The sequence below is a fragment of the Neolewinella marina genome (assembly GCF_002631205.1).
Taxonomy (GTDB): domain Bacteria; phylum Bacteroidota; class Bacteroidia; order Chitinophagales; family Saprospiraceae; genus Neolewinella; species Neolewinella marina.
The window spans coordinates 1-115,343 of sequence record NZ_PDLO01000006.1 but is presented as its reverse complement, the minus strand read 5'-3'; the positions used below and the strand labels follow the sequence as shown (position 1 = coordinate 115,343).

The 115,343-nt window shown below is 63.1% G+C and carries 90 protein-coding genes and 1 tRNA gene (1 of these 91 running past the window's edge); 25 read left to right on the top strand and 66 right to left on the bottom strand.

The annotated features are described in order from the left end of the window. The 3 genes from CGL56_RS13670 to CGL56_RS13660 all read right to left on the bottom strand — a co-directional run. Nucleotides 1-1,966, bottom strand: the 5' portion of a protein-coding gene (locus tag CGL56_RS13670) for a RelA/SpoT family protein (protein ID WP_099107130.1). It extends 269 nt beyond the left edge of the window; only the first 1,966 of its 2,235 coding nucleotides appear in the window; it begins with the start codon at nucleotides 1,964-1,966; its stop codon lies beyond the left edge, outside the window. A gap of 73 nt (nucleotides 1,967-2,039) precedes the next feature. Continuing rightward, complete coding sequence (locus CGL56_RS13665) at nucleotides 2,040-2,948, bottom strand: UDP-3-O-(3-hydroxymyristoyl)glucosamine N-acyltransferase (protein WP_099107129.1); 909 nt, start codon at nucleotides 2,946-2,948, stop codon at nucleotides 2,040-2,042. A 22-nt stretch (nucleotides 2,949-2,970) separates the two neighbouring features. After that, on the bottom strand, nucleotides 2,971-3,606 hold the full coding sequence (locus CGL56_RS13660) for an SH3 domain-containing protein (protein ID WP_143470737.1): 636 nt from the start codon (nucleotides 3,604-3,606) through the stop codon (nucleotides 2,971-2,973). Nucleotides 3,607-3,779: 173 nt separating this feature from the next. On the opposite strand from CGL56_RS13660, the gene CGL56_RS13655 reads away from it, so the two are divergent. Both CGL56_RS13655 and CGL56_RS13650 read left to right on the top strand, forming a co-directional pair. Next, nucleotides 3,780-4,445, top strand: coding sequence for a hypothetical protein (locus CGL56_RS13655; RefSeq protein WP_099107127.1), 666 nt, complete (start codon nucleotides 3,780-3,782; stop codon nucleotides 4,443-4,445). 23 nt (nucleotides 4,446-4,468) lie between these two features. Continuing rightward, nucleotides 4,469-5,383: a nucleotidyltransferase family protein gene (locus tag CGL56_RS13650; RefSeq protein WP_099107126.1), complete on the top strand. Its 915-nt coding sequence runs from the start codon at nucleotides 4,469-4,471 to the stop codon at nucleotides 5,381-5,383. On the opposite strand, the gene CGL56_RS13645 is transcribed toward CGL56_RS13650, so the two are convergent. The 10 genes from CGL56_RS13645 to CGL56_RS13600 all read right to left on the bottom strand — a co-directional run bounded on the left by CGL56_RS13645 (nucleotide 5,372) and on the right by CGL56_RS13600 (nucleotide 17,121). Next, a complete protein-coding gene (locus tag CGL56_RS13645) occupies nucleotides 5,372-6,202 on the bottom strand; it encodes a sulfurtransferase (protein WP_099107125.1) in 831 nt (276 codons plus the stop codon). The genes CGL56_RS13650 and CGL56_RS13645 overlap by 12 nt on opposite strands. 163 nt (nucleotides 6,203-6,365) lie before the next feature. Then, the gene (locus CGL56_RS13640) at nucleotides 6,366-6,782 is read right to left on the bottom strand and encodes a DUF2141 domain-containing protein (protein WP_167641650.1); all 417 of its coding nucleotides are present in this window, start codon (nucleotides 6,780-6,782) and stop codon (nucleotides 6,366-6,368) included. 101 nt (nucleotides 6,783-6,883) lie between these two features. After that, nucleotides 6,884-7,300 carry a BrxA/BrxB family bacilliredoxin gene (locus tag CGL56_RS13635; protein WP_099107123.1) on the bottom strand — a complete coding sequence of 139 codons (417 nt, stop codon included), beginning with the start codon at nucleotides 7,298-7,300 and terminating at the stop codon, nucleotides 6,884-6,886. 88 nt (nucleotides 7,301-7,388) lie between these two features. Beyond that, nucleotides 7,389-8,807 carry a nicotinate-nucleotide adenylyltransferase gene (locus tag CGL56_RS13630; RefSeq protein ID WP_099107122.1) on the bottom strand — a complete coding sequence of 473 codons (1,419 nt, stop codon included), beginning with the start codon at nucleotides 8,805-8,807 and terminating at the stop codon, nucleotides 7,389-7,391. Between the two features lie 76 nt (nucleotides 8,808-8,883). After that, complete coding sequence (locus CGL56_RS13625) at nucleotides 8,884-9,822, bottom strand: Rossmann-fold NAD(P)-binding domain-containing protein (protein ID WP_099107121.1); 939 nt, start codon at nucleotides 9,820-9,822, stop codon at nucleotides 8,884-8,886. A 12-nt stretch (nucleotides 9,823-9,834) separates the two neighbouring features. Beyond that, nucleotides 9,835-10,989, bottom strand: a complete 1,155-nt coding sequence (locus tag CGL56_RS13620) for an aspartate aminotransferase family protein (protein ID WP_099107120.1) — start codon at nucleotides 10,987-10,989, stop codon at nucleotides 9,835-9,837. A gap of 44 nt (nucleotides 10,990-11,033) precedes the next feature. Then, nucleotides 11,034-12,023 carry an N-acetyl-gamma-glutamyl-phosphate reductase gene (gene argC, locus CGL56_RS13615; protein ID WP_099107119.1) on the bottom strand — a complete coding sequence of 330 codons (990 nt, stop codon included), beginning with the start codon at nucleotides 12,021-12,023 and terminating at the stop codon, nucleotides 11,034-11,036. Then, nucleotides 12,020-13,207 (bottom strand): argininosuccinate synthase, encoded by a 1,188-nt coding sequence (locus tag CGL56_RS13610; protein ID WP_099107118.1) that lies wholly within the window; start codon nucleotides 13,205-13,207, stop codon nucleotides 12,020-12,022. Before CGL56_RS13610 ends, argC begins: the two co-directional genes overlap by 4 nt. A gap of 79 nt (nucleotides 13,208-13,286) precedes the next feature. Then, a complete protein-coding gene (locus CGL56_RS13605; protein ID WP_099107117.1) occupies nucleotides 13,287-13,865 on the bottom strand; it encodes a GNAT family N-acetyltransferase in 579 nt (192 codons plus the stop codon). 322 nt (nucleotides 13,866-14,187) lie between these two features. Then, the gene (locus tag CGL56_RS13600) at nucleotides 14,188-17,121 is read right to left on the bottom strand and encodes a T9SS type A sorting domain-containing protein (protein ID WP_143470736.1); all 2,934 of its coding nucleotides are present in this window, start codon (nucleotides 17,119-17,121) and stop codon (nucleotides 14,188-14,190) included. A gap of 236 nt (nucleotides 17,122-17,357) precedes the next feature. Here CGL56_RS13600 and CGL56_RS13595 point away from each other — a divergent pair, with 236 nt between their 5' ends. Further along, complete coding sequence (locus tag CGL56_RS13595) at nucleotides 17,358-19,010, top strand: N-acyl-D-amino-acid deacylase family protein (RefSeq protein ID WP_099107115.1); 1,653 nt, start codon at nucleotides 17,358-17,360, stop codon at nucleotides 19,008-19,010. 53 nt (nucleotides 19,011-19,063) lie between these two features. Here the strand turns inward: CGL56_RS13595 and CGL56_RS13590 are convergent. The 3 genes from CGL56_RS13590 to CGL56_RS13580 all read right to left on the bottom strand — a co-directional run bounded on the left by CGL56_RS13590 (nucleotide 19,064) and on the right by CGL56_RS13580 (nucleotide 20,322). Continuing rightward, a tRNA-Gln gene (locus CGL56_RS13590) sits at nucleotides 19,064-19,138 on the bottom strand. A 63-nt stretch (nucleotides 19,139-19,201) separates the two neighbouring features. Continuing rightward, nucleotides 19,202-20,008 (bottom strand): metallophosphoesterase, encoded by an 807-nt coding sequence (locus tag CGL56_RS13585; protein WP_099107114.1) that lies wholly within the window; start codon nucleotides 20,006-20,008, stop codon nucleotides 19,202-19,204. 65 nt (nucleotides 20,009-20,073) lie between these two features. Beyond that, nucleotides 20,074-20,322, bottom strand: a complete 249-nt coding sequence (locus CGL56_RS13580) for a GlsB/YeaQ/YmgE family stress response membrane protein (RefSeq protein ID WP_099107113.1) — start codon at nucleotides 20,320-20,322, stop codon at nucleotides 20,074-20,076. Nucleotides 20,323-20,482: 160 nt separating this feature from the next. Between CGL56_RS13580 and CGL56_RS13575 the strand changes: the two genes are divergently transcribed. Beyond that, on the top strand, nucleotides 20,483-21,721 hold the full coding sequence (locus CGL56_RS13575) for a LamG-like jellyroll fold domain-containing protein (RefSeq protein ID WP_099107112.1): 1,239 nt from the start codon (nucleotides 20,483-20,485) through the stop codon (nucleotides 21,719-21,721). Between the two features lie 25 nt (nucleotides 21,722-21,746). Here the strand turns inward: CGL56_RS13575 and CGL56_RS13570 are convergent, their stop codons facing one another. From CGL56_RS13570 to CGL56_RS13515, 12 genes are all read right to left on the bottom strand, one after another. After that, nucleotides 21,747-22,526, bottom strand: coding sequence for a hypothetical protein (locus CGL56_RS13570; protein WP_099107111.1), 780 nt, complete (start codon nucleotides 22,524-22,526; stop codon nucleotides 21,747-21,749). A 17-nt stretch (nucleotides 22,527-22,543) separates the two neighbouring features. Next, entirely contained in the window at nucleotides 22,544-23,515 is a 972-nt protein-coding gene (locus CGL56_RS13565) for a hypothetical protein (protein WP_099107110.1), read from the bottom strand. 236 nt (nucleotides 23,516-23,751) lie between these two features. Then, nucleotides 23,752-24,678: a bestrophin family protein gene (locus CGL56_RS13560; RefSeq protein WP_099107109.1), complete on the bottom strand. Its 927-nt coding sequence runs from the start codon at nucleotides 24,676-24,678 to the stop codon at nucleotides 23,752-23,754. Between the two features lie 153 nt (nucleotides 24,679-24,831). Beyond that, a complete protein-coding gene (gene gcvT, locus CGL56_RS13555; RefSeq protein WP_099107108.1) occupies nucleotides 24,832-25,932 on the bottom strand; it encodes a glycine cleavage system aminomethyltransferase GcvT in 1,101 nt (366 codons plus the stop codon). A gap of 10 nt (nucleotides 25,933-25,942) precedes the next feature. Beyond that, nucleotides 25,943-26,932 carry a sensor histidine kinase gene (locus tag CGL56_RS13550; protein WP_209280360.1) on the bottom strand — a complete coding sequence of 330 codons (990 nt, stop codon included), beginning with the start codon at nucleotides 26,930-26,932 and terminating at the stop codon, nucleotides 25,943-25,945. A 1,105-nt stretch (nucleotides 26,933-28,037) separates the two neighbouring features. Continuing rightward, nucleotides 28,038-29,048 (bottom strand): hypothetical protein, encoded by a 1,011-nt coding sequence (locus CGL56_RS13545; RefSeq protein ID WP_245184178.1) that lies wholly within the window; start codon nucleotides 29,046-29,048, stop codon nucleotides 28,038-28,040. A 234-nt stretch (nucleotides 29,049-29,282) separates the two neighbouring features. Continuing rightward, nucleotides 29,283-30,680 carry a tetratricopeptide repeat protein gene (locus CGL56_RS13540; RefSeq protein ID WP_099107106.1) on the bottom strand — a complete coding sequence of 466 codons (1,398 nt, stop codon included), beginning with the start codon at nucleotides 30,678-30,680 and terminating at the stop codon, nucleotides 29,283-29,285. 7 nt (nucleotides 30,681-30,687) lie between these two features. Next, the gene (locus CGL56_RS13535) at nucleotides 30,688-32,076 is read right to left on the bottom strand and encodes a hypothetical protein (RefSeq protein ID WP_099107105.1); all 1,389 of its coding nucleotides are present in this window, start codon (nucleotides 32,074-32,076) and stop codon (nucleotides 30,688-30,690) included. Then, the gene (locus CGL56_RS13530) at nucleotides 32,060-32,809 is read right to left on the bottom strand and encodes a type III pantothenate kinase (protein ID WP_099107104.1); all 750 of its coding nucleotides are present in this window, start codon (nucleotides 32,807-32,809) and stop codon (nucleotides 32,060-32,062) included. The genes CGL56_RS13535 and CGL56_RS13530 overlap by 17 nt, the downstream gene beginning before the upstream one ends. 80 nt (nucleotides 32,810-32,889) lie before the next feature. Next, a complete protein-coding gene (gene purH / locus CGL56_RS13525) occupies nucleotides 32,890-34,416 on the bottom strand; it encodes a bifunctional phosphoribosylaminoimidazolecarboxamide formyltransferase/IMP cyclohydrolase (protein ID WP_099107103.1) in 1,527 nt (508 codons plus the stop codon). A gap of 190 nt (nucleotides 34,417-34,606) precedes the next feature. Next, on the bottom strand, nucleotides 34,607-35,536 hold the full coding sequence (locus CGL56_RS13520) for a hypothetical protein (protein WP_099107102.1): 930 nt from the start codon (nucleotides 35,534-35,536) through the stop codon (nucleotides 34,607-34,609). A 199-nt stretch (nucleotides 35,537-35,735) separates the two neighbouring features. Beyond that, the gene (locus tag CGL56_RS13515; RefSeq protein WP_099107101.1) at nucleotides 35,736-37,370 is read right to left on the bottom strand and encodes an ABC-F family ATP-binding cassette domain-containing protein; all 1,635 of its coding nucleotides are present in this window, start codon (nucleotides 37,368-37,370) and stop codon (nucleotides 35,736-35,738) included. A gap of 240 nt (nucleotides 37,371-37,610) precedes the next feature. Between CGL56_RS13515 and CGL56_RS13510 the strand changes: the two genes are divergently transcribed. Next, nucleotides 37,611-38,066: a nuclear transport factor 2 family protein gene (locus CGL56_RS13510; RefSeq protein ID WP_099107100.1), complete on the top strand. Its 456-nt coding sequence runs from the start codon at nucleotides 37,611-37,613 to the stop codon at nucleotides 38,064-38,066. A 245-nt stretch (nucleotides 38,067-38,311) separates the two neighbouring features. Next, nucleotides 38,312-38,968 carry a 3-keto-disaccharide hydrolase gene (locus CGL56_RS13505; protein ID WP_099107099.1) on the top strand — a complete coding sequence of 219 codons (657 nt, stop codon included), beginning with the start codon at nucleotides 38,312-38,314 and terminating at the stop codon, nucleotides 38,966-38,968. A gap of 35 nt (nucleotides 38,969-39,003) precedes the next feature. Here the strand turns inward: CGL56_RS13505 and CGL56_RS13500 are convergent, their stop codons facing one another. Further along, a complete protein-coding gene (locus CGL56_RS13500) occupies nucleotides 39,004-39,705 on the bottom strand; it encodes a protein-tyrosine phosphatase family protein (RefSeq protein ID WP_099107098.1) in 702 nt (233 codons plus the stop codon). Nucleotides 39,706-39,907: 202 nt separating this feature from the next. Between CGL56_RS13500 and CGL56_RS13495 the strand changes: the two genes are divergently transcribed. Then, the gene (locus CGL56_RS13495; RefSeq protein ID WP_099107097.1) at nucleotides 39,908-43,216 is read left to right on the top strand and encodes a VPS10 domain-containing protein; all 3,309 of its coding nucleotides are present in this window, start codon (nucleotides 39,908-39,910) and stop codon (nucleotides 43,214-43,216) included. A gap of 957 nt (nucleotides 43,217-44,173) precedes the next feature. Continuing rightward, on the top strand, nucleotides 44,174-45,343 hold the full coding sequence (locus CGL56_RS13490; protein WP_099107096.1) for a hypothetical protein: 1,170 nt from the start codon (nucleotides 44,174-44,176) through the stop codon (nucleotides 45,341-45,343). A 59-nt stretch (nucleotides 45,344-45,402) separates the two neighbouring features. On the opposite strand, the gene CGL56_RS13485 is transcribed toward CGL56_RS13490, so the two are convergent. The 6 genes from CGL56_RS13485 to CGL56_RS13460 form a co-directional block, all read right to left on the bottom strand. Beyond that, the gene (locus CGL56_RS13485; RefSeq protein WP_099107095.1) at nucleotides 45,403-46,536 is read right to left on the bottom strand and encodes an Sb-PDE family phosphodiesterase; all 1,134 of its coding nucleotides are present in this window, start codon (nucleotides 46,534-46,536) and stop codon (nucleotides 45,403-45,405) included. Between the two features lie 113 nt (nucleotides 46,537-46,649). Continuing rightward, nucleotides 46,650-47,246, bottom strand: coding sequence for an LURP-one-related/scramblase family protein (locus CGL56_RS13480; protein ID WP_099107094.1), 597 nt, complete (start codon nucleotides 47,244-47,246; stop codon nucleotides 46,650-46,652). Between the two features lie 90 nt (nucleotides 47,247-47,336). Then, entirely contained in the window at nucleotides 47,337-51,353 is a 4,017-nt protein-coding gene (locus CGL56_RS13475; protein ID WP_167641651.1) for a T9SS type A sorting domain-containing protein, read from the bottom strand. Between the two features lie 526 nt (nucleotides 51,354-51,879). After that, a complete protein-coding gene (locus CGL56_RS13470) occupies nucleotides 51,880-52,998 on the bottom strand; it encodes a cytochrome-c peroxidase (protein WP_099107092.1) in 1,119 nt (372 codons plus the stop codon). 14 nt (nucleotides 52,999-53,012) lie between these two features. Continuing rightward, nucleotides 53,013-54,068, bottom strand: a complete 1,056-nt coding sequence (locus CGL56_RS13465) for a cytochrome-c peroxidase (protein ID WP_099107091.1) — start codon at nucleotides 54,066-54,068, stop codon at nucleotides 53,013-53,015. After that, the gene (locus tag CGL56_RS13460; RefSeq protein WP_099107090.1) at nucleotides 54,069-54,833 is read right to left on the bottom strand and encodes an MbnP family protein; all 765 of its coding nucleotides are present in this window, start codon (nucleotides 54,831-54,833) and stop codon (nucleotides 54,069-54,071) included. A gap of 175 nt (nucleotides 54,834-55,008) precedes the next feature. On the opposite strand from CGL56_RS13460, the gene CGL56_RS13455 reads away from it, so the two are divergent. From CGL56_RS13455 to cysS, 3 genes are all read left to right on the top strand, one after another. Continuing rightward, the gene (locus tag CGL56_RS13455) at nucleotides 55,009-55,545 is read left to right on the top strand and encodes a flavin reductase family protein (RefSeq protein WP_099107089.1); all 537 of its coding nucleotides are present in this window, start codon (nucleotides 55,009-55,011) and stop codon (nucleotides 55,543-55,545) included. 76 nt (nucleotides 55,546-55,621) lie between these two features. Further along, nucleotides 55,622-56,239, top strand: a complete 618-nt coding sequence (locus CGL56_RS13450) for a DNA-3-methyladenine glycosylase family protein (protein WP_099107088.1) — start codon at nucleotides 55,622-55,624, stop codon at nucleotides 56,237-56,239. A gap of 170 nt (nucleotides 56,240-56,409) precedes the next feature. Further along, nucleotides 56,410-57,900, top strand: a complete 1,491-nt coding sequence (gene cysS, locus CGL56_RS13445) for a cysteine--tRNA ligase (RefSeq protein WP_099107087.1) — start codon at nucleotides 56,410-56,412, stop codon at nucleotides 57,898-57,900. Here the strand turns inward: cysS and ppgK are convergent. Genes ppgK through CGL56_RS13430 form a run of 3 tightly spaced genes read right to left on the bottom strand, consistent with a single transcriptional unit; the run spans nucleotide 57,897 to nucleotide 59,951 of the window. Then, complete coding sequence (gene ppgK / locus CGL56_RS13440) at nucleotides 57,897-58,694, bottom strand: polyphosphate--glucose phosphotransferase (RefSeq protein WP_245184180.1); 798 nt, start codon at nucleotides 58,692-58,694, stop codon at nucleotides 57,897-57,899. The genes cysS and ppgK overlap by 4 nt on opposite strands. Nucleotides 58,695-58,754: 60 nt before the next feature. Then, a complete protein-coding gene (locus CGL56_RS13435) occupies nucleotides 58,755-59,630 on the bottom strand; it encodes a peptidylprolyl isomerase (protein ID WP_099107086.1) in 876 nt (291 codons plus the stop codon). Nucleotides 59,631-59,660: 30 nt separating this feature from the next. Then, nucleotides 59,661-59,951 (bottom strand): hypothetical protein, encoded by a 291-nt coding sequence (locus tag CGL56_RS13430; protein ID WP_099107085.1) that lies wholly within the window; start codon nucleotides 59,949-59,951, stop codon nucleotides 59,661-59,663. 83 nt (nucleotides 59,952-60,034) lie between these two features. Here CGL56_RS13430 and CGL56_RS13425 point away from each other — a divergent pair, with 83 nt between their 5' ends. Then, nucleotides 60,035-61,900, top strand: coding sequence for a cation:proton antiporter (locus CGL56_RS13425; protein WP_099107084.1), 1,866 nt, complete (start codon nucleotides 60,035-60,037; stop codon nucleotides 61,898-61,900). On the opposite strand, the gene CGL56_RS13420 is transcribed toward CGL56_RS13425, so the two are convergent. The 3 genes from CGL56_RS13420 to CGL56_RS13410 all read right to left on the bottom strand — a co-directional run bounded on the left by CGL56_RS13420 (nucleotide 61,897) and on the right by CGL56_RS13410 (nucleotide 65,577). Beyond that, nucleotides 61,897-63,219 (bottom strand): UDP-N-acetylmuramoyl-tripeptide--D-alanyl-D-alanine ligase, encoded by a 1,323-nt coding sequence (locus CGL56_RS13420; protein ID WP_099107083.1) that lies wholly within the window; start codon nucleotides 63,217-63,219, stop codon nucleotides 61,897-61,899. The genes CGL56_RS13425 and CGL56_RS13420 overlap by 4 nt on opposite strands. Before the next feature lie 85 nt (nucleotides 63,220-63,304). Beyond that, complete coding sequence (locus CGL56_RS13415; RefSeq protein WP_099107241.1) at nucleotides 63,305-64,816, bottom strand: SUMF1/EgtB/PvdO family nonheme iron enzyme; 1,512 nt, start codon at nucleotides 64,814-64,816, stop codon at nucleotides 63,305-63,307. A 191-nt stretch (nucleotides 64,817-65,007) separates the two neighbouring features. Continuing rightward, complete coding sequence (locus CGL56_RS13410; protein ID WP_099107082.1) at nucleotides 65,008-65,577, bottom strand: hypothetical protein; 570 nt, start codon at nucleotides 65,575-65,577, stop codon at nucleotides 65,008-65,010. A gap of 99 nt (nucleotides 65,578-65,676) precedes the next feature. On the opposite strand from CGL56_RS13410, the gene CGL56_RS13405 reads away from it, so the two are divergent. Continuing rightward, a complete protein-coding gene (locus CGL56_RS13405) occupies nucleotides 65,677-66,264 on the top strand; it encodes a VOC family protein (RefSeq protein ID WP_099107081.1) in 588 nt (195 codons plus the stop codon). A gap of 6 nt (nucleotides 66,265-66,270) precedes the next feature. On the opposite strand, the gene htpG is transcribed toward CGL56_RS13405, so the two are convergent. The 8 genes from htpG to CGL56_RS13365 all read right to left on the bottom strand — a co-directional run bounded on the left by htpG (nucleotide 66,271) and on the right by CGL56_RS13365 (nucleotide 76,139). Then, nucleotides 66,271-68,157, bottom strand: coding sequence for a molecular chaperone HtpG (gene htpG / locus CGL56_RS13400; RefSeq protein WP_099107080.1), 1,887 nt, complete (start codon nucleotides 68,155-68,157; stop codon nucleotides 66,271-66,273). An 88-nt stretch (nucleotides 68,158-68,245) separates the two neighbouring features. Further along, entirely contained in the window at nucleotides 68,246-68,827 is a 582-nt protein-coding gene (gene nadD, locus CGL56_RS13395) for a nicotinate (nicotinamide) nucleotide adenylyltransferase (protein ID WP_099107079.1), read from the bottom strand. Between the two features lie 12 nt (nucleotides 68,828-68,839). Continuing rightward, a complete protein-coding gene (locus CGL56_RS13390) occupies nucleotides 68,840-69,823 on the bottom strand; it encodes a succinylglutamate desuccinylase/aspartoacylase family protein (protein ID WP_099107078.1) in 984 nt (327 codons plus the stop codon). After that, complete coding sequence (locus CGL56_RS13385; protein ID WP_099107077.1) at nucleotides 69,823-70,512, bottom strand: hypothetical protein; 690 nt, start codon at nucleotides 70,510-70,512, stop codon at nucleotides 69,823-69,825. The genes CGL56_RS13390 and CGL56_RS13385 overlap by 1 nt, the downstream gene beginning before the upstream one ends. Nucleotides 70,513-70,531: 19 nt before the next feature. Then, nucleotides 70,532-72,472: an OmpA family protein gene (locus CGL56_RS13380; protein ID WP_099107076.1), complete on the bottom strand. Its 1,941-nt coding sequence runs from the start codon at nucleotides 72,470-72,472 to the stop codon at nucleotides 70,532-70,534. Nucleotides 72,473-72,537: 65 nt separating this feature from the next. Further along, nucleotides 72,538-73,482: a tetratricopeptide repeat protein gene (locus CGL56_RS13375; protein ID WP_099107075.1), complete on the bottom strand. Its 945-nt coding sequence runs from the start codon at nucleotides 73,480-73,482 to the stop codon at nucleotides 72,538-72,540. A gap of 307 nt (nucleotides 73,483-73,789) precedes the next feature. Further along, the gene (locus CGL56_RS13370) at nucleotides 73,790-75,460 is read right to left on the bottom strand and encodes a DUF6089 family protein (protein ID WP_099107074.1); all 1,671 of its coding nucleotides are present in this window, start codon (nucleotides 75,458-75,460) and stop codon (nucleotides 73,790-73,792) included. Nucleotides 75,461-75,665: 205 nt separating this feature from the next. Then, nucleotides 75,666-76,139 carry a hypothetical protein gene (locus tag CGL56_RS13365; protein ID WP_245184182.1) on the bottom strand — a complete coding sequence of 158 codons (474 nt, stop codon included), beginning with the start codon at nucleotides 76,137-76,139 and terminating at the stop codon, nucleotides 75,666-75,668. A 45-nt stretch (nucleotides 76,140-76,184) separates the two neighbouring features. Between CGL56_RS13365 and CGL56_RS13360 the strand changes: the two genes are divergently transcribed. Then, nucleotides 76,185-76,949 carry an acyl-[acyl-carrier-protein] thioesterase gene (locus tag CGL56_RS13360; protein WP_167641654.1) on the top strand — a complete coding sequence of 255 codons (765 nt, stop codon included), beginning with the start codon at nucleotides 76,185-76,187 and terminating at the stop codon, nucleotides 76,947-76,949. Nucleotides 76,950-76,994: 45 nt separating this feature from the next. Further along, nucleotides 76,995-78,317 carry a serine hydrolase domain-containing protein gene (locus CGL56_RS13355; protein WP_099107072.1) on the top strand — a complete coding sequence of 441 codons (1,323 nt, stop codon included), beginning with the start codon at nucleotides 76,995-76,997 and terminating at the stop codon, nucleotides 78,315-78,317. Here CGL56_RS13355 and CGL56_RS13350 read toward each other — a convergent pair. Beyond that, nucleotides 78,260-80,104, bottom strand: a complete 1,845-nt coding sequence (locus CGL56_RS13350; RefSeq protein ID WP_167641655.1) for a lamin tail domain-containing protein — start codon at nucleotides 80,102-80,104, stop codon at nucleotides 78,260-78,262. The genes CGL56_RS13355 and CGL56_RS13350 overlap by 58 nt on opposite strands. A 76-nt stretch (nucleotides 80,105-80,180) precedes the next feature. On the opposite strand from CGL56_RS13350, the gene CGL56_RS13345 reads away from it, so the two are divergent. Then, nucleotides 80,181-81,599, top strand: coding sequence for a CCA tRNA nucleotidyltransferase (locus CGL56_RS13345; protein WP_099107070.1), 1,419 nt, complete (start codon nucleotides 80,181-80,183; stop codon nucleotides 81,597-81,599). 255 nt (nucleotides 81,600-81,854) lie between these two features. Here the strand turns inward: CGL56_RS13345 and CGL56_RS13340 are convergent, their stop codons facing one another. The 5 genes from CGL56_RS13340 to CGL56_RS13320 form a co-directional block, all read right to left on the bottom strand. After that, on the bottom strand, nucleotides 81,855-83,189 hold the full coding sequence (locus tag CGL56_RS13340) for a glycosyltransferase 87 family protein (protein ID WP_099107069.1): 1,335 nt from the start codon (nucleotides 83,187-83,189) through the stop codon (nucleotides 81,855-81,857). Further along, the gene (locus CGL56_RS13335; protein ID WP_099107068.1) at nucleotides 83,189-84,760 is read right to left on the bottom strand and encodes an NAD(P)/FAD-dependent oxidoreductase; all 1,572 of its coding nucleotides are present in this window, start codon (nucleotides 84,758-84,760) and stop codon (nucleotides 83,189-83,191) included. Before CGL56_RS13335 ends, CGL56_RS13340 begins: the two co-directional genes overlap by 1 nt. A 34-nt stretch (nucleotides 84,761-84,794) precedes the next feature. After that, nucleotides 84,795-85,199, bottom strand: coding sequence for a hypothetical protein (locus CGL56_RS13330; RefSeq protein ID WP_143470734.1), 405 nt, complete (start codon nucleotides 85,197-85,199; stop codon nucleotides 84,795-84,797). A 124-nt stretch (nucleotides 85,200-85,323) separates the two neighbouring features. Further along, nucleotides 85,324-87,219, bottom strand: a complete 1,896-nt coding sequence (locus CGL56_RS13325; RefSeq protein ID WP_099107066.1) for a cation:proton antiporter — start codon at nucleotides 87,217-87,219, stop codon at nucleotides 85,324-85,326. A 37-nt stretch (nucleotides 87,220-87,256) separates the two neighbouring features. Beyond that, on the bottom strand, nucleotides 87,257-87,556 hold the full coding sequence (locus CGL56_RS13320) for a YbaB/EbfC family nucleoid-associated protein (protein ID WP_245184184.1): 300 nt from the start codon (nucleotides 87,554-87,556) through the stop codon (nucleotides 87,257-87,259). A 101-nt stretch (nucleotides 87,557-87,657) separates the two neighbouring features. Between CGL56_RS13320 and fabG the strand changes: the two genes are divergently transcribed. Genes fabG through CGL56_RS13305 form a run of 3 tightly spaced genes read left to right on the top strand, consistent with a single transcriptional unit; the run spans nucleotide 87,658 to nucleotide 90,751 of the window. Further along, nucleotides 87,658-88,389: a 3-oxoacyl-[acyl-carrier-protein] reductase gene (fabG, locus tag CGL56_RS13315; RefSeq protein ID WP_099107064.1), complete on the top strand. Its 732-nt coding sequence runs from the start codon at nucleotides 87,658-87,660 to the stop codon at nucleotides 88,387-88,389. A 47-nt stretch (nucleotides 88,390-88,436) separates the two neighbouring features. Beyond that, complete coding sequence (locus tag CGL56_RS13310; protein ID WP_099107063.1) at nucleotides 88,437-89,141, top strand: glycosyltransferase family 2 protein; 705 nt, start codon at nucleotides 88,437-88,439, stop codon at nucleotides 89,139-89,141. Nucleotides 89,142-89,143: 2 nt separating this feature from the next. After that, nucleotides 89,144-90,751, top strand: coding sequence for a cellulose synthase family protein (locus tag CGL56_RS13305; protein ID WP_099107062.1), 1,608 nt, complete (start codon nucleotides 89,144-89,146; stop codon nucleotides 90,749-90,751). Nucleotides 90,752-91,026: 275 nt separating this feature from the next. On the opposite strand, the gene nqrF is transcribed toward CGL56_RS13305, so the two are convergent. From nqrF to CGL56_RS13275, 6 genes are all read right to left on the bottom strand, one after another. After that, nucleotides 91,027-92,301 (bottom strand): NADH:ubiquinone reductase (Na(+)-transporting) subunit F, encoded by a 1,275-nt coding sequence (gene nqrF, locus CGL56_RS13300; RefSeq protein WP_099107061.1) that lies wholly within the window; start codon nucleotides 92,299-92,301, stop codon nucleotides 91,027-91,029. 66 nt (nucleotides 92,302-92,367) lie between these two features. Next, nucleotides 92,368-92,982 carry an NADH:ubiquinone reductase (Na(+)-transporting) subunit E gene (gene nqrE / locus CGL56_RS13295; protein ID WP_099107060.1) on the bottom strand — a complete coding sequence of 205 codons (615 nt, stop codon included), beginning with the start codon at nucleotides 92,980-92,982 and terminating at the stop codon, nucleotides 92,368-92,370. Nucleotides 92,983-93,037: 55 nt separating this feature from the next. Continuing rightward, nucleotides 93,038-93,802, bottom strand: coding sequence for an NADH:ubiquinone reductase (Na(+)-transporting) subunit D (locus CGL56_RS13290; protein WP_099107059.1), 765 nt, complete (start codon nucleotides 93,800-93,802; stop codon nucleotides 93,038-93,040). 8 nt (nucleotides 93,803-93,810) lie between these two features. Further along, nucleotides 93,811-94,557 carry an FMN-binding protein gene (locus CGL56_RS13285; protein ID WP_099107058.1) on the bottom strand — a complete coding sequence of 249 codons (747 nt, stop codon included), beginning with the start codon at nucleotides 94,555-94,557 and terminating at the stop codon, nucleotides 93,811-93,813. 18 nt (nucleotides 94,558-94,575) lie between these two features. Continuing rightward, the gene (locus tag CGL56_RS13280; RefSeq protein ID WP_099107057.1) at nucleotides 94,576-95,979 is read right to left on the bottom strand and encodes an NADH:ubiquinone reductase (Na(+)-transporting) subunit B; all 1,404 of its coding nucleotides are present in this window, start codon (nucleotides 95,977-95,979) and stop codon (nucleotides 94,576-94,578) included. 56 nt (nucleotides 95,980-96,035) lie between these two features. Beyond that, entirely contained in the window at nucleotides 96,036-97,649 is a 1,614-nt protein-coding gene (locus tag CGL56_RS13275; protein WP_099107056.1) for a Na(+)-translocating NADH-quinone reductase subunit A, read from the bottom strand. 300 nt (nucleotides 97,650-97,949) lie between these two features. Here CGL56_RS13275 and mnmG point away from each other — a divergent pair, with 300 nt between their 5' ends. Continuing rightward, entirely contained in the window at nucleotides 97,950-99,815 is a 1,866-nt protein-coding gene (gene mnmG, locus CGL56_RS13270; protein WP_099107055.1) for a tRNA uridine-5-carboxymethylaminomethyl(34) synthesis enzyme MnmG, read from the top strand. Between the two features lie 19 nt (nucleotides 99,816-99,834). On the opposite strand, the gene CGL56_RS13265 is transcribed toward mnmG, so the two are convergent. Further along, nucleotides 99,835-100,620 carry a hypothetical protein gene (locus CGL56_RS13265; protein WP_099107054.1) on the bottom strand — a complete coding sequence of 262 codons (786 nt, stop codon included), beginning with the start codon at nucleotides 100,618-100,620 and terminating at the stop codon, nucleotides 99,835-99,837. A 146-nt stretch (nucleotides 100,621-100,766) separates the two neighbouring features. Beyond that, entirely contained in the window at nucleotides 100,767-101,264 is a 498-nt protein-coding gene (locus tag CGL56_RS13260) for an Lrp/AsnC family transcriptional regulator (protein ID WP_099107053.1), read from the bottom strand. Nucleotides 101,265-101,428: 164 nt separating this feature from the next. Here CGL56_RS13260 and CGL56_RS13255 point away from each other — a divergent pair, with 164 nt between their 5' ends. From CGL56_RS13255 to hisH, 3 genes are all read left to right on the top strand, one after another. Next, complete coding sequence (locus CGL56_RS13255) at nucleotides 101,429-102,394, top strand: NAD-dependent epimerase/dehydratase family protein (RefSeq protein WP_099107052.1); 966 nt, start codon at nucleotides 101,429-101,431, stop codon at nucleotides 102,392-102,394. Between the two features lie 56 nt (nucleotides 102,395-102,450). Next, a complete protein-coding gene (gene kbl / locus CGL56_RS13250; RefSeq protein WP_099107051.1) occupies nucleotides 102,451-103,641 on the top strand; it encodes a glycine C-acetyltransferase in 1,191 nt (396 codons plus the stop codon). 80 nt (nucleotides 103,642-103,721) lie between these two features. Then, on the top strand, nucleotides 103,722-104,312 hold the full coding sequence (gene hisH, locus CGL56_RS13245) for an imidazole glycerol phosphate synthase subunit HisH (protein WP_099107050.1): 591 nt from the start codon (nucleotides 103,722-103,724) through the stop codon (nucleotides 104,310-104,312). A 12-nt stretch (nucleotides 104,313-104,324) separates the two neighbouring features. Here the strand turns inward: hisH and CGL56_RS13240 are convergent, their stop codons facing one another. From CGL56_RS13240 to CGL56_RS13230, 3 genes are all read right to left on the bottom strand, one after another. After that, the gene (locus CGL56_RS13240) at nucleotides 104,325-106,946 is read right to left on the bottom strand and encodes a DUF5686 and carboxypeptidase regulatory-like domain-containing protein (protein WP_099107049.1); all 2,622 of its coding nucleotides are present in this window, start codon (nucleotides 106,944-106,946) and stop codon (nucleotides 104,325-104,327) included. 160 nt (nucleotides 106,947-107,106) lie between these two features. Further along, the gene (locus tag CGL56_RS13235) at nucleotides 107,107-108,402 is read right to left on the bottom strand and encodes an amidohydrolase family protein (RefSeq protein WP_099107048.1); all 1,296 of its coding nucleotides are present in this window, start codon (nucleotides 108,400-108,402) and stop codon (nucleotides 107,107-107,109) included. 10 nt (nucleotides 108,403-108,412) lie between these two features. Next, entirely contained in the window at nucleotides 108,413-111,403 is a 2,991-nt protein-coding gene (locus CGL56_RS13230) for an amidohydrolase family protein (protein ID WP_099107047.1), read from the bottom strand. A gap of 98 nt (nucleotides 111,404-111,501) precedes the next feature. Between CGL56_RS13230 and CGL56_RS13225 the strand changes: the two genes are divergently transcribed. After that, nucleotides 111,502-111,924 (top strand): DUF1801 domain-containing protein, encoded by a 423-nt coding sequence (locus tag CGL56_RS13225; protein WP_099107046.1) that lies wholly within the window; start codon nucleotides 111,502-111,504, stop codon nucleotides 111,922-111,924. A gap of 293 nt (nucleotides 111,925-112,217) precedes the next feature. Beyond that, complete coding sequence (gene infB, locus CGL56_RS18545) at nucleotides 112,218-115,031, top strand: translation initiation factor IF-2 (RefSeq protein ID WP_099107045.1); 2,814 nt, start codon at nucleotides 112,218-112,220, stop codon at nucleotides 115,029-115,031. The last annotated feature ends 312 nt before the right edge of the window (nucleotides 115,032-115,343 follow it).

The following is a 115,343-nucleotide window of genomic DNA, read 5'->3' as shown; positions in this document are numbered from 1 at the left end:
TGATGCGGTAGTCGTAGTTGGCCATGAGGTTCTCGGCGTTCGGGCAGATCACGCGGTGGATCTTCAGTCCGGCGTTCGAGGTCAGGTAAGCGAACACCTGGTCGCCCTGGACGGGGTTGCAGCAGCTGGCCATGGTGTACTCCAGCTGGTCGCCCGGCTCCCCGTTGATGAGCAGGCGGGTAGCCCCCTTGGGCCGGTTGGCCCCGCTGCGGCGGCTGCGACTGTCGGGGTCCTTCTCCTGGTGGGGCTGGTTGTTGGTGCTGGGCGGCGGTACGGGAATCAGCTTGCCGTGTTCCACGGTGAAGGGCTTCAGCACCTGGTTGATCTGCAGGGTTTCCTGGCCGATCTCGTAGAAGAGGTCCACGTGGCTGCCGTCCGTAAAGTGGCGGGCGATGGTTTCCACGGCGGCCTTTTCGTCCTCGACGTGGAGTTTCTTGAGCTTGCGGTGGAGGGCCTCCTTGGCGAGTTCGCCCTGCTGCCGCTTCTCCTCCTTCAGGGCCTGACGGATCTTGGCCTTGGCCTTTCCCGTCTTGACCATGTCGAGCCAGTTCGGGTTCGGCTTCTGGTGGGGGCTGGTATTCACCTTCAGGCGGTCGCCGTTGCGCAGTTCGTACGACATGGGCACGATGCGCTCGTCGCAGAGGATGCTCTGGCAGTGGTAACCCACCATGCTGTGGACGCTGAAGGCGAAGTCAAGGGCCGTGGAGCCCTTCGGCAGGGCTTTCATGTCGCCGTCGGGGGTGTACACGTAGACCTCCTCGTTGAAGAAGCTGTTGGCGCGGAAGTCGCCCAGGAATTGTACCGTGTCGCTGTTCGGGTTCTCGAGGATGTCGCGGACGCTCTCGAACCACTGTTCGTAGACGTCGCGCTGGTTGGAGACGCCCTTGTACTTCCAGTGGGCGGCGAATCCCCGCTCGGCGATCTCGTTCATCCGCTCACTCCGGATCTGCACCTCCACGAAGCGGGCGCCGGGGCCCACCACCGTGGTGTGGAGGCTTTCGTAGCCGTTGGATTTCGGGATGGTGATCCAGTCCTTGAGGCGGGAGGGCACGGCCTGGTAGGCGTCGGTGATGGCGCTGTAGGTAGCCCAGGCGGCGAGCTTTTCCTTTTCGCGGGGCACGTCGAGAATGACGCGGACGGCGAAGAGGTCGTAGATCTGCTCGAAGGGTACCTGTTTCTTCTTGATCTTGTTGGCGATGCTGTAGATCGACTTCGGCCGGCCGAAGATGCGGTAGGGGTAGCCCAGTTCGTCGAGCTTGGAGCGCAGCGGGGCGATGAAGCTTTCGATGTACTTCTCCCGGGCGGCCTTGGTTTCCTGCAGCTTGCGGGCCACGGCGTTGTATTCGTCGCGCTCGAGCACCTTCATGCAGAGGTCCAGGAACTCCGAGCGGAAGTTGTACAGTCCCAGGCGGTGGGCCAGGGGGGCGTAGATGTAGCTGGTTTCGGCGGCGATCTTGAGCTGCTTGTGCTCGGGCATGCTCTTGATGGTCCGCATGTTGTGGAGGCGGTCGGCCATCTTGATGAGCACGATGCGGACGTCGACGATCAGCGTACTGAGTACCTTCTTGAAGTTCTCGGCCTGCTTGCTTTCCGACTGGTAGGCGCTGTCGAGTTTCGTGAGGCCGTTGACCATCTGGGAGATGCGCTCCCCGAACTCGTCCTGCAGCTCCTCGATGGTGACGGGGGTATCCTCCACCACGTCGTGGAGCAGGGCGGCGCAGATGGCCGTGGGGCCCAGGCCGATCTCCTCGGCGCAGATGCGGGCCACCGCGATGGGGTGGAAGATGTAGGGCTCCTCCGACTTCCGGCGCTGGTGGCGGTGGGCGTAGTTCGCCAGTTTGAAGGCGCGGTCCATCTGCTCGCGGTCCTCCTGGGAAAAGGGCGTACGCAGACTCGCGATCATATCCTCGTAGGCGCTGCGGATGGCAGCCTGTTCTTCCGTCGTTATGTCTAAAACCTCAGCCATACCCTGTAGTAACAATTATACGGCATTCTTGACCGAATGCCGGGTGACGAACTCCCCAAAAGTCGGCCGCTGACTATTCTCCCAGTCGCCGCAGTTTGACCAGGTCGCGGAAGGCCTTGCGGGCCTCCTGCACCGGTGAGCCAAACCACGACTTGCCCCCTTCGAGGTCGCGGCCGACCCCGCTTTGGGCCATTATGACGGTGCGTTCCCCGAGGGTCACGTTCTGGGCCACGCCCGCCTGCCCCTGCAGCACGGACCAGTCGCCGACGTTGCTGTTGCCCGCCACCCCAACCTGGGCGGCCATCTGCACGTGGTTGCCCACCTTGCAATCGTGGCCGATCTGCACCTGGGCGTCGAGTTTGCTGCCCCGACCGATTACGGTTACGGAACTGACACCGCGGGCAATTGTGCAGCAGGGCCCGAGAAAAACGTCGTCCTGCAACCAAACGCTGCCCCCACTGCGCCAGGGGATTAGCCCCTCCGCCGTCCGCTTGAAGTAGAAGGCCTCACCGCCCACTACGCAGCCCGCGCTCACCGTCACCCGGTCGCCGAGGACGCAGCCGTCGCCGATGACGCAGTTGGGCTCCAGGCGGCAGTCCCGCCCGATGCTCACGTTGCGCCCCAGCACCACGCCGGGGGCGATCACCGTCCCCTCGCCTACGGTGGCGGTGGGCTCTTGCGCCTGGTACGGCACCGGCGGCCGCGCCTCCCACACCAGGCGGTTGTAGAGGGCGAAGGGTTCGGGGTGGACGAGCAGTGCCTTGCCGGGGGGGCAGTCCTGCTCGCGGTCGATCAGGATCACCGAGGCCGCGGAGGCCAGGGTGGGGGCGTAGTAGCGGGGGTGATCCACGAAGCAGAGGTCGCCGGCCTCGGCGTGGTGGATTTCGTTGAGGCCCGTGACGGCCAGTTCCCCGTCGCCCACGAGCCGGGCGCCGAGCCGTTCGGAAAGGGCGGCGGCGGTGGTGGGTTGGGCTAGTTTCATGTCGCGCGATTGCGGGCCGGGCCTAGTTCAGGACGCCTTCCAGTTTGTATTTGTAGTAGTCCACCCCGGCGCCGTACACCCAGCCCTGCTGCCCGTTGGACATCTTCACCTTCACCCAGGGGGCGGTGGGCGTGATGTCGCCCAGGTCGATCTGGTAGAGGGAATCGGTGGTTTCGTTCATGTAGGTCACCGCCTCGTACAGGCTGAGCCGACCGATGACGGGGGCCCCGAGCTGAGGCTGCACGCGCACGTTCAGTCCGTCGATGGTGCTGTACAGCGTGGTTTCTTTCTGGATCACGATCTGCCGGGGGGTACGCCCCGGGGTGGTACCCACGCCCGCGCTGTCGCCGAGCAGGGGTTGGGTACGGGCGCGCAGCAGGGCGGCTTCCCGGGCCAGGGCTTCCTGCTCCGCGTCGGAGAGAAGGGATTCGGCTGGGGTAGCCTGGGCCTGGGCGGCCTGCAGCTTGCGGATGCTGTCGCGCAGGATGCTGTCGCGGCGCTCCAGGTAGTCTTCCCGCGTGTTCTGCTCCTCGATCATGGCGTAGTCGCTGTCGTTCTCGCTGCACTGCCGCATGGCCCAGATCATGAAGACCAGGGTGACCAGGGACACCAGGATGAACGGAACGAACTGGGAGGTGCTGCGTTGCGGGGAAGCCATGGCGCGAAGGTAGGCAGGGGAAGGTTCCATTTACAATTTCCTTCCCGACCAAATGTGCGGCGGGCGCCCAATCCGGAACCGTAAAAGCAAACCCGCGTTGTGCCAATAGTAGCTCCGGAAGCCGATCCCTAACCCTTATATTGTAAGGACAAACCACCAACCCTCTCACCTCCGTGCCGCGCCACTATTCCCAACTCTACCGTGAACTGCGGGCCGTTGACCCGACCGATTACCACCGCATCATCCGGATGTACGAGGCCCGCGAGCAGGAGATCGGGCGGCTCGACGTGGAGGAGAACTTCGAGCTGACCGTCCACTACGTGGATGCCCTCTTCGAAACGGGGGCCTACCGCCAGCACCAGCTGATGGTCGACCTGGTCATCCACGCCAGCATCCGCCACGACATCCGCTACGTGCCGGGGCGGGAGGAGGAGGTGTACGAGTACCAGCTGTTCCGCAAGGCCGCCAGCGCCTTCCGCATCCAGGAGTACGCCACGGCCGAGCACGTACTGCGGGAACTGATCCGCATGCAGCCCCAGCGGGAAGTGTACGTGCGCTTTCTGCGGGCCACCCTGTTCCGCCAGCAGGTGCCCATCCTGCAGTTCGGCCGCGCCTCCTGCATCCTGTGCATGCTATTGACGGCCCTCATCGTGACCATCAACCTGCTGATCGTCAATAATTTTTATCCGGAGTACGCCGAAGTGGCCACCCGCCTGAGCTTTTACGTCTTCGCGGGCGGCATGCTGAGCCTGTTTGGTGCCTACGCCTACGCATACTACCTTACCTACCGGGAGGCCACCAAATTTCGGTCGGCCCAGATAAACAAAAGGCTGCACTAGCCGCTCTATCGAAAAATTCACACATGGCAGTTACCAAACCCACTTTAGTTATCCTGGCCGCCGGCATGGGCAGCCGTTACGGCGGTCTCAAGCAAATCGACGGCGTCGGCCCCAGTGAGGAAGGCATCATCGAATACTCCATTTACGACGCCATCCGCGCCGGATTCGGCAAGGTGGTCTTCGTCATCCGCAAGGACATCGAGGCCCCCTTCCGCGAGAAGTTCGACGGCAAGTTCAAGGACCAGATCGAGGTGGCCTACGCCTTCCAGGGCATGGACAGTTTCGTTCCCGACGACGTCGACCACGAGAAGCGGGAAAAGCCCTGGGGTACCTCCCACGCCATGCTCGTAGCCAAAGATGTGGTAAATGAGCCCTTCGCCGTCATCAACGCCGACGACTACTACGGCGTGGAGGCCTTCCAGAAAATGGCCTCCTTCCTGGTGGCCGAAGCCGACCCCGAAACCTTCGCCATGGTAGGTTACGTTCTCCACCGTACCCTGTCGGATCACGGTACCGTCAACCGCGGCGTTACCGTCGTGGCCGAGGACTACCTCCTGCGCGACGTCAACGAGCGCCTCAAGATCCAGCGCGGCACCGACGACAAGGTCACCTACCTCGGCGAGGACGGCCACCGCTACGAGCTGGCCGACGACTCCGTCGTATCCATGAATTTCTGGGGGTTCCACCCCTCCATCTTCGACCGCCTGGAGTCGGGCTTCACCGAGTTTGCCCGCGAGAACAAAGACAACCCCCGCGCCGAATACCTCATCCCCGAACTCATCGACGGCATGATCAAGGACGGCAGCGCCAAGGTCAAGGTGCTGGTGAGCGAGGATAAGTGGTACGGCGTCACCTACCAGGAAGACAAGCCCAAGGTACAGGAGGCCTTCAGCATGCTGGTGGCCGAGAACACCTACCCCACCCCACTATTCAGCTAGCAGGAGGAGGTATTCACTCCAGCTGCCCGGATACAGGGCCGGGAGTTCCCCGAAGGCGTAGTAGTACGCCAGGATATTGTGACAGGCCGTCACGCCGGAGCCGCAGTAGAAGACATTCTGCTGCGGCTCTTTTTGCAGGTGGGCGAAGCGTTCGCGCAGGGCTTCCCGTGATTTGAATTTCCCGTCCCCGTCCAGGTTCTCCGGCCAGGGCAGGTTGATGGCCCCCGGGATGTGGCCGGCCACTGGGTCGATGGGTTCCACCTCCCCGCGGTAGCGCTCGGGCGTACGGGAATCGATGAGGGTGTAGCTTTCGTCCTGCCGCAGGGCTTCCGTTTGGGCGCGGCCGCAGGTGCCCAGCCGGGGGACGGGCGCCAGGGGGTAGGGTTCGGCGGACTCGTCTTCCGGTTCGGGCCCGTGGGCGGTCCGCCCCCCCATTTCCAGCCAGGCGGCGTAGCCGCCGTCGAGGACGGCCACCGCATCGTGGCCCAGGTCCTTGAGGAGCCACCACGCCCGCGCGGCGATGCCGCCCCCCTTGTCGTCATAGACCACCACCGGCCGGGAGGGCGTCAACCCCAGCCTACCCATCAGGCGGGCAAAGAGGTGGCGATCCGGCAGGGGATGGCGCCCCGTCCGCCCCGCCACCACCGGCCCGGAAAGGTCGTCGTTGAGGTGGAGGTAACGGGCACCCAGGATGTGATTTTCCAGGTAATCCTGGCGGCCCCGCTCCGGATCCGCCAGGTCAAAGCGGCAATCCAGGATCAGGGGATTTTCAGGCAACAAAGCGGCGAGTTCGGCGGCGGAGATGAGGGGCGTAGTCATAACCCCAAGATAAGGTAGCAGCAACCAGCAATGGCGCCAGCCGTAACCAGCTACCCGCAACGGCCCCAGCGGTAACCAGAAACCAGCAACGCGCAGACGGCAACAGCCGTCAAGCCCAACCAGAAACCAGCAACGGCGTAGGCCATCACCAGCCAACCAGCAACTAATACTCCTTCCAATGCCGCAACTCAATCCTGATCCGCTCCGCCCCGCTGACCCGCGTCATCACTTCCCCGAAGGCGGGGGCCCGCCACTTGCTGGGGGGTAGCTTGCCAAAACCGTAGGGTTCGGTGGGAATACCCAGGAGGTTGCGGTCCAGTTCGCCGTTGCCGTTGAGGTCCTGGTAGGCGGCCAGCACGTAGTCGCCGGCGTCCGGCAGGCGGAGGTCCAGTTCGTGGTGGGCGGCGCCCATCGCGGCGTGGGCGTCGGCTACGTAGGCGTCGCGTGCGAACCCCTCGGCGCTATCGTAGACGGCCAGGTACACCTTGCCGCCGGCCACGGTACTGACGATCTCCACGCTGACCTGCTGGGGCGTAGGATTCACGAACAAGAATATCAGGCTGGAGAGGAGGTAATGCAAGAAACAGCTGATTTAGGGCACAAAGATCGTCCCCTGTCAACGAAAACGCCCCGTGAAAGTCCATTCACGGGGCGTTAAACCTTTCTTATCGGTGGCGGCTACTAGGAGCAGTAGCGGTCGAAGGCCATCTTCAGGTTCTGGGCGATGACTTCGGCGGGGCGGCCTTCGATGTGGTGGCGCTCCAGGAAGTGCACCAGCTTGCCGTCCTTGAACAGGGCGATGCTGGGGCTGCTGGGGGGATAAGGCAGCAGGTGCTCGCGGGCCTGGGCGGTTGCTTCGCGGTCGACACCGGCGAATACCGTGTACAGCCGGTCGGGCTTGTGCTCGTTCTTTACGGCCAGTTTGGCACCGGGGCGGGCGTTGGCCGCGGCGCATCCACAGACGGAGTTGACCACCAGCAGGGCGGTTCCTTCTTCCTGGCCCAGGGCGGCATCGACCTGCTCGGGGGTGGTCAGGGACTCAAACCCGAAGTTGGTCAGGTCTTTGGACATCGGGATGGTAAGCTCGACGGGGTACATACAGGGTTATTTTCTTGATGATGATGGTTCTTGTAAGTACAACTACCCCTCCCCTTTGGTTGTCGGGGGTGGGGGGATTGCACCGGGTCTAATACTCGAACTCCAGTTTCTCCGAGGGGTAGCCGAAGAGGCAGTCTCCCTTCACCAGCTTGGCCACGCGATCGGGCACCATCTTTTCCCAGCCGTCCTCGCCGGCCCGGATCATCTCCAGCACGTTGCGGCTGTAGATGTGGAGGTTGTTGGCGTTGAAGCCCTCGATGTCCACGATTTGTCCGCTGTCGAGGAGGTGGCGGTAGAGGAACTTGACGCCTTCGGGGATGGGAACGTTCTCGGCCGTCATCAGGTCGGCACTCCCTTCCTGCTGGGCGGGATAGACGTACAGCTTTACGTTGCGGGTAAAAATCTCCCCGAAGGCCGCCAGCAGGCGTCCGTCCTGGTTGGCGTAGTACTTCTCGCTGATGAGCTGCAGCAGGTCGTTCACCCCCACGACGATGCCCAGGGGGGAGACCTTGTAGAGCGACAGGTACTCGATCAGGTCGCCGTAGCGATGGTAGTTGCTGATGATGACCGTTTGCCCCAGGGCGTTAAGCAGGGTAGCCCGGTGGAGGTAATCCCGCTCGTTGAGCTCCGAGCTGTGCTGGAGGTTGTCCAGGGTGAGCTCCGTCAGCAGGAAGCTTTTGCTGGGGTCGATATTCTGCTCGGAGCGGAACTGCCGGTAGCCGGACTCCAGCATGTCGGCGTTCACGAGGGTAGTGGGCCGGAAGCTGCCCCTCACCACCATTACGGCCTTCTTGTAGAGGAATTCGCTGGGGTGGATGCTGCGGCCCCGGGGGTCGAACATGGTGATGTCCGTCAGGGCGTGCTTCACCAGCCAGAGGCTGAGCAGGCGGTTGTCGACCGAGAAGTCGGGCCCGCTCAGCACCATCATATCAATAGCGATGCGGCCCTTGAGGCCGTCGAGCAGACTTTCCACCAGGGCCTCCGGGTCGTCGTGGAGGAGGAAGGCCCCGTAAATCATGTTCACCCCGAGGATGCCGATGGCCTGCTGCTGCAGCTGGTTGTCGTTGTCCAGCATGCGGGCGTGGAGCAACAGGTCGTTGGCTCCGCCGTTCGGTGAAAGCTCGAAACGGAGGCCCAGCCAGCCGTTGCCCCGGATGGTCCGGGTGTAGTTTATTGCCGCCACCGTATCGGCGAAGACGAAGAAGTTGGTCTCCGGGCGGTCGTGCCGCAGCCGGTCCACCATCAGGTCGTACTCGTGGTCGAGCATCTTGTGAATGCGGCTCTCGCAGACGTAGCGCCCGCTGGGCTCCACCCCGTAGATCTGGTCGGAGTACACCTTGTCGTAGGCACTCATCGTCTTGGCGATGGTGCCGGCGGCGGCCCCCACCTGGAAGAAATGACGGGCCACCTCCTGCCCCGCCCCGATCTCGGCGAAGGTGCCGTAGATCTTCGGGTTCAGGTTGATTTCGAGGGCTTTCTGTTCGGTTTCTAGGAGCTGGCGGGCCATAGGAGATTACACTTTGCGGCGTACAATGTACCACTTCCCCCGGAGCCACCGGGGACGGACTCCTGCGGCGCGGCGCTCAGTCCGTCAGGGCGGCCAGTACGGCCGCCGCCGCCCAGGTCCGGTTGTTTGCTTGCTGCAACACCAGCGAACGGTCGCTGTTCAGCACCCCGTCGGAAACGATGACGTTGCGCCGCACGGGCAGGCAGTGCATAAAGAAGGCGTCGTCGGTGAGGGCCATCTTCTCCTCGTTCACGATCCAGTCGGGCAGGTCGGCCGTGGCCCCGTAGTCGGAGTAGCTCGACCAGTTCTTGGCGTAGACGAACTCCGCCCCGCGCAGGGCGGCGGCCTGGTCGTGCACCACTTCCGCGCCGCGGGTGAATTCCGGGGCCAGATCAAAGCCTTCCGGGTTGGCAATGACGAGGTCGACGTCACCCCAGTGGATCATCCACTCGGCGAAGCTGTTCGGTACGGCCTGCGGCAGCTGCCGGGGGTGGGGTGCCCAGGTGAGGGCCACCCGGGGGCGGGCCGAGCGACGGTGCTCGCGGATCGTCAGGCAGTCGGCCAGGCTCTGCAGGGGGTGGCGGATGGCCGATTCCAGGCTGACCACCGGAACGGTGGCATACTTCACGAAGGCGTTGATGACGCGGTCGGCGTAGTCGGCGTCACGGTCCTTCAGCTCGGGGAAGGAGCGTACCGCCAGCACGTCGCAGTACTGGCTGAGGACGCCGGCGGCTTCCCGGACGTGCTCGGCGCGGTCCAGGTTCATCACTACCCCGTCCTCGAATTCGAGTTTCCACCCCCCGGCCATGTCCATGGTGATCACCTGGAAGCCCAGGGTGACCCCGGCCTTCTCGGTGCTCAGCCGGGTGCGCAGGCTGGGGTTGAAGAAGAGGTTGATAAGGGTCTTGTGCTGACCGGTCTTGTCGTAGTCCAGGGGGGCGGCCTTGATCTTGGCGGCCAGCCCGATCAGGTCGTGAACGGATGCGGCGTCGTGGACCGAAAGGAAGTTTTCCATGGAGAGTGGGTGTTAATGGTTTTTGCCGGACTGCCCCCCGGCCACCAGGGCCTCCTGAAAAGCATCGATTACTACCTCACAGGCTTCGCGGGTCACGTTCAGCGGCGGAAGCAGGCGGATGGTATTGGGGTCCTTGGCCGATCCGGTAAACACCCTGTGCTCGAACAGCAGGCGCTTGCGCAGCTCCCCGATCGGCTCGTCCATATCCAGGCCGATCATCAGACCCTGCCCCCGCACGTTGGTGAACAGCCCCGTTTCCTCCAGGGCGTGGCGCAGGTATTCCCCCTGCCGGTCGGCGTTGCCGATGAGGTCTTCGTTTTCCATGATGTCGAGGACGGCGATGCCCGCGGCGCAGGCCAGGTGGCTGCCCCCGAAGGTGGTCCCGAGCTGCCCCTTCTGCGCCGGGATTTCCGGTGCAATAAGGACGCCGCCGATCGGGAATCCGTTGCCCATGCCCTTGGCTACCGTCACGATGTCCGGCCGCACGTCGCAGTGCTGGAAGGCGAAGAACTTGCCGCTGCGGCCGTAGCCCGACTGCACCTCGTCCAGGATGAGCAGGGTGCCGTTGGCGTGGCAGAGGCCGGGCAGGGCTTCCAGGTAATCCTTCTCCGGGATATGGATGCCCCCGATTCCCTGGATGCCCTCGATGATGACGGCGGCTACGTCGCCCTTCTTCAGCTCCCGCGCCAGGGCGTCCAGGTCGTTGAGCTCCAGGAAGGTAACCGGGTAATTGCGGTTGATGGGGGCCTTGATGCCCTCGTTGTCGGTGGCGTTGACGGCCGCGGAGGTGCGCCCGTGGAACCCACCGCGGAAGGCGATCACCCGCCGGCGGCCGGTCCGGAAGCTCGCCAGTTTGAGGGCATTCTCGTTGGCCTCGGCGCCGCTGCTGACCAGGAAGAGGCTGTAATCGTCCAGGCCCGACAGCCGCCCGAGCTTGTCGGCCAGCTCCTGTTGCAGGGGGTTCTCCACGCTGTTGCTGTAGAAGCCCAGCCGGGCTACCTGCTCCGAGATCAGCTTCACGTAGTGGGGGTGGGCGTGGCCCACGCTGATGACGGCGTGGCCGCCGTAGAAATCCAGGTAGCGCTCCCCGTCGGCCGTAAATACGTAGCTGCCTTCACCGCGGACCGGCTCGATGGGATAGAGGGAATAGACGTCGTAAAGCTGCATGGCAGGAGATTGATAGGAATAAAGGAAACGGCGGCTGCCGCTTGCTAGAACATGGAGGCTTTCAGGCGGAGTCCGGCCTGCTCCTCCAGCCCCAGGGCGAGGTTCATATTCTGGACGGCCTGCCCGCTGGCCCCCTTCAGAAGGTTGTCGATGGCGGTGGTGACGAGCACCTTGTTGCCGTGTTTTTCCACGTGGACGAGCCCCTTGTTGGTGTTCACCACCTGCTTCAGGTTGATGCCCTCGTCGGTGACGTGGGTGAAGGCGGCGCCGGCGTAGAAGTCGCGGAACAACTGCCGCAGTTCCTCCTCCGAGCGGTCGGTGTCCAGGTAGCAAGTCACCAGGATGCCGCGGGCGAAGGGGCCCCGCACGGGCAGGAAGTGAATGTCACCCTCCGCCTGCCGCCCCACTTGCTGGGCGCTGCGGGAGATCTCGGCGAGGTGCTGGTGGTTAAAGGCCTTGTACAGGCTCACGTTGGCGTTGCGCCAGCTGAAGTGGGTGGTCGGTGAGGGGCTCTGACCGGCACCGGTGCTCCCCGTGATGCCGTTGACGTGCACCTCCCCTTCGGCCAGGCCGGCGGCGGCCAGGGGCAGCAGGGCCAGCTGGATGGCGGTGGCGAAACAGCCGGGATTGGCGATGCGGGTAGCGCCACGGGTGGCTTCCCGGTTGATCTCGGGCAGCCCGTACACCCAGTCGGAGTCGAGGCGGTAGTCGGTACTCAGGTCAACGACCAGAAGTCCCTGCCGGAGCCGGTGGGATTCCACCCACCCCCGCGACATGCCGTGGCCCATGCAGAGGAAGACGGCATCTACCGGGCCCTGATCGCCGGCTCCGCTTCCACTGAGCATGGCACCCGCGTTCCCGACAAAATGAAGGTCCGTATCGCCCACCAGGTCGGAATGCACCTCATGGACGGCCTTGCCGGCCTGGCTGCTGCTCTCCACGAAGGCGATCTCCACCTCCGGGTGGTGTACCAGGATGCGCAGCAGCTCGCCCGCCGTGTAGCCCCCGCCGCCGATGATTCCTACTCGCTTCATGACTGCTGGTGTACGCTGTTACGGATGCGGCCGGGTACGCTCAGGATCTTGGTGAACCCGCGGACGTCGTCGCCGCTCCAGCCCTTGTTCATCTCCCCGTAGGAGCCGAAACCGGCCCCAAGGAGGTCGTCGTCGGAGGTGATGCCGTCGAGGGTGAAGCGGTGGGGGTGGAGGGTGAGGTGGACGGTGCCATTGACGGTGTCCTGTGAACTTTCCAGGAAGGCCTCCACGTCCCGCATCACGGGGTCCAGGAACTGCCCTTCGTGCAGCATCATGCCGTACCAGTTGCTGAGTTGCTCCTTCCAGAAGAGCTGCCACTTGCCGAGGGTGTGTTTCTCCAGCAGGTGGTGGGCCTTGATGATGAGGACGGCGGCGGCGGCGGCGAAGCCCACCCGGCCCTTGATGCCGATGATGGTATCTCCCACGTGGACGTCGCGGCCCACGCCGTAGGGGGCGGCCAGTTCTTCCAGTGCCCGGATGGCGGCGACCTGCCCGACGAACTCCTGGTCGTCGAAGCCGGTGATCTGTCCCTTCCGGAAGTGAATGTCGAGCTTGCGCGGCTCGGTAGCGGTAACCGGCACGGGCCAGGCGTCTTCCGGCAGGGGCTGGTGGCTGGTGAGGGTTTCCGCCCCACCCACTGAGGTACCCCACAGTCCGGCGTTGATGCTGTAGGTGCCTTTCTTCTCCGGCCATTGCAGCCCGCGTTCGGCCAGATAGTCTACCTCCTCCTGCCGCGACAGCTTCAGGTCGCGGATGGGGGTGATGATCTCCAGGTCTTTTCCGCTGAGCTCGAAGGCCAGGTCGAAGCGTACCTGGTCGTTGCCGGCTCCGGTGCTGCCGTGGGCCACCCCGTCGGCGTCGATCTCCACGGCGTAGCGGGCCGTAGTCATGGCCTGGAACATGCGCTCGGCGCTCACCGACATCGGGTAGGTCTGGTAGCGCAGGCAGTTACCGTATACCAGAAAGCGCAGGCACTCGCGGTAGTAGTCGTCGGTTACGTCGATGCTTTTGTAGGAGGCCGCGCCCAGGGCGAGGGCCCGCTCCCGCATTTCGGCGAGCTCTTCGGCGGAGAATCCGCCGGTGTCGACCGTCAGGGCGTGGACCTCGTAGCCCTGTTCGGTAAGGTATTTAACGCAAAAGCTGGTGTCTAATCCGCCCGAATAGGCAAGAACTATTTTCTTCAAGGTGTGCTGGTTTATAGTCGGAAGCCGCGGGCGGAACCGCTCCTTCCCATCGTAAATCAAGATATGTCTTTGGCCGGCCTCAGGCCTCCACGATCATCTCGGAGAGGTCGACCGCCATCTTGCGGGCCTCCACGGCGCTGGGCGCCATCATGGCAGTACACAGGCACATCCGGCGCTGGTTGCGCTCCAGGATGTCGTGGTTCGGGCAGGTCTTGCAGCCGGCCCAGAAGGCGTCGTCCTGGGTGAGTTCCGAGAAGGTCACCGGGCGGTAGCCCAGGTCGCTGTTGATCTTCATCACCGGCAGACTGGTCGTGATGCCAAAGATGCGGGCCTCGGGGTACTTGGTCCGCGACAGCTGGAAGATAGCCGCTTTGATCCGGCGGGCCAACCCATGGCGGCGGAAGGCGGGGTTGACGATGAGGCCGGAGTTGGCCACGTATTTGCCGTGCTCCCAGGTTTCGATGTAGCTGAAGCCACCGATTTCCCCGTCGACCAGGGCCAGGATGGCCTTGCCGGTGAGCATCTTTTCCTCAATGTATTCCGGTTTGCGCTTGGCGATACCGGTTCCGCGGGCCTTGGCGGATTCTTCAATGAGGGCACAAATGGCCGGTGCGAATACGGTATGTTCCGGTTGGGCAACCAGGATCTTGATCTGCATAGCTGAAAAGGAAGGACGAGCCCTGGGGCAGGTCAGAATGATTGGAGAGGGGGGGGTGGTACTGTGGGATCGGCACTACGGGGGTGCCGGCTTCCGGGCCGGGGCGGGAAGCGTATTAAATCCTTCGCCTTAAGAGGCGGATGCGGTTTTGTACCAGTTGCATGCGGCAAAGTTACTGCTATTTATACAATCCACAGGCCCCGAGGTTCATTTTAGCCGCGGCCGCGGGTGCCGGGGAATTCCTAAGCCGCCGTAAAAAAAAGGGGAGCGGGCCGCCCTGCTGGCGACCCGCCCCCCGAAAGAAGGCTGGTGTCGTTGCGACTTACTGCCGCATGATCTGCTGGCTGTATACCTTGCCGTTGATCAGCAGGGTCAGGTTGTAGACCCCCTTGGGCAGGCTGCTTACGTCCAGCTTGTTGTTGACGGCGCCGAACTGGCGGCCGGCGACGAAGCGCCCCTGCATGTCGGACACCAGCACGGTAAAGTGGCTGATGGACGGGTCGTGGTTCACGATGTTGACCACGTCGACGGTGGGGTTGGGGAAGAACTGCAGGGCCAGTCCGCTCTGGCTGATCGGCTCGGCCACGCTGGTGGAGGCGGTATCCAGTTCGATGGCGCCGATGTCGGGCAGGCCGATGCGGGCGCGGTTGTAGAAGTCAACCTCGGGTACCAGTTCGCCGGTGGTTCCACCGTTCACCAGTACGTTCGTTTCGCTGTCGACCAGGTTGACGTCCGGGAAATCGGAGCTGGGGTCTGCTTCGAAGGGATCCACGAATACTTCTTCGAGGTCAATATCCGTATTCACCACGTCCTCACCGCTAACTTCGTCGATGGGCAGGTTTGCCGCCAGGCTGCTGCTGAAGTAGTTGCCGCCCAGGGAGGTCACGTTGATGGCGCCGAAGCCGGTGGGGTCGTTCACGTCACCTACGTTGAGCTCCAGACCAATGCTCTCTTCGTTGGGGGCATCCATGAAGAAAGCGTTGTTCTGGATGGTCAGGTTGACGTAGTTGGTCAGCGGATCGGTGTTGCCGGGCTGGAACACGGCTACGGCGTTACCTACCGAACCGGGCAGGGTGTCGATGCCGGCGCGGCCACCGTCGCGGTTGTTGTAGAAGGTGTTGTTGACGAGGAAGTTGTCCAGCTCAGCACCCAGGGAGGAACTGCCGTTGATGAGGATCGCCCCGCCGCTGCCGGCCCCGTTGTCCACGGTGTTGCCGAGCATGATGGAGTTGCGCATCTCGATGGTTCCCGAGTACAGGTTGATCGCACCGCCCTGTACCCCGGCATTGTTGTTGACGAACAGGCTGCGCTCGACCATCAGACTGGGGACGTTATTGGGCACGTAGAAGGTGTAGGGGACACCGTCCAGGGTATCCGGCTCGGGGAGCTGCCACATGTTGATGGCGCCACCGGATCCGGAGGAGGAGTTGGCGAAGAAGTCGGAGTTGATGACTTCCAGGTTGGTGCCGTTGATCACCTCGATGGCCGCGTCGGCGTCGTTGATGGCGGCGTTATTGACGAAGCTGGAGTTCATCACCCGGAAACTGGGTACCGAGGGCCCCACGTCCCCACTGACGTAAATGGCCGAGCCGCCACTGATGAAATCGTCTCCAGCCACGACGTTGCCACTGAAGGTGCAGCTGTCCACTACGATGCTGTCAGGAACGCCGCCGCCGGAAAGTCCGGCCCAGATGCCCGCGCCGCGCGCGAAGTCGGTATTGGAAGATGATCCGTTGTCCATGAACTCGGAATTTACCACCGAGTAGGTCTTGCCTCCCGCGCCTACGTAGACGGTACCATTGGTGGCGGAGTGGTCGCTGAAGCTGCTGTTTGAAACGGTGGTGTGCTCGAAGAGGAACAGGGCGGCGGCGGCGAAGCTGCCGGCCGTATTGCCCACGAACTCACAGTTGTCCACCAGGGTCTCCGAAGTGCGGTCGGCCCCGGCGCCCTGCAGGAACATGGCCCCGCCGTTGCCGGCGGCGATGTTGCCCTCGAAGCGGCTGTCGGTAATGGATACGTGGACGTTCTCCGCGAAGTAGAAGATGGCCCCCCCGCTGCTGGCGGGCGTGGTGTTGCGGATAAAGTCGGTATTGTCGATGTGGTAGGCGTAGCCCAGGGTGTCGCCATTCTGGGCGTAGACGGCCCCGCCGAGTCCGCCCGTCTGGGCGCCCACCCCGTCCGTAAAGGTGGAATTGGTGATGGTGTGGCTCATGTTGCCGATGAAGACGGCCCCACCCCACCGCTGGGCGTTGACGTCGGTGAAGGTGCAGTTGTCGATGAGACACTCCATGGCGTCCACCTCCCGGTCGCCCATGAACAGGTTGGGGTTGCGCAGGTAAAGCGCGCCGCCCAGGTCGGCGCTCAGGTCGCTGAACTCACTGTTCAGGATCCGGATGTTCAGGGTGCTGGCCGTGCTGATGGCGCCGCCGCGGACGGAGGTGCCCCCGTTCAGGCCACTGAAGCTGCAGTTGTCCACGGTCAGGCCGTCCATGGCGGCCGCGGAAATGAAGCCGCCTCCCACGACCACGTTGGGCGAGCTGCTGAACATGCTGTTGGTGAAGCTGATCGTATCGACGCTGTTGAAGTAGTGGCTCGCCGTGATGCTGGAGTAGTTGTCCACACTGGAAATGTCATCGAAGGAAGACTGCGACGACGTGGTAAAAACGTGGGCCGTGGCCGCGCCGAACGGGGCACGGTTTTTGGTGAAGGTGACCCGGGAAATGTTGGTGCGCGCCTCGGCGTAGATGCCGCCGCCCGCGAAGGGGAGCAGGGACCCGCTGGAATAGTTGGCGGCGATGGCACCGTCACGGATCGTCAGACCGTCCAGGGTAACGGTGAAATTGCTCACGTCGTTGGTGTCGATGATGACGAGCACCCGGTTGTTGTCGACGGCCAGGGTGCTGTCGAAGGTGGTGCCGTTGTCATTGCCCAGCACGTCGCCGCTCAGGATGGTGACGTTGGTTTCGGGGTCGGCTTCCTCCATCGAGGTTTCCGTACCGGCGAAGCCACCGTAGAGCGACAGCTCGCGGTCAATAAAGAAGGCGGCCGTGTCGGGAGTGATGTAGCGCCCGGCGGCGATCCAGAGGGCGCTGCCGGCCGCGGCGTTTTCAATGGCTATGCCGAGATCGGAATAGGCGTCGGCCCAGGAGGTGCCGTCGTTGCCCCCGGCGGCGTCGGCGTCCACGTAGATGACCTGGGCGTTGGTGGTGGTGAAGGCCACCAATAGGAGGCCAAAAAGGAGTATAGTTTTCTGCATAGCAATTTGATTAATAGGTGGTCGCCCGGCGAGGTGAGGGCTACGCGCTGGGGGCCAATATTACGCCCCCGTGACAGGAAAAAGAAACTATTCCGGGCTTGGCCGGGAATCGGACAAAATAAAAATTTTACCCAGAGGGCCGGCGACGCTCGTTTTTTCGCGGCTCCGGCACCCCGAACCGCCGTCTGGAGCCGGTCAGTTGGGCTACCTTGGGTGAACCAACCTCCCCCTGGCCCATGCGCTTTTCTCTCCTGCTTGCCTGCCTGTCCGTTCTCGCGGTGGGCTGTTCGTCCCCCACCCCCGCCTACGACCTGGTGATCCAGGGCGGTCTTGTCTACGACGGATCGGGTGGGGAGCCCTACGTGGCGGACATCGGTCTGCGGGGCGACTCCATTGCCGCCATCGGGCAGAAGCTGGGGGCGGCGGAGCGCAGGATCGATGCAAGGGGAATGGCCGTGGCCCCCGGCTTCATCAACATGCTCAGCTGGGCCAACGAATCCCTTCTGATCGACGGCCGGGCCCAGAGCGACCTCCGCCAGGGCGTCACCCTGGAAGTGATGGGCGAAGGCCGCTCGATGGGGCCCCTGACCCCCCGCATGAAGCAGGAAATGCGCCAGGGGCAGCAGGAGCTGAAGTACGACATTCCCTGGACCACCCTGGGCGAATACCTCACCCACCTTGAGGACCGGGGCGTGGCGGTGAACGTGGCCTCCTTCGTCGGGAACGGGACGCTCAGAACCCACGTGATCGGATACGCCGACCGCCCGGCCACCCCCCGGGAAATGGAGGAGATGAAAAGCCTGCTGGCCCACGCCATGGCGGAAGGTGCCATGGGGCTGTCCTCCTCCCTGCTCTATTCCCCCAGTATGCACGCCGACACCGAGGAACTGACCGAACTGGCCCGGGTGGCGGCCGACTACGATGGCATGTACGTCTCCCACATCCGCGATGAAGGGGACGAACTGTTTGAGGCCATAGGGGAATTTATGTCCATCTGCCGGGACGCCAAAGTGCGCTCGGAGATCTACCACCTCAAGGCCTCGGGCGCCGACAACTGGTGGAAGATGGACAGCGTCATCCGCTGGATCGACCGCGTTCGCGACGAGGGCCTCCCGGTTACCGCCGATATGTACACCTACAACGCCAGCTCCACCGGCCTTCACGTCCAGCTGCCGCAGTGGGTGCGCAAGGAGGGGATCGACGAGATGCTGACCCGACTGGACGACCCCGCCACCCGCGCCCGGGTGGAAGAGGAGATCCGCTTCCGCAATCCCCCCGAGAGCATCCTCTTCGTGGGCTTCAAGAACAAGGACCTGCGCCGCTACGCCGGTCGCCGGCTGGACGAGGTGGCCACCGAGCGGGGCGTGACGCCGGCCCGGGCCGTGATCGACCTGATCCGGGAAGACCGCAGCCGCATCCAGGTGGTGTACTTCTCGATGTCGGAGGAGAACATCGACCGGAAAATCCAGCAGCCCTGGATGAGCTTCTGCTCCGACGCCGGAGCCTACAGTGCCGAAGGCGCCTTCCTGGCGCAGAGCACCCACCCCCGCGCCTATGGTTCCTTCATCAGAGTGCTGGGGCACTTCAGCCGCGACAAGGGCCTCTTCCCCCTCGAGGAAGGCATCCGCCGGCTTTCCGCCCTCCCGGCCGAAAACCTGCGCTTGGCGCGCCGCGGCCACTTGAAAGTGGGCCACTTCGCCGATATCGTGGTCTTCGACCCCGCCGAAGTGCGCGACAACGCCACCTTCGCCGATCCCCACCAATATGCCACAGGCGTGCGCGACGTGGTGGTCAACGGCTGCCTCTCCCTCCACAACGGCGAACCAACCGGCAACGGCTGCGGCCGCTTCGTAAAGGGGCCCGGTGCCGCCGGGTCGCTAGCCCCCTGAGGGGTCCGGGCACAAAAAAAGCCCGGAGCAGTTGCTCCGGGCTTAATCGCTGTTGGTAGACCCACAAGGACTCGAACCTTGAACGACAGAACCAAAATCTGTTGTGTTGCCAATTACACCATGGGTCTCGGTGACTTTAGCGGCCGCAAATATAGGAACGCTTCCATAATCTCACAAGCCGCGTAACAATTTTAGTTAACGCGTGGGGCGGCGGGAAGTTGATCACGGGCGGCCTCGCGGCCGTCGTCGCGGACCTGGTATTCCACGCAGCGGAAGTCGCCCCCGTCCGCCCATTCCAGCAGGAGGTAGCCTGGATCGTGGTCGGCCAGGGCAAAATCCGGGGTGGTGGACTGGATAAAGAAACTGGTGGGGGGACAGAGGAAAACGTCCAGCGCTTCGTGGCTCACCATTCGGGGGGTGTGGTAGTGGCCGCAGAAGACGCGGCGGCGGACGCCATCGGCGGTCAGGATGTCCACCAGGCGGTCGGTGTCGCGCAGGGGGTATTTCTGATCCATGAAGCGGACGCCCATCTTGATCGGGGGGTGGTGCATGAAGACGGGGGCGTCGGGGTGCTTCCGCAGGGCTTCGGCGAACCAGTCGAGCTGCCCGCCATCGGTGGTTCCGGGGCTGGTATCCAGGAACAGGCAGCATTGCCCTTGTATGTCCACGGGACCGTAGACCGGCTCATTGTCCTGCCCGGGGGTATCGAAGACCTCGCGGATCATGCGGCGGTCGTCGTGGTTGCCGGCGGTCAGGTAGTAGGGGGCGGGCAGGGCGTCAAAGCGGGGGCGCAGCCGCTCGTATACCGCGCGGACCGGCTCGTTGGCACAGAAATCTCCGGTGAAGCAGAAAGCATCCGGGGCGTGGCGGGAAGCGGCCGCAAGTACCGCTTCGAAGCGGGCCTCCACGTCCAGCCCCATGAGTAATTCACCGGGGGAAAGCAGGTGGAGGTCAGTGATTTGAACGATGCGCAGCGCCACAGAGGTGAATATTTTCATCTAAATAACAAAAACGACCTTTCCGCAAGTGCGAAAAGGCCGTTTTCTGCAAAAATTTCGTTGTACTAAGCCAGTTTTCGGTAAAGGAACAGCAAAATCAGGGCACCAAGGACGGACAACGCGATGGAACCGAGGCTCAGGTCACCGGTACCACCCAGGCCGAGGGCTCCACCGAGGAAGCCGCCGATGACGGCACCGACGATACCGATGAGGATGGTGACGACCCAGCCGCCGGGATCGGGTCCGGGCATGATCCACTTGGCAAGGGCGCCAGCGATAAGACCCAGCAGGATCCAGATTAAAATGCCAGTCATAAGGCGATGTGTTTAGATGATGAATTGAGAACGCCTATACAGCTCATTTTTTCGTCATTTGTTCGCCTACCGTCAAAAAAACCCAAATGAAAGCGCAACCCTCGGGCGATCCCCTACCTCCCTATTTGGCGTAACTTCGCACTCCCTTTACCCTTCCCTCATGCGTTTGCTCCTCCTAATGCTCTGCAGCTTTCCCCTTTCGCTCCTTGCCCAACCTGGCCTGGGGCTGACGGCGAGCTACCCCTTCGAGGGCAACCTGGGCGACGCCACCGGCGACGCCACCAACCTGGGCGTGCCCGTGGGTGCGGTAGACTACAACTGCGGGGCCCAGGGCGAGGCGATATGGCTTACGGCGGAAGGTGATTACGTGCGCATCCCGGGTGGGGGCTCCAACAACGTCAACCGCCTCTTCGACGACAGCGACTTCACTGTCAGCCTCTATTTCAAACCCACGGGCGGAGGCAGCGGCGAGCAGTACCTCATTGCCAAACGCGACAGCAACTGCACCAACGGCAATGGCTTCTCCATCCGCTACGCCCCCGGGAGCCGCCGCCTCACCGCCGAGTTGCAGGAGGGCAATGTGACCCTCAACCTCACCCACCAGATCGACAACGCTGCCTGCTGGCAGCACGTCACCCTGAGCCGGGATGCTACCGAGGCCACCCTCTACCTCAACCGGGTGAAAGTCGCTTCCCAGAGCAGTTCAGCGCGGCTGAACCTTGACCACGGCGGCGACCTGCTCATCGGCAGCGCGGCCTGTCCCGCCCCCGGCGCGGGAAGCTTCCGGGGCCTCATCGACGAAGTGAGAATCTACAACCGGGCCCTGCCGGCTACGGAGGTAAGCCAGCTGTACCGGGCGCCGGACAAGATCGTCTCCCCTCCCGCCCAGATCTTCCTGGGGCAGAGCGTCCAGGTAGACCTGAGGAGCAACTGCGGCACCGCTTTCAGCTGGTCGCCCACTACCGGCGTGAGTGACCCTGCGGCGGCCGAGCCGGTGATCACCCCCTCCAGTGCCGGGCGGATTACCTATCAGGTGGCCATCACCGACGACATTAGCGGCTGCGTAGCCCGCGACAGTTTCTCGCTCATCGTGATCAACCCCGATTCCCTGCGCTGTAACGAAATTTACTTGCCCCGGGCCTTCACCCCGAACGGCATCGGGCCGGAAAGCAACGAAACCTTCGGCATTTCCAACCCCTTCGCGGTTCAGGAGCTGATCAGCTTCGAGATCTTCGACCGGAACGGCGGCCGGATGTTCACCACCGCCGATCCCTTCGACCGCTGGGACGGCAGCTTCTCCGGCCGGCCGGTCAGCCCCGGGGTGTTACTCTGGCGACTGGTGTACCGCTGCGAGGGGCAAGAACTGGTCCGCAGCGGGGGCGTAAGGATATTGCGGTAGTCCCCGGGAACCCGCGTGCAGCGCCCTAAGGTTGCCCTGCCGACCCCGACCGCAAGAGCCGTCGGCCCCACAGCAGCACCTGAAAGCCGTAGGTGGTCAGCCACAGCAGCAGCACGGTGTAGGTCAGCGACTGGGCGGCGGCGTACCAGTCCTGGCTCCGCATATCCACGAAAAAGTAATTGTAGCTTACGAAGTCGCTCACTGCCAGGATCGCGTAGGCGATGACAAAAAGCATGCTCCCCTTCAGCAGCTTGCGGAGGTACCACAGCAGGCGGGGCAGCGAACGGCGACCCAGCTGGGCCCGCTTGCGCCGCAAATACTGGTAGGCGAAGATGATGTAGGACGGCCAGATGACCAGGTAGAGGGCCTGCTCGAAACCACCGTAGAAGGGGCTGTAGAAGTACCGCCCCTCCGGTCGCCGGAATTCGGGAACAAGCCAGATGCCCACGAAAAAAAGCAGCTGGGCCAGGGGGAAGATGAAGTGCTTCAGGTCGCCCACCCGCAGGCGGTAGCGGGGGTAGAGGCTGATCTTGACGTGGAAAAACAGCAGGACGGGCAGCCAGAGGGTGAAGTAGATGGGCAGGAATTCCAGTTCCGGGCGGTGGACGGTCAGTCCGGAGAAGAGCAGCAGAAAGTGGAGCTGGGTGAAGCCGCCCGCCAGCAGCAAGGCGCCGTAGAGGCAGTTTGCGCGCCGGTCGCCGCTGCGCTTCAGAAAGAAGAGTCCGCCAATACCGATGGCCGCCATCAAGCTGACGGCCATCACGCCCACGGGCATGTAAAAGACAATGAGGCGGGTGGCGTCCATGGGACGAAGGTAGCCGTTTAACGGCCAATCCGGTTGCGTTTCAGGTCGCGGAAGAAGTCCTTCAGGTACACCTTGATCTCCCGGCGGCTGTCGTAGCTCAGGGGGGTGTATGCTTCCACCTGCGCCAGCAGCTCGTCTTCCAGCAGGGCGAACTCGCTGGCGGCCTGGTCCAGCTGGGGCAGTGCCTGGAACTCCCACACCCACACGCGGTCGGTCATATTATCCTGCTCGGGGTGGATGAGTCGGCCGTAGGTGGGGTTCACCACCCCGCAGAAGTCGAAGTCGTAGGGCACGGCGGTCAGGCGGCCGTCTTCGGCCTGCATCAGCTTCAGGTTGCGGGCCAGGGAGGTGCTGTAGTCGGCGTTGCCCACCATGTACTGGAACAGGGCTACGGTTTCGGCATTGGTGTAGTTGGCCACCGGCTGGTTGTAGCAGTCTTCGCAGTTGCTGGCTTCGAGGCGGTCTTCGAGTTCGTCGGTGTCCTCGATCACCAGGCCGTAGCTGGTGAAGCTGCTGCCGTCGGCCGTATTGTGGTAGGTGATGGTGAGCAGGTGGGTACGGTAGCTGGCCTCCGGGTCGATGGTACGGTAAAGTTCGTAGACCAGGTTTTCGCGCAGGATGGCGTCCTGTCCGGCAGCATCATCGGTGCAGGGGGTTACCAGCTTGTAGTCGTTATGGGTATTGAGTCCGGCCAGCACCAGGGGGTCCTTGTCGAACTGCAGCAGGATGGGCGGCAGGGCGCAGGTGCGGCGGCGGAACCGACCGCGCACGTGGATATCAACGCCTAAGTGGAGGCCGCTGTCGACCACGGTACCGCGCATGACGTTCGTGGTGTTGCGGTTCGCCAGCAGGGTATCGAGGTTCAGGTAGATGTCGATGGATTTCCCTTCCGTGCGGCTCCACCGGTCGAAGAGGCTTTCTCCCTTCTTGGCGGACAACGGCAGGGCACACATGACCAGCAGGATGAGGAAAAAGGTGGAGCGTAACATGGCGGTGAAAATTGACGGGTGGGTAACTCAAAGGACGGCGGGGATTCGCCGGGGTTGCACGTTGATTGTCAACTAATTAAGTGACTTTCAACGCTAGAGTACCAATATCACTTCCCCACCCCGGATTGGCAATATCCTTCGAGCACGCCTTGGAAATATCCGACGAACGCAAGGGGGGGCTCGGTGGTGGTCCGCCGCTTAGTGGTCGGACGACTTTAGTGGTCCGACGAGGCCACCTAGAAAACCTTGTCGTACTCCTCCTGCCGCTGCTCCGCGGCGGGGGTCCGGTCCTCGAGAATCTCAAAGACGTTCCGCTTGATGGTGTGGGCGATGTCGCCCGTTGGCAGGTCGTTACAGTCCCGCCCGAAGGGGTCCTCGATCTCCTCCCCCATCAGTTCCACCCCGAGCAGGGCGAAGGCGATCAGCATGGTCAGGGGAACGGTACCCCAGCCAAACTGCTCCGACAATCCGAACGGCAGCAGGACGGCGTAGGCCGTAACGAAAACCTTCAGGTAGACGGCATAACTGAAGGGGATGGGCGTCTTCTTGATCCGCTCACAGGCCCCGAGGATGTCGAGCAGGCTCTGGTGCTGGGCCTTGATGTTCAGGTAGTCCCCTTCGCTGATGGTTCCCTCCCGGTGGGCGGCGGCAATGCGCTGGTAGATGCGCAGAGCGATGAAGTTGGGAACATGGTCCTTGGTGGTATAGTAGCCGACTTCCTCTTCGGACAAGTCCACCAACTGCTCCAGCCGGGTACCCTGCCGCAGGTGCTCGGCCAGTGCCAGGCAGAAGTTGGCAATGCTTTTGGCCATGAAGCGACGGATGGCAAGATCGGCCGGGGGCCACATGCTATCGACGTAGATCGCCAGGTTCCGGCAGTTGTTGACCAGGGCACCCCATTGCTTGCGGGCCTCCCACCAGCGGTCGTAGGCGGTGGTAGTCCGGAAGCCGAGAAAGATGGACAGGATCACCGCCAGCAGCGAGAAGACCGTACTGTCGACCTGCAGGTACCGGTGGAGGTTCAGGATCCGAATGCCGCCAATCACCAGGGCGGAGTAAACACCGAGCAGGAGAACGGCCCTTACGACGCGCCGCATGGTATAACTGGAGGTGAGGTGGAAGACGTGGCCGAACCAGCTGCCGTTGGACTTGTAGATGATCATTTCCAGGGGGGTATTCCTGGAAGATCGGCAAAAACGCTGAGCTCGTCCCTTGGGAACTCGTCCGACCGCTAACCGGTCGGACGACTTAAGTGGTCCGACCACTTCCCATTGGACCACTTAGTCGTCCAACAAAAAAATCATGGACCAGGTCCCCTACAGCTTCACCACCTCGGCATCCATCGTCTTGCGGCCCAGGTCGATCTTCAGCTTGGTCCCGACCCGGTGGAAACCGTTTTTCACGTAGCCCATCCCCATCGGGTAGTCCAGGCTGGGGGCGTGGGTGCCACTGGTGACTTCTCCGATGCGCTCTCCGGCTTCGTTCAGGATGGGGTAGCCGTGGCGGGGTGCGCGGCGATCGTGTACCCGGAAGGCCACCAGCCGGCGGCTGACGCCCTCCTCCTTCTGGCGGAGCAGGAAGTCGCGGCCCACGAAGTCGTCTGCCTGCAGTTTGGTGATCCAGCCCAGGCCGGCCTCCAGGGGCGAGGTCGTATCGTCGATGTCGTTGCCGTAGAGGCAGTAGCCCTTTTCCAGTCGCAGGGTATCGCGGGCCCCAAGGCCGGCGGGGATCAGCCCGTGGGGTTTGCCCGCCTGCAGGATGGCGTCCCAGGCCTTGGTGGCGTGGTCGGCGTCGAGGTATAGCTCGAACCCGCCCGAGCCGGTATAGCCGGTGGCCGAGATGATTACATTGTCGATGCCCGCCAGGCTGCCGCGCACGAAGTGGTAGTACGGGATGGCGGCCAGGTCGGTGTCCGTCAGGGGCTGCAGAATCTCCGCGGCCTTGGGGCCCTGAACGGCCAGCAGGGCGGTATGGTCGCTGATGTCGAGTACCTCGGCACCGAAGCGGTTGTGGGAATTGATCCAGTCCCAGTCTTTCTGGATGTTGCCGGCGTTCACGACCAGCAGGTAGCTGGGGTGTTCGGCGCTCATGCCCAGCCGGGGGTTAGGGGGGAGGTGGTACACCAGCAGGTCGTCCACGATGCCTCCTTCGGGGCGGGGCAGACAGCTGTACTGGGCCTGTCCGGGCGACAGCTTGCGTACGTCGTTGCTCGTTACGTACTGCACCAGCTCCTGCGCTCCGGCGCCCCGCACGATGAACTCTCCCATATGGGAGACGTCGAAGATGCCCGCCGCCTCGCGTACGGCCTGGTGCTCTTCCTTGAGGGAGGTGTAGGACAATGGCATTTCAAAGCCGGCAAAATCGACGAGTTTGGCGTTGAGCTTGCGGTGGGTTTCGGTCAGGGGGGTGGTCTGCATGAAAGGTAAGTTAGACGGGGAGATACACCCGGAACACCGTGCCGCGCGGCTGGTTGTCCGTCAGTTCGATCTGTCCGTCGTGTTTATCGATGATTTGCTTTACGATGAAAAGGCCCAGGCCGGTGCCCTTGGTGGTGCGGGTATCCTCGTTACCGACCCGGTAGAACTTGTTCCAGACGCGGTTCTTTTCCCGGTCGGGGATGCCGCTGCCGTTGTCCATCACCGTCCAGACGATCTCGCTCTCCCCCCCGCGCTGCAGGGTGGTGTGGATCACGGGGTTGGGCTGGCTGTATTTGGCCGCGTTTTCCAGCAGGTTCACTACCACGCTGGTCAGGCCGGGCTTGTCGCCGCTGATCAGGGGGATGTCGGGCTCGATGTCGACGTGTACGTTGGCTCCCTTATACTTCAGCACCACCCGATCGGCGGCGTCCTGAACCAGGGCCCCGAAATCAATGGGTTCCCGATTCAGCTGGTACATGCTCTCCAGCTTGGCGCTGAGCAGCAGGTCATTCACCAGGGCCGTCAGGCGGTCGGTTTCCGCCAGGGCATTGGTGCTCAACTTCTGCTGGATCTCCGGTTTGAGCTCGCGGCGGCGCTGGAAGGTTTCCAGAATGAGGCGGATGCCTGCGAGGGGCGACTTCAGCTCGTGGGTGATGCTGAGCAGGAAGTTGCGCTGCTGCTCGGCGGCGCTGATCTCCTTGCCCAGGTTGCGGAACAGGAGGTAGATCCCGCCGGCCAGGCTCAGCACCAGCAGCAGGGCCTCGCCCAGGATCATGCGCTGTTGCCGTTCGAACCGCTCGGTCAGCAGCCGGTAGTTCTCCGTCAGGCGGAAGTCGCTCGGCTGATCAATACGCTTCTGTACGGCCAGCTCAATGGCCAGCTTATCCACCCGCGCCACGTGGGCCTCCTCGTTCTTGCGCAGCAACAGGATGGACCACCAGCCAAAGGCCAGTAGCATATAGGCAATGATCGCGTAGCTGATGGGGGGGAGCCTCCGCACGGGGTAGTTGGTTGCTGGTTAGTTGGTTGCTGGTTGCTGGTTGCTGGTTCGTCTTACAGCTAATGCTTTGTCTTGCTTGAGGTTTGTACAGTGGTTGGTCTGAGGTTTCTGGTTGTTGGTACGCCGTACAGCTAATGCTTTGTCTTGCTTGAGGTTTGTCCAGGGGTTGGTCTGGTTGCTGGTTGCTGGTTCGTTTTACGACTGATGCTTTGTCTTACTCGAGGTTTGTCCGGGGGCTGGATTGGTTTCTGGTTTCTGGTTGCTAGGACTTGCCCTTTAGGTTCTACTGAATGATGGTTGGGGCACTCGCATGAACTGGATTACTGAAATTCATTGAGCCCCCCGATCAGCCCCCAAAAAACGGACAAATAGTGACAAGCGCCCAATCGCTATGCCTCTAGACCAATCTGCAACCGATTACCAGAACACAATAAGCGGACACCCGCCAACCAGTTACCAGCAACCAGTTACCGAACAACCAGCGAACCAGCAACCAAATGACCAGAAAATCACTCCACCAGCAAGGAGGAGAACCCGTCCACCGGACGCCAACCAGCAACCAGCAACCCGAAAACCTCAGACCAGTCGTCGGACGAACTCGGCGCAAGCTGCGGGAATTCGTCAGACGACGGCCGCCAACCAGCAACCAGCTGACCAGCAATTAAAACCAGCTATGAGGACCAGCCAGCAACCAGCAACCAGCAACCAAATAACCAGAAAATCATTCCACCAGCAAGGAGGAGAACCCGTCCACCGGACGCCAACCAGAAACCAGCAACCAGCAACCAAATAACCAGAAAATCATTCTACCAGCAAGGAGGAGAACCCGTCCACCGGACGCCAACCAGCAACCAGCAACCCGAAAACCTCAGACCAGTCGTCGGACGAACCCGGCGCAAGCTGCGGGAATTCGTCAGACGACGGCCACCAACCAGCAACCAGCAACCAGCAACCAAATAACCAGAAAATCATTCCACCAGCAAGGAGGAGAACCCGTCCACCGGACGCCAACCAGGAACCAGCAACCAAATAACCAGAAAATCATCCCACCAGCAAGGAGGAAAACCCATCCACCGGACGCCAACCAGCAACCAGCAACCAGCCTCTAATTAAAAAAAGAATCATACTGATTCGCCCCACCCGTTTTCTTAGCGCGTTCCGGCATGGGAGCATCCAGGTCCAGCACCTCGCTGTCGTTGTTGGCCTGCAGCAGTAGGCTCGACTTCTCCTCGCCGAGCAGGAGGGAGTTCGACTCCTTTTCCCACTCCTCCAGCATGTTGAGGCCTTCCTCCTCGAAGACGCCGTTCTGCAGGTCGACCGAGTCCATGAAGTTGGCCGATACCTCCATAAAGCGCTCCATCTCCCCCACCTTATTGGCTACGTCCTCGGTGATGTTCTCCATGGCCATATCGAACATGGCGCGCTGGTCGGGGTCGCCCTGGATGATGCTCATGGCCGACTGCATGGCGCCGTGGCTGGCGTGGATGGCCTTGCGCTCCTGCTCCTTTACGGCTACCTGGTCCTGGATGTCCTCGGCCAGGATGGCGCTGTTTTCGTACATCTTGGTGAGCACGCGGTACAGCACCTCCATTTTCTTGTAGAGCTCCTCCAGCTTGATGTTGCTGTCCTTCAGGCGGCCGGCGCGGCGGCTCTTCAGGATCATCACGTTGCGCTTGTTCGTTTCCTTGGCCTTGCCGGCGATCTTCAGGTTGCTGCTGATCTCGCGCTCGTTGTTCACGATCACCTCCTTGAGCTTGTGCATCTGGGCGCGCAGCTGGCTGATCTGCTTGTTCATCTTGCGCAGGTTGCCCTGCAGCTCATCCACGTAGGTCTTCAGGATCCCGATGGGGTCGATCTGCACGAACAGCCCGGTGATGGCCCGCATCACGCTCTTGTACATGTAGAAGACGAGGTTACGCATCTTCGGGTCGAAGACCATGTACAGGATGGCCAGCAGGATCAGGCCCGCCACCACCAGTCCGATGGTGGTACTGATGAAGCTCAGGATGGCCGAGCCGAAGGAAACCAGCACAAAGCCCAGTACACCCACCAGGGCTACCAGGAAAAGCAGGCCGGTCACCCCCTCGGGGCGCTGCCAAAAAGACTTCGGTTTCATCTGCGGTGCATCCATAATCCGGTATCATTTATTGGGGCCGTTACCAAAGATAACGATCCTGTTCGGGTGTAAAAAGGCCCGCCGGGGGCGCATGGTTTTCCGTCCTCGACGAGTCTCCTCAATTTATCGACTATTTACCGCTTTTGCGGCGGAGCGCGGGTGCCGGGGCCCAAAACGACGATGCCCGGCCGACGGGTTGTCGGACGGGCATCGCGGCAAGAGGCGTTGGTTCGCTTAGAACCGCAGGGTAACGGTTTCCCCGATTCCACAGCCTACGGAGAGGCGGGCGCCTTCTTCCAGTCCGCGCTGGAAGGCTTCGGAGCGGATGGGCATCGAGCTGCGGTAGTTGGCGATGCGGCGGTTGGCGTCGCTGGCTACTTCAGAGTCGATGCTCTTGGCGTAGTTGTACTTGTCGATGGCGGCCAGCACCGCGAGGCGCTGTTCCCAGGCGTCGCCGCAGCCGCTGCTCATCCGGCCGTAGATGTCGCCGATCAGGATGTAGGGCTTGCCCCAGCCGGAGTTGTACTGGGCGGCGCGGTTGGCGTTCTGCCGGGCGCTGCCGTACTGACCGAGTTTGCCAAGCTGGATCTGGGCAATTTGGTAGGCGTACTGGGCCTTTCTCTCGTTGTCGTCGGTCTTGTCAATGGCCTGCTCGTAGAGGTTCACGGCTTCGCTGAAGCGACCCTCCTCGTAGGCTACCGAGGCACCGTAGGCGGGGTTCAGACGGATCCGCTCGGCTTCGTACTCCTCGGCCTTTTCGGCGTAGAGGGCGTCGTAGATGCCCTGTACGCGGGCTACGTCGGCGTCGGTACTGTCACAGCCCTGGGCCTTCAGCTTGGTCACGATGTACTTCAGGATGTCGAGGCTGTCGCGGTTCTCCTCCACTTTGGGGAGCAGCAGGTCCTTGAAGTAGGCACAGTCGAAGATCTCGTCGGCGAACTCCAGGATGTCCGACTCCAGGTTGTCCTTGCCGGCCTGGTAGTAGGTGGAGTAGGTGGCGTTGTTCTCGATGTTGTAGTCGGCTACCTTGACGGCCTTGTCGTACAGCTCCCGAACGCGGGCGTTGTCAATGACGTCCTCCTTGAAGTAGTAGTTCAGCAGCTTGCCGAGGGGGGCCAGAACCACGTACTCGGTCTCGTTGCCGCCCGACTCAATGGCTTTCTCGAGCACGGTGATGGCGTCCTCGCTGTATCCGGACAGGTAGAACATGTCGGAGCCCTTGCGGCCCAGCAGGAAGGCTTCGTACTTGGGGTAGCACTCCAGCTCCTGGTCGTACAGCTTGAAGATCATATCGGTGTACTCCTTCTTCTTGGCCTCGTCGGTGGCCTTCTGGCGGAGTGCCTTGTAGAACATACGACCATCCCGGTAGTGGAAGGGACGGTTGCCGTCGGCGGCGGGAGCGATGTCGTACGCCTTCTTCCAGTTTTTGAATGCATCGTTAAATTCCGCCTCGGGCAGGGCGGCCAGGTCCTCGGCCGTCATGCTCTTTACGAGGTTACGGTAAGCTACGTGGGCATTTTCGGCCTGCTCCTTCTGCGGAGAGTCCACCCAGGTCACACACTGGGCGGTGGCCACGGAAACGGAGCCGCAGAATACCAGCATCAGCGCGAGGGTGCGGATGATCGTTTGCATATTTGGTTTAATTGAGTTTGCGTTTAAAGAACCAGGAGTTGTCGTTCAGACTGAATCCCAGCGTAAGTTGTACATAGGCCTCATCCAGGATGTCAGGGACCCCAAATTTACCATATTCGACGGCAACATCAAGAAAAGAGACCTGCTGTCGGGGCAATTGTATCGGTAAACCCGCTCCGAGGGTGATGGCGTTGCGCCGTGCCTGCACCCCGTTGATGACCCGCGGATCGTCTTCCATGCGGGCACCGAGGCGGTAGCGCACCCGCTTCCAGTAGTTGTTGTAGGAGGTGGCGTTCGGTATGTACTCCACCCCGACGGCCATGCGCGTTACGTCGGCCAGGGTCTCCGGCTCGGCGGTGTTGCGGTAGCTGCCGTAGGCCTCACGACCGTACTCGGCACCCACGTAGAGGCGGTTCACGTCTTCGTAGGCAAGCCCGAAGTTGTAACTGGCCGGCAGGTCCACCTCACCGGCGATGCCCTCGGCGTAGCGCACGGTGTCCCGGACGGATACGTTGGCACCGGGGCTGAACTTGCGGAACAGCAGGCTCGACTCCGAATCCACCGTGCCGCCGAGGCGGCCGTTGGCTCCGACGATGATGCGCTTGCCGTTGGCCACCTTCTCCCCTTCCTCGTCGAGGTCGGTGAAGTTGAAGGCGTACTGCACCCCGTAGCCGAGGTTGAAGCCGCTCAGGCTGATCTCGTCCAGGAACTCCGTGGCCAGGGCCTCGGGGATGCTGTCGAAGATCAGGATGCGGCTGTTGGTCAGCTTGCCGAAGTTGTAGTTCACGTTGACCCCGCCGCTCAGGCCGCGGTACCGCAGGGCGGTCGACCAGGTGAAGCGGTAGGCGCCGCCCGTCCCCTTCAGGCTGTTGGAGGTGGGGCCGGCGTCTTCGTCGAATCCCTTGAGCTCCAGGTCGTAGCCGACCAGGGTGGTGGGCGCCAGGCTGAAGGCCATGCCGCCGTTCCAGGAGTTGAGCTGCCGCTCCAGGCTCAGGTTGATGGGGTTGCGCAGGGGGAAGCCCAGGGCCAGGTACCGCAGGTTCCCCTGGTAGGTCGAGGCCGATCCGCTTTCGTCCTGGAGGCTGGAGGCCCGGCCGTAGAGGCCGATCTCGAAGCTGGTGGCCTGCAGGCTGGCCAGGCTGGCCGGGTTCAGCAGGTTCAGGTGGTAGGCGTCCTGGTAGGTCGTTTGCAAGCCCCCCATGCCCGCCGCGGCGGCGTGCACCTGGTCCATGGGGTCGCCCAGGCCGAAGCGGCTCAGGGGACTGTTCTGCTTGGGGCGGATGTCAACGAAGTCGGTGCTCGAACTCACCTGGGCGAAAGCCACGCCGCCGGTGGCGAGCAGCCCCAGCAGCAGCGCAAGGGAGAGCAGACTTGAAGAATTAAGACGCGTTGACATAAGCTGACAGTATTTGATTGAGTCCACGCAGGACCAAATTGGGGGAGTGTACACAGGGAACGGAAAAGTAGGGCAGCAGCAGCGGGGCGTCGCCGCCCGTAAGTACGAGCTGCAGGTCGCCGTGGTCGGCCAGCAGTCGGTGGTAGAGGCCTTCGGCTTCGTACACCACCCCCAGCAGGCCGCCGTGCTGCAGGGCCTCACCCGTGCTCCGGCCCACCGCGCCTTCCGGTTTACCGGGGCTGACGAGGGGCAGGCGGGCGGTTTGCTCGTGCATGGCGCGCAGCCGCATGTTTACGCCCGGGCTGATGTTGCCGCCGCGGTAGCGGTCGGTAGCATCTACCAGGTCGTAGGTCACGCAGCTGCCCGCATCGACCACCAGCCGCGCCGTGGTGCAGGTGCCGAGGGTCCCGGCCACGGCCGCGATGCGGTCCTGTCCGAGGGTCTCCGGCGTCCGGTAGTCGGAGGCGAAGGGCAGTGGTTTACTGCGGTCGAGGGCATACACTTGGCGTCCCTGCTGTTTCCACTTATCCGTCCACCGTTCGGATGGCACGTTTGCCACGGTGGAATAGATGATGTAATTCACCCCAAGGTTGGTTGCCATCGCATCGATCGCGCCCCAGTCGCCGGCCGGAAGCCGGGCCACGGGGGGCAGCAGTTCGTCACCTTCGAAGCAGGCGGCCTTCAGGCCGGAGTTGCCCACGTCGACGATGAGTCTTCGATTCGGTGTACCCATCTTAAAGTCGGCTATAAGACGCAGAAAGGATAGCTGGGGGTTCTTAAGTGGAAGTTAAATTCCCGCATAGATGCTTTGGATTAGTGGCGGAAATGCCGAACACCCGTCGTCACCATGGCTACATCGGCCGTATTTGCTGCGGCGATGCTGTCCTTGTCGCGAATCGAGCCCCCGGGCTGTACCACGGCGGTGATGCCGGCCGCGGCCGCGATCTCCACGCAGTCCGAGAAGGGGAAGAAGGCGTCGGAAGCCATGACGGCCCCCTTGAGGTCGAAGCCGAAGTTCTTGGCCTTGGTGATCGCCTGCTTGAGGGCGTCCACGCGGCTGGTCTGCCCGCAGCCCATGCCGATGAGCTGGTTGTCGCGGACCAGGGCGATGGTGTTCGACTTCAGGTGCTTGGCGCACTTGTTGGCGAAGACCAGGTCGGCGGTCTCCCGGCCGGTAGGCTGCCGCTCGGTGACCACGGTGAACTGGTCGGCGCTCTCCGTCTGCAGGTCGGTATCCTGCACGATGACGCCGTTGAGGAGGCTCTTGAAGCTCAGGGGCTGCTGCCGCAGGTGGTGGTACTGCAGCAGTACGCGGTTCTTTTTCTTGCTGAGGAGCTCCAGGGCGGAGTCGGTGAAGTCCGGGGCGATGAGCACCTCGTAGAAGAGGTGGTCAATCTCCTGGGCGACCGACAGTTCCAGCGGCTGGTTGGTGATCAGGATGCCACCGAAGGCCGAAACGGGGTCGCCGGCCAGGGCGTCTTTCCAGGCCTCCAGCTGGGTGGGCCGTACGGCCACGCCGCAGGCGTTGGTGTGCTTCAGGATCACGAAGGCCGGGTCGGCGTCTTCGAACTCCCGCATGATGGCCACGGCCGCGTCGATGTCGACGAGGTTGTTGAAGCTCAGGTCCTTGCCGTTCAGCTTGGTGAACATCTCCTTCAGGCGGCCGAAGTAGGTGGCCTCCTGGTGGGGGTTCTCGCCGTAGCGCAGGGGGTTGGCCTTCATCTCGCTCTTCTTGAAGGCGGGCAGTTCCCCGTCGGCGTTGAAGTAGCTGAAGATGGCCGTGTCGTAGTGGCTGCTCACGGCAAAGCCCCGGCGGGCCAGCTTGCGGCGCTCGTCCAGGGTGGAGACGCCCTCGCGCTTTTCCAGGATTTCCTGCAGGGTACCGTAGTCTTCGCGGCTGGGTACGATCATGACGTCGCGGTAGTTTTTGGCCGCCGCCCGGATCAGGGCAATGCCGCCGATGTCGATCTTCTCGATGATGAGGTCTTCTTCCTCGGTGTTGGCCACCGTCTCCTCAAAGGGGTAGAGGTCTACCACGACCAGGTCGATCTCGGGGATCTCCAGCTGGGCGAGCTGCATCAGGTGGTTGTCCTCCCGGCGCGCCAAGATGCCGCCGTGTACCTTGGGGTGGAGGGTCTTCACGCGCCCGTCCAGGATGGAGGGGTAGCCCGTCAGTTCCTCCACCGGGGTCACGTCCACCCCGCGGTCGCGGATGAAGGTTTCGGTGCCACCGGTGCTGTAGATCGTGGCTCCGATCTTGGCCAGGCCGTCGATGATGGGGCCCAGTCCTTCCTTGTGGTAGACGGAGATGAGTGCGGATTTAATCTTGCGTTCTGTCATAGAACTCGTTTATGGCGTCCCGCCGGGGCGGGAACATACTAGGGTTGTGCCGGCGTGTCCGGAACGGGTTAGTTTGAGGGCCGCAAAGATACGAATAATGCCCTTACGCATTTTCGCTCCCCGCCAAAGCCGAGCCCTAACGCCACAAAGGTAACTGTCGTTCAAGGGAGTAGGCGGTATTTCGGGTAGGCTACAGCTTTCCCCGCGGAAAGGCGGGCACCGATTCATCCACCAGTCCCAGCACCCAGCCTTCGTGTCCGGTCACCCGCTTGTGCAGCTTGCTGCCGGGGCCCCAGGGGCGGTCGAGGTAGCGGCCCAGGGTGCCGGCCCGCTGCTCCTCCTGCAGCCAGGCGACGTGGCGCCTCACCTGCTCGCGGTCGAGGATCTGCCCCTTCTGCCGAGGGATGGTCAGCAGACTGGGGTACACCTCGGCGTGCACGATCACGGCACCCGCGTCCGCGCCCCCGGCAACTTCCTCAAAGGGCCAGACGCGGGAGACGGTACGGAGCTTTTCGTGGTCGCGCAGGAAACGTACGCAGGGGATGCCGAGCAGGGCCTGGCTGCCCACGCTGCCGGTGTAGGCCAGTTTCCAGGCGGGCTGCAGGCGCAGGTTCAGGGTTTCCACGTGACGCCGCTCGGGCAGCGGGCCTTTGCGGGTGGGAACGGGATAGTCGAAGTCGCATTTCGATCCCAGGAAGATGCCGCTCTGCCCCACGGGTACGCCCCAGAACGGTCCGCTGGGCGCCATGATGCGCTCGTTCAGGCGGGCGCCCACGCAGAAGCGGTTGTTACCGTTGTCGGGCCCGTCCTCGACGAGCTCGCTGATCAGGTCCCAGATCGCGCGCCAGGCGGGTTTCTGCTTCAGCCGCAGGGCCTTGGCCAGCCCCTTGGGGTAGCCGAAGGAGAAGTCCCACCCCACCAGCACCCGCTTCTTCCGCAGCCGGATCAGCCGCTGCAGCAGGTATTCATGACAGGCGTGGCGGGTACGGAAATAGGTACACCGGATGCGCCCCCGGGCGGTGGCCTCCGCGATCCAGATGGCGTCCTTGGAGGGCTTGGCGGGGCTGGGACTGTTGCGGGCGCTCCAGTCGATGGTGATGAAATGATCGAAAAAGGGCATGGTGGGAAGGTACGGTATGGCCGGGAAAAACCGTACCAGACACCCGACCCTCGCAGGTGCGGGCCTGCGGCGGGCACCCTACGAGGTCGTCAGTCACGGGCAACAAGCATCAGGACCTACGAGCGTGCTGGCACCTCGTAGTGTCTGGATCCCTACCGATGGCCGCGAGCAGAGCTCACGATAGGGAAAGGCCTCGGCCTTAGGCCATCACCGGGTAGATGCTTTCGCGCTTCTTCTCGATCTCCTCGGATTCCAGGAACTCCTCGTAAGTAAGCAGGGAGTCGATCATGCCGCGGGAGCTGATCTCGATGATGCGGTTGGCGACGGTATTCACCAGCTCGTGGTCGTGGCTGCTCATGATCAGGTTGCCCTTGAAGTCTTTCAGGGCGTTGTTCAGGGCGGTGATGCTTTCCAGGTCGAGGTGGTTGGTGGGCTCGTCGAGCAGCAGGAAGTTGGGGTGGTTAAGCATGGCCTTCGACATCATGCAGCGCACCTTTTCGCCCCCGCTGAGCACCTTCACCTGCTTGTGCACCTCCTCGCCGCCGAAGAGCATGCGGCCCAGGAAGCCGCGGATGAACTGCTCGTCCTTGTTCTGGCTGTACTGCCGCAGCCACTCCACCAGGTCGAGCTGTCCGACCTCCTCGGTGAAGAAGTCGTTGTTCTCGTTGGGCAGGTACTGGGGGGTGATGGTCTGCCCCCACTCGATGGTACCGGTGTCGGGCTTCTCTATGCCGGCCAGCACCTCGTAGAAGGCGGTCAGGGCGGCGGCTTCCCGGCCTACCAGGGCGATCTTGTCGGGACTGTTCATCGTGAAGCTCACGTTCTTGAACAGCACGGTGCCGTCGGGGGAGGTCTTGCTGAGGTTACTCACCTTCAGGATCTGGTCGCCGGGCTCCCGCTCGGGCTGGAAGGCGATGAAGGGGTAGCGGCGGCTGGAGGGCTTGATCTCGGTGAAGTCGAGCTTCTCCAGGGCCTTCTTGCGGCTGGTGGCCTGCTTGGATTTGGAGGCGTTGGCGCTGAAGCGCTGGATGAACTCCATCATCTCGGCCTTCTTCTGCTCCATCTTCTTGTTCTTGTTGGCGAGCTGCTGGGCGGCCAGCTGGCTGGACTGGTACCAGAAGCTGTAGTTGCCGGTGTAGATGGAGGCCTGCTGGCGGTCGATGTCCACGATGTGGGTACACACCATGTCGAGGAAGTACCGGTCGTGGCTCACTACGATCACCGTATTGGGGAAGTCGGCGAGGAAGTCGGCCAGCCAGTGGACGGTGTGGGCGTCGAGGTCGTTCGTCGGTTCGTCCAGCAGCAGGATGTCGGGGTTGCCGAACAGGGCCTGGGCCAGCAGTACTTTCACCTTCTCGGGGCCGCTGAGCTCCTCCATGAGCTTGTAGTGGAGGTCTTCGGTGATGCCCATATTCGAAAGCAGTTCGGCGGCGTCGGAATCGGCCGTCCAACCACCCATCTCACCGTACTGGTTTTCCAGTTCGGCGGCGCGCATCCCGTCGGCGTCGGTGGCGTCGGGCTTCATATAGATGGCGTTCTTCTCCTGCTCGATGGCGTAGAGCTCCTCGTAGCCCATCTTGACCACGTCCAGCACCTGCTTGTCCTCGTAGCCGAAGTGGTTCTGGCTCAGTACGGCCATCCGGTTGCCGGGCTCCAGGCTGGCCGAGCCGCGGTTGGGGGTGAGCTCACCCGACAGCACCTTCAAAAAAGTCGACTTCCCGGCGCCATTGGCCCCGATGATGCCGTAGCAATTGCCGCGTACGAAATTCAGGTTCACCTCATTGAAGAGTACCCGCTTGCCGAATTGTACGGTCAGATCCTGTACTGAAAGCATAAATCTTTGATTTTAAGGCCGCAAAGGTACGAACTCCCAGTACAAAGCGGTCTCAGACCGCGATAGTAAAAAGCGGCCTCAGGCCGCGACAGCAAGATGCAGCCTCAGGCCGCGCCATCACCCCCAAACATTTTCCACCCGCCACTCCCCCGCGACGTAACTTAGAAGACCGCCGCCCCCGGTAGCCATCAGGTCAGCAACCCTACCACCCGGCCCAGACGGATCAATCCCTCAATTCCCATGAAAACACACTGGCGCTTACCCCTCTGCTGTCTGTTGATCACCGGCCTCGGTACGCCGCTTTTTGCTCAGGATCAGCGGGAGCAGGAGATCCGGCAATTGGAAAACCTGGAGCGACAATCCGTACTACAGGGCGATACGGCAGCCCTGTTCGGCAGATTGTGGTCGCCGCACATGGTCATCAACACCCCCGCCAACGTGGTGGGTACCGTAGAGGGGACGAAGCATTACCTCCGGACGGGAGGACTCAACTACCTCTCCTTCACCAGGGAGATCGAGAAGATCACCTTTATCAATGACGTGGCCATCGTGATGGGCGGGGAAGTGATCAAGCCCCAGGGCCATCAGCCCCACGCGGGGAAAACCGTACACCGGAGGTTCACCCACGTCTGGATGCCTTCCGATTCCGGATGGAGCATCATCGCCCGACAGGCTACGATCACCAAGGTTGAATGATGGAATGGGGGGGTGGAGCTACTGCCGGCCACCCCACTGCTTGCTTAGCTAACCGTGGCGCAGCCGCCGGCGCGCAGGTGCCAGGGTAAGCCGCCGGTGCCGGGCAAAGGATTAAAAAGTCCTACCGGAGCAGCAAGTCGGGTCGTGCACTATATTAGCCAGGATAAAGGACCCCGGCGAGCTACGCCCCCAATATCCAGGGGTTCAACCTTTCTTTTCCAACAACACCCCCAAGGTCAATACCCATGAGGTTATTCATTTCCTGCTGCCTACTGCTCTTCCTCGCCACGGCCTGCAACACCCCAAAAACCGCCGCGACCACAGCCTCTGACAATACCGACGGCTGGATTTCCCTCTTCGACGGCAAGAGCCTCACCGGGTGGCGGGCCAGCGAAAACCCCGCCACCTTCAGCGTGGAAGACAAGAAGCTCGTGGCCCACGGACCCCGGGCCCACCTGTTCTACGAAGGCCCGGTGATGGACCACAACTTCAAGGATTTCGAATTCAAGGCCCAGGTGATGACGACCCCCGGCTCCAACTCCGGCATCTTCTTCCATACCGAATACCAGGAAGAAGGCTGGCCCTCCAAGGGCTACGAGGTGCAGGTCAACAACTCCCAATCGGACTGGCGGCGCACCGGCAGCCTGTACAGCTTCGACGACGTGCGGGAAGTACACATGAAGGACAACGAATGGTACACCCAGCACATCATCGTGAAGGATAAAACCGTCACCGTGAAACTGAACGGCAAAACCGTAGTAGAATACACCGAACCCGCCAACGTCGACCGCCCCGAAGGGGAGCGCGGCCGGAAGCTCTCCAGCGGCACCTTCGCCATCCAGGGCCACGATCCGGACAGCCGGGTGTACTACAAGGATATTATGGTGAAGCCGTTGCGGTAGGGCGGTAGCATCTGCCCCGGGGCGTGTGCCTTCCCTTACGCCAGAGGTGTAACGACGGCACAAGCTCCGCGCAGGCCCTCCCAGGCCGAATGGGCCCACGCCAACCGGTGGTCCCCCGCCCCCTCGTAGGTGGTCGGGCGCAGGGCCCGCAACTTTTCCATGGCCGCCGGCGCGTCCAGACCAAGAAAGCGGAGCAGGGCTACGGAAATCATGCCCGTCCGGTGAATGCCGGCGGAACAGTGTAGGTAAATTCGGCCTCCGTTGTTGAGGACCGCCGCCAAATCATTGAACAGGCGGGCGATCTCCGCGTAGCGTTCCTCCCCCGGGGGGCGGGCCGAGGTCATGGGTAGCCACAACCAGGCCAGGTCGTGTTCTCGGCAGAACGACTCCACCTTACGCCCGCCCTCCGGTTCCGACAGCAGGGTGAGGACGTGGGTGGCCCCCTGGAGTTTCAGACTACTTACCAGGTCCGCCCCGGGGCGGTGCCCGATGGCGAGGTGACCCGCGCCCACCGCTACCCAGTCGATGGGTTCCACCGCGGCCAGGCGTTTGGCCGTCCCCTTGACCCGGCCGATCAGGGCGCCGAGGCGGCGGCGGTCGGCCTCCGGTTCGCGCATGGCGTGTTGGAGTTCGCCCAGTAAGGCTTCTGATCTGGCGATGGCGGCTGTAAAGTCGGTGGTGACTGGGTTTTCCAGGTATTCTTCTACGGTTTGGATCAGGGGCTGGGGGGTACTCATCAATGTCGTGGTTTATCCCGGTCAGACTGCATAAAACGCGTGTACAGGGCTTGCTACCACCAATATAGGGCGGGGGCCGGGCACAGGCCAAATCGTGGAATAAAGGTGGGTAGTAGTACGGCACCCGCGCCCTGACGGCTATTGCCGCCGCCCAATTTCCCCGCCTTCTTCCTATGTTTATACCCCCGCCAAATCAATAACCATGCGCCAACTCTTCCTGCTGTTTATTTGCTGCTTGATCTACCTGCCCGACGCTCAAGCCCAGCGCCGGAAGAAGGCCACCCCGGCCGACACCGCCAAAGCAGAAACCCCCATCCACCTCCAGCCGGCTACCTACAACGCCCTGCAGTGGCGCAGCATCGGTCCGGCGGTGACATCGGGCCGCATTGCCGACTTCGCGGTGAACCCCGACAATCCCGACCAGTACTACGTGGCCACGGCCAGCGGCGGCGTGTGGAAGACCAACAACCACGGCACGACCTACGAGCCGATCTTCGACGGACAGGGCTCCTACTCCATCGGCTGCGTGTCGCTGGACCCGAACAACCGGCAAACCGTCTGGGTGGGCACCGGCGAGAACCACAACCAGCGCTCGGTGGGCTACGGCGACGGGGTGTACATGTCGCCCGACGGCGGCAAGACCTGGCAGCACAAGGGACTGAAGGAAAGCCAGCACATCGCCAACGTGATCGTGGACCCTACCAATTCCGACGTCGTGTGGGTAGCCGCCTACGGCCCCCTGTGGAGCAACGGCGGCGAGCGCGGGGTCTATAAATCCACCGACGGCGGCGACAACTGGGAGCGCGTCAAGCACGTCAGCGACTATACCGGCTGCAACGACCTCCGCATGGATCCCCGCAACCCGGATGTCCTCTACGCCGCCTTCCACCAGCGGCAGCGCAAAGTGTACACCTACCTGGGCGGCGGCCCCGAATCCGGCCTCTACAAGACTACCGATGGCGGCAAGACCTGGACCCAGCTGAAGGGCGGCCTGCCCGGCGGCGACGTCGGCCGCATCGGCATCGACGTCTCGCCGGTGAACCCCAACGTGGTCTACGCCGTAGTCGAAGCCCCCGACGGCAAGGGCGGCATCTACCGCTCGGACAACGGCGGCGCCAGCTGGAACAAGCAGAACGACTACTTCTCCAGCGGCAACTACTACCAGGAATTGTCCTGCGACCCGGTGAACGTGGACCGCATCTTCATCACCGACACCTGGTACCAGGTGAGCGACGACGCCGGCAAGACCGTCCGCAACCTCGGGGAACTCAACAAGCACATCGACAACCACGCCATCTGGATCGACCCCGCCAACACCGATCACCTGCTGGTGGGCTGCGACGGCGGCATCTACGAAACCTGGGACTTCGCCACCACCTGGCACTTCAAGCCCAACCTGCCGGTAACCCAGTTCTACAAGGTGGCCACCGACCAGTCGGGCCCCTTCTACCACGTCCACGGCGGCACCCAGGACAACCTCAGCCTGGGAGGCCCCAACAAGAACACCAGCGTGAACGGCATCGTGAACAGCGACTGGTACATCACCAGCACGGGCGACGGCTTTGAAACCCAGGTAGACCCCACCGACCCGAACGTCATCTACGCCCAGGCCCAGTACGGCAGCCTGCGCCGCTTCGACCGCCGCAGCGGGGAATACCTCTTCATCCAGCCCACCGAGGGCGCCGACGACGAGCCCCTGCGCTGGAACTGGGACGCCCCCCTGACCATCTCGAGCCACCAGCCCACCCGGCTGTATTACGGCGCCAACAAGGTGTTCCGCACCGACAACCGAGGCAACAGTTGGCGGGTGATCAGTCCGGACCTCAGCCGCGGCATCGACCGCAACACCCTGCCCGTCATGGACCAGGTGTGGAGCGTGGACGCCATCGCCAAGAATACCTCCACCTCCATCTTCGGGCAGACCACCACCATCGCCGAGAGTGCCCTGGACGAGAACCTGCTCTGGGTGGGCACCGACGACGGCCTGCTGCACAAGACCACCGACGGCGGACAGACCTGGCAGAAGTTCGACAACCTCCCCGGCATTCCGGAAATGAGCTACGTCAACCAGGTGATCGCCGGCCTCCACGACCGCAACGTGGCCTACGTAGCCTACAACGACCACCGCTACGGCGACTTCAAGCCCTACCTCCTCAAGACCAGCGACGGGGGTGCGAGCTGGACCTCCCTCTCCGCCACCCTGCCCGAGCGTGGCAGCGTGTACACCATCGCCGAGGACCACGAGGATCCCAACCTGCTGTTCTGCGGCACGGAATTCGGGGCCTTCTTCTCCCGCGATGGCGGTCAAAACTGGGTACAGCTGAAGAACGGCCTGCCCACCGTGGCCGTCCGCGACATCGAGATCCAGCGGCAAGAGAACGACGTGGTGCTCGGCACCTTTGGCCGGGGCTTCTACGTACTCGACGACTACACCCCCCTGCGCAACCTCGACGCTGCGGCCTTCGAACGTGACGCTATGGTCATGTCTACCCGCGACCCCTGGCTGTACGTGGAACGGGCTCCCCTTGGCCTGCGCGACAAGGGCCACTTGGGCAGCAGCTACTTCCGCTCGGACAATCCTCCCTTCGGCGTGGGCATCACCTACTACCTGAAGGAAGCCCCCAAGACCCTGAAGGAGCAGCGGCAGGACCGCGAGCGGGAAATCATGGCCCGTAAGGCCTCGGTGTACTATCCTCCGGTCGATTCCCTGCGCATGGAGGAGCGGCAGCAAGACCCTTACCTGCTCTTCACCATCCGCAACGAAGCCGGCGAGGTGGTGCGGCAGCTGAAGCGCAAGGCGAGTAAGGGACTGCACCGCTTCCACTGGGACCTGCGCTACCCCAGCCCGGACCCCGTCAACAACCGCTACACCCCGGCCCCCGATGCCCTCTTCGGCAGTCCTTCGATGGGCGCCCTCGTGCCCCCCGGCAACTACAGCGTGTCGATGAGCCAGTTCTTCGACGGTGAATTCAAGCAGTGGGGTGAGCCCCAAACGTTCCGTGTGAAGTATCTCGACCAGGCTACCCTGCCCACCGAGGACTGGGACGCCTACGACGCCTTCGTCCGCCAGATCATGGACCTGAGCAAGGCCGTGAGTGCCGCCGGCGACATCCGCCGCAACCTCGACCAGCGCCTTGGCGCCCTGGAGAAGGCCGCCCTGGAAACCACCGGCAGCCCCGAAGCGGCCCTGACCACCCTCCACGCGCTGCGCGAACGGTTGGCCGACTTCACCGAAGCCCTTTACGGCGACCGTACCCGCAGCAACCTGCAGATGGAGACCGCCCCCTCCGTGGCCGGCCGCGTGGGGGCCCTGGAGTACGGCATGTGGAACGTGACCAGCGACCCCACGGAAACCTACCGGGAAAGCTACCGGGTGGCGGCCGCGGAATTCGGTCCCCTCCTGGAGGAGCTGAAGTCCATCGACGCCGACGTCCGCGCCCTGGAACAGCAACTGGAAATGCAGGGTGCGCCCTACACGCCGGGCCGGTGGCCGACCTGGCCGGGCCGGTGAGGGTATAGGTTTTGAGCTACCGCGGATTGCGCGGATTCTACCGCCTGTCTTTGGTGCAGCTTCGACTGACTCCGTGGCAATGTCTTGTGCTGCAGAAGCGGCTCTGAAAAGGTGGGTTACCGCCGATTACACAGATTCGGTTTCACAGATTTTCGCAGATTCTATCGCTTGCGCTGCTCGCGGATTACGCGGATTCTGCCGCCTGCAGCGACGTGAACGCCAGGCATACCCACCTCTCGTTGCATACCACGCAGCACGGATCAAAGGTGGCCACTGAAAAGTAGTGGGTACCGCCCTTGAGATCGCCCGGGTGGCGGAGCGCAAAAGGGCGACCAGAAGGCTGCACTGTTTGAGCGTGCTAGAGATTTGGATTGACAAACGAATAGGGAGATACCGACTGGCCTAGGCCGAAGAGCGGATAGTGCAGCGAGTTTGCAGCATTCCGCCCTTTTGGGTTTCGACGACCGATAAAGGCGATATCAAAACTTCGCCCAGGGGGCCCCACCCCTGGCCTCGTAGTTGGTCCTTTTGCATCAAGGCAAAAGGACAGAGCAGGTTACGCCACCCCTGGCCTCGTAGTTGGTCCTTTTGCATCAAGGCAAAGGACAGAGCAGGTTACGCCACCCCCGGCCTCGTAGTTGGTCCTTTTGCATCAAGGCAAAGGACGAATGGAGAACATCTACCGCGGATTGCGCGAATTCGTTTTCGCAGATGCACGCGGATTCTGCCGCCTGCGGCGTCCTTGGTACGGCTTCGGCTGGATCCGTGGAAAGTCCCTGTGCTGTTGAAGCGGTTCTGGAGGAGTGGATTACCGCAGATTGCGCGGATACTTTTTCGCAGATTCTATCGCTCGCGCTGCTCGCGGATCACGCAGATTCTCCCGCCTGCGGCAACGTAAGACCATCCACAGCCCACTCCCCCCCGGCCCCATCCCCACAAATACCCGATCTTCCCCGCATGACCCAGCGCCCCATAGTAGTCGGCATTATGAAGATGGACGTCGCGGGGCGGGACGACCGCGGGTTGAGCCGCCTCACCCAAGGGGCCACCGCTCACTTCTCGCGGGTCCTGGAGAAGGAACCGAGGCTGGAAATCACTTCCCTTACCTTCGACGGGCCACCGATTACGCCCCGGGAGAATGGCTACCGGGCGCTCGACTTTGTGCAGTTCGGGATCAACGAGAAGACGGAACGCCGACTTGCCTTTCTCCTGATCGTTACGGAAGTAGAAATAGCCGCCGCCTCCCTGTCATATCTGCTGGCGCTGCCCTCCCAACTCACCAACGTGGCCATCATCTCCACCCGGCGGCTGGCGGACCACGGCACGGAGGAACCCCAGGACGAAGCCCTCCTCGCCGAACGCCTGGGCAAACTGATGCTGCACTGCTTTGGCCGGCTGCTGAACCTCCCCTACCAGTCGGCCCCGGACAACTACCTCTCCCGCATCGACCGGCCGGCGGACCTGGACCACATGCATCACTTCACGGACGGGCAGTTCCACAAGATGGCGGTCAACCTGCCGCAAGAGGCCAACGACCGCTACTCCACCGGGGGGAAGTGGGGCTTCGTCCTGCAGCAAATCCTCAGTAACCTGCCCCGCATCTTCCGGGGAGCGGTACGCGCCAATCCCATCCGCATCGCCACCCGGCTGCCCCGGATGATCGCTACGGCCTTCTCGGTGATCGTACTGCTGATCTTCGGGGCGGAGACGTGGGACTTTGCTGCCTCCGCCTCCACCGCCCAACTCGCAGTCTTCGTCGCGGCCAGCTTCCTGGCGGCCACCTTCGTGCTGTACCAGGCCTTTTCCTTCCGCCTGGTCCCCACCCGCAAGGGCAATACCTCCGAGAGCAACGTCGTCACGGCCGGCGCTACCTACCTGGCCCTGGTGCTGACGCTGTGCTGCCTGTTCGTCCTCTTCGCTGTCCTGATGTACGGAGTGGTGATCTTCGTTTTCCCGGATCCCCTGATGAGTACCTGGACTTCGGATCGCGACGGTTCCTCCACCGGGGCCCACCTGCGGCTGGTGGTGTTCCTGGCCGCGGTGGGCATACTGTCGGGGTCGCTGGGCGGCTCGGCGGACTCCCGGTCGGTGGTGAGAAACGTGCTTTTCGCGGTGGACGAGACGTGAGGGGAACCTCCCTGGTAAGGCAACCTGCAATAGCTACCTAAACAGGGCTTGCCCCACCCCTATTCCGGGGCAACCGGCAAAGTCACCTCCAGCCGCTCTTCGGGGCCGGTGACCGCGTTCAGCACCCGCAGGCGCAGCTCAAACTCCGGGAGGCGTTCCAGTGTCATCACCTCCAGGGTGGTTTCCGCGTGGGGGGGCAGGTGAAGTACGCCCAGGTCACTCTGCAGGGAGTAGCCGCTCAGGTTTTCCACCGTAAAGTCGGCATCGCTGTCGTTGCGGATGGTCACGGCGGCCACGGAGGATTTGCCGCGGTAAGTGGCGCGCGTCACCTGCAGGCTGCCTTCGACTACGGCGCTTACGTTTTCCGTCTTACCCACTAGTGTATTCTCGAACCAGGCCACGGTGCGGCCGGCGAAGAGGGCCTCACGGATGGCCTCCGCGGTGCGTTCCCGGGCCAGGACGAGGGTAACGGGTCGGTGGCCGCCCTCGGCTACGCCGAACTGGTAGTCGATCAGGCCGTGGATGTCCGAGGTGCCCATGATGGTGAGGTCGTGGTCCAGGGCGATTTGCAGGGCCTCCTTGCTGATGGTGAACTCATTGACCACCTCGATGCCGTGCAGCAGGTCGTTGGCGATGAGGTAGTCGTGGAAGGGCGTAAGTTCGGCTACCCCGTCGGGCCGCTGGGCGATCCAATTGGGGTGGTTCCAGAAGATGAAAGCCCCCTGTTCCCGGGCCGCGGTGAAGCCTGAAAGGCTGTCCTCGTGCAGCAGGGCGTTGGCGTCGTTGATGAACAGGGCATTGGCGTGGCCCGGGGGCAGGTCGCGGGTGATCTCGGCGCCCTGGATCACGATGATCCCCGTGGCTTCCGCGTACTCGGTGGCCAGCACGTGGCTGCGGTTCCGGTCGGGGTGGGGGATGTCGTCCTGGTGGGGCTGGTACTCCAGGTGTTCGGTCATCGCTACGGCGTCGACACTGTCGCGTTGGGCCTCCTGGATGCGGATGTCGGGCCACACGCTGCCGTCGCTGAAGACCGTATGCTGGTGAAAATCGCAGACCAGGGTGAGGTAGTTCTTGGTATCCGGGAAGTCGATGGAGCGGCCCGATGCGTGGGGGTGGGGATGAGCGTGGCCGTGCTGGGCAAGTAAGCCGGCTACGGACAGGTGGAAAGCCAGAACGAAAAACAGGAGGCGCATGCTGGGGCGTTGAGGGTTGGAAGCCCATCCGAAACGGGCATGCCCTAAAGCTAAACTTCCCGGCGCACTTGGGCGCTCCGGCAGTTCTTGAAGCGGTTGCCTGGCGAAAGGGGTCAGCCCCGCCGCCGTTCCAGCAGGATCATCATCATTAGTCCGAGCATGATGCGGTCGTCGTCGACTTCTTCCACCGGAGCGAGTTTATCTACCCGGAACTTGCGGCCGAAAAAGGAGGGCTGCTTGCTCAGGCGGGCTACTTCCCGCCCCCGATGGTCGGTGACCAGGTAGCTGGGGTGGAAGAGGTAGCCGGTCAACAACCCCAGCACCGGCACCTCGCCGACCAGGGAATCGATCACCTTCACCCAGCCGTTCTCCTCCCTTATGGTGTAGCGGGGCTGGTCGTGGTGGTCGACGATCTCGTATTCCGCCTTCCACAGCGAGCGCCAGCCCTTGCGGGCGACCTTGCCAAAGGAGGTGCCCCGGGCATCGTAGAAGGCGTAAGCGGCCGACCAATCCAGCCAGCGGTCCGCCCGGATATTGTAGAGTACCCGGCTCCTGCGCTCGTCGCCAAAGATTTCAATGTCCTCCTTCAGCCGCAGCATCTTCTGCCGCACGTAGGCCACCACCCGCCCCGTGGCGTCGGTAGCGGTAAAGTCGTTGGCCAGGGTGCCGATCTTGAAGGTGAAGGTGAGGGGGTAGCGGAGGTCTTGCATACGGGAAGGTAGCAAAATGGCACTTCCGCAAATGAAAAAGCCGGCAGAAGTCGCAATGACCCCTGCCGGCTTTCCAATCTACCCGCCGTCTTACTGGCGGATCACGCGGGAAGAGAAGACCTGCCGCTGGTCGTCCGTGATCAGGAGGTGGTACACCCCGCTGGGCAGCCGGCTCAGGTCCAGCTGGTGGCCGGGGCGCTGCTGCTTTTCAACGATGCGGCCGAAGGCGTCCAGTACCGTCACCTCCCGGGGAGCGATCCCGTCAAAGGTTACCTGCCCCGTGGTGGGGTTGGGGTAGACGGCGATGGTCCGTACGGGCGCGGAACCCACCGAGGTGGTAGCTACCTGCTGCACTTCCAGGCAGAAGGGGGCACCGTCCGCCGTAGCGGCGTCGACCATCAAGGAGTAGGATTTGCCCTCCTCCGTCTGGATTTCGATGAGAAAGTTGGCCGCTTCCTCCGACTCATCGTCTCGGCACAGCAGCGGGGATTCCTGGCTGCAGCTGCCTTCGAACAGGGCGCCCCGGGTATCGGCAGCTGCCGCGTCATCTGCGCAGTTGGTGGTACGGATGTGGTAGATGTTGCCGTCGCCGGTGAAGGTGAACCAGACCGGCTGGTAGAGCACGTCGTTGTCGCCGAAGCAGGAGGCCAGGTTTTCTCCGGCCGTGGTATGGTTGACGTATTCCGTGCGGTCGAACGACCGGCTGTAGGTGAACGCATCCAGTCCTGCTCCGAGGAGGCTGTCGATGGCGATGGCGCGCTCACAAGCTTCTCCCAGCAGGTCGACTACGACACTTTCGCTGACCGTGCAACCGTTGGCGTCCGTCACCTGCACGTCGTAGGTGGCGGCCCGCAGTGCGGTAGCCGTGGCGGTAGACTGTGCATTTTCATCGTTCCACAGGTAAGTGTAGGGGGCGGTACCACCCGCAGCGGTTACCGTCGCGGTGCCTTCCTGGGCGCCGAGGTCCGTGGTGGCGGACAGCGACAGGGTCAGGGGGGCAGGTTCGGTCACCTCTACTGATGCGGTGGCCGTGCAGTCGTTCGCGTCGGTGATCGTCACCGTGTAGGTTCCGGCGGGCAGGCCAGTCATCGCAGCGGTCGTGGCCCCGTCCGACCAGAGGTAGGTGTAGGGGGTCGTGCCACCGGTGACGGAAACCGAGGTGGCTCCATCCGTTTCACCGTTGCAGCTGACGTTGGCGTCAACTACCGCGGCGGCTTTCAACTCCGCGGGGCGGGTGACGGTAGCCGAAGCCGTGGCCGTGCAGCCGTTTGCGTCGGTGATGGTCACGGTATAGGTACCGAAGCCCAGGTTTTCGATGGCAGCCGTAGTTGCTCCGGTAGACCAGGCGTACTCGTAAGGAGCTACACCCCCCGTCGCGGAGGCGGAAACCGCACCATCGCCGGCGCCGTGGCAGCTTACGTGGGCATCAACGGTGGCGGTGGCGGACAGAAGCGCGGGTTCCGTGATCGTGGCGGAAGCCGTAGCGGTACAACCGTTGCCATCGGTGATGGTCACCGTATAGGTACCCGCCTGCAGATTAACCATGCTGGCCGTGGTGGCACCGTTTGACCACTGGTAAGCGTAGGGGGTCGTGCCGCCCGTGCCGGAAGCCGTGAGGGCACCGTCGGAGCCGCCGTTGCAGCTGGCGTTGGCGTCGACTACCGCCGTGGCCTTCAACTCCGCGGGGCGGGTGACGGTAGCCGAAGCCGAAGCCGTGCAGCCGTTAGCGTCGGTGATGGTGACGGTATAGGTACCGTGGCCCAGGTTTTCGATGGCAGCCGTAATTGCTCCGGTAGACCAGGCGTACTGGTAAGGAGCCACACCACCCGTTGCGGAGGCGGAAACCGCAGCATCGCCAGCGCCGTGGCAACTCACGTTGGCGTCGACTACCGCGGTGGCCGTGAGGACGGTGGGCTCGGTGATGATGGCCGAGGCCGTGGTGGTACAGCCTTTGGCGTCGGTGACGGTCACTTCGTAGGTGCCGGCTGACAGGCCGACCATATCCTCCGTGGTAGCCGTATTCGACCAGTTGAAGGTGTAGGGGGCTACGCCTCCACTGACGCTGAGGTCGACGGTGCCGTCGCTGCCTCCGTTACAACTTACGTTGGTAACCGTGGTGGCGGTGGACAGGGGGGCCGGCTCGGTGATCTTGGCTTCAGATGTGGCCGTACAACCGTTGGCGTCGGTAGTCGTGACCGTGTAGGTACCCGCCGACAGGCCGGTCACGGTAGAAGTGGTGGCCCCGTTCGACCAGAGGTAGGTGTAGGGTGCCGTCCCGCCGGAAACGGTGGATACCATGGCCTTGCCATTCGCTCCACCCGCGCAGCTCACATTTACGTCTACCGACACCTTTGTCTCCAGCACTTTAGGCTCGGTGACCGTGGCCGAAGCCGTAGCGGAACAACCGTTGCCATCGGTAATGGTCACCGTATAGGTACCCGCCTGAAGATTAACCATGCTGGCCGTGGTGGCACCATTCGACCACTGGTAGGTGTAGGGAGTAGTGCCGCCCGTACCGGAAGCGGTGAGGGCACCGTCGGTACCGCCATTGCAGCTGACATTGGCGTCGACTATTGCCGTGGCTTTAAGGACTGTGGGCTGGTTGATCGTGGCCGAGGCCATCGAAGTACAACCATTCGCATCCGTGATGGTAGCGTTGTAAGTGCCGGCGGGCAGGCCGGTCGTGGTGGCCGTAATGGCACCATTCGACCACTGGTAGGTGTAGGGGGTGGTGCCCCCCGTGCCGGATACCGTGGCCGCACCGTTGACGCCGCCGTTGCAGCTGACGTTGGCATCGACTGCCGCGGTCGCTTTAAGGACGGTGGGCTGGGTGATCGTGGCCGAGGCCATAGAAGTACAGCCGTTGGCGTCCGTGATGGTGGCGGTGTAGGTGCCCGCCTGAAGACCAACCATGCTGGCCGTCGTAGCGCCATTCGACCACTGGTAGGTGTAGGGAGTAGTGCCACCCGTACCGGAAGCGGTGAGGGCACCGTCGGTACCGCTATTGCAGCTGACGTTGGCGTCGACTACCGCCGTGGCTTTAAGGACAGTGGGCTGGGTGATCGTGGCCGAGGCAGTGGAGGTACAGCCGTTGGCGTCCGTGATGGTGGCGTTGTATGTGCCGGCGGGCAGGCCGGTCGTGGTGGCGGTGATGGCGCCGTTTGACCACTGGTAAATATAGGGGGTAGTGCCGCCGGTGCCGGAAGCGGTGAGGGCACCGTTGGAGCCGCCGTTGCAGCTGACGTTGGCGTCGACTACTGCCGTGGCTTTAAGGACGGTGGGCTGGGTGATCGTAGCCGAGGCAGTGGAGGTACAGCCGTTGGCGTCAGTGATGGTGGCGGTGTAGGTACCCACCTGGAGACCAACCATGCTGGCCGTGGTAGCGCCGTTCGACCACTGGTAGGTGTAGGGGGTAGTGCCGCCAGTGCCGGAAGCGGTGAGGGCGCCGTCGGTACCGCTATTGCAGCTTACGTTGGCGTCGACTACCGCAGAAGCCGTGAGGACGGCGGGTTCCGTGACCGTGGCCGACGCCGTGGCGGTACAGCCGTTGGCGTCCGTGATGGTGGCGGTGTAGGTACCCGCCTGGAGACCAACCATGCTGGCCGTCGTAGCGCCGTTCGACCACTGGTAGGTGTAGGGAGTAGTGCCACCCGTGCCGGAAGCGGTGAGGGCACCGTCGGTGCCGCTATTGCAGCTGACGTTGGCGTCGACTGCCGCCGAGGCCGTGAGGACGGGTGGTTCCGTGATGGTGGCCGAGGCCGTGGCGGTGGACGCACTCGCGTCCGTAACGGTGACGGTGTAGGTACCTGCCGCAAGGCCCGTGATACTGGGCGTAATCGCTCCAGTGGACCATATATACAGGTAGGGACTGGTGCCGCCCGAAGCCGTCGCGGTAAGCCCACCGTCGGAGCCACCGTTGCAGCTGACGTGGCGGTCGACCGTGGCGTCAACATTCAATGCCGGACCGGAGGATACCGTACCGCTTCTGGTCAGTTTGGTGAGGGTGAAGCCGTTTTCGGTCCGCCAGGTTCCGGAGGCCAGGTCCGGCGGGTCAAGCCCCACATCGGCGTTACTGGTCGCTACCACGTAGCCGGTGATAAAGGGCATAAACTGTGCAACTCGCAACACCCACCGGTGACCATCCCATTCTAAATAATAGTCGTCAGAGTATCCCGCATAAAAATATTTGTTTTTCCCATTCAAGGTATTGTACGATCCCAAGGTACCGGAAGCACCGGGAACGTGGGTGGCCGTATACTCAAATTCAATGGTGTGTTGTCCGTTGATTTCGTCCAAGGGGAGCAGGGCAAAGAGAAATAAACAGAAGCCCCACAAGGGGTAGAGGTGTTTCATGAGAGGATTTGAAAATGAGAAATAGGCTTGCGCCGGAAAGAAATACTAAGGCCTAATATTGGATAGCGCCGAAGGCAATCCGTTCTCCGGAACAATCCGGATCATCAGTCTTGCCAAGGATTCCAGGGTATAAAATCCCGTTGCAACCCGGCCGCTGCTTAAGGCCTGCGGCCATTCACCAAGTAGCGTACAGATGAAGACGACGGAGGCGCGGCCATATTGTCTCACATCTAATAAATAAGCATTCCATTCCGAGCCGATACATTCAATGGGCCGCCCCCTACTCCGGCGCCGAGAACCGCTCGTCGGTCAGCAGCGACTCGTCGGTGAGGGTATGCAAAAAGGCCAGCAGGGCCCGCTTTTCCCGGTCGGTCAGCGTGAAGCCGGTGATGTTGGGGTCCTCGTTCTCCACTCCGTGGCCACCGGCGGCATAGTCGTCGATCACTTCCTCGAGGGTGGCGAAACGGCCGTCGTGCATGTAGGGGGCCGTGAGGGCGATGTTGCGCAGGGTGGGCGTGCGGAACTTACCGTTGTCAAAGGGGTTGCCGGTGATGTCGCCGCGGCCCTTGTCGACGAAGTCGTAGATGCTGCCAACGTCCGTGATGCCGTTGTTCTTGAACTGGTTGTCGCCGAACTGGGGGGCGTTGTGGCAGTGGCCGCAGCCGGGGTGGAGGGTCCCGGGGGGTACGTTCTCGACGAAGAACAGGCTGTCGGCCCCCAGTTGCTCTTCCTCGGTGAAAAAGTCGGTGTTCCGGTAGAATACCCGGTCGAACTTGCTGTCGGCGGAGATGATGGTGCGCTGAAACTGCGCCAGGGCCTTGACGGTGAGTTCCCGAGAAATTTCGGCCTTGCGGTCGATGCCGAAGGCCGCCCGGAACCGGGCCGGGTAGTCTTCGTGCTCCCGCAGCTTGCGGATCACCTCTTCCCAGTCGTTATCCAGTTCCAGCATGTCCTCCACCGGGTGGATGGCCTGCTCCCACAGTTTCTGCTCGCCGCCGTCCCAGTTGAAGCCGTTGGGATTGAAGGCCAGGTTGACCAGCGACATGGAACTGCGGAGACCGGGCTCTCCCCTCACCCCGATGGCCCGCCCGAAGCCGTCGGTGAAGGCCAGTTCCTGCTTGTGGCAGCTGGCGCAGGACATATTTCCCTCCGTGCTGAAAATGATAGCATCGTAGAAGAGGTGGCGGCCCAGCTCCACCCCCTCTTCCGACATCGGGTTCTCGGGGTCGTCAACGGGGGCCGGGAAGTAGTCCGGCACCTCCAGGGCGTAAGGGGTGGGGCTGGCAGGGCCGGTGATCGCCCCTTCGTCGATGGTGCCCCCACCGCCCGTCGGCTCTTCCTGACAGCCCAGGGCCGTCAGGAGAAGCAGGGTACCGAGAATGGAGAGGGAACGGATCATCTTCGCTTGGCTGTTTATTCGGACCCGGCACCCGCGCGCCGGCGCCGGAAGTCCTGCCTCGACCCAACAAATGAAGTATCGGTAAGGGTGTGCAGGAAGGCGACCAGGGCGGCCTTTTGTCCGGGGGAAAGCCCCAGGGCATGAACGTTGGCGCTGCGGTTTTCCGCATACCGGCCGCCGGAATCGTAGTGGTCGATGACCTCCTCCAGGGTGGCGAAGCGGCCGTCGTGCATGTAGGGGGCGGTGAGGGCCACGTTGCGCAGGCCCGGGGTGCGGAACTTGCCGTTGTCGAAGGGGTTGCCGCTCACGGCCCCGCGGCCGGCGTCGGGGAAGGCATCCAGGTCAGGGGCTTCGTCCAGTCCGTTGTTCTCGAAGCGCTGGTTGGTGAAGTGGGGCGGGGTGTGGCAGTGGGCGCATTCGGCGGTGGGCAGGCCAGCGTGGTCTCCCCCCGGATCGTCGCCCAGGTCGAAAAAGAGGGCGTGGCCCAGGGCTTCGGCCGACGTGTAACTGGCCTCCCCCCGCAGAACGCGGTCGTACTTGCTGTCACGGGAGACGAGGGTGCGCTGGTACTGGGCCAGGGCCCGCCCCACGAGGGTGGAATCGATATCGGACGTCCCAAATGCCTCCAGGAACCAGTGGGGGTAATCTTCCGTCCCGGACAAATGCCCGATCACCTCCGGCCAGCTGCCTCCCATCTCGTGGGCCGTACCGACGGGGTGGAGGGCCTGCTCCTCCAGGTTGGTGGCGCGGCCGTCCCAGAACAGCGGGAGGTGGTAGTAGCCCACGTTCGTCAGGCCGGGGGTATTGCGGTTTCCCGCCAGCCCATCGATGCCGATGCTGAGGGGAAGTCCGTCGGAAAATGCCCGTCCGGGTTGGTGGCAACTCGCGCAGCTGATGGTGGAGTCGGCCGACAGGATGGGGTCGAAGAACAGCCTTTCCCCCAGGGCCACGCCCGCAGCGGTGGAGGGGTTATCGGCGGGGTACAGGATAGCGGCGAAGGCCGCCGGATCGGTGGGTTCCGGGGTGCAGGCCAGCCAGAGCAGGGGGAGTATGGTCCACCACCGCCCCACCTACTCCACCCGCAGGGCGAACTGGGTGGCCAGCCGGTTCCAGATGCCGACGGCCACGTCCTGGTTGCCGCCGTGGACGGTCTGTTTGCCGGGGGCGGTGATGTCGAAGGTTTCTCCGTTGCCGCTGAGCGCCTTGAGTACGTCGGCCACCACGGTCAGCCGGGGCGTCCGCCCGCTCCCAACGGTAAACCGGCGGTCGAGGGTCACGGTGGTGTACAGGGCGTCGCTGCCCATGTGGTAGCTCAGGCCGGTATCGAAGCGGCCATCGTCTTCCAGCATGGCGTTGGCCTCGATCTTGGCGAAGACATAGCGGGTGGTCGGCCCCCAGAATTCGGCTTCGTTCAGCACGTAGTTCGCGGCAAATTTGCTGGGGTTCATGGCGTTCAGTTCCGGCTTTACGCCCAGCCCGAAGCGCAAGCCGCGGTAGTCGCCGGCGGGGACCAGGTAGGTGCGCTCCACGGTGGGGTCACCGGCGGCCGAGCGCCTGCGGATGAGGTCGATCTCCTCCAGGCGGATGGACTCCCCACCGTCGGCCGGCAGCAGCTCCAGGTCGGAGACGTAGTACTGGAACAGCAACACCTTCAGGCTGTCGCCCGTGGGGTAGCCGTATACCTTCCGCTGAATGTCCAGGGGCTGGCCACCGTATTCGGCGCGGTACGCCAGCGCAAGTTCGCCCTCCCGCAGGGGGTCCAGCTGGTCGTCATCGTCCAGGCAGCCGGTGGTCAAGAGCAGGGGCAACAGCAGGAAAAGGAGCAGATTCTTCATAGGGGGCGGGGCCGCGGGTGCAAGGTTCACCACGGAAGCAGTATAACGCCGCAGCCCGGAATTCGGCCGTACCCAGACCGGTACATTCTCCGTGGGGCAGCGGACAAATGCCCTGAACAACACTGATCGACAGCCCGTTGCAAGAGCGCATTGTAAACTAAAAACATTATACCCCATGGCCAATGAAGTAGCCAACGCTCAACTGGACAAAGCCCTGAAACAATTATCCTACGGATTCTACATCGTCGCCGCCCGCAAGGGGGGCGAGGACCTTTCCTCCCGCGAGGAAGACTGGGTCACGGCCTCCACCGTGAGCTGGGCGATGCAGTCGAGCTTCCACCCGCCCCTCATCACCATTGCCGTCCAGAAGGACAGCGACCTCCACGAGACCATCGAGCGGGCCCAGTCCTTCTCCCTCAGCGTGCTGGGCAAGCAGGACGAGCCCCTCATCAAACAGTTTGCCGAGCAGCACGAGGTAGACTACAGCGAGCAGTCGGTGAACGGCATTTCCTACAAGGAGGGCAAGACCGGCGCGCCCGTACTCGACTGCGGCATTGCTACCCTGGAGTGCAAGGTCGAGGACGCCCTGACCACCCCCGGAGATCACCTGCTCTTCGTGGGCCGCATCGTCGAGGCCAGCAGCCGGGACGGTGAGCCCGTCACCGAAGCCGATACCCGCAAGCATTACGAAGGCACCAGTCCCCAGAGCTAGCGCCCGGGGCGCCTGCCCGTGTGCGGGGGTCCCCGGCGGTCGACCGTCGGGGACCCTTTTTTGTTATCCCAATCCCATGACCGACCCCGCCATTATTGAACACCTCAGCCGCGAGCCGCGGATCGCGCCCATCGTGGCGCGGCATACGCTTAAGGAGCGGCCCGATTTCGACGGAGACGTCTACTTCGGGCTGCTGCGCTCCATCACCTTCCAGCAGCTCAGCGGCCGGGCGGCGGCTACCATCTTCGGACGTTTCCTGGACGTTTTCCCCGATGGCTACCCCCACCCCCGCCCTTTGCTCGACCTCTCGGTCGCCGACCTGCGGGCCGTGGGCATGAGCCGTTCCAAGGCCGCCTACCTCCATAACGTGGCCGAGTTCTGGCTGGAGCACAAGCTCATCAACCAGGACTGGTCCGCCTACTCCGACGAGGAGATCATCCACCTCCTCACCCAGATCAAGGGGGTGGGGAAATGGACGGTGGAGATGGTGCTGATGTTCGTTCTCCACCGCCCGGACCTCCTGCCCCTCGACGATCTCGTGGTGCGCCGCAACCTGATCCGCCTCTTCGACCTCCACCACCTGAAGGGCAAGGCCCTGCTGCGGGCCATGATCGAGGCCGCGGAGCCCTGGCGGCCCTACCGCAGCTACGCCAGCCGGTTTCTGTGGGAGATGGAGGTTTCGTCCAGTGATTAGTGGTCGGACCACTATAGTGGTCCGACGAATTTCGGTTGGACGACTAAGTGGTCCAATGAAAAATGGTCGGACGACTTAGTGGTCGGACGACTTAGTCGTCCGACCACTTCACCCCGGTCCAGCCCGACTACCAAGAATCCCTTAATTTTGCCCCCCGAAACTGAATGCACATGCCCAGCAACCTCACCCTCTACAACAGCCTGACCCGGCGCAAGGAATCCTTCAAGCCCCTGGTAGAGGGACACGTGGGCCTCTACGTTTGCGGCCCTACCGTGTACAACCCCGTTCACCTGGGCAACTGCCGCACTTTCGTGAGCTTCGACATCATCTACCGCTACCTGATGGCCAAGGGCTACCGGGTGCGCTACGTGCGCAACATCACCGACGTAGGCCACCTCACCGACGACGGGGAGGACCGCATGAGCAAGGGCGCCCGCCTGGAGCAGCTGGAACCCATGGAGGTAGCCCAGAAGTTCAGCAACCAGTTTCACGATATGATGCGCACCTTCAATGCGCTGCCCCCCAGCATCGAACCCCGGGCCACCGGCCACATCATCGAGCAGATCGAGATGGTGCGGGAGATCCTGAAGAACGGCTACGCCTACGAGGTGAACGGATCGGTGTACTTCGACGTCGAGGCCTACAACAACGCCAACGACGACCGCTACGGGGAACTCTCCGGCCGCCGCATCGATGAGCTCATGGCCGAAAGCCGCGAACTGAAGGCCCAGGACGAAAAGCGCAACCCCTCCGACTTCGCCATCTGGATGCGGGCCTCCGACGACCACATCCTGCGCTGGGACAGCCCCTGGGGCCCCGGATTCCCCGGCTGGCACCTCGAGTGCTCGGCCATGAGCACCAAGTACCTCGGTGAGCAGTTCGACATCCACGGTGGCGGCAACGACCTGAAGTTCCCCCACCACGAGAACGAGATTGCCCAGAACGTGGGGGCCTGCCACCACGGCGGAGCCCGCTACTGGCTGCATACCAACATGCTGCTGATGAACGGCAAGAAAATGTCGAAGTCGGACGGCAACACCATCACCCCCGAACAACTCTTCTCCGGCGAAAGCAAGCACGTATCCGAAGGTTACAGCCCGATGGTCATCCGCTTCTTCATGCTGCAGACCCACTACCGCAGTACGATGGACCTCAGCGACGAGGCCCTGCAGGCCGCCAAAAAGGGCTACGGCCGACTGATGGATGCCTGGCAGTCCCTGAGTGAACTGGAAGCCGGCGGAAGCGCCCAGAACGGAACCGTCGGAAAGGAACTGATGGCGGGCCTCGAGGCCGCCTATGCGGAAATGGACGACGACTTCAATACCCCGAAGGCCGTCGCCCGCATCTTCGAACTGGTGACCCGCATCAACGCGCTGAAGGGCGGACAGCTCTCCCTCGACGAAGTGAGCGCCGACACCCTGGCCTCCTTCAAGGAAAGGCTGGGCACCCTGCTTTTCGACGTACTGGGCCTGCGCGACGAAGCCGCCGGGGCCGGAGCCGAACAGGAAGCCCTCGATAAGGTGATGCAGATCGTGCTGGACCTGCGGCAGCAGGCGCGGGCCGACAAGGATTGGGCCCTCTCGGACAAGCTACGCGACGCCCTGTCCGCGGCCGGTATCACGGTCAAGGATGGCAAGGACGGGGCGAGCTGGTCGATTTAGACCGCCGCAACCTTCCGGTGGTGCCGCTGGTAGGCGTAGACGGCCGCGCCCACCGTGCCGGCGGTATTGCGCATTTCGGCGGGCTTGACGGTGCACTTCACCTTGATGTACTTCTTGTAGTCTGAGAAGTACTTGCTTCCGCCCCCGCCGAGGATGATCAGGTCGGGGTTCAGGATGGAATTGACGAAGGTGAGGTACTTGTTCAGCCGCTTGCCGAAGGTCTTCCAGTCCATGTCGTTGTCCTTCCGGATCTTGTTGGAGATGTACTTCTCCGCCACGATATCCATGCCCTTGAGGTAGAGCTGGCCAAGCTCGAAATTGGGCACCAGCTGCCCGTCGAGGAACATCGCGCCGCCCAGCCCGGTACCGATGGTGATCATGACCACCGTACCCTCTTCCTTGTGGGAGCGGCCGGTACCGAAGTTCATGGTGGCGATGCCCGCGGCGTCGGCGTCGTTCAGGGCGTAGATGGATACGTCGCGCATGCGGCCGAAGGTCTCCGAGATGGAGGTGCCGATCCAGGCCTTGTCGATGTTGGAGGCGCTGCCGGCCACGTTGCGGTGGACGACGGCCGGGAAGCCGACCCCTACCACCCCGCTGTAGTCGAAGTGGTCGATCAGGCTGCGAAAGGTATAGGCCATGGCCGACGGCGTGGCCGGCTGGGGAGTGTCGAACCGGTGCCTTTCGGTGAGCATGGTTCCGGTCTTCACGTCGACCAGTCCGCCCTTGAATCCGGTGGCGCCCACATCGACGCCGAGAATGGTAGTGCTGTTGCTTCCGTTCATTTGTCCCATGGCTGGTAAGATAGTTACTTGTCGGCTAACGGACCACTTCCCGGAGGGCCCGGGCGGGGGCTAGCGGACCAGGGTAATCTTCATCGAAACGTCCTCGATGGGGCGGTCGCCGGCACCGGTAGCCGTGGCGGCGATCTTGTCGATCACGTCCAGGCCTTCGATGACCTGACCGAAGACGGTGTAGTTCTGATCGAGGAAGGGTACGCCCCCTACTTCCAGGTAGCGCTCGCGCACGTCGCTGGGATAGCGGACGCCGGTCTGCCCTTCCTGGCGGTTCAGTTCGGCTTCGGTAACGGGCCGCCCGTGGACGATGTAGAACTGGGAGCCCGAGCTTTTCTTCTCGGGGTTATTGGTGCGGGCCGCGGCGATCGCTCCCTTGACGTGGGCCAGGGAGGGGTCGAATTCCGCCGGTACCTGGTAGCCGGGGCCGCCGGTGCCGAGCCGGTCGTTGGGGCCGGCGTTCTTGCTGGTGGGGTCACCACCCTGGATCATGAACCCTTCGATCACCCGGTGAAAGAGCAGGCCATCGTAGAAATCCTCCTCGACCAGCTTCACGAAGTTGTCCTGGTGCTGGGGCGTCTGGTCGGAAAGGCGGGCAAGCATGTTACCGAGGGGGGTCTCAATGCGGATGAGGCATTCTTTGGGTGGCGTCACGTTGATGGTTTGGGTGGTTGATCGGGATTTTCCTTTTTCGTTGGTGGCCGTGAGCACGACCTGGTAGTCGCCGGAACGGAAGTAGCGTACGGTGGGTTCTGCGGCCGTGCTCGTCGTGCCGTTGCCGAAGTCCCAGTGGTACCTCACCGCCCGCTCCGAGTCGTTGCTGAAGCGCACGGTGTCGGCGGCGACTACGGTGGTGGGTCCGGCGGAGAAGCCGGCGACCGGTCGGGCGCAGTAGGAGAAGCACACCAGGGAGAGCAATACGAGGAGCAAGCGCATAGGATGGGTTTGGGGGCGGGGCGGCCTGGCCTAGCGGCTCAGGAAATGTTCCAGCAGTACTTCCCGCTCCTTTACCAGGCCGTAGTTGGGTTTTTCCCGGCCGGCGCGGCGGTACCAGTAGCTGGCGTTGGCGTCGTCGCCCTCGATGCGGTGGAGGTGGGCGTGTACCCAGGCGCAGTCGGAGCCCGGCGCCTGGTCGATGAGGTCATGGGCCTTTTGCCACTGGTTCCGGCTGATCCACCACAGCGAAGAAAGCGGCAAGCCAGCGTCGGCGGGGGGGCTGGCAGCGGACAGCGAATCATCAAATTCTTGGCGGGTCAAGGGCGGAAGGTTGTAAAGGGTTGGTGGGCGAAGATACCCCAAGGGGACGATAAACAACTTCCGGTTTGGGGCGATTTACTGCTATGTACGAAATCGGAAGCCTGATCATTATCGGCGTTGTCGCCCAGTGGATCGCCTGGCGACTTAGGGTACCGGCCATTCTTCCCCTCATTCTGGCCGGCATTCTCATTGGTCCCGGCTGGGAGCTGTACACCGGCCACCGGCTGCTGAGCCCCCGCTTCGACAGCGATGCGGGTACGGGGCTCTTCCCGGGCAACCTCCTCTACAGCTTCGTCTCCCTGTCCATCGGCCTCATCCTTTTCGAGGGCGGCCTGACGCTCAAGCTCAAGGAAATCCGGGGCCTGGCCGACAGTATCCTGCGCCTGACCACCTACGGGGCACTCACCACTACGGTGATCGCCGGCCTGGCCGCCCACTACGTCCTGGGCCTCAACTGGCAGATCGCCTTCCTCTTCTCTACCCTCATCGTGGTCACGGGGCCTACCGTCATCGCCCCCATCATGCGGCAGATCAACGTGAAGCGGCAGGTGGCCACCGTGCTGAAGTGGGAGAGCATCGTCATCGACCCCCTGGGCGCCTTCCTGGCCGTCCTTTTCTACAACTTCATCCTGGCGTACTACGACCCCCAGGCCACGGTATACAACTCCCTGATCAAGTTCCTGCAGTCCGGACTGGTCGGTATCGGCCTGGGCTTCGTACTGGGCCGGCTGCTGTTCATCCTTATCTCCCGGCTGTATATCCCGAAGTTCCTCCTGAACATCGTCACCCTCGGCTTCGTGGTCGGCGCCTTTCTGCTCTCCGACGCCATCGCCCACGAGAGCGGGCTGCTGACCACGGTGGTGATGGGTGCCTACCTTGCCAACCGCGAGGTGCCTTACCTCCACGACATCCTCGACTTCAAGGAGAGCCTTACCCTGCTGCTGATCTCCCTGTTGTTCATCCTGCTGTCGGCCAACATGACGGTAGAGCAGATCCGGCTCGTCCTGAACCAGGAAAGCCTCGTTGTCTTCCTCATCGTCGTATTTCTGGCCCGCCCCCTCGGCGTCTTCTGGAGCCTGCGCACCTCCGAACTCGGCTGGCGCGACAAGGCCTTCATCAGCTGGGTCGGCCCCCGGGGTATCGTAGCGGCGGGGGTGGCCTCCCTGTTCGGCATCGAACTGGCGGAAGAAGGCATCACCCACGCCGAGTACATCACGCCGCTGGTCTTTCTGATCGTGCTGGGGACGGTCCTCCTGAACGCTACCCTGGCCGGATTCCTGGCCCGAAAGCTGAAGGTGAGCCTGCCCAAGGGCAGCGGGGTGGTCATCTTCGGCGCGTCGGAGGGCGCCCGCCAGCTGGCCCATTCCCTGGTAGAGAGCGGCCGCGACGTCACCCTGGTCACCGGCAACCGCGCCGAGCGGGACATTGCCCAGGAGCAACACCTGACCACCATACAGGTGCAGTTCAATTCCGACCTGCTCGACAGCAAGCTCGACCTGACCGACATCGGCTACGTGCTGGCGCTCACCGGCAACGACGAGGACAATTTCTACCTCCTCAACAACTACCGCAGCCGCGAAGGCATCCGGGGGGCCTACCGCCTGGTGACCCGCAAGGAAATCCAGGCCCAGCGCTTTGGCCCGGAGGCCCTCTTCGGCCACTACGTCAGCTACCTGCTCTTCAACCGGGCCGCCCGGAATTTCGGCACCGTCAACGCCATCCAACTGCTGGACCCCGACGAACTGCCCAACCTGATCGCCCAGTTGCGGGAGGAACGGGCCATCCCCCTGTACCTGCGGTGTACGGAGCACGGCGACATCACCTTCATTCCGGCGGGCGACCGGCCCCTGTCGGTGAGCCCCGGCGATACCCTGTACTACATCGGGGAACCGCTGCCCAGCGTCAACCGGAGCGCGGCCCGGCAGCTGGCCCGGCCGGTGGAGGCCTAGTCCAGCAACCGCTCCAGGCGGTTGCCCCGGCTGCCCTTCACGAAGACCTTCTTGCCGGCCCATTCCTGTTGCCAGAACCACTCGGCAAGCTGGCCGCTGTCGGCAAAATGGGGGCGGTCGAACTCCCGGGCCACCTCGGCCATCTCTCGGCCCACCAGCAACACGGTCCGCGCCACCTGCCCCGCCTGGAGGGCGACCTGGCGGTGGGCGGCGGGGGCGGCCTCACCCAGTTCCAGCATCTCCCCGAGGACAACCACGCTGTCCGAGGGCGCACTGTCGGCGGAGAAGCTGCTCAAGGCGGCCCCTACACTGCTGGGGTTGGCGTTGTAGGCGTCCCAGTAGAAGGTCACGCCCCGGTGGGTCAGCCACTGGCTGCGGTGATTAGCGGGGCGGTACCCCGACAGGGCCGCGCAGATGCCGGCGCCCGGCACCTTGAAGTAGCGCCCTACGGCAATGGCAGACTTGACGTTTTGCAAGTTGTGCTTCCCCGCCAGCTGGGTATCGGTTTCCACCAGCTCGCGGGCCTCACTGAAGAAGGCCACCCGCAGGTTGGGGTGGGTAGCCAGGGTCTTAATTTCCAGACCGGCAACCGAAAGCGAGGGCTCCTCACTGCTGAAGTAGGGAATGATGCGGCTCATTCCCTGGGCCATGTCGGCCAGCTGCGGCTCATCATTATTGACGAAGACGACGCCCCCGTTGGTGCGGAGGAAATCATACAGCTCCCCCTTCCCGAGGCGGATGCCTTCCTGCCCCCCGAATCCTTCCAGGTGGGCCGTGCCGATGTTGGTGATCAGGCCGTGGGTGGGCCGACCAATGGCGCAGAGTTCGGCAATCTCTCCCCGGTGGTTGGCCCCCATCTCCAGGATGAGGAACTCCGTGCCCGGGGGCATGGACAGGATGGTCAGCGGCAACCCGATGTGGTTGTTGTAGTTGCCGGGGGTGGCGTGGACGCGGTACTGCTGCGACATTACCGCCGCGATGAGTTCCTTGGTCGTCGTTTTGCCGTTGCTCCCGGTGATGGCAAAAACCGGCATGCGGAAGGCCGCGCGGTGCCTGCCGGCCAGCTGCTGCAGGGCCTTCAGCCCGTCTTCCACCAGTAGGTAGCGGTCGTCGCCGGCGGCGGCGACCTCCGGGTCGTCTACGATGGCGTAGGCGGCACCGGCCGCCAGGGCGGCGGCGGCGTACTGGTTGCCGTCGGTCCGGCCGCGCAGGGCAATGAAGAGTCCCCCATCCGGCACCCGACGACTGTCGATGCTCACCTGTGGGTGCTGGAGGTATAGCCGGTAAAGTTCCGGAAGTTCAGCGTAGGTCAGCTTCATCCCACAAAGCTAAGAGCGGAAAAGGAAATGCCCCGTCCAAATACATGGGACGGGGCATTCCGGAATTATAGGTGTTTAGCCGGACTTAGCGGCGGGAGCGGCGGCGGTTCTTGTCCTTGCCGGGGCTGATGCCGAAACGGTTGATCTGGCCCTTGTCGACGCCCTGGCTGTTGCCCACGCGAACCATCGCGCAGCGGAAGCCAATGGTGCGGGAGGCGCGGTCCTGGTCGAGGTAGCGGCGGGTGCCGGGGCTCAGCCAGTAGGCGCGGTCGGCCCAGCTGCCTCCCTTGTAGACCCGCGACTTGTCGCTGATCAGGGTATGCTGGTTGGTGGCGTAGTCGGCGCCGCTTTCCTCGTCACCGTCGAGGTAGTCGTAGACGCGGCCGCGGTTGTAGTTGTCGCGGTCGGCTACGTCCTCATCCTCTACGGGTACGTAAATGAGGCGTCCGAGGCTGTCCTTCTCGGCGGCGCGGCCGTCCTGGTCGCGCTTGACGTTCATGTAGTCGTTACCCCGGAAGCTGTTCAGGTCGTGGTTCTCCACGTCCACCAGCGTCTGGGTGGTCAGGGGGCGGTAGAGGTCCAGCACCCACTCGTTGACGTTGCCGGCCATGTTGTAGAGGCCGAAGTCGTTGGGGAAGTTGTCGAAGACGTTGCTGGTGATCATGTTCTCGTCGTTCGGCTTCCCGGCGATACCGCTGTAGTCACCACCGGCCCGCTTGAAGTTGGCGTACATCTTGCCCTGGTTGCGGTCGTGGCGCTGGTAGCGCAGGCTGGTGCCGCTCCAGGGGTAGATCCGGCGGTCGGTGTAGTTCTCGTCCTTCTCGTTGGCCTGCAGGCCTTCCAGGGCCAGGGCGGCGTACTCCCACTCGGCCTCGGTGGGCAGGCGGAAGTCGGGCTGCAGGATGCCGTCCTCGAGACGTACCGGGCGGGTGTCGCCGGTTTTCATGTCCTTGAGGCCCTTGCGCTCTACCCCTTCGTACTGTCCGGCGAGGTAAGCATCGGTGACGAATACGTCGGAGCCTTCCTGGTCGGGGCGGTACTCCTGGATGCCGCGGTCAATGAGGATGGCCTCGTTCACCCGATCGGTACGCCAGCGGCTGTACTCCCGGGCCTGTACCCAACTGACGCCCACTACGGGGTGCTGGGCGTAGGCGGGGTGGCGCAGGTAGCCGGTTACGTAAGGCTCGTTGAACGACAGTTCGTCGCGCCAGACCAGCGTATCGGGCAGAGCGGCCTGCAGCACTTCGGGGTAGGCGCTGTACACGTCCTCCGTCCAGTGCAGGTACAGCAGGTAGTCCTCGTTGCTGATCTCGGTCTGGTCCATGTAGAAGCTGGACACGGTCACCCGACGCGGGATATTATCCCAGTCGTAGGGTACGTCCTCCTCGGTGAAGCCCATCACGAAGGTTCCCCCGGGGATGAGGACCATGTTGGGCGGGGTTTCCTGCCCTTCGAAGTCCTTGTTTCTTTCGTAGCCTCCCCACTTCTCGTCGTTGTACTTCCAGTTCGTGGTGCGGGAGCGATCGTTGTTGCGATTGCAGCTCGCCACCAGGAGTACCAGGCAGAGGTAGGGCAGCGTCTTGAGCAATATCTTCATGTTGCGGTGGTAGTCCAAAGAGTTTACGTAAACGGGGTCGGCGGTTCCGGGCACGGTGGTACCCGGAGCCTGTCATCGACCTACGGCTAGTTTAACCGAATCGGTTGAAGAACTATTGTGTTCGAATTCTTAATATTTCCGCGGGCCGTCCGGGGTCGGGCTCCCTGTCGGCCGCCTTGCCGAAGCGGGGATCATGGCAGGCGCTTGTTGATCTCGTCCTGCAGCTGCCGGCGCAGGTCCTGCTCTACGGTCAGCCGGCTCTTGCGGCTCTGCTCCAGCTCCTCGGCCAGCTTGTCGCGCTCCCGCTTCAGGGCCGAGTTGTTGCCGGCGGCAATGCGGGTACCGCCCAGGGCCACCAGCAGGGCGATCAGCAGACCGATCACCAGCGACCACATGATGATGCTGTAGGTCCCCTTGTCGAGCTGCATGCCCAGCAGCCCCACGGTGTCGCGCTCGTCCTTCAGGTCGGCAATGAGGGCGTCGCGGTCGGCTACCTCCCCGGAGGTGGCGTCGATGCGCGCCTGCTGTTCAGCCTGCTGCGCCTCCAGGGCCTCAATCTGGGTGGTGTAGGTGGCGATGGAGTCGCTGACGTTACTCATGAATGCATCTAGGTAGTCGCGGGGTACAACCTTGAATTCCCGGCTGCCCTCCCGGTAGCGGTTGGACAAATCCAGCATGGTTTCAAACTGGGTCTGCAGGTCGCGGTCACCGGCCTGGGCCGGGTTTCCGCTCTGCTGCCCGAAGAGGACAGCGGCACCCATCCAGAAAAATACAAGACACAAAAAACAACGCATACTCAAGTGGTTATAGGGGGTAGTCCTGCCCGAAAGCGGGGCAAAGTTAGTGCATACCTTTGGCAAATGTTGGATCACCTGGTGTACACCGTGCCCGATCTGTCGCGGGCCATCGCAAGCTTCACCGCCGCCGGCCTGCCCCCTACCCCCGGGGGCCGCCATCCGGAACGGGGCACCCACAATGCCCTGCTCCGCCTGGGGCTGCGCTCCTACCTGGAACTGCTGGCCGTGGACCCGGACACCGATATCCCGCCACCGCGGTGGATGGGCATCGACCTGGCGGGAGGCATTTCCGTCATCAGCCGCTGGGCGGTACACGCGGGTGCCGTGCAATACTCCGGGGAAGCCCTGCAAAGCGGCTCGCGTCGGCTGGCCGACGGTCAACTGCTCCGCTGGCGCCTCTCCGATCCGGGCACCCACCCCGCCGTCGACGTAGTGCCCTTCGTCATCGACTGGAGCGCCTCCGGAACCCACCCCGCGGACCGCCTTCCCGACCTGGGCCTCGCCCTGGAATCCCTGACGCTGGAACATCCGGACCCGGCCGCCGTGAACGACCGGCTGTTGCGGATGGGCCTGCCCCAAAAAGCGATCCGCGGAGCCGCCCCGCGCATCGGGGCGGTCCTCCGCGGACCACAGGGAAAGCTAAACTTGTGAGCTAGCCTACATCATCTTCAGCGAACGGTCGATGAAGGCCTTCAACTCGGCGCCGCTCAGCATCTGCTGGCTCAGCTTGGCGAGCTGGTAGAGGTAGGCGGCGTTTTCGGCGCGGGCCGACTCATCTTCCACCTCCAGCAGGCGCTCCTTGACCAGGGGGTTGTTGGCGTTGACCACCACCTGGTAGGAATCCGGGAACATGGAGGGATCCATGCCCTGCATCATCTGCATCTCCTTCATCCGCCGCATGAACTCGTTCCTTACGATCTGCACGGGGGCGTCCTGGGCACTGAGGGGCTTGAGTTCCACGGAACCGGCGTTGCCGACGGCGGCGGTGAAGACCTGCTTTACGGTCTCCTGCTCCTCCTCGCTGAGGAAGATTTCCTGCTCCTCGTCCTTCTGGACCAGCTGGTCGGGGGTGGCGGAATCCACCCGGACGAAGTTCAGTTTCTCCTCCTTCTGCTCCAGGGTCTGGATGGTGGGGGCGTCGATGGCGTGCTCGAACTTGAGGACATCGTACCCGCGGTCGCGCACCGACTCAATCAGCGTATGCTGCCGGTCGGCGTCGGCGGTGTAGATCGCCACCAGGCGGTCGTACTTGTCGGTCTGGTTTTCCTTGATCCGCTCGCGGTACTCTTCCAGGGTGAAGAACTTGCCTTCGGTATTCTCCAGCAGGGCGAACTTGGTGGCCCGGTCGTAGAACTTCTCCTCCGAAACCATGCCGTACTTCACGAATACGCCCAGGTCCGGCCACTTGGCCTCGTAGGCTTCCCGGTCTTCCTTGAAGAGGCTGTTGAGCTTCTCGGCCACCTTCTTGGTGATGTAGCCGGTGATCTTCTTCACGTTGGTGTCGGCCTGCAAGTAGCTGCGCGACACGTTCAGCGGAATGTCGGGGGAGTCGATCACCCCGTGGAGCAGCGTGAGGAACTCAGGTACGATGTCGGAGACGTTGTCCGTCACGTACACCTGGTTGCTGTACAGCTGGATCTTGTTGCGCTGCAGTTCCAGTTTGCCGGAAACCTTCGGGAAGTAGAGGATACCGGTGAGGTTGAAGGGGTAGTCGATGTTCAGGTGGATCCAGAACATGGGGGGCTCACCCATGGGGTAGAGCTCACGGTAGAAGGACTTGTAGTCCTCGTCCGTCAGGTCAGCGGGGGCCTTCTTCCAGAGGGGGTCGGTGTTGTTGATGATGTTGTCGACCTCCGTTTCGATCTTCTTGGGTTCCGGCTTCTCCTCGCCTTCCTCCCCGGTTCCTTCGACCTCCTCGTAGGTGGTCTCGGTTTTGGTACCGAAGCGGATGGGGTAGGGCAGGAAGCGGCAGTACTTGAGCAGCAGGCCTTCGATCTCATCTTCCTCGAGGTACTGCTTGCTGTCTTCGCTGACGTGCAGGATCACGTCAGTACCCTGCATCTCGCGCTCGGCCTCCCCGATTTCGTAGCTCGGGTCACCCTCACAGATCCAGCGCACGGCGGCCGCGCCTTCCTGGTAGCTCTTGGTTACGACCTCCACCTTGTCGGCGACCATGAAGGCGGAGTAGAAGCCCAGACCGAAGTGGCCGATGATGGAAGCGTCGTCCTGGTATTTGTCGACGAATTCCTGGGCGGAGGAGAGGGCAACCTGGTTGAGGTACTTCTTGACCTCCTCCTCGGTCATGCCGATGCCGCGGTCGCGGATGGTCAGGGTACCGGCCTCCTTGTCGATCAGGATGTCGATCGTCTTGTCGGTGTAGTCGCCCTTGGCCTCTCCCTTCCGGGCCAGGGTGGCAAGTTTGCTGGTGGCGTCGGTGGCGTTGGATACCAACTCCCGCAAGAAGATCTCCTGGTCGGAGTAGAGAAACTTCTTGATGATGGGGAAGATGTTTTCCGTCTGTACGGATATGTTACCTTTTTGCATAGCTGTTTATTTCGTTACGGGTCAGTCCCGGGGTAGCAGGACAAGATTCATTCCACTACCCCTCTACTGTCAAAATGTCGCTGACATTTTAGCGGTAGAGTCCCGATTTCAGCAATTCCTCCTCCACGGCGGGGGGAACGAGGTAACGGATGCTCTCCCCGGTGCGGATCGCGTCGCGTACGTAGGTGGCCGAGAGATGCATCAGGGGGGCGTCGTACAGGGTGACGCGGGGGTGCTCCAGCAATTCTCCACCGGGGAATCCAGGGCGGGGATAGAGCTGGATGGCGAAATCGCGCAGGATCAGCTCGTGGTTCTTCCACTTGGGCAGGGACGCCAGGTTGTCGCTGCCCATGATGAGGGAAAAGTCGTAGGTGGGGTACTTCTCGCGCAGCACTGCCAGGGTATCGATGGTGTACGACGGCTTCGGCAGGTCGAATTCCACCCGGCTTGCCCTCAGGCGGGGGGTATCGCCGATGGCCAGTTCCACCAGGTGGAAGCGGTCGTGGTCGCGGGCCAGGCTGCCGCGCTTCTTGAAAGGGTTATGGGGACTGACCACGAACCAGACCTCATCCAGGGAGGTGCGGGTGGCCATGAAGTTGGCCAGGATCATATGTCCGACGTGGACAGGATTGAAGGAGCCGAAAAAGAGGCCGACTTGTCGTCTGCTCATGAAGGGGAAGGGTTAGTAGCTGGCGGAGCTGTCGTAGCGCTGCACAATGAAGAAGCCCTCCCCGCCCTGCTCCTGGTAGAGGGGCATAAGGACGTAGCCGCTGCAGGGCGCGCCGATGGGGCCGTTGTGGTCCTCACCCAGGATGGTCCCCTCCTTCACGGGGGTAAAGTTGGAGTAGCCGGGCCGCATGACGAAGCCGTGGTCGGGTTCCAGCCGGTGCACGTACACCAGCTCCAGCAGCGGGGGAACTCCGGGGTTGGCGGCCCGCAGGGTTTCTTCGTGGTGGGTACTGACGTCCTCGGTACGAACGCAGCCCACCGACCGCAGCAGGTTGACCGTGGCGGCCAGGGCGCGGTCTACGGACTCCGCCTCGGTGTGGGCGCCCGCCTCGAAGGTGACGGCCCGGCAGGGGCGCTCCAGGTCGTACTGTCCGGAGCGGAAGTAGCTCAGGGTGGTGCCCTGCAGTCCGCTCAGCATTCCCTTGACGACGGGCACGCCCAGTTCGGCGGCCAGTGAAAGGCTGGGGGCATCGTCGCCGGTAATGGCGAAAACCCCGCCGGTGGCCGTGGTGGTGTGCAGGTCCAGCAGGACGATCTCCTGTACGGAGGAATCCACCAGCGCATTGTCGATGGCGGCCAGCATACCGTCCAGCTCGCGGGCCTCGACGTTGGGGTAGCTGTCGTCGGTGCCGCGGACTACGGGCCGCCAGATGCGATTCAGGTCGGTATCTACGTAGCGCTTACCCAGTCGCAGGGCTTCCAGGTTGCCGCGCAGGGCAAGCAGCTCCCCGCGGAAGGTAAATCCGGGGTTCACCAGGGGCTCCTCCCGCAGCAGGTCGAAGAGTTGCTCCAGGGCCGCTACCCCGGCGGGCTCGTTGCCGTGGATGCCGCCGATGGCAACCACCAGGGGGCCGGGCTCCTCACCAACGTAGTGGCCGATCACGCGGGGGGATTCTCCCAGCGGTTCATTGGGGTCAATTTCGGTCCTCCGCAGCATCAGAAGTAGAATTTAAGGGCCACGAACTGGGACACGAAGCCCAGGAGGTAACCCGCGTAGAGCTGCATGCGGTCGTGGGCCCCGAGGGCCAGCCGCGCCGTGCCCACCGCGCCGGCGATGATCACCGTAAGCACCAGCAGGACGGGCAGGCCGATCGTAGCCGCTCCTACCTCGATGCCGTTCGGACCGAAGAGGGCCAGCATAATCACCGCTACGGCCACCAATCCACCCATCCCCGTGGCGTGGAGACTGATCTTGTCGAGCAGGTTGATAACGAAGCCCGCCACCAGGGCGATGATGACGCCCAGCAGGAAGGAGGAGAAGATGGTGGGGGTCTGGTTGCTCTGGCTGAAGTTGTAATAGATCCAGAAGTACAGCACCATGACGAGCAGCAGCGGGCCGATCCGCTCCGACTTCTCGTGCATCATCACGCTGTTGATCATGTTGAGCTTGGCCATGATCACCACGGCCACCACCGGGATGACGAAGGTGTCGAGGAAGATGAGGATCAGGTTACTCATGGCCCGGGGCTCCCCGAGGTCGGAGGTCCCGAACAGGTAGGGGTTGACCCCGGCGAGGATCAGGAAAATGTAGGTAGGCACCAGCAAGGGATGAAACAACCCACTGATGGCCAGGGCCAGGTAGGATCTCGATTGCGGGGCCTCCGTGAGCTGTGCTTCGGCGGACATGGCGCAAAAATACGGACTTCTAGAAGAGCAGCCGGAAGGTCGTGCGCCGGTTGCGGGCGCGGCCTGCTTCGGTGTCGTTGGGGGCCACGGGGCGGCTCTCCCCGTACCCTACGGAGCGGATGCGGTCCGGCGCGATGCCCTGGCTCTCTAGGTAAGTCTTGACGGAGGCGGCCCGCCGTTCGCTGAGCCGCTGGTTGGCCGCTTCGGACCCCACGTCGTCCGTATGACCGGCAATCTCCACGCCGAGTTGCGGCTGGCTGTTCAGCAGGGCCACCAGCCGGTCGAGTTCCTCCGTCGACAACTCCAGCAGTTCATCGCTGGCGGTTTCAAAAAACACGTTCTTCAGGACGATGGCCCCGTCGGCCTCGGCGGCTTCCGATACGTCCTCCTCCAGGAGGGGCTGCAGGCGGATCTTGAGCAGAAAAGGCTCGCTGACGGTATGCTCTCCCGTGAGTTCAAAGCGGTCGGAATAGAAGAGGTAGCCCTCCTTTTCAACGGTGAACCCGTAATCCCGCCCCGTAGGCAGTACCGTGAGGTAGCAGCCGTGGCGGTCGGTCTGGCTGGAAGAGACCAGCCCCTTCTTGTCCTGCGTCTGCAGGCGGACGTTGGCCACCAGGGGCTGGTCCGTCTGGTCATCGACCACGCTCACCTGCACGTAGGTGGCCGGGGCGGGGCGGATCTTTTCCGGCATCTCGAAGGTGTAGATATCGATGTCGTCGCCCACCCCCTTGCTGAAGAAGGCGGTTTTGCCGTCGAGGGCAATGAACAGGTTGGTTTCCTCGCCGGCGGTATTGAGGGGATAGCCCAGGTTGGTCGGCTGCTCCCACATGTTGTTCTCGTCGACGGAGGTCTTGAACAGGTCGGCCCCACCCATGCCGCGGCGGCCGGTGGAGGTGAAGTAGAGGGTGCGGTTGTCCGCCGCCCAGAAGGGGTAGCGGTCGTTGCCGGAAGTATTGATGGAGGGCCCCAGGTTCACCGGCCGGCTCCAGCTGCCGTCGGGATTGCGGCCGGCCACGTAGATGTCGTCGTTGCCCATCCCCCCGGCCCGGTTGCTGGCGAAAAACAGCAGGCGGCCGTCCTGCGACAGGCTCGGCTGGCTCTCGGAGGCCCGGGTATTGATGGTAGCGCCCATATTTTGGGCTTCGGTCCAGCGGTCGCCCTGCCGTTCGCTGAAGTAGAGGTCGCAGGAACCCGCTCCGTCGCGGCGCCCGCAGCCGGTGAAGACCAGGTAGCGGCCATCGGCGGTGATGGTCTGGGCACCCTCGTTCAGGGGGGTATTGACGCCATCCAGGGGGGTAGCCCGGTCCCAGCTGCCGTCGGGCAGGCGGTTGCTCTGGTAGAAATCCTCCTGCTGCTTGTTGACCCTTCGGGTAAAGATCATGCGCTGACCGTCGACGCTCAGGCTGGGGAAGTACTCCAGGTGATCCGGGGTATTGACGCCGGGCCCCAGGGGTTCCGGGGTGAAGGCTAAGGGGTTAGCGGCCAGCTCGGCGGCCACCCGGGCCTCGGCTACCCGCTCTTCTACGGCTTTCAGTTGATCAGGGCTGCGGCCCGCCCGCTGCAGGGCGGCCAGATAGCTTTCGTAGGCATCCAGCGCTTCGGTGTAATTGCCCATCTGGGCGTGCACCTCCGCCAGCTCCCGGTAGGCGATCGAGGCGGCGGGGCCCTCCAGGGCGATCCCCCGCTCGAGGGCGGCCAGTGCTTTGGGGTAGTCCTTTTCGCCCCGGCCGATCTCGGCCTGGAGGTAGTGCAGGTCGGCCACCCCGCCGTGGCGGCGGAGCAGGCGGTCGAGCTTTTCCTGGGCTTCGGGGTACTTCCGCAGGCTGAGCAGCGACTGGGTAGCCGCCAGCTCCTTCAGCTCGCTCTTCTTCATGGGGCGGGCCGGAGCCTGGGCGCCCAGGGGGACGGCCAACAGGCACGCGAGCAGCCACAACAGAAGGAAAGTAAAGCGCGCGGGCATGGTCGACGGAGTTAACGTATACTCCTACAACGGTTGGCCGGGGCGGATAGTGCGCCTTAAACAGCTCAGGCCTCGCTCGAGGCGGCCCGCAGTTTACCCAGTTCCTGCTTGATCTTTTCCTCCGAAGGGGCCTTGTGGTCGGGTTGGGATTCCAGCGCCCGTTCGAAAGCGTTGGCGGCGTCCTTGGGCCTTCCGGCGCGGGCGTAGAGCTGTCCGAGCTGGAAAGCCACCCGGCGGTCGTAGCGGTCGAGGCTGGCGATGCGCTGCTTGCGCTTCGTGAACATGCCGTAGATCCGCATGGCATCGGCCAGGCGGCCGAGTTCCAGGTAGGCGTCGCCGAGGGCCACCTGAGCCATCCAGTAGATGGCCTGGTGGGGGATGCTGTTTTTGGTTACCGCCTCGAAGTCGGCGGCGGCCTCCGCCGTATTGTTCTGGCGGATGTGCACCAGCCCCCGGCCGTAGTAGCTCTCCGGCATCAGGGGGTTGATGGAAATGCTTTTGGTGTAGTCGTAGAGGGCGTCCTTGTCGTTGCCCAGCCGGTAGTTCACGAATCCGCGGCGCTCGTAGGCCTGGGCGTGGCGTTCGAAGCGGGTAACGACCTTGGTCATCATCTTCAGGGCTTCCTGCTCGTTGTCGCGCTGGTCGACCATTTCCCGACCGCGGTTAAAGAGCTGTACCGTGGTGCGGTCGCTCTTCGGTTCCAGCTTGTAGTGGTCGATCATCACCCCGGCATCCAGCCGCCACAGGTTGAGGCTGCCGGCGATACTGAAGGTGACCACCCGTTCGAGGAGATTGAGGGTATTGAGCCAGAGGCGTTCGGTGCTGGGCATTACCGTGCGGGGCACGTCCAGGGTAAGTTCATCTTCCTTGAAGATGGCTTCGGGCTTGAGGAGAATATCATTCTTGTAATAATTCTCCATGCGATGGGCGTACTGCTCCATAACCTGGTTGTAGGCCCGTTCCGAGCCGAACTCGAGCTGCCCCGCGATGATCACCTTGTACTCAGACATTTTCCAAACAACTTTTACTTAAACTGAACTAAACGCACATAAATCCCCCGTAAACAATGGTCATGCCCGGCGGCCGGGTGTAACAAATTGATACGCAAAGGTGAGCCACGAACGGGCTACGAAGCTACTGTCGAGAAAGCCCCCCTCCTTTGTAGCTGCTAATCAGCTCTTTGCAACGCCGACTTTCCACAAAAGTGCGGAGGCTTGGGGAATTTTCTGTCTCCGGTTACGGCCCGCCACGAAAAAACAGGGGGTGCCTCCTGTCGGAAGCACCCCCTGTGGTCGGGGTTTACCGGAGTAAACCGGACTAGTTATTGGGCATCATCACCGTAGGCTCGGTAGCTACGGGGATCACCACGCGGTTCTCGCGGAGGGTCTCACCTACGGGCTGGTTTTCACCGAATCCGATGGTGCTCAGGTTGGCCTCCTTGGCACCTTCCTGGCGGAGGGTGTACTGCTTGGCCGACTCAGCACGACGCTGCGACAGGTTCATGTTGTACTCGTCGGAAGCACGGCGGTCAGCGTGGCCTTCGTAGCGGATGCTGAAGTTCTCAGCGCCGGGCAGGCTCATGAAGCGGTCGATCTCCTGGATGATCAGGCGGTCGGGGCGGTTCAGGCTCGATACGTCAGTGGGGAAGTAGATACGGTCGATCTCGATGGTACCGTTCACGCTGTCGATGCGGATGTGCTTGAAGTCCTGGCCTTCGAGGATCTTGCCGTAGCGGGCGATCCGCTCCTGCAGGTTCTCGGGGCGCTCGTTGGGCAGCGGGCAACCGTTGCGCTCGGCAACACCGGCCTCATCGGGGCACTCGTCGTCCTTGTCGGCGATTCCGTCACCGTCGCGGTCGGGGCAGCCGTTGGTAGCGGCGGGGCCGGCTTCGCTGGGGCACTCATCGTCTTTGTCGGCAATTCCGTCGCCGTCGCCATCGGGGCAGCCGTTCAGGCTGGCCAGACCGGCTTCAGTGGGGCACTCGTCGTCTTTGTCGGCAACACCGTCACCGTCGCCATCGGGGCAGCCGTTGGTGGCAGCGGTTCCGGGCTCGGTGGGGCAGTCGTCGTCGCGGTCGGCTACGCCGTCGCTGTCGCCATCGGGGCAACCGGCGAGGTTGGCAACGCCGGCCTCATCGGGGCAGCGGTCGTCCTTGTCGGCAACACCGTCACCGTCGCGATCAGGGCAGCCGTTGGTAGCGGCGGGGCCGGCCTCGGTGGGGCATTCGTCCACCAGGTCCTTCACACCGTCTTTGTCGGCATCACGGGCACCGAAGCCTACGGAGTAGGTCAGGCCGAAGAAAGCGTAGGAGTCGTCGTTGTCGGGGTCACCGGAGGCGGAAACGCCGTCGATGAGGTCCGAGCTCGTCAGGCGCACGCTGTAATCGAGGCCAATCGAGGACTTGGGCGAGAAGTGGTAGCGCAGACCAACACCCAGGGGGAACACGAGTCCACCGGAATCGTCGGCTTCAGCGGCCATGTCGGCCTGTACGTCGGCGTCGCCGGCGTCGCTGCCGTAGGTGGTGGTTACATCACCCCAGATACCGTAACCGACACCGCCGGAGATGTAGGGGGAAAGACCACCCTTGAACAGGAAGTCGTCGGAGAAGCGGGTGCCGTAGAAGGGCTCAAGCACCAGGCTCAGGCTGGGCTCGATCACGGTAGCTTCGGAGGTGTAGCCCCGGCTGACCATGTTGGGGTCTTCGCTCTTGGCATCGTCGCTGTGGAGCGAACCGTACATGACGGCCGCGCGCAGGGCTGCAGCTGCTCCCAGCCGGCGGCTCAGGTAAACACCACCACCGAAGTGGGCCTGATTGAGGAAAACCAGGTTGTCTTCAATCATATCGCCACCGAGGGCAGAGGTTCCCAGCTGGATACCAAATTCCCAAGGGTAGGGGCTTTCGGGCGATTCTGTGCTGGCCGGTTCTCCCTGGCCATATAAATTGATACAGGAGAGTGCCGCGAAAACTAGAAGTAACTGCTTGAGCATATTTGCGGGTTTGACGTTTGGATTAATGACAGATTATAGAGGCAGCCTCCCCGCCGCGCGTGGAAACACCTACCGGTTTATCGCCTACAAACGCTTTTTGTTCAGGACGATATGTTACGGGGTGCAATTTTAGGACATTAAACCCTTACCTAGATAACTTTTGGGGCAAACCCTCAGGAAAACCTTGATATTTTGCCCCTATCCCCTAACCGCGGCGGTGGAACCGCAGCAGGTGACCGGGGGCCGATTCGTTGCAAACCTCCAGGATCAGGGCCCCGCGCTTGCCCCCCGGCGGGGGAAAGAGCACCCGGACGGGGTTGTGGACGTAGCCGTCTTCGCCAAAGAGCGAAAGCTGGTGGCGCAGCTTGGGGGGCAGGCGAAATTTCCGTAGCTCCTCGGCGTCGGCCGGCAGGGGTACATCGGCGTAACCCTCCTCCTGCAGGAAGGTGCGCAGGAGCTCCAGCGTCTGGTCCAGCCGCCCCGCCGCGAAGGTGATGCGGAAGCAGTAGCCGTCCGAAACCCCGCCGTGGGCCTCCTCCCCCGCCGCCGGGAAACGGTCGCGCAGCCGGAATGCAGGCGCCGGAGTATCTTCCGCGCCGTCGTCCACCCCCTCCGCCACCGGCGCCGGTGCGAAGGAAGCTATGTAGACGGGTCGGCGGGTTACGGCCCTCAGTGCCATACGCTGTGTTTTGAGTTTGGCAAAAATAAACAAAAAGTTGTTAGCGTGCTCCAAGAATCACCCCTCCGGGAAACGGTCACGGCCCGCATCGCGGCGTCCACCGTCGGGCCCCACCGGCGGCTGACCCTGCCCCACCTGATCCGGCTGTTCCAGGAGGCCGCCATGCAGAATACGGACCGCCTGGGGGTATCCAGCAGCGACCTCACGGCGGCCCACGGCCTCACCTGGGTGATGCACCGGCAGGTGATCGAGGCCGACCGCTGGCCCCGCCTCGGAGAGGAAGTTTCCGTCACCACCCTGCCCACCCACATCGACCGCCGGCTGATCACCTACCGCGACTTCTACCTCCTCGACGGGGACGGCCGCCCCCTGATCCGCTCCACCTCTACCTGGTCGGTCATGCACCTGGAAACCCGCCGCATCCGCCCCATCCCCGACGAGGTGGTACACCGGCTCGGCACCCTGCCGGACCCGGCCACCCACCTGCCCCGCCCCGGCGGTAAGCTGGTACCCCCGGCAACGCCCACCGCGGAGCGCCACTGCCAGGTAGCCTTCTCCCACCTCGACTTCAACAACCACCTCACCAATCCCGCCTTCCCCGAACTGATGCTGGAGCCCCTGGGCCTCGACTTCCTCTCCAGCCACCTCCCCCGCCACGCGGACATCTCCTACCACCGCGAAGCCCGCTACGGGGACACCCTCACGGCACGGACCGCCCCCGACGGACAGACCACCGGATTCCTCCACGCCCTCTACCGCAACGATTCCGAACTGCTGGCCACCATGGCCACCCACTGGACTCCGCTGTAAAGCGGTACTTTGCACCGCACCCGCGTACCCGCCCAATCCCCGCCCATGCGCTTTCTCCTTACTCCGCTGCTCCTGCTGCTCACCCTGCCGCTCACGGCCCAGGATGCCCTGAAAGATTCCATCCGCTCGGTACTGGAGGAGGGCATCGACGCTGGCGCCTTCCCCGGCGCCCAGGTGCTGGTATGGCACCGGGGAGAACCCCTGCTCCACGTCACCGCCGGCCACCACACCTACGAACGGCAGCGGCCCACCCGCCCCGATGACGTCTACGACCTCGCCTCGGTCACCAAAACCTCCTCCGCCCTGCTGGTGCTGATGCAGCAGTACGGGGAAAACCGCCTGAACCTGGACGCCCCCCTGGGCTGGCTGTTCGAGGAGCTGAAGGGCACCGACAAGCAGGCCATCCCCCTGCGGTCCGTGCTCGCCCACCGCGCCGGCCTGTTGCCGTGGGTCCCCTACTGGCAATCCACCCTGCGCGGAAACGGCCGCTATCCCTGGAAGAAGGACTGGCAGGCCACCCGTACCAACGACTATCGCTTCCGCGCGCGGACGATGCGCCGCGACAGCACCGCCCGCTTCCCCATCCGGCTGACGGACGACCTCTGGCTCCACCGGAAGTACCGCGAAAAGAACATCTACCGCGCCATCCGCAAGTCGCCGCTGAAGCCCCCCGGCGATTACGTCTACTCCGGACTCCTGTTCTACCTCCTCCCCGGCTACGTGGAGCGGACCACCGGCCAGGATTACCGGCAGTACCTGAGGGAAAACTTCTACGACCCCCTCGGGGCCGATGACCTGGGCTACCGCCCCCTGGACCGCGGCATCCCCCTCGACCGGATCGTTCCCACCGAAGTAGACACGTTTTTCCGCATGGATACCCTCCACGGGGTGGTACACGACGAAGGGGCCGCCATGATGGATGGCGTGAGCGCCAATGCCGGCCTCTTCTCTACCGCCGAAGACCTTGCCAAACTTTACCAGATGCTGATGAACGGCGGCACCTACGAGGGCCGTCGCTACCTGACGGAGGAGGCGGTGGCGGAATTCACCCGCTACCAGTACCCCGAAGAAGGAAACCGCCGCGGATTGGGTTTCGATAAGCCGCTGTTGAAATACGACGCCGCCACCAGTTCGGTGGCCGAGTCCGCCTCCCCCTCCAGCTTCGGGCACAGCGGCTACACGGGCACCTTCGTCTGGGCCGACCCGGAGTACGACCTGCTCTACATCTTCCTCAGCAACCGCGTGCATCCGGGCCGCGACCGCCGGGCCATCTACGAACTGTCGATCCGCCCCCGGATCCAGGAAATGATCTACTCCTTTATAAAGCGGACCGACTCCGAGGAGGCCTCCCCGCGGATGCGCAGGTAATACACCCCCGCCGGCAGACTGCGCACATTGGCCTGCGCCCCCCGAAAGGAAAGGACGCGCCGGCCGTCGGAGCGGTGGATGGTGGATTGCACCTCCGGCCCCACCGTTCCGCTTAACGTCAGGGTAGCAGTGGTCGGGTTGGGGTAAACGCGAACCGTTCCGCTGTCGAGCCTTACCAGCCGTGGCCCGTAGACCGTCTCGCCGCCGTCGGTGTCGATCTGCCGCAGACGGTATATATTCTGACCGGGGAAGGGCGCATAATCGAAGAAAACGTAATGGCCGTTGCCGGTCGTCAACCGGCCCAGTACGGTATACCGGCGGCCGGCCTTGCTGCGCTCCACCAGGAACGCCTCATGGTGGATTTCTTCTCGCGTGATCCAGTCCAGCCGCACCGCCGCGGCCAGGGGGGTAACCGTAAACGACTCCAGCTTCACCGGCAGGCGGGCGGCGGTGAGGCAGGCCGAGGATCGGTTGCCGTCCACGGAGGTATGCGGTAGATAGCCACCGTCCAGGTTTCCGTCGGGGGAGAGCACCAGGGATTCGCCGGCGGGGGCATCGTCGACCGACCACTGGGCAACCACCCGCCCGTCGGGGTCGCGGAGGGTGACGGTCTCCGGCCCGTCGTTGTTAAGTCCCAGGAAACCGCTGGCCACGCCGTAGGCGCAGTCGGCGTCGGGCGCTCCGCTACTGGCGACCACCAGAAAGGATTGTCCCGGCCCCAGCAGGGCATCGGGGGCGAAGGTGTAGCGGGGGCCGGACTGGGAAGCGTCTTGGAGGGTGTACTGGCCCAGGGCGTAGTCCGTGCTCCCCCGATTGAAAAGCTCCACGAATTCGTCGCCGCCGTTGATGTAGCCGTCCCCGTTGATGTCCTCGCCGGGGTCGGCGAGCACTTCGTTGATGACCAGGTCGCTGGGCGCACACCAGTCGGCCGGGTACTCCAGCGGGAGGGTCAGGTCGCAGTCGCCGCCGCTGACCTGCAGTACGTGGACTTCTCCCTCCGGCAGGCCGCTCAGGGTAATGGTGCCATCGGGCACCCGGCCGGGGTCGTCGCCACCGATCCGGCCAGTGCTGCTGTATACCCGGGCGCCGGCTTCGGCTCCAGCATAGGGAATCTGCAAGAACAACTCGTCCGCGTCGGGGCTCATGCCCTCGCAGCTCGCCAGGGGTTCCCCGAGGCGCAGTCCGCATACCGGGCGGCAGCTGCCGTCGTTGCCCGTGGCCAGCAGCTGCACGTCGTCGATGCCGGCCACGTCGTCGCCGTTCTGGTCGAAGAAGAGCAGCAGCCGGGCGGTATGGGCCGTACCGGGAATGGGGACGGTATCGTATACCCAGCCGTCGGTGGAAACGCCCCCGCCGTTGCGGCCGTCGACCAGGATGACCTCCTCCTCCGGAATACCGTCGAGGTAAAGCAGGTAGCCGAAATCATCGCCGCCATCGTAGCCCTCTACCCGGTAGGCGAAGACGAAACGGGCGCTGGTCAGGGAGCAGATCGTATCGGCGTCGAAGGTGATTTCCAGGCGGGGGGCGGCGGCCGTGGGGTTGTCCGCGTCCCTTACCGCCCAGAAGTGGGTACCCTCCGCGGCCTCGGCGATGGCCCCGCTGCCGGTGACGACATTCCAGGTGGGAAGGCCGCCGCTGCCGTAGGGGGGCGTGGGAGAAGTGTAGGACAAGGGGCGGGGCGCGGCGGCTTCGAAATTCTGGCGGATGATGGTATCCTGGGCGCGGCCGCGGGTGCCGGTCAACAGGGCAAGGGCCAACAGGAGATAAGCATAGTAGGGTGGGTGCATGGCTTTTACCCGCATAGGTAGGCGGGAGCAGTCTACTTATAGTGGACTGGTGTTAAGTCTTATCTTCGCGGCCGATATGATATTTCAGATCCGGGAAGACGAACGCAAGATTTTTGAAGTGATCGGGCAGGCCGCCGCGGCCCTGGGCTTCCCCACTTACGTGGTGGGCGGCTACGTGCGCGACCGCCTGCTGGGCCGCCCCAGCAAGGACCTCGACATCGTCTGCGTGGGCAGCGGTATTGAACTGGCTCGTCGGGTAGCCGACAATCTTCACCCCCGCAGCCGCGTAACCGTATATAAGCGCTTCGGTACCGCCGCCCTGAAGCACCACGACATGGAGATCGAGTTCGTAGGCGCGCGCAAGGAGAGCTACCGCTCCGACAGCCGCAAGCCCACCGTCGAATCCGGTACCCTGACCGACGACCAGAACCGCCGCGACTTCACCATCAACGCCCTGGCGATCAGCCTGAACGACCACGACTACGGCAGCATCATTGATCCCTTCAACGGGCTGGAAGACCTGGAAGCGAAGCGGATCGTCACCCCCCTGGAGCCGGGCAAGACCTTCAGCGACGACCCCCTGCGGATGCTGCGGGCCATCCGCTTCTCCAACCAGCTGGGCTTCCGGATCGACCCGGTCACCTTCCGCGCCATCAAGGAAAACCGCGAGCGGATCAAGATCATCAGCTGGGAGCGCATCGCCACCGAACTGAACAAGATTCTCCTGACCGCCAAACCGAGCATCGGCCTGCGGCTGCTCGACGAAAGCGGGCTGCTCCCCTACATCCTGCCCGAACTCGCCGCCCTGCGCGGAGTCGAAAGCCGCAACGGCCGCAAGCACAAGGACAACTTCATCCACACCACCAAGGTGGTCGACAACCTGGCCGAACGCAGCGACGACCTCTGGCTGCGGTGGGCAGCCCTGCTGCACGACATCGGCAAGGCCCGCACCAAGCGCTGGGAACCCGAGGCGGGCTGGACCTTCCACGCCCACGACGCGGTCGGCGAGCGCATGGTGCCCAAAATCTTCCGACGCCTGCGGCTGCCGAACGACCGGCTGAAGTACGTACAGAAACTGGTGGCCCTCCACCAGCGGCCCATCTCCCTGACCCAGGAAGAGATCAGTGATTCGGCCGTGCGCCGCATCCTCTTCGACGCCGCCGAGGACATCGAGGACCTGATGACCCTCTGCGAAAGCGACATCACCAGCAAGAATGCCAAAAAGGTGCAGCGCTACCTCGAAAACTACGAGCAGCTGCGCGAGCGCATGCGGGAGATCGAGGAAAAGGACCACCTGCGCAACTGGCAGCCCCCCATCTCGGGCGAGCTCATCATGGAAACCTTCGGCATCCCCCCCAGCCGGGAAGTAGGGGCCATCAAGGACAGCGTCCGCGAAGCAATCCTGGACGGCGACATTCCCAACGAATACGAAGCCGCCTACGCCAAAATGCTCGAGGTAGCCGCCGGAATGTCGCTGCAGCCCGTCAGGGAGTAGTACGCCCCAACGAAATTTTAACAATAATTCTTTGCCGCACCCCACGATCGTGGGGTGGTCTACCCCCTCCCCCCCCGCCTATCTTTGTCATATCGAGGAGATGGTGCAACATCGCCCTCGAGTTTTTCCAAAAAGCGTGTTCACTTATTTGGCGCCTGGGATTGTTGGTTTTCCCACCGCCGCGTTTTGAAGGTTTGTACTATATCCCTTGCGCATTTGGCGCACTAAATTCCAGTTATTCCGGTAGTCTGAAAGCTACAATCGGGGCCCGTGCGATACTCGCGCGGGCCTTTCTTTTTGGTGCCACCTCCTCTCTAAGAGGAAGAAGGCAGCCACCAGCAGGTACTCCACCCCCACCAGCCAGAGGTTTTCCCGGTAGGGGACGGTGGTGTAACTGGTGTAAGTTAGCATAATCAGGTAAGACCACAACAACGGAAATCGCCAGGGCGTAAAACAGCTCAGTACGATCGGGGCGGCCAGGTACCAGGGGTGGACGGTGGTGGCGCAGAGCAGGTAGATCATGAAGGCTCCCAGCCACGACCCCGGCAGGGAGCGCCAGTCCGTACGCCGGTCGGCTAGGGCAACCAGCAGGATAGTGAGGGCCGCTACCCGGGCCAGCAGGGGTCCGAAGCGGGCGATCTGGTTGTACCCCACCTCGTAGAATCCGTAGCTGCGCAGCAGGTAGTACAGGCTGGCGTTGAATTCAAACTTGCGGAAGTAAAGGTCCAGGCTGTTGCCAAACCCGCTTAGGAACCCGCTGCCGAGCAGTAAAGGCAGGAAAAGGGCCAGCGTAACCGCCCCCACCGTCAGGAAAAACACCCAGAACGACCGCCCCCAAAGGCGCCGCAGCAGAAAGGGGAGCAGCATGAGGGGCAGGAGTTTGCTGGCGATTGACAGGGCCATGGCACCCGCGGCCGCGCCGTACCGGCTCCGCGTAAGGGCGTACAGCGAAAGCAGCAGGAAACCCAGCATGAGGCCCTCGAAGTGGAGGTTGCCCACGATCTCGACCAGGATCAGGGGGTTGAGCCAGTACAACAAGAGGCGTGAACGGGGCAGCCCGAAACTTCCCAGTAGCCGCAGCAACAGCCACAGGGTGCCCAGCTCGGCCAGCAGCAGAAACACCTTCATGACCACCGCCGCCCCGTACCAGCTGCCGGGACTTACCCAGGCAGCCACGGTAAACACCGCCTGGGCTACCGGCGGATAGATTGAGTGGTATTCCGGAGAATTGAGCCGCTGCAGCAGGGCCCCGTCCGCTCCCGGCACTTCTCCCTCCCCGTAGTGGACCGGGGGGTGAGCGAAAGGGTTTTCCCCGGCCAGGATCAGGTGGCCATCCCAGATGAAGCGATAGACGTCGTCGCTCAGCCGGGGAAAGGCGAAGAGCAGAGCGACCCGCAGCAGTATGCCCAGGGCAACCCAGCGTCGTATTCCGTGGCCATCTCCGTAGCGAATGATGAGCAGGTAACCGGCGAAGGCCACCGTGAAAGCGGTGAAGAGCGACCAGAAGTCGGTGCGGTCCACCCCAAACCCCAGGTAGGCAACGCCCAGCGTCAGCAGCAGCGCACCGCCCAGCCGGGCTGCCCGCCGCACTACGACTTCACCTTTGCGGCCACGGCGCGGGCTACGTTCTGCCCGTCCATCGCCGCGCTGAGGATACCGCCGGCGAAGCCCGCCCCCTCTCCGCAAGGAAAGAGGGAAGCCGCCTGGGGATGCTGGTAGGTCTGCCGGTCGCGGGGGATGCGTACGGGGGAGGAAGTCCGGCTCTCGGTCCCGATCACGTTGGCCTCTTCGGTGTAGTAGCCCCGCATTTTCCGGCCGAAGGCCTGCACGCCCTCCTGCAACCGCTGGTAGATGCAGGCGGGGAGGAGGTGGTGGAGGGGGGCGGAGTGCAGCCCGGGGATGTAGCTGGTGTCGGACAGGTCGCGGGAGAGGCGCCCCTTCACGAAGTCGGTCAGCCGCTGGGCCGGGGCCCGCTGGCTGCCGTCGCCGCTATCGAACATGGCCCGTTCGACCGACTGCTGCAGGGCCAGGCCGGCGAACACGCCGTGGTCGGCAAAGGGCGCCAGGTCTTCCAGTTCCACGGCCACCACCGTGCCGGAGTTGGCGAAGGGGCTGTCGCGGCGGGAGAGGCTCATGCCGTTGACCACGATCTCGCCGGGGGCGGTGGCCGCGGGCACCACCAGTCCGCCCGGGCACATACAGAAGCTGAATACCCCCCGGTCGCGCACCTGGGTCACCAGTTTATAGCTGCTGGCCGGCAGGTTTTCCTCCCGCTGCTCCTGCCCGTACTGGATCCGGTCGATCAGTGGCTGGGGGTGTTCGATGCGTACGCCGAGGGCAAAGGGCTTGGCCTCCAGTTGCAGGCCGCGGCGGTGCAGCAGGGCGTAGATGTCGCGGGCCGAATGGCCGGTGGCCAGGATGTAGGCCGCGGCGGTGAGGCGGTAGGACTGTCCGTCGGCCCCGGTGACGATCAGGGCCTGCACGTCGTCGGTGAATTCCAGGTCGTCCACGCGGTGGCCGAAGCGAATCTCACCGCCGTGGTCGAGGATGGTCTGCCGCATATTGGCTACCACTCCCGGCAGCTTGTTGGAGCCGATGTGGGGATGTGCGTCGATCAGGATGTTTTCCTGGGCGCCGTGGGCCACCAGGGCCTGCAGGGCTTTCAGGTAGTTGCCCCGCTTCAGGCTGCGGGTGTAGAGCTTGCCGTCGCTATAGGTTCCCGCCCCGCCCTCGCCGAAGCAGTAGTTGCTGTCGGGGTCCACCGTGCCGTCCTGCTGGATGGCCCGCAGGCTGCGGCGGCGCTGCCGCACGTCCAGTCCGCGCTCCAGAATGATGGGGCGCAGGCCCAGTTCGATCAGTTCCAGGGCGGCGAACATGCCAGCGGGGCCGCAGCCTACGATGGCTACGGGGGGTGCCTCGGCCACGTCGCGGAGGTTAAAATCCGGGGGGGACTCCGGGGCGATCTCCTCGCCGGAGCGCCAGACGTCCACGCGCAGGCGGTACACGGGGTTGGCCCCACGGGCGTCGATGCTGCGGCGGTTGACGGTGACGTCGGCAATGTCCGCTTCGGGGATCTTACCCTGCCGGCTCACCGCACGGCGCAGGGCGGCTGCGTTCTGCAGTTCGGCGGGGGGTAGCTTGATTTCTATGGTGGTCGGCATGGAGGGCAAAGTTACGCACTCCCGCCGGCCCCGTTCAACGGCTGACGCGGGTGTACTGCCGGTTACCGGCCGGAGAGAAGTCTTCGGGCAGGTAGACGACGATCACCACTTCCTCGAAGGCGCTGCCTTCGGTGCCCTTGACCACGCGACGGTTCTTGTCGTAGCTGACCAGTTGCATCTGGTCGCCGGTGACCTGGGGCTTGAGGACGTACCGCTTTTGGCGCATGTAGAAGTCGAGAATGTCCTGTTTGACATTCTTGATCTGCACGGTGGTCTCGATGAGGAGGTCGTCTCCGGGCCAGGATCGAAACTCGACCTGGTCCTTCGGATAGACGTCGAAGGAGATGCGGTTGACGTTGTCCACGTCGACCGTCTTATGGAAGATGTCCGCGGGGTCTTGTGCAAAAGACACCGAGGCGCAGCCCATAAGGACTAACATGAGTAGGTATTGCATAAGGCTAAACTCCAGAATAGGTACTAGGTAATCCAGGAACGGCGGCCGGAGTTGGTTTGGTGCTTCCGGGCGGCGGTTCTTCAAAAACTTAAATAACGAAGATACTGATTTATAACTTGCCCTGCTCTTCCGTTACGCGGGGGCGGCTCGATTTTACATCCGGAAGCTTCACGCCAAGGTAAACGAGGTGGTATTCCCCGTCGTCCACGTCGAGGGTTTCCGGGTCGTAGGGAATGACGGTGAGCCCGCCGTCCGGGGCCTTGATGAAGAGGGGGATGGAGTACTTCTCCTCCGCGGCGATGAGCAGCAGGTCCAGTAGCTCCCGCTGGCTGTAGAGCTTGTGCTCGTGGATGACAGCGGACTCCCGGTGGGCTTCGCTGAGGTTGATGAAGTCGTCGGTGTGGCTGAAGATGTGCTCGTCTTCGGCCGTGGCCCCGGATTCCTTCATCTCGTCGGCGGTGATGAGGCGGTAGGCACCCCGCTCACCGAAGATGTCCTCGTAACGGTGGATGGCGTAGTCGTTCACGTCGTTGCTGCCGGTAAGGGCCAGCATATAGCCCACGTCGAGCAGGTCGTACTCGTCGCTCAGGTCGGAGTTATAGATGTTCCCGACGATGCCGCGCAGCCCCTTCTCCCGGGCCCGGCGGATGTTGCTGCTGTTGCTGTCGACGAGGAAGACCTCCCGCCCCTGCTCCTTCAGGTATTCACTGATGGTGATGGCGAAGTCATTGGCACCGAGTACCAGCACCCCGCTGGAGGTGTCCTGGATGACGTTCAGCAGTCGGGCCACCAGGCGGGCGGTGGTGGCGTTGATGAGTACGGTGCCCAGCACGATCATGAAGACCAGGGGGGTGATGTACTCCGCGCCGGGCACCCCGTCGGCGGCCAGCTTCAGGCCGAACAGGGAAGCGATACCCGCCGCCACGATGCCGCGGGGCCCTACCCAGCTGATGAAGAGCTTTTCGTTGGTGCTCAGGTTGCCGCGGGCCGTACTGATAAACACGCTCAGGGGGCGCAGCACCAGGATCACGCAGCCGAAAAGGGCCAGGGGGCGCCAGTCTTCGGTGAGCAGCCGCAACTCCGCCATGTTCATATTGGCCGCCAGCAGGATGAAGAGGATGGAGATGAGCAGTACGCTCAGCGACTCTTTGAACGAAAGGATTTCCTTGATGCGGGGCACGTCCTTGTTGGCCAGCACCAGGCCCATCACCACCACGGCGAGCAGTCCCGACTCGTGGGCCAGCTGGTCGCTGAGCACGAAAATGAACAGCACGTAGGCCAGGATGAAGACGTTGAGCAGGTAGTGGGGTACCAGCTCCCGCTTGATGATGTGGAACAGGCCGTAGCCCGCCAGGAAGCCGAGGGTGCCGCCGTAGATCACGATCTGCACGAAGGTGCGCAGCGCCTCGGTGGTAAAGCCGAAGCCGTGGTCGGTGGAACTGATGAACTCGAAGACCAGTACGGCCACCAGGGCGCCCAGGGGGTCGATGAGGATGCCCTCCCACTTCAGCACGGTGCTGACGTTGCGGTTCAGCGGTATGTTCTGCAGGATGGGCGCGATGACGGTAGGGCCCGTCACGATGATCAGGGCGGCAAAGAGGAAGCTGATGCTCCAGCCCAGGTCCATGATGTAGTGGGCCGCCAACCCCGCGCCAACGAAGGTGATGAGGCTGCCCACGGAAATGAGCCGGAGGATGGACCGCTGGGTTTCCCTTACCTCGCGGAACTGCAGCGTAAGTCCCCCTTCAAAGAGGATGACCCCGATGGCCAGGCTGACGAAGTAGAACAGCGACTCCCCCGGAAAGAGGCCACGGCCCACCGCGTCTTCCCCCGCCACTTCGAAGATGGGGCTGATGAGCTTGCTGCCGTCGGCGGTAAAGAGCGTAGAAAGGGGCCCCACCAGCAGACCGATAACGATGAGTGGCAGGATCGCGGGAATCTTTACGCGCCAGGCAAGCCACTGGGCGAAAATTCCGAGTATGATGATCCCCGCAAGTTCTTCCATAAAAAATCAACTGGCCTTTGGCCCTGAAAAGTAAGACTTATCCGCCAAGAAGGCTGCCGAGCCCCCCGGGGAGCATGTTGTCCATCATGCCGCCGGCCTGCTTGGCCTCGTAGGCGGCCGCCTGCTCCAGGGCGCGGTTGGTGGCTACTACCAGCAGGTCCTCCAGGGCTTCCAGGTCGGAGGGGTCGACCTGCTCGGGGTCGATGCTCACGTTCTGGATCGTACGGGTGCCGTCGCAGGTAACGCGCACCGCGCCGCCGCCGGCCTCGGCTTCGAAGGTCTGCTGGGCCAGCTGCTCCTGCATCTTGGCCTGCATCTCTTCCATTTGCTTCATCATATCTCCGAACATGGCTGCAGTGGTTGGTGAGCTACTAAAAGGCCGGGGCGGGAGTTTAAGTTTACCCTACCTTTGGCGGCCACCAAAAAAAGATACGCCCCATGAGCTTACTCGACGGAAAAGTAGCCCTCATCACCGGAGGATCCCGCGGCATCGGTGCCGCCCTGGTTCGTTCCCTTACCGCCGCCGGTGCGCGGGTTGCCTTCACCTACCGCAGCTCCGCCGCCCCGGCCAACGCCCTGGTTGAGGAGCTCGGCGAAAACGTCAAAGCCTACCAGAGCGACGCCGCCGACTACGCCCAGGCCGAAGCACTCATCAAGACCGTAGTGGCCGACATGGGTGGCCTCCACATCCTGATCAACAACGCCGGGGTAACCCGCGATACCCTGATGCTGCGCATGAACGAAGAGCAGTGGGATACGGTCATGGACAACAACCTCAAGTCGGTCTTCAACCTGACCAAGCACGCCATGCGCACCATGATGCGCGGCGGCGGCAGCATCATCAACATGTCGAGCATCGTCGGCATCCAGGGCAACGCCGGCCAGGCGAACTACGCGGCCAGCAAGGCCGGCATCATCGGCTTCAGCAAGTCGATCGCCAAGGAAATGGGCAGCCGCAACGTGCGCTGTAACGTGATCGCCCCCGGCTTCATCGAAACCGACATGACCGACGAGCTGCCGGAAAAGGTACGGGAGGACTACCTCTCCAACATCCCCCTGAAGCGCTTCGGCAAGCCCGAGGAGATCGCCAACGCCTGCATCTTCCTCGGCTCCGACCTGAGCAGCTACATCACCGGACAGGTGATCAGCGTGGACGGCGGCCTGAGCTAAACAATCCGGGGCGTAGCGGGCAACGTATCTTTGCCGAAAGCCCAAATTTGCCCGCCACCACCCCCGTTATCGACGTCATCATTCCCGCCTACAACGAAGAGGCGAGCATCGGGCTGGTCGTGGAGGCCATCCCCCGCGCGCTGGTGCGCGACATCATCGTGTGCGACAACAACAGCAGCGACCGTACCGCCGAGGTGGGCGCGGCCGCGGGTGCCACTATCGTCCACGAGAGCCGGGCGGGCTATGGCTCCGCCTGCCTGAGGGGGATGCGCCGCATCGCCGACCGGCCCGCCGACGAGTGGCCCGACATCGTGGTGTTCATTGACGGCGACCACAGCGACTACCCCGAGGAAATGCCCACCCTGATCGCCCCCATCCTGCAGGAGGGCTACGATCTGGTGATCGGCTCGCGGGCGCGGGGCGAGTCCGAATCCGGTAGCATGACCGTCCCCCAGGTGTTCGGCAACTGGCTGGCGACGAATCTTATTCGGGTGTTTTACGGTTATGAGTTTACGGACCTGGGTCCGTTCCGGGCCATCCGCTACCCCGCACTCCGCCAACTGGGGATGCGGGATCCCGACTTCGGCTGGACGGTGGAGATGCAGGTACGGGCCGCCAAGGCCGGTATGCGGTGTACCGAGGTGCCCGTCCGCTACCGCCGCCGCATCGGGGTTTCCAAGGTGTCGGGAACGGTACGCGGCACCCTGCTGGCCGGACACAAGATACTCTGGACCATCTTCAAACTGATCTGATCATGACCGTGCTTGCTTTTGTGGTTCTGGGTATCTACACGATCAGCCTGCTGTACATCACCACCTACTGCCTGCTGCAGTTCAACCTGCTGTACCATTACAAGCGGGACGAAGACCCCACCCTGGAACACCCGGTATCCTTCGCCCGCCTGGCGGCCACCCAACAGGCCGTCGTACGTAAGGAAGCCGCCCTGGCCTTCGCCGGGGAGGAAGGCCCTTCCCACTGCACGGGGCAACTTGCCCTGGCACCCGCGCCCGCGCCGCCCTACTACCCCTTCGTCACGGTACAACTCCCGATCTACAACGAGTACTACGTCATCGGCCGCCTCATCGACGCCGTGGCCGCCTTCGACTATCCGAAGGACCGCTACGAGATCCACATCCTGGACGACAGCACCGACGAAACCGTGGAACTGGTGGCCGAGAAGGTGAGGGAATACCGCGCCCGCGGCTACCAGATCGAGCAGATCATCCGGCCCCGCCGCCAGGGATTCAAGGCCGGTGCCCTCCGCGACGCGATGTCAGAAGCCCGGGGGGAATTTCTGGCCATTTTCGACGCCGACTTCGTTCCGGCCCCCGACTTCCTCTGCCGCACCATTCCCCACTTCGCCGACGAGAGGGTGGGCGTGGTACAGACCCGCTGGGAGCACCTGAACGAAGATTACAGCCTCATCACCCGCCTGCAGGCGCTGCAGCTCAACGTCCACTTCACCGTGGAGCAGGTGGGGCGCATGAAGGGAGGCCACCTGCTGCAGTTCAACGGCACGGCCGGCGTCTGGCGGCGGGAGGCCATCGAAGCCGGCGGCGGCTGGCAACCCGATACGCTGACCGAGGACCTCGACCTGAGCATCCGCAGTCAGCTGGCGGGCTACCGGATCCGCTACCTGGAGCGGGTGGGCAGCCCGGCGGAATTGCCCGTGGAAATGAACAGCTTCAAGAGCCAGCAGCACCGCTGGATGAAGGGCGGCGCGGAAACCGCGCGGAAGATGCTGCCGGCCGTATGGTCCAGCGGCCTCCCCTTCCGCCACAAGGTGCACGCCTCGGCCCACCTGCTGGCCAGTTCCATCTTCCTTTTTGTCTTCCTCTGTGGGGTCTTCAGCGTGCCCCTGCTCTTTTTGCTGGGGGAACTGGCCGAGCTCGGCTTCAACAAGAATTTCTTCGCCTTCTTCCTCGGGGGGCTCCTCTCGGTGATCGGGGTGTACTACGCCGCCAACGTCCAGAGCCTGGCCAACAAGGAGCCGAGCTTCGTGAAGTCCCTCCTGAAGTTCCTCTTCCTCTTCCCCCTCTTCCTGGCCTTGAGCATGGGGCTTTCCCTCCACAACTCAGTGGCGGTGCTGCAGGGCTACCGCGGCAAGAAGAGCCCCTTCGTGCGCACCCCCAAGTTCAACATCAACTCGGTGACCGACAAGCTCCGGGCCCGCAAATACCTTTCGGGCAGCTTCAACTGGATCACCCTGGGGGAAGGCGTTCTGGCGCTCTACTTCCTGCTGGCCGTTGTGGGCGGCATCTACGTCGAGAATACCACCTTTATCGTCTTCCACAGCCTGCTTGCGCTGGGTTACGGGGCTATCTTTTACTACAGCGTGAAGCATTTGGGGCTGGCCAAGTAGGAGGCTGCCTCCCCGATAGCCATCGGGGCGCAAGTACAACGCTGCCTCAGGCAGCGAAAGCACAATGCTGCCTCCGGCAGCGCAGCGAACGAGCCGACCGGACTTGTGAGACCACATGCACCACCGCCCAGAATACAAAACGCCCACCGGGATCATCCAGGTGGGCGTTTCAGCGCTGCCGGAGGCAGCTTTTTGCTTGCGCGGTCTGAGACCGCATCGTACTGGCGCTGCCGGGAGGCAGCGATGTACTGGCGCGGTCGGGAGACCGCGTTGTACTAGCTGCCGAAGTCGTCGAAGGCGATGTTCTCCTCGGGTACGCCGAGTTCGTCGAGCATATTCTGTACGGCCTGCAGCATCAGCGGCGGTCCGCAGAGGTAGTACTCGATCTCTTCGGGTTCGGGGTGATCCTTCAGGTAGTTATCGAGGACGGCCTGGTGGATGAAGCCGGTCATGCCGTTCCAGTTGTCTTCGGGCAGGGCGTCGCTCAGGGCGATGTGGTACTTGAAGTTCGGGAATTCCTCCTCGATGGCGCGGAACTCCTCGGTGTAGAAGAGCTCGGCCTTGGAGCGTCCGCCGTACCAGTAGCTCACCTTCCGGTCGGTCTTCATGGTGTGGAAGAGGTGGAATAGGTGGCTGCGCAGGGGGGCCATACCGGCACCACCGCCGATGTAGACCATCTCCTTGTTGGTGGGCTTGATGAAGAACTCACCGTAGGGACCGGAAATGGTCACCTTGTCGCCGGGCTTCTGGTTGAAGACGTAGCTGGAGCAAACCCCGGGGTTGACGTCCATGTAGGCGTTCTTCTGCCGGTCGAAGGGCGGGGGGGCAATCCGGATGTTGAGCATGATGATGTCGCCCTCGGCCGGGTGGTTGGCCATGGAGTAGGCGCGGAACTGCTCTTCGTCGTTCTTCATGACGAAGTCCCACATACCGAACTTGTCCCAGTCGGGCTTGAACTTGTCGGCCGGGGCTCCCTTGTGGAATACCGGGTGGGGGGTGATGTCGAAGTCCTTGAAGTGGACCTCACACTTGGGCACGTCCACCTGTATGTAGCCGCCCGATTCGAAGTCGAGGGTCTCGCCTTCCGGCAGCCGCACCACGAACTCCTTGATGAAGGTGGCCACGTTGTAGTTCCGGTCGACGGTACACTCCCACTTCTTGATGCCGAAGATCTCCTCGGGGATCTGGATCTCCATATCCTGGCGGACCTTCACCTGGCAGGCCAGGCGCTTGTTCTCGGCCACTTCACGGCGGGTGAGGTGGTTGAGTTCGGTGGGCAGTACGTCGCCGCCACCCTTGGTGATGTGGCATTCGCACATGGCGCAGGTGCCGCCACCGCCACAGGCGGAGGGCAGGAAGACGCTCTTGTCCGAGAGGGCGGTAAGCAGGGTGTTGCCCGGCTGCACCCGCAGGGGGTTGTCCTTGTCACCATTCACGATGATGCTGACCTCTCCCTGGGGAACGAGTCTGCGGCGCGCCACCAGCAGCATCGTGATGAGGGCCAGCACGATGATGGTGAAAACTACAACCGCTAATCCAATGGTTATCATGAGACCGTATTTTATGGGTAAGCCAGCCGCGAGGCCGACGGTTCATCAGTTTGGGGTAAAAACGCGCTATTCGGCAACCGTTCCGCTCCAGCCGGCAAAGACGGTGGGGTCGATTCCGGTGAGGCTGAGGAAGGCAATACCCATCAGTCCGGTGATCAAAAAGGCCATACCGAGGCCGCGCAGGGCGGGGGGCACGTTGCTGTAGCGGATGCGCTCACGGATGGCCGCCAGGGCGATGATGGCCAGGAACCAGCCCAGACCGCCACCGAGGCCGAAAGCGATGGACTCCGTGAGGTTGTACTCCCGGCTCACCATGAAGAGGCTGCCTCCGAGGATGGCGCAGTTAACGGTGATGAGGGGAAGGAAGATACCGAGGGCGGCGTAGAGGCCGGGGCTGAACTTCTCCACCACCATCTCCACCAGCTGTACGGTGGAGGCGATAACGGCGATGAAGAGGATGAAGCGCAGGAACTCGAGCTCGGCCGGGATCAGTACGTACTCGTTGATGACCCAGTTGATGGGCATCGTGATGCCGAGTACGAAGATGACGGCGAGGCCCAGACCGGTGGCCGTGGAGAGCGTCTTCGAAACGGCCAGGAAGGAGCACATTCCGAGGAAGTAGGCCAGCACCATGTTCTCGATGAAGGCCGACTTGATGAAGATATTGAGAAATTCGCCCATGGGGGGAGGAATTTAGAAAGTTGAGGAAGGGGGGGTAGCAGGCAAAAGCCCCCGCTTAGGAAACGTCGACCAGTTTGGAGTTGTAGCTCCGCTGGATCCAGATGAAGACCGCGATCACGAACATGGCCGCGGCGGGCAGTACCATCAGGTTGTTGTTGGCGTACCAGCCGAAGAAGCTGCCGATTCCGCTGTCGGCGGCGGTGTTGATCCAGTACTGGGTGGTGTCGCCGCTGGGGCCGATGATGTTCATCGCGATCGGCGAACCGGCAAACAGGCTGCCCTTGCCGAAGAGCTCGCGTACCACACCGACGGCCACCAGGATCAGGCCGTAGCCGAGTCCGTTACCCACGCCGTCGAGGAAGGCACGCCAGGGCTTGTTGGCCATGGCAAAGGCCTCCAGGCGGCCCATGACGATACAGTTGGTGATGATCAGGCCGATGTAGACCGACAGCTGCTTGTAAACGGGGAAGGCGAGCACCTTCAGGGCTTCGTTCACCAGGGTCACCAGGGTGGCGATGATCACCAGCTGGACGATCAGGCGGACCGCCTTCGGAATGATGTTCCGCATCAGGGAGGTCAGCAGGCTCGAGAAAGCACATACGAAGACCACCGCCACGGCCATCACCAGCGAGGGGTAGACCAGGGAGGTAACGGCCAGGGCCGAACAGACACCGAGCACCTGGATGGTGATGGGGTTGTTGTCCAGCAGGGGATCGGTAATGAGGATCTTCTCCTTCTTGCCGAAGAGGGGTTCTTTTTCTGCGACCGGCTTCTTGGGGTCTGCGACGACGCCGGTTCTCAGTTCAGTAGATTCTGCCATGGTCGGATTTACTTTAGGTTCATGCTGGTAGCACCCGCTTCCGCACGCTGCTCTTCAATAAAGGGCTGGTAGGCCTTGAGGCCGTTGTACAGCATCTTGGTTACGCCGTCGGCGGTTACGGTGGCGCCGCTGAGGCCGTCTACCTCGTGCTCCTGGTCGATGGCACCGCCCTTGCGGACGAGGATGCTCACGAACTCGTCGCCGTTGTAGATTTTCTTGCCCTTGAACTGCGACTTCCAGCCGGCGTTGTCCTTGATCTCGGCACCGAGACCGGGGGTTTCACCGGCGTGGTCGAAGCTGGCACCGGTAACGGTGTTCAGGTCGGAAGCCAGGGCGATGTTGCCCCAGATCGCATCCCACAGTCCGTTGCCGCGCACGCTGAAGACGTAGTAGCGCTCGCCGTCGATGTTGAAGATGTTGATGGGGTAGAGGCGCTGGGCCTCGGGCTTCTTGTATTCCTTGGCCAGGTCGATGGCGCTGAACTCCACGTCGGCCACCTGCTCACCGGCGGGGTTGACGACGATCTGCTCCACCTGCTCGTCGAAGATGGCCAGCACCTCGGCATCGGTCAGGGTCTCGATGGGCGACCCGGCCTCGGCCAGGGGTTCGGCCAGGGTAGCCAGGATCTCCCGCTTGTTGAAGATGTCTTCGTTGCGGGCGGCGGCCTCGGCGGTGACGGTCCGGAAGCCGGCCAGCAGCAGGGCAACCACTACCGTCATGATGACGCCGAAGGTGTAGATGTATTTCGTACTCATGATTGAGTGAGGTTTATTTTAGTAGTTGCCAACGTTTCCGACGGGGCGGTAGCCCTCGGCGTTCTGGGGGGTGAAGATTTCCACCTCCTCATTGCGCTTGGTGATGAGCTCGTCGCGCGTCTTGGCCATGGCGGCCGTACGCTTGGCCCGGCGCTTGATGTTGGCCTGGTAGACGTAGTGGTCGATGAGGGGAGCAAAGGTGTTCAGCAGCAGGATGGACAGCATCCAGCCCTCGGGGTAGGCGGGGTTGAGTACCCGGATGATGAGGCCGATGAAGGCGATCAGGAATCCGTAGATCCACTTGCCGGTGGGGGTATCCGCGCTGCTGACGGGGTCGGTAGCCATGAAGGTGATGGCGAACAGGAAGCTGCCCATGATCATCTGCCGCAGGGGGTGGATGGCCATGAACTTGAAGATACCCGGGGTGTCGGGGGTCAGCTCGGCGGGAGCGATGGCGTTCAGCATCAGGCCGGCCACCATAAAGCCGATCAGTCCGCCTACGATGACGCGGTAGTCGGCCACGCGGGCAAACATGATGAAGGCCATGCCAATCAGGATCAGGGGTACGCTCGACTCACCGATGGAGCCGGGAATAGTGCCCCAGAAGATGCTGCTCTGGTCGTAGACGGCCTCTACGCCTTCCCAGCCTTCCTTGGCGGCGATGCCCAGGGGGGTGGCGCCCGTCCAGCCGTCGGCTACGAGTTCTCCGCCCACGCCGAAGGTCGACCAGCCGAAGCCGGCAAAGATCCAGTCGAAGACGTGGTGGGCCCAGTTGTAGGCCTCGCTGGCGTACAGGCCAACGTCCACCTTCTCGATACCGCTTACCCATACTTCGTCACCGGAGATGGTGGTGGGGTAGGCGAAGAAGATGAAGACCCGCGAAAGCAGGGCGATGTTCCAGATGTTCATACCGGTTCCGCCGAAGGCTTCCTTGCCGAGGATAACGGCGAAGGCTACCGAGACGGCCAGGATCCACAGGGGGATGTCCGGCGGCATGATCAGGGGGATCAGGGCACCGGAAACCAGGAAGCCCTCCTCCACCGAGTGGCCCTTCTTGGCCGCATAGAGGAATTCAATACCCAGGCCTACCACGTGGGTGACCACGAAGATGGGGATGATCTGGATCAGTCCGTAGACGAGCTTCAGGTGGAAGCCTTCCAGCAGGCCGGCGTGTTTGCCGAGGGCCAGGAAGTGCTGGTGACCGATGTTCCAGGTTCCGAAGACGTAGAGCAGCTGCAGGGCCAGTACTACCCAGACCATCAGTCGCTTGAGGTCCATACCGTCGCGTACGTGCACGCCTCCCTTGGTAACGGTGGGCGGCTGGAACAGGAAGGTATAGAAAGCGTCGTAGGTCGTGTGCAGGAAGGGCGACTTGCTGTGATCCGGCTCGAACTTGGTTACAAAATCGTGAAGTGCTTTCATGGGAAGCTTTATGTGTGCGGACCTGGCGGGTGCTAACAGTCCGTCATTTTCTATGGTTAACCTTGCTCAATCATGGTGTCGTGACCCTGACGCAATATCTGCTGCAGGGGCTGCTTGGAGACGCAGGCGAATTCCGCCAGGGCAACGTCTTCCGGAACCAGTTCGTAAATGCCCAGTCCCTCCATGCTTTCCAGGTCGTTGACCAGGATCGACTTCATGAGCTGGGTAAGGTAGATGTCCATCGGCATGACCTGCTCGTAGTCGTTGTTGACCACGAAGGCCCGCTTCTCACCGTGGGTGTTGGTGGTGATCTCGATGCGGTCGCTCAGCACGGGGATGGTGGGGGAGATGGAAGCCCGGGGCTTCACGGGTACCAGCCAGCCGAACATTTCGGCCTCGTTGCCTTCGGGAATGGCCGTAACCTGGTTCTCGAAGAAGGTCATGAACCCGTCGGTGCTCTTCTGGATGCCCGACAGTACGTCGCCGCTGATGATGCGGGCGTTGTCTTCCACCTGCTCACCGGCGATCAGTTCGCCGATGTTGGCTCCGGCGTAGGTCTTTACGTAGCAGGGCTCGCTGAAGGAGCTTCCCGTCAGGGCCACCAGGCGAGAAGTGTCGTAGCGGCCGTTCTGGAACAGCTCACCGATCAGCAGTACCTCATCGACGCCCAGGGTCCAGACGGTGTTGTCGCCGGCACCGCAGGGGTGAATGTGGTGGATCTGTACGCCAACGTTGCCGGCGGGGTGGGCACCGCGGAAGTAGCGCTTCTCGGCACCGGATACCGCCGTAAAGGGCGACTCCGTTTCGCGGCGGCCGTCCAGGCCCAGGTACACCAGACCGTCGGTGAGGCGGCGCACCACGTCGATACCGGCCTGGAAGACGTCCATGCGGCCCCGTACGCTCAGGGTCAGGTCCGGCGCCAGGGGGGCGGAATCAAAGGTGGAGATGAAGATGTCGCGCGGCACCACGTCGGGGTCGGCCACGCGGTTGTAGGGGCGCTGGCGGATGACGGGCCATACGCCGCTTTCCAGCAGGAACTCCACGAGCTCCTCCCGCGGGGCGTCGGCCGCTGGCAGGGTGTAGCTGCGGCTCTGCTGCTCCTTGTCCGCCAGGATGACGATCTCGGAGATGGACCGCTTCAGGCCCCGGTTGACGCCGATCACCTCACCGCTCACGGGAGCGACGAACTTGATGCGGCTCAGTTTCTTGTCGTAGAAGATGGGATCACCGGCCTTGACGGTATCGCCTTCCTCCACCAGTACCTTCGGAATGGGCATCAGACCGAAAAAGTCGGGCGGGGAAACGGCAAAGCGGGTCACCTGCGGCTCGCGGATGACCGGGCTGGCCTCCCCTTCCATGGGAATGTCGTACCCCTTGGTCAGGGTGTACACGTGGGCCTTCTCGAGGTATTCGGGCTTCTTGGGCCGGAAGATCTCCCGGAAGGAGGGGAAGAGGCCCATCATGCTGCTGTCCTTGATGCCCATCTGCCTGGACTCGATAACCATGAAGTTATCGGCCACGCTGACGACAATGTAGAAGAAGATGATCAGGGCCAGGGCGGCAAGGCCGTAGAACAGCAGGTTGCTGCCAGCCACTCCGTCCTGCGACTGGAACGAAATCGCGGCCAGCAAGAGGAGAATCAGGCCGGCCGGTCTCTTTAAGATTTTCATACGCGAAAGCGTGCGGTTGTACAAATGACCCGGTCACCGGGGGCGACCGATGGGAGAAAAAGCCGGCAAATCCTGCCTGCCTTTATGAATGGCCGCAAAGTTACGCATTCGCTAACATCTAGGCCACCTATGCATTTTAGATGTTAACTGGGCGACGCTATTTAGACTTATTCCACACAACAAGCCGCCGCCGGAGGCTTCTATATAAAGGATTCGGGGCCACCGTATAGTACAACCTCCTGGTCCTCCGTAACTTTGCGGATTCGTAAGGCGTTTGCAGAACGTCCTAAAGTAATTGATATGTTTCCTACCTACGACGTAATTGTAGTCGGTGCCGGTCACGCCGGTTGTGAGGCTGCCGTAGCGGCCGCCAACCTCGGCGCGAAGGTGCTGCTGGCTACCATGAATATGCAGACCATCGCCCAGATGAGCTGCAACCCCGCCATGGGCGGCGTAGGCAAGGGACAGATCGTACGCGAGATCGACGCCCTCGGCGGCTATTCCGGCATCGTCACCGACGAGACCATGGTGCAGTTCCGCCTGCTCAACCGCAGCAAGGGCCCCGCCATGTGGAGCCCCCGCGCCCAGAGCGACCGGATGGCCTTCGCCCTCAACTGGCGGGAAAAGCTGGAGGCCCACCCCAACATCGACTTCTGGCAGGAGATGGTCACCGGCATCCTGGTCAAGGATGGCCGGGCCCGCGGGGTGTATACCGGACTGGGCATGGAAATCCCCGCCCGCTCCGTGGTGCTCACCAACGGCACCTTCCTGAACGGCACCATCCACATCGGCGAAAAACAGTTCGGCGGTGGTCGCGCCGGCGAACGTTCGGCCAAGGGGCTCACCGAGCAGCTGCAGGAACTGGGCTTCGAGGCCGGCCGCATGAAGACCGGCACCCCCGCCCGCCTGGATGGCCGCACCCTCGACTACAGCGTCATGACCGTCCAGGACGGCGACGAGAACCCGGGCCGTTTCAGCTACACCGACACCCCGCCGCTGACCAACCAGCTGCCCTGCCACGTCACCTACACCAGCCCGGAGGTGCACGAGACCCTCCGCGAAGGATTCGACCGCAGCCCCATGTTCAACGGGCGCATCCGCGGCCTCGGCCCCCGATACTGCCCCAGCATCGAGGACAAGATCGACCGCTTCGCCGGCCGCGACCAGCACCAGCTGTTCGTCGAGCCCGAAGGGCGCAACACCTGCGAGATCTACGTCAACGGCTTCAGCTCCAGCCTGCCCGAGGACGTACAGTATAAGGCCCTGCGCAAGGTGCGCGGCTTCGAGAACATGAAGATGTTCCGCCCCGGCTACGCCATCGAGTACGACTTCTTCCCCCCCACCCAGCTCGGCCCCACCCTGGAGACGCGGCTGGTACCCGGCCTTTTCTTCGCCGGACAGATCAATGGTACCACGGGTTACGAGGAGGCCGGCTGCCAGGGCCTGATCGCCGGCATGAACGCCGCCCTCGCCGTCCAGGAGCGCGACCCCTTCATCCTGCGGCGCAGCGATGCCTACATCGGCGTCCTTATCGACGACCTCATCAACAAGGGCACCGAGGAGCCCTACCGCATGTTCACCAGTCGCGCCGAGTACCGCATCCTGCTGCGGCAGGACGACGCCGACCTCCGTCTCACTCCCCTGGCCGCCGCCCTCGGCGTCCGCAATATGGAGGGGCGGCAGGCGCGGGTGCAGGAGAAGGTCGCCGGCGTAGCCGCCATCTCCGCCGAACTACGGCAGCACAGCATCACCCCAGACCAGATCAACGGTTACCTCGAGGAAGCGGGCACCGCCCCCCTCAAGCAGGGCGTGAAGCTCGATTCCATCCTGGCCCGCCCCGGCGTGAGCCTGGAGGGACTGGCCGGCGCCGTGCCCGCCCTGCGGGAGTTTCTCTCCGCCTACGACGCCGAAACCGTCAACCTCGCCGAAGTCACCCTCAAGTACGAAGGCTACATCGAGCGCGAGCGGCAGGCCGTAGAGAAGATGAGCCGCCTGGAAGGCATCAAACTCGGCAAGTCCTTCGACTACGAGCAGCTTACCAGCCTGTCCAAGGAGGCCCGCCAGAAACTGAACCAGCTCAAGCCGGTCACCATCGGCCAGGCCAGCCGCATCAGCGGCGTCAGCCCGGCGGACGTCAGCGTGCTGCTGGTCCACCTCGGCCGGTAATAGCAGGAGGCAGTGCCCGCTACCGCAGGTTCACCGGCTGATCCACCCGCCGGTACTCCCCGCCGAAACGGTACTCGACCACCACGTTCCAGATCCATTTGCGCTCCGGGGAGATTTCCGTTTGGATGCTCCGGTTCACGAGTCCGCTCAGGGAGAAGGGCAGGCCGGGCTGGTTGATCCGCCACGCGCCCGCCACGTAGGTGCCGTCAAGGGCATCGGTGCGCAGGTAATAGAATTGGGGAAAAAGGTGAAGCTGCCAGTCCCGCACCAGGGCGATGCCCGTCCAGGCCGCATTCAGTTGTACGAAGTTGCTGGTCTTGATCCCCGCGTCGAAGCCCCGGCCGTGGAGGTAGTACATGCCCAGGCTGAAGCGGTCGCTGATGCGCAGGCTGGGCACCACCTCGGAGGCTACGTAGCGGCGGGTCTCGATCACCTCCCGCCACTCGCCCCCGACCTCGGCCATGACGGTGCGGAAGTTGATGGCCGGGTGGGCCCCCAGCCGCAGGGAGAAGCGCTCACCCTGTACGGCCTGGTAGCGCCCCCAGAAGAGCATGGACCAGGGCTTGCCCTCCAGGGCGAAGCGCAGATCGGGCTCGAAGGTGAACCGGCGGCTACCCATCTTGAGGTTGACGATGAGGGCCGGCTTGTCCAGGGAAAAGGAGGGAATGATGGAAATCCCATTGTGGGTAGCGCTGATCATCCCGGAGAGCTGCCGGTGTACGGCCGTACTGTCGGCGCGCTGGGCGGACAATCCACCCGAAAGGATGAGCAAGCAACAGATTGCCTGCAAAAGGGAATAGCGCATGGGGGCGGCGTAAGGGTAGATAATCGCCCCAAAAGTAATTCGGTTACACCACCAAAATCCTACCCCGGTTACGGAATTGCCTACCCGGATTACGGCCCGCGGCCGAACGACCTTCCCCGGCACCCGCGCTCCGGGCGCCCCCAGACCTAAATCGGCAACGCCACGCTGCTGGTGATCTCCTTGAGCACGAAAGAGGAGGTGAGCACCCCGATGTTCTCGATTTTGGACAGCTTGAACTTGATGAACTCGTGGTAGTCCTCGAGGCTCTTGCTGTGGATCTTCAGGATGAAGTCCACCTCCCCGCCCATGTGGTAGCACTCCTGCACCTCCTCGAGGGCCTGGATCTGCTCCTCGAATTTCTCGATGAATTTCTCGTCGTGGTAGCGCATGCTGACCTGGCAGAAGGAGGTGACGGGCAGGTTGAAGCGGGCCTTGTCGAGGATGGCCACGTATTTGCGGATGAAGCCGCGTTCCTCCAGCCGCTTGATGCGCTCGTAGATCGGACTGGCCGTAAGCTGGAGTCCGGCGGCGATTTCCTTGGCCGTCTTTTTGGCGTCGGACTGGAGGATCCTCAGGATTGCAATGTCGGTGGCGTCCAGGTCAGCGGCGGTGTACCGGGAGGGGGTGGAAGAGACTTCTGCCATTGATTTTCTTGTTCGGGGTTGATTTCACACGGTGTGGCACTAAGAAACGCGGTTTTATCCAATTTTACAGGGATTTTCCCTCCTCAATGCATCCCTGAAAAATCAAAATACGGCAGATGGCTATCTTGGGCGAAAATTTCCGTTTCGGAAATCAACGCTTTGCTATGTCTCCAACCGTTCTGATTACCGGTGCCAACGGCCAGTTGGGAACCGTCCTTACCCGCGCCCTCCGGGAGCGCTACGGCAACGAAAAAGTGATTTCCACCGATGTCCGCCCCGCTCCGGCCGGCGAACCGGGCCGCTTCGAGTTGCTGGACGCCATGGACGAGGAAAACCTGCGGCAGCTCGTGCGCCGGGAGGGCGTTACCCAGATCTACCACCTGGGCGCCATCCTCTCCGCCCGCGGTGAGCTCGACCCCATGCGCACCTGGAAGGTCAACATGGATGCCCTGCTCAACGTGCTGGAAGTGGCCCGCACGGAGGGAGTGGACAAGGTGTTCTACCCCAGTACCATTGCCGTGTTCGGCCACAACGCCGACCTATCCTGCACCCCCAACCACAGCGTACTCAACCCCACCACCGTCTACGGCATCAGCAAGGCGGCGGGAGAAAACTGGGCGCAGTACTACTTCGAGCGCTACGGCCTCGACGTGCGCTCCCTCCGTTATCCCGGAATCATCGGCTACCAGTCGGCTCCCGGTGGCGGCACGACGGACTACGCCGTGGAGGTCTTCCATTCCGCCGTGGCGGGGGAGCCGTATACCTGCTTCCTCGCGGCGGAGACCACCCTGCCCATGATCTACATGGACGACGCCATCCGGGCCACCATCGAGCTGATGGAGGCCCCGAAAGAAGCGGTGAAGATCCGCACGAGCTACAACCTGGCCGGCTGCAGCTTTGCCCCGGCCGAGGTGGCGGCGGCGATCCGCAGGATCCGCCCGGACTTCACCATGGAGTACGCGCCTGATTTCCGGCAGGACATCGCCGCCGGCTGGCCCGACCGCATCGACGACGCCCCGGCCCGGGCCGACTGGGGGTGGAAGCCCGCTTACGACCTGGACCGGATCTGCACCACCATGCTGGAGCACCTCCAGCAACGGGCCGCCTCGGACGCCGGCGTAGCCCAGTGATCCGTTGCGAAGTTTTTCGTATCCTCAGTCGCCAATAATCAAATAAGACACCCCCCATGTACAATCTAAAAGACGCCCTGCGCGAACAGCTCTCCGACATCAAGGCCGCCGGCCTGTATAAGGAAGAGCGGGTCATTACGACGCCCCAGGGAGCCGAGATCGACACCCGGGAGAACCCGGATGTCCTGAATTTCTGCGCCAACAACTACCTCGGCCTTTCCTCCCACCCCGAACTGCTGAAGGCCTCCCACGCCACCCTGGACAGCCACGGATTCGGACTGTCTTCCGTGCGCTTCATCTGCGGCACCCAGGACATCCACAAGGAGCTGGAACGCAAGACGGCCGACTTCCTGGGCATGGAGGACTGCATCCTCTACGCGGCGGCCTTCGACGCCAACGGTGGCCTCTTCGAGCCCCTGCTGACCGCCGAGGACGCCGTCATCTCCGACGCGCTGAACCACGCTTCCATCATCGACGGCATCCGCCTGTGCAAGGCCAAGCGGTTCCGCTACGCCCACAACGACATGGCCGACCTGGAGGAGCAGCTCAAGGCCGCCGAAGGCAGTCGCCGCAAGCTCATCGTTACCGACGGCTCCTTCTCCATGGACGGCACCATCGCCCAGCTGGACAAGATCTGTGACCTGGCGGACAAGTACGAGGCCCTGGTGATGATCGACGAATGCCACTCCACCGGCTTCATCGGCAAAACGGGCCGCGGCGTACACGAATACCGCGGCGTGATGGACCGGGTGGACATCATCACGGGCACCTACGGAAAAGCCCTCGGTGGTGCCTCCGGCGGATTCACCGCCGCCCGGCAGGAGATCGTGGACCTGCTGCGGCAGCACTCCCGCCCCTACCTCTTCTCCAACACCCTGGCCCCGGCCATCGTAGGCGCCTCCATCCGCGCGCTCGACATGCTCAGCGCCTCCACCGAGCTGAGGGACAAGCTGACGGAGAACACGAAGTACTTCCGCCAGGCCATGACCGAAGCCGGCTTCGACATCATCCCCGGCGACCACCCGATCGTGCCGGTCATGCTGTACGAAGCCCCCCTGGCCCAGCAGTACGCCGCCCGCCTGCTGGAGAAGGGCATCTACGTCATCGGTTTCTTCTACCCCGTAGTACCCCAGGGCAAGGCTCGGATCCGCGTTCAACTCTCCGCCGCCCACGAGCGGGAGCACCTCGACCAGGCCATCCAGGCCTTCGTAGAGGTCGGCAAGGAACTGGGCGTTATCGGCGGATAATTCACCGGACCGGAAAGGCGCGCGGCGGGGTATGTCGCCGCGCGCCTATCCAGCCGGGGGCGGCATTGTACTTTTGCGTTATGGTAGCAGTCATCAACTACAACGCCGGCAATATCCGCTCCGTCCTCTACGCCCTCGAGCGCATCGGCGTAGCCCACGAACTGACCAGTGACCACGACCGCATCCGCGCGGCCGACAAGGTGATCTTCCCCGGCGTAGGCCATGCGGCCTCGACGATGGCCCACCTGAACGAAAGCGGCCTGGCCGACGTGATCCGCTCCCTCACCCAACCCGTCTTCGGCGTCTGCGTGGGCATGCAGTTGCTCTGCAGCCACAGCGAGGAGGGCGACGTGGACTGCCTCGGCATCTTCCCGGAACAGGTACGGCAGTTCCGCCCCGGCCCCGGCGAAAAGGTGCCCCATATGGGCTGGAACGAAATCCGCCTGAACGACCGCGCCGGCTGGCTTTCCCCCGAGATTGATGGGCAGCACTGCTACTACGTCCACAGCTACTACGTGGAACCCGGCCCGGATACGGTGGCCACCACGAACTACTGCGGGGTCGACTTCGCCGCCATGATGCGGCGCGACAACTTCTACGCCGCCCAGTTCCACCCCGAAAAATCCGCGGCGGCGGGCGAGCGGATCATCCGGGACTTCCTGGCCGTCTAGCGCTGGCCTAAACTAGAAATCGGCTCCTCCTCCATCGTTGTCCCCCTCCCCCAGGAAGGTGGTGGTGATGCTGAGGCGTACGCCGAAATCGTCGTAGCGCCCGTCGCGGAAGGCGGCCACGAACTCCAGCCGGAGGACCCGCAGGAGGTTATCCAGGGAGTAGCCTACTTCGGTGTAGTGATCCGAGGTGGGGGTATGGAGGTAATTCACGAAGAGGTCTTCCTTGAGACCCATGAGGTGGAGCTCCCAGATGCGGGTCAGGAGCAACTTGCGGAACTGGTAGTGGACGTAGGCCTCGGCATACTCTCCGGCGGTGCTGTTGCGGTAGTAGGGCAGCAGCCGGTAGCTGCCGATGGGATCCAGGCGGGTGAGCAGGATCTCTGAGGTGGCAAAGTGGCGGAAGTCGGGAAAATCCACGTAGGTGCGGTCCAGGAAGGTACCGGCGCGCAGCAGCAGGTGCACGGCACCCCGCGGCCCCGCCGCAAACCGGTGGCGGTAGCTGCCCTCCAGCCGGGTGTAGTCCGACCGGCTGTTGCCCACCGAGGGAAGCCCGCTTTCCACCAGCAGCCCCAGGGTGGGCGCGGAGTGGGCCACCAGGCTACGCTTGCCGTTTCGGACCGTGTATTTGAGTCCCGGGCGCCATGCCCCTTCCACGGTGACGATCGCCGCGTCGGCCACGTCGGTGACCTCCCCCCTTTCCTCGTTGAAGGGGTTATTGCTGGCGTAGGCGAAGTCGTCCTGCCTCCACCAGCGGTGGTTCGTCTGGTTGGAAACGGCGCGGCGGTCTTCGTAGCGGAAGCCGGCGCTCAGGCGGAAGGCGTCGCTGAACCGCTTGCGGTAGTCAAATTGCCCGTAGGCCCGCTCGTAGAGGCGGACGTAGTTGTCGCCGTAGAGCAGGGCGGTGAAGGTATTGATGATGGGATCGATGGCCGGGGAGGCATCAAACTGGCTCAGGTAGCGGCCGCCGCTGATCCGGTACCGCCCTTTGCTCTGCTGGTTGCTCCAGTTCTGGTAGCCGGCTTCCCAGCTGAGGCGCTGCCAGGCGAAGCCGTAGCGGGACCGCAGGCTGAGTTCCCCGAACTTGACGTGGTGAGCCGCGGAATCCTCACCCACCTTCCGGCGCAGGTTTTTCGTCAGCTGCCCCCCCACGGCGTAGCCCTCTACGGGATTGAAGACGATGTCCGGCGCAACGTCGAACCGTAGAAATGGGGGCAAGGGTTTTCGCTGTTTGTTCTGCTTGCTGGCCGGCTTTTCTCCGCGGGCCACGGCGAGGCTGTCGAGTTTTGCGGCCCGGGCCACGCTGTCCTGGTAGCGGTAGCCGGCGATCTCCTCCGCCGTGAGGGGTATGGGGCGGACGGCTTCCCAGGCCGCGGAGTCGCGGATGGTCTGCACGCTGTCGTCGATGAAGGTGTAGTTGGCCACCACCTCGGGGGCTTCCTGTTTTTCCTGCTCCTCTTCTTCGTAGTCCCGCATCAGGCGGCGCAGTTCCTTGCGGGTGATCTCTCCCCCTTCCGCCAGGGTGGATTCGTAGCCGCTGAGTCGGTTTTCGCGGCGGGTCACGGCGGCGGCCTCCGGCTGGGTCTTCTCGTCGATCACTTCCACGTAGCCGCCGAGGTCGGGGTTGAGGACGAGGTCGTAGTTGCTGGTGGAGGCGATGTAGCTCACGCTGAGCTTGATGCCGAGCAGTCCGCCCTGGGCCGAGATCGCCGTGGTCGTCGGCAACCAGATATGGTCGTCGACCTCATTGTAGTTGATCTTGATGTCGATAGCGAAGCCGGTATGGTAGGTGCGCAGGTCGAGGCTGTGCAGCGACCAGTCGTCCTGCACGATATAGATGTCGCCCTCGAACACCCCTTCACCGCGGCTGCGGGGGATCACCCGGATCTTGTTGATCAGTTCGCCCTGGTCGGCGAAGATGCCGTCGTGCTCGAATTTGTAGTAGGCGAAGGCCTTGGGGGAGAGGGGACTGACGACCCCGGCCACCTCGGGCTCGTAGAAACTGGAAAAGACGTAGCCGCTCACCTCAAAGTCCTCCTCCCCGACGACGTAGCGCGACAGTACCTCTTCAGTAAAGGTGTTCGGCCGCTCGTAGGTGACGCGACTGGTGGTTTCACTGGTGAAGCTGCGGCCCACGAATTCGTCGATCTCGGCGCGGTCCTCTTTCGGGGCGAGCTTGCGGATTACTCCGGGGATCTTGTCCACCTTCCCGATGCCCTTCAGGTATACGTCGGCGGTGTAGCGGTCCACCTGGTTGCGGTGGTAGTCGGCCTTGGCAATGGCCCGCCGGATGACGCTGTAGCTCAGGTCTTCGCCGCCGCTCAATACCTGCACCTCCTCCAGTTCGAGGGCTTCGGTGCGCAGCTGGATGTCCAGGCTGCCGCGACTGCTTTCCACCTGCTCCACCCGGGTCTGGTAGCCGAGGTACTGGAAGACGATGGTGTTGTTGCCGGGCCGGAGCTTCAGTTCGTAGCGCCCTTCGGAGTTGGTGGTGGCCCCGGTGCCGGTCTGCTGCAGGTAGATGGAGGCGTAGGGCAGGGGTTCGCCGGTGGCCTCGTCGGTCACCCGCCCCGTGAGCACCTGGGCCTGGACCGCGGTCCCCAGCAAAATCAACAGTAGGGTAAGGTAGCGGGTCATGCAGGGGGGATTGGCTTGGGCGACTAAATTAGGAAGGAGCGGATCGCAATCCGCGGCTGGCTGTGACAAACTAGAAGTACGTCCTCCCCCGGTCGACCAAAACCGGAAGCCCGCCGCCTGAATCAGACGACGGGCTTCCGGGTGGCGGGGCAGGCGCGTACTAGCGGGTCTGCCGGTTGTACTTCTCCTTGAACTTCAGGTAGAGCTCCGATTGCTTGTTGCTCAGGTCGATGGAGCGGCCGTCGATGAAGGCCTCCTCCACTTCGCTGCTGCGCATATCGAGCAGGTCGCCGCTGACGATCACGAAGGTGGCGGATTTGCCCGCGGCAATGCTGCCGTAGTCGTCGGCGATGCCCACGATGCGGGCCGGGGCCAGGGTGATGGCCTCGATCGCCTTTTCGTAGTCGAGTCCGAAGCCGACGGCCTGTCCGGCCACGAAGGGCAGGTTCCGCTGCTGCCAGTAGCCCTCGTGGCTGATGGCGAAGTCGACGCCGGCCGCCGCCAGCAGGGCGGGGTTGCGGTAAGGCTGGTCGATGGCCTCATCCTGACCGGCGGGCAGGGCCTGGGTGCTGCTCAGGATCACGGGTACCTCCTCCTGCTTCAGGAAGTCGGCCACGAGGTAGGCCTGGTAGCCGCCCACAATCACGGGTTTGGCGCCCATCCGCTTGAAGAGGAGGACACCGGCCTGGATGTCGCGGGCCTCGTCGGCGTGGAGGTAGACGTTGCTCTCGCCGTTGACGGCCTCACAGAAGGCCTCGAACTTCAGCAGGCGGTCAGTGCCTTCCCCACTGCGCTGGCAGTAGCCGATGGCCTGCTGGAGGAAGGTTTCCAGTTCGCGCACCTGTTCGTCGTAGCGCTCGTTGGGGCGCAGGTCTCCGGTTTGCCAGTTGTAGCTGTTGCGGTTGGGCCAGTTGACGTGAATGCCGTCGTCGGCCCGGACGGCCGCGTCCTCGAAGTTCCAGCCGTCGAGCTGCATGATGCTGCTGCGGCCGCTCACGAGGCTTCCCTCGGGGGTGGCCTGGGCCAGCAGTACGCCGCGGCTGCGCACGGTGGGGATGACCTGGGAGTCGGTATTGAAGGCGATCAGGGCGCGGGCGTTCGGATTGAAGGTGCCTACTTCCCGCTGGTCGTTGGTGGCCCGTACGGCGCCGATCTCGGTCAGGCCCAGCTGGCTGTTCAGGGCGATCATGCCGGGGTAGACCTCCTTGCCGGTGGCGTCGACGGTGCGGTAGCCGGCGGGGGCGGGCAGGTTGGCGCCGACGCGCTCGATCTTGCCGCCGCGCACCAGCAGGGTGGCGTTTTCGATGACGGTGCCGTCACCTACGTGGACGGTAGCGCCGGTTACCGCCAGCGGTTCGCGCTGGTCGGGGGCGGGCGTCGGGTTCTGGGCGCGGACGCCGGTGCAAAGCAGCAGCCCGAGAAGCAGGGCCAGGGGGTACTTTATGGTAAGTTTCATCGGATTTTTTTTAGTGGTTTTCACTGTCGCAGTGCAGCAGGCGGCGGCTGTTGCCGCGGGGTTCCTGCGTTTTACCACCCTTGTTTTTGGCGTCCAGGCTGGCCTGGATCAATGCGTTGCGTTCCCGGAGCAGGGCTTCGCGCCGGGCTTCGTTCTCCGCCCGGTTGAAGTATTCCTTGCCGTCAATGTAGGTGCGTTCCGCCCGGGCGTAGATGCTCAGGGGGTTGTCGTTCCAGAGTACGAGGTCGGCGTCCTTGCCGGCCTTGACGCTGCCGACGCGGTCGTCGATGTGCAGCATCTTGGCGGGGTTGAGGGTAACGAACTTCCAGGCTTCCTCTTCGCTCACTCCGCCGAAGAGCACGGCCTTGGCCGCTTCCTGGTTGAGGCGGCGGGCCATCTCGGCGTCGTCGGAGTTGAAGCCGGTCAATACCCCCTGCTCGTGCATCAAGGCTCCGTTGTAGGGGATTGCTTCGTTGACTTCGAACTTGTAGGCCCACCAGTCGGAGAAGGTAGATCCCGCGGCCCCGTGGTCGGCCATCTTGTCGGCTACCTTATAGCCTTCCAGGATGTGGGTGAAGGTGTTTACCCGGAAGCCGTGGCGCTCGGCCAGTTCCATGAGCATGTTGATCTCCCCCTGCTGGTAGCTGTGGGAGGTGATGAAGCGCTCACCCTCCAGGATTTCCAGGAGGGCTTCCAGTTCCAGGTCGCGGCGTACGTCCTCCCCGGCTTCCCGGGCGCGGCCGTATTCGGCGGCGCGGCTGAAGTAGTTCTCAAAGATCTGCTCCACGCCCATGCGGGTCTGGGGGTAACGGATGCGGTTGGCGTCGCCCCAGTTGGACTGCTTCACGTTTTCACCCAAGGCAAACTTGATGAAGGGGTCGGCCCCCTGGAACATCATCTCCTCGGGGGTAGCGCCCCAGCGGAGTTTGATCAGGGCGGACTGGCCGCCGATGGGGTTGGCCGACCCGTGCAACAGCTGGCTGGTGGTCACGCCGCCGGCCAGTTGACGGTAGATGTTCTCGTCGACGGCGTCGACTACGTCCGACATCCGCACCTCGGCGGTGCTCGACTGGGTACCCTCGTTCACGTCGAGCAGGGCGATGTGGCTGTGCTCGTCGATGATGCCGCTGGTGAGGTGCATGCCCGTGGCGTCGATCACTTCGGCGCCGCGGTCCGACAGCCCTTTACCGACCCGGCTGATCTTTCCGTTCTCGATCAGTACGTCGGTCTCTTCCAGGATGCCGTCGGCCTCGTTGGTCCAGACGGTGGCGTTGCGGAAGAGCACCTTCTTCGTGGTAGGGTGCTGCGGCAAGCCGTAGGCGATGTTGGGGTAGGTGAGGCGGCTGGCGTAGGACTTTTGCTCGGCCTTTTCCGCTTCCTTTTTCTCCTTGTCGGCCCGCTGCTGCGCCGAGGCGGGGCGGGGGGTGGCGGTGAAGGTGACCAGCTCTCCCGCGGGACCGCGGCCGGTACCGGCGTAGCCTTCGCCCCGGGGGGTGGCGTTGATCCGGTAGAAGCCGCCTTCCTTGCCGGGGCGGAAGCGCAGGGTAAGTACGCCGCCGCTTTCGGCCAGGCTCACTTCGGTTGAGGTGGTATCGCCGGCGGGGGAGATCTTCATCTTCCGGCTGCCGGGGTCGCCGGATACCTCACCTACGAATCGGTTGCTGCCGATGCTGATGTCGTAGGCGTCGGCCAGGTCGAGGGTTTTGAGGTCCTTGAGTTCGTAAGCGTGGCCCTGCACCCAGTTCTGGTAGAGGGTGGCCTTCTCCTGAAAGGGATCCTTGTCCGTGACGATGAAGTTGGCCAGTTTACCCTTTTCCAGGGTACCTACCCGGTCGCCGATGCCGAGCAGTTTGGCCGGACCGGTGGTCAGGGCCGCCAGGACGCGGTCGGCTTTGGCACCCGCCGCAACGGCCTTGCGCAGGGCTTCGTGGAAATCGGCGGGTTTGTCGTGTCCGTGGGCGGTCAGGACAAAGGGGATGCCGGCGCTGTCCACGGCGGCTACGTTGCCGGGGGCCCGCTCCCAGTGGCGCAGCTGGGCCAGGCTCACCAGGTCGGCCGCGAAGGGATCGCTGACGTCGTAGGTGTCCGGGAACTTGAGGGGCAGGATGAAGGTGGCTCCCGAGGCCTTCAGCGGCTGCAGGCGCTGGTATTCGTCGCCGCTTCCGCGGATGATGTACTGTTTGCCGAATTCATCCCCCACCTGGTCGGCGCGCAGGGCATCCTGCCAGCTGTCGACCGCGAAGATCTGCGGCAGGTCCTGGAGGTTGCGCCAGGCTTCGAGGCTCAGGTTGGTTTCTTCCCGGTTTTGCTTGGCGTACCACTCGGCGTCGAGGTAGGTCTGCCGCAGCAGGGCCATGGTTCCCATGCGGGAGTTGGGGTAGTCCTGGCTCGAGCTTCCCTTGTCGAAGGAAAGGTGGTGGGCGGCGTTGCGCTTCAGGATCACCTCGTTCTCGCTGTCTTCGGCCAGGGTGACCACGGCCGCCGATCCGCGGCTGATGCCGTCGTGGTGGTGGGTGGATACCGTACCGAAGCCGGCTTCCCGCAGGGCCTTGGCTTCCTTTTCGTCAATGGTGAACAGCCGGGCGGCGTCGGTTTCCGGGCGCATGGCCTGGTTCCACGAATAGGCACCTTCGGTGTTGCTTTCCATCTGGGGGCCGTCGCGGCGGCTGCGCCGTCCGCTGCCCTCGTTTTCGGGCATGCCGTAATCGCCGTACACCTCGATGAAGCTGGGGTAGACGTGCTTGCCGGTCAGGTCGACCGCCACGGCCCCGCGGGGTACGGCACCGCCCGCGGTAACGCTTTCCACCTTGCCGTTGCGGATGGTGAGGGTGGCGTTCTCGACGGTGCGGTCCGGGCTCACGTGTACCGTAGCACCGGTGAAGGCGTAGAAGCCTTCCGGCTCGTCGTAGACACCATTATAAGGATAGGTCGTCTGGGCGGCCAGGGTAATTCCCCAGCAGAGGGCGGCCAGGAATAGCAGTGGCCTGAATCGTTGTGTCATTTTGCGGATTTGGTCGGGGGCGAAAAGTACGTAAATTTAGCAGAGCACCGGAGCAACTGCGGCCGGCTACGCCCACCACCCGACAACATTTCCCCGTCATGGCCGAAAACAAAACCACCCCCACTTCCGCATCCCCCGGCGATTTTCTCGACACCGTGGAGGACCCCCAAAAGCGGGCGGACGCCTATGCCGTGATGAATCTGATGGCCGAGGTAACCGGGGAGCCACCCTGCATGTGGGGGGACAGCATCGTCGGCTTCGGCACCTACCGCTACCGCTACGCCAGCGGCCGGGAGGGGGAGTGGATGGTCACCGGCTTCAGCCCCCGCAAGCAAAACCTCACCCTCTACGTGATGAGCGGACTGAAGCGGGAAGAGGAACTGCTGCAACAACTCGGCCCCCACAAGCACGGAAAGAGCTGCCTCTACCTGAAACGGCTGGCGGATGTCGACCGGGAGGTACTCCGCGAACTCATCGCCCGCTCGGTGGCCGCCGTGCGGCGAAACGAAATTCGGTACTGAGCGGCCCGACGCCGACACTCGTTTTGGGGTCCGCTGCGGATAAAATACGCGGACACCCATGGCAACTCAAACTATGTTTGCGCTCCTGCGTTTACCCAAACACGTTGCAAGGACGGTAACCTACCGCTTTTGTACCTTGATTAGCTTATCTTTGCGTTGCATTCGGATAGTGTTCCGAAAGTTATCTCCCGACGCAGCGCCAGGCCAAGGGGGAAATCCGGCTTTTTAGGGTAGTTCTGAATGGCCCCGCGGTAGCACTCTGCGGTAAAATAATGACGTGCTTAAACGATCGAATGAGTAAACGACTAATTAAAGTAGCGAAGGAATTGAACGTGGCCACCTCGACAATCGTCGAGTTCCTGACCGGTAAGGGCTTCGAGATCGAGAATAAACCGATCGCGCAAGTCAGTTCCGAGATGGAGTCCGCCGTGCGTCAGGAATTCGCCAAGGCAATTTCGGATAAGGAGAAGGCAAGGAAGATGGAGTTCGGCACCCGGCCCACGGCCCCACCGCCGCCCCCGCCTCCGACGGTCCGTGCTACGCCACCCCCGCCGCCGCCGCCCCCGCGGCCGGTAACTACCCCCGCTCCCCCGCCCGTGCAGCAACCAAAACCAGTGGCCAAAGCTCCCCAGCCCCCCACCCCGGCACCCGCGACCCCGCCCCAGGAGGAAAAGAAGCCGACGACGACTCCCCCCACCGAGCAGAAGCGTGAGGTACCCGGACTGAAGGTCATGGGTAAGATCGACCTGGAAGCCACCAAGCGCCGCCCGGCGAAGAAGGAGGCCCCCAAGCCGGCCAAGAAAACGCCGCCCGCCGCCCAGCAGCGGCCCGAGGCCAAGCGCGCCCCCGCCGAGCAACCGGCCCCGGCGCCGAAGCCCGCGGACAAGCCCGCCGCCCCGGCCAAGCCGACGGCCGCCGAGCAACCCGCGCCCCAGACCCGTCAGGCCGGCGAGAAGCCCGACCTGCACAAAACCGCCGAGCCCAAGCTCCGCGGCCTGAAGGTGTTGGGCAAGATCGAGATCAAGAAGCCGGAGAAACGCACCACCGACGACGGGCGCAAGAAGCGCAAGCGCAAGAAGATCACCACCGGACCGCCCCAGACCGGCGGCGCACGGGGTGGCCGCACCGACCGTGGCCGTACCGGCACCGGTGGACGCAGCGACGAGCCCCGCGAAGTCTCGGCCAAGGACATCGAAGACAAGATCAAGGCCACCATGGCCCGCCTGCAGGGCGGCGGCGGCAAGAAGAAACGTCAGCGCCAGCGCCGCGACAACCGCGACCGCATCCGCGAGAAGCAGGAGGCGATGATGGACGATCAGACCAACGACAAGCTGCAGGTCACGGAATTCGTGACCGCCCAGGAGTTGGCCAACATGATGGACGTCGGCATCGGTGAAGTCATCACCGCCTGTATGAACGCCGGCGTGATCGTCTCGATCAACCAGCGCCTCGACGCCGAAATCATCGAACTCGTAGCCGAGGAATTCAACCACGAGGTGGAATTCATCAACGTCGACGAATCCGAAGAGGAGGAGGAAGAGTACGAGGACGATCCCGAGGACATGGAGTCCCGCCCGCCGATCGTCACCGTTATGGGTCACGTAGACCACGGTAAGACCTCGCTGCTCGACCGCATCCGCGACTCGAACGTGATCGCCGGCGAAGCCGGTGGCATCACCCAGCACATCGGTGCCTACGAAGTGAAGCTGCCCAACGGCAAGGAGATCACCTTCCTGGATACGCCGGGTCACGAAGCCTTTACGGCCATGCGTGCCCGTGGTGCCAAGGTTACCGACATTGCCATCATCATCATCGCCGCCGACGACAGCGTGATGCCCCAGACCAAGGAGGCCATCAGTCACGCCGAAGCCGCCGGGGTACCGATGATCTTCGCCATCAACAAGATCGACCGCCCTGGTGCCAACCCCGACAAGATCAAGACCGAACTCGCCTCCATGGGCTACCAGGTCGAGGAATGGGGCGGCAAGTACCAGTCGCAGGAGATCTCCGCCCTCAATGGCGTGGGCATCGACGACCTGCTGGAAAAGGTGCTGCTCGAAGCCGAAATGCTCGAACTGACCGCCAACCCCGACCGCCCCGCGGTGGCCACCGTACTGGAGGCCTCGCTGGAGAAAGGCCGCGGCTACGTAACCAAGATCCTGGTCCAGCACGGTACCCTCCGCGTACAGGACATCCTGGTGGCCGGCGAGGCCAGCGGACGCGTCCGGGCCATGTTCAACGAACGCAACAAGCGGGTGAAGGAAGTAGGCCCCGGCTCGCCGGTGCTGCTCCTCGGACTCGACGGTGCACCCCAGGCGGGAGAAATCCTCAAGGTGATGCCCAGCGAGCAGGAAGCCCGTCAGCTGGCCAGCCGCCGCGCCCAGATCAGCCGCGAACAGGCCAACCGGGCCGCCAAGCGCGTCTCGCTCGACGAAATCGGCCGCCGTCTGGCCCTGGGTACCTTCAAGGAACTCAACCTCATCGTCAAAGGCGACGTGGACGGTTCCGTAGAGGCCCTTTCAGACTCCCTGATCAAGCTCTCCCAGGAGACCGTCCAGGTCAACGTGATCCACAAGGCCGTCGGCCAGATCATCGACTCGGACATCCTGCTGGCTACCGCCTCGGACGCCATCATCGTCGGCTTCCAGGTGCGCCCGAGCTCCTCGGCCCGCAAACTGGCCGAACGCGAAGGCGTGGAGATCAAGACCTACTCGATCATCTACGAAGCCATCGACGAGATCAGCAGCGCCATTGAAGGCATGCTGGAGCCGACCCGCGAAGAGAACACCGTCTGCCAGGTGTCCGTCCGCGAAGTCTTTAAGATCTCGAAGGTGGGTACCATCGCCGGCTGCTACGTCGACGAAGGCAAGATCACCCGCAACACCCTGATCCGCGTGATCCGCGACGGTATCGTCATCTTCCCCCTCAAGGAGGGACAGACCGGCGAACTGGCGAGCCTCAAGCGCTTCAAGGACGATGTCAAGGAAGTCCGCGCCGGTATGGAATGCGGTCTCAACATCAAGAACTTCAACGACATCAAGGAAGGCGACGTCATCGAAGGCTACGAGATCATCGAAGTCAAGCAGAAGATGCAGTCGAACAACTAACCGCTGGAGTTTACTCCGAATCGATATGGAAGGGTCAAGGCTTTGTGCTTTGGCCCTTTTCTTTTTGGCAAGGATTGAATGGGTGAAGGACTGAAGGGGTGAATGGGCGGCAAGGGGGTCAATGGGTCAATGGGTCAATGGGTCAATGGGTGAAGGACTGAAGGGGTGAATGGGCGGCAAGGCGGTCAATGGGTGAAGGACTGAAGGGGTGAATGGGCGGCAAATCGCCCCTCGCTTCGCTCGGGTGGGGGCGGCAAGGGCTCACGGGGTGAAGGACTGAAGGGGTGAATGGGCGGCAAGGGGGTCAATGGG

Excerpts from the sequence above, each read along its gene's own strand:
- CGL56_RS13665 (WP_099107129.1), bottom strand. The coding sequence starts at position 2,948 with ATGAAACTAGCCCAACCCACCACCGCCGCCGCCCTTTCCGAACGGCTC.
- CGL56_RS13660 (WP_143470737.1), bottom strand. The coding sequence starts at position 3,606 with ATGGCTTCCCCGCAACGCAGCACCTCCCAGTTCGTTCCGTTCATCCTG.
- CGL56_RS13650 (WP_099107126.1), top strand. The coding sequence starts at position 4,469 with ATGGCAGTTACCAAACCCACTTTAGTTATCCTGGCCGCCGGCATGGGC.
- CGL56_RS13645 (WP_099107125.1), bottom strand. The coding sequence starts at position 6,202 with ATGACTACGCCCCTCATCTCCGCCGCCGAACTCGCCGCTTTGTTGCCT.
- CGL56_RS13635 (WP_099107123.1), bottom strand. The coding sequence starts at position 7,300 with ATGTACCCCGTCGAGCTTACCATCCCGATGTCCAAAGACCTGACCAAC.
- CGL56_RS13630 (WP_099107122.1), bottom strand. The coding sequence starts at position 8,807 with ATGGCCCGCCAGCTCCTAGAAACCGAACAGAAAGCCCTCGAAATCAAC.
- CGL56_RS13625 (WP_099107121.1), bottom strand. The coding sequence starts at position 9,822 with ATGGAAAACTTCCTTTCGGTCCACGACGCCGCATCCGTTCACGACCTG.
- CGL56_RS13620 (WP_099107120.1), bottom strand. The coding sequence starts at position 10,989 with ATGCAGCTTTACGACGTCTATTCCCTCTATCCCATCGAGCCGGTCCGC.
- argC (WP_099107119.1), bottom strand. The coding sequence starts at position 12,023 with ATGAAGCGAGTAGGAATCATCGGCGGCGGGGGCTACACGGCGGGCGAG.
- CGL56_RS13605 (WP_099107117.1), bottom strand. The coding sequence starts at position 13,865 with ATGCAGATCAAGATCCTGGTTGCCCAACCGGAACATACCGTATTCGCA.
- CGL56_RS13600 (WP_143470736.1), bottom strand. The coding sequence starts at position 17,121 with ATGCAGAAAACTATACTCCTTTTTGGCCTCCTATTGGTGGCCTTCACC.
- CGL56_RS13595 (WP_099107115.1), top strand. The coding sequence starts at position 17,358 with ATGCGCTTTTCTCTCCTGCTTGCCTGCCTGTCCGTTCTCGCGGTGGGC.
- CGL56_RS13585 (WP_099107114.1), bottom strand. The coding sequence starts at position 20,008 with ATGAAAATATTCACCTCTGTGGCGCTGCGCATCGTTCAAATCACTGAC.
- CGL56_RS13580 (WP_099107113.1), bottom strand. The coding sequence starts at position 20,322 with ATGACTGGCATTTTAATCTGGATCCTGCTGGGTCTTATCGCTGGCGCC.
- CGL56_RS13575 (WP_099107112.1), top strand. The coding sequence starts at position 20,483 with ATGCGTTTGCTCCTCCTAATGCTCTGCAGCTTTCCCCTTTCGCTCCTT.
- CGL56_RS13570 (WP_099107111.1), bottom strand. The coding sequence starts at position 22,526 with ATGGACGCCACCCGCCTCATTGTCTTTTACATGCCCGTGGGCGTGATG.
- CGL56_RS13565 (WP_099107110.1), bottom strand. The coding sequence starts at position 23,515 with ATGTTACGCTCCACCTTTTTCCTCATCCTGCTGGTCATGTGTGCCCTG.
- CGL56_RS13560 (WP_099107109.1), bottom strand. The coding sequence starts at position 24,678 with ATGATCATCTACAAGTCCAACGGCAGCTGGTTCGGCCACGTCTTCCAC.
- gcvT (WP_099107108.1), bottom strand. The coding sequence starts at position 25,932 with ATGCAGACCACCCCCCTGACCGAAACCCACCGCAAGCTCAACGCCAAA.
- CGL56_RS13545 (WP_245184178.1), bottom strand. The coding sequence starts at position 29,048 with ATGAAACCGAAGTCTTTTTGGCAGCGCCCCGAGGGGGTGACCGGCCTG.
- CGL56_RS13540 (WP_099107106.1), bottom strand. The coding sequence starts at position 30,680 with ATGCAAACGATCATCCGCACCCTCGCGCTGATGCTGGTATTCTGCGGC.
- CGL56_RS13535 (WP_099107105.1), bottom strand. The coding sequence starts at position 32,076 with ATGTCAACGCGTCTTAATTCTTCAAGTCTGCTCTCCCTTGCGCTGCTG.
- CGL56_RS13530 (WP_099107104.1), bottom strand. The coding sequence starts at position 32,809 with ATGGGTACACCGAATCGAAGACTCATCGTCGACGTGGGCAACTCCGGC.
- purH (WP_099107103.1), bottom strand. The coding sequence starts at position 34,416 with ATGACAGAACGCAAGATTAAATCCGCACTCATCTCCGTCTACCACAAG.
- CGL56_RS13520 (WP_099107102.1), bottom strand. The coding sequence starts at position 35,536 with ATGCCCTTTTTCGATCATTTCATCACCATCGACTGGAGCGCCCGCAAC.
- CGL56_RS13515 (WP_099107101.1), bottom strand. The coding sequence starts at position 37,370 with ATGCTTTCAGTACAGGATCTGACCGTACAATTCGGCAAGCGGGTACTC.
- CGL56_RS13510 (WP_099107100.1), top strand. The coding sequence starts at position 37,611 with ATGAAAACACACTGGCGCTTACCCCTCTGCTGTCTGTTGATCACCGGC.
- CGL56_RS13505 (WP_099107099.1), top strand. The coding sequence starts at position 38,312 with ATGAGGTTATTCATTTCCTGCTGCCTACTGCTCTTCCTCGCCACGGCC.
- CGL56_RS13500 (WP_099107098.1), bottom strand. The coding sequence starts at position 39,705 with ATGAGTACCCCCCAGCCCCTGATCCAAACCGTAGAAGAATACCTGGAA.
- CGL56_RS13495 (WP_099107097.1), top strand. The coding sequence starts at position 39,908 with ATGCGCCAACTCTTCCTGCTGTTTATTTGCTGCTTGATCTACCTGCCC.
- CGL56_RS13490 (WP_099107096.1), top strand. The coding sequence starts at position 44,174 with ATGACCCAGCGCCCCATAGTAGTCGGCATTATGAAGATGGACGTCGCG.
- CGL56_RS13485 (WP_099107095.1), bottom strand. The coding sequence starts at position 46,536 with ATGCGCCTCCTGTTTTTCGTTCTGGCTTTCCACCTGTCCGTAGCCGGC.
- CGL56_RS13480 (WP_099107094.1), bottom strand. The coding sequence starts at position 47,246 with ATGCAAGACCTCCGCTACCCCCTCACCTTCACCTTCAAGATCGGCACC.
- CGL56_RS13475 (WP_167641651.1), bottom strand. The coding sequence starts at position 51,353 with ATGCCCTTTATCACCGGCTACGTGGTAGCGACCAGTAACGCCGATGTG.
- CGL56_RS13470 (WP_099107092.1), bottom strand. The coding sequence starts at position 52,998 with ATGATCCGTTCCCTCTCCATTCTCGGTACCCTGCTTCTCCTGACGGCC.
- CGL56_RS13460 (WP_099107090.1), bottom strand. The coding sequence starts at position 54,833 with ATGAAGAATCTGCTCCTTTTCCTGCTGTTGCCCCTGCTCTTGACCACC.
- CGL56_RS13455 (WP_099107089.1), top strand. The coding sequence starts at position 55,009 with ATGGCCAATGAAGTAGCCAACGCTCAACTGGACAAAGCCCTGAAACAA.
- CGL56_RS13450 (WP_099107088.1), top strand. The coding sequence starts at position 55,622 with ATGACCGACCCCGCCATTATTGAACACCTCAGCCGCGAGCCGCGGATC.
- cysS (WP_099107087.1), top strand. The coding sequence starts at position 56,410 with ATGCCCAGCAACCTCACCCTCTACAACAGCCTGACCCGGCGCAAGGAA.
- ppgK (WP_245184180.1), bottom strand. The coding sequence starts at position 58,694 with ATGGGACAAATGAACGGAAGCAACAGCACTACCATTCTCGGCGTCGAT.
- CGL56_RS13435 (WP_099107086.1), bottom strand. The coding sequence starts at position 59,630 with ATGCGCTTGCTCCTCGTATTGCTCTCCCTGGTGTGCTTCTCCTACTGC.
- CGL56_RS13425 (WP_099107084.1), top strand. The coding sequence starts at position 60,035 with ATGTACGAAATCGGAAGCCTGATCATTATCGGCGTTGTCGCCCAGTGG.
- CGL56_RS13420 (WP_099107083.1), bottom strand. The coding sequence starts at position 63,219 with ATGAAGCTGACCTACGCTGAACTTCCGGAACTTTACCGGCTATACCTC.
- CGL56_RS13415 (WP_099107241.1), bottom strand. The coding sequence starts at position 64,816 with ATGAAGATATTGCTCAAGACGCTGCCCTACCTCTGCCTGGTACTCCTG.
- CGL56_RS13410 (WP_099107082.1), bottom strand. The coding sequence starts at position 65,577 with ATGGGTGCCGCTGTCCTCTTCGGGCAGCAGAGCGGAAACCCGGCCCAG.
- CGL56_RS13405 (WP_099107081.1), top strand. The coding sequence starts at position 65,677 with ATGTTGGATCACCTGGTGTACACCGTGCCCGATCTGTCGCGGGCCATC.
- htpG (WP_099107080.1), bottom strand. The coding sequence starts at position 68,157 with ATGCAAAAAGGTAACATATCCGTACAGACGGAAAACATCTTCCCCATC.
- nadD (WP_099107079.1), bottom strand. The coding sequence starts at position 68,827 with ATGAGCAGACGACAAGTCGGCCTCTTTTTCGGCTCCTTCAATCCTGTC.
- CGL56_RS13390 (WP_099107078.1), bottom strand. The coding sequence starts at position 69,823 with ATGCTGCGGAGGACCGAAATTGACCCCAATGAACCGCTGGGAGAATCC.
- CGL56_RS13385 (WP_099107077.1), bottom strand. The coding sequence starts at position 70,512 with ATGTCCGCCGAAGCACAGCTCACGGAGGCCCCGCAATCGAGATCCTAC.
- CGL56_RS13380 (WP_099107076.1), bottom strand. The coding sequence starts at position 72,472 with ATGCCCGCGCGCTTTACTTTCCTTCTGTTGTGGCTGCTCGCGTGCCTG.
- CGL56_RS13375 (WP_099107075.1), bottom strand. The coding sequence starts at position 73,482 with ATGTCTGAGTACAAGGTGATCATCGCGGGGCAGCTCGAGTTCGGCTCG.
- CGL56_RS13370 (WP_099107074.1), bottom strand. The coding sequence starts at position 75,460 with ATGCTCAAGCAGTTACTTCTAGTTTTCGCGGCACTCTCCTGTATCAAT.
- CGL56_RS13365 (WP_245184182.1), bottom strand. The coding sequence starts at position 76,139 with ATGGCACTGAGGGCCGTAACCCGCCGACCCGTCTACATAGCTTCCTTC.
- CGL56_RS13355 (WP_099107072.1), top strand. The coding sequence starts at position 76,995 with ATGCGCTTTCTCCTTACTCCGCTGCTCCTGCTGCTCACCCTGCCGCTC.
- CGL56_RS13350 (WP_167641655.1), bottom strand. The coding sequence starts at position 80,104 with ATGCACCCACCCTACTATGCTTATCTCCTGTTGGCCCTTGCCCTGTTG.
- CGL56_RS13345 (WP_099107070.1), top strand. The coding sequence starts at position 80,181 with ATGATATTTCAGATCCGGGAAGACGAACGCAAGATTTTTGAAGTGATC.
- CGL56_RS13335 (WP_099107068.1), bottom strand. The coding sequence starts at position 84,760 with ATGCCGACCACCATAGAAATCAAGCTACCCCCCGCCGAACTGCAGAAC.
- CGL56_RS13330 (WP_143470734.1), bottom strand. The coding sequence starts at position 85,199 with ATGTTAGTCCTTATGGGCTGCGCCTCGGTGTCTTTTGCACAAGACCCC.
- CGL56_RS13325 (WP_099107066.1), bottom strand. The coding sequence starts at position 87,219 with ATGGAAGAACTTGCGGGGATCATCATACTCGGAATTTTCGCCCAGTGG.
- CGL56_RS13320 (WP_245184184.1), bottom strand. The coding sequence starts at position 87,556 with ATGATGAAGCAAATGGAAGAGATGCAGGCCAAGATGCAGGAGCAGCTG.
- fabG (WP_099107064.1), top strand. The coding sequence starts at position 87,658 with ATGAGCTTACTCGACGGAAAAGTAGCCCTCATCACCGGAGGATCCCGC.
- CGL56_RS13305 (WP_099107062.1), top strand. The coding sequence starts at position 89,144 with ATGACCGTGCTTGCTTTTGTGGTTCTGGGTATCTACACGATCAGCCTG.
- nqrF (WP_099107061.1), bottom strand. The coding sequence starts at position 92,301 with ATGATAACCATTGGATTAGCGGTTGTAGTTTTCACCATCATCGTGCTG.
- nqrE (WP_099107060.1), bottom strand. The coding sequence starts at position 92,982 with ATGGGCGAATTTCTCAATATCTTCATCAAGTCGGCCTTCATCGAGAAC.
- CGL56_RS13290 (WP_099107059.1), bottom strand. The coding sequence starts at position 93,802 with ATGGCAGAATCTACTGAACTGAGAACCGGCGTCGTCGCAGACCCCAAG.
- CGL56_RS13285 (WP_099107058.1), bottom strand. The coding sequence starts at position 94,557 with ATGAGTACGAAATACATCTACACCTTCGGCGTCATCATGACGGTAGTG.
- CGL56_RS13280 (WP_099107057.1), bottom strand. The coding sequence starts at position 95,979 with ATGAAAGCACTTCACGATTTTGTAACCAAGTTCGAGCCGGATCACAGC.
- CGL56_RS13275 (WP_099107056.1), bottom strand. The coding sequence starts at position 97,649 with ATGAAAATCTTAAAGAGACCGGCCGGCCTGATTCTCCTCTTGCTGGCC.
- mnmG (WP_099107055.1), top strand. The coding sequence starts at position 97,950 with ATGTTTCCTACCTACGACGTAATTGTAGTCGGTGCCGGTCACGCCGGT.
- CGL56_RS13265 (WP_099107054.1), bottom strand. The coding sequence starts at position 100,620 with ATGCGCTATTCCCTTTTGCAGGCAATCTGTTGCTTGCTCATCCTTTCG.
- CGL56_RS13260 (WP_099107053.1), bottom strand. The coding sequence starts at position 101,264 with ATGGCAGAAGTCTCTTCCACCCCCTCCCGGTACACCGCCGCTGACCTG.
- CGL56_RS13255 (WP_099107052.1), top strand. The coding sequence starts at position 101,429 with ATGTCTCCAACCGTTCTGATTACCGGTGCCAACGGCCAGTTGGGAACC.
- kbl (WP_099107051.1), top strand. The coding sequence starts at position 102,451 with ATGTACAATCTAAAAGACGCCCTGCGCGAACAGCTCTCCGACATCAAG.
- hisH (WP_099107050.1), top strand. The coding sequence starts at position 103,722 with ATGGTAGCAGTCATCAACTACAACGCCGGCAATATCCGCTCCGTCCTC.
- CGL56_RS13240 (WP_099107049.1), bottom strand. The coding sequence starts at position 106,946 with ATGACCCGCTACCTTACCCTACTGTTGATTTTGCTGGGGACCGCGGTC.
- CGL56_RS13235 (WP_099107048.1), bottom strand. The coding sequence starts at position 108,402 with ATGAAACTTACCATAAAGTACCCCCTGGCCCTGCTTCTCGGGCTGCTG.
- CGL56_RS13230 (WP_099107047.1), bottom strand. The coding sequence starts at position 111,403 with ATGACACAACGATTCAGGCCACTGCTATTCCTGGCCGCCCTCTGCTGG.
- CGL56_RS13225 (WP_099107046.1), top strand. The coding sequence starts at position 111,502 with ATGGCCGAAAACAAAACCACCCCCACTTCCGCATCCCCCGGCGATTTT.
- infB (WP_099107045.1), top strand. The coding sequence starts at position 112,218 with ATGAGTAAACGACTAATTAAAGTAGCGAAGGAATTGAACGTGGCCACC.